86 protein-coding genes and 1 pseudogene (2 of these 87 running past the window's edge) are annotated in these 115,343 nt (G+C 68.5%); 40 read left to right on the plus strand and 47 right to left on the minus strand.

Annotated elements, in window-relative coordinates; genetic code table 11:
- Positions 1-530 carry the 5' portion of a hypothetical protein gene (locus tag AB0J95_RS45460; protein WP_364772196.1) on the minus strand. The gene continues 55 nt to the left of window position 1, outside the view, so only the first 530 of its 585 coding nucleotides appear in the window; the start codon lies at positions 528-530; the stop codon falls past the left edge of the window.
- A 67-nt stretch (positions 531-597) separates the two neighbouring features.
- Between AB0J95_RS45460 and AB0J95_RS45465 the strand changes: the two genes are divergently transcribed.
- The gene (locus AB0J95_RS45465; RefSeq protein WP_364772199.1) at positions 598-768 is read left to right on the plus strand and encodes a hypothetical protein; all 171 of its coding nucleotides are present in this window, start codon (positions 598-600) and stop codon (positions 766-768) included.
- On the opposite strand, the gene AB0J95_RS45470 is transcribed toward AB0J95_RS45465, so the two are convergent.
- The 6 genes from AB0J95_RS45470 to AB0J95_RS45495 all read right to left on the minus strand — a co-directional run bounded on the left by AB0J95_RS45470 (position 758) and on the right by AB0J95_RS45495 (position 6,846).
- Complete coding sequence (locus AB0J95_RS45470) at positions 758-1,603, minus strand: hypothetical protein (protein ID WP_364772201.1); 846 nt, start codon at positions 1,601-1,603, stop codon at positions 758-760. The two genes, AB0J95_RS45465 and AB0J95_RS45470, sit on opposite strands and share 11 nt — an antisense overlap.
- A gap of 406 nt (positions 1,604-2,009) precedes the next feature.
- On the minus strand, positions 2,010-2,822 hold the full coding sequence (locus tag AB0J95_RS45475; protein WP_364772204.1) for an alpha/beta hydrolase: 813 nt from the start codon (positions 2,820-2,822) through the stop codon (positions 2,010-2,012).
- A 54-nt stretch (positions 2,823-2,876) separates the two neighbouring features.
- Positions 2,877-3,224: a DUF4387 domain-containing protein gene (locus AB0J95_RS45480; protein ID WP_364772207.1), complete on the minus strand. Its 348-nt coding sequence runs from the start codon at positions 3,222-3,224 to the stop codon at positions 2,877-2,879.
- Positions 3,217-4,599, minus strand: coding sequence for an acyclic terpene utilization AtuA family protein (locus AB0J95_RS45485; RefSeq protein ID WP_364772210.1), 1,383 nt, complete (start codon positions 4,597-4,599; stop codon positions 3,217-3,219). Before AB0J95_RS45485 ends, AB0J95_RS45480 begins: the two co-directional genes overlap by 8 nt.
- A gap of 19 nt (positions 4,600-4,618) precedes the next feature.
- Positions 4,619-5,575 carry an NAD(P)-dependent oxidoreductase gene (locus AB0J95_RS45490; protein WP_364772212.1) on the minus strand — a complete coding sequence of 319 codons (957 nt, stop codon included), beginning with the start codon at positions 5,573-5,575 and terminating at the stop codon, positions 4,619-4,621.
- Entirely contained in the window at positions 5,572-6,846 is a 1,275-nt protein-coding gene (locus AB0J95_RS45495) for an MFS transporter (protein WP_364772214.1), read from the minus strand. The genes AB0J95_RS45490 and AB0J95_RS45495 overlap by 4 nt, the downstream gene beginning before the upstream one ends.
- Positions 6,847-6,958: 112 nt before the next feature.
- Between AB0J95_RS45495 and AB0J95_RS45500 the strand changes: the two genes are divergently transcribed.
- The gene (locus AB0J95_RS45500; protein WP_364772217.1) at positions 6,959-7,696 is read left to right on the plus strand and encodes a GntR family transcriptional regulator; all 738 of its coding nucleotides are present in this window, start codon (positions 6,959-6,961) and stop codon (positions 7,694-7,696) included.
- A gap of 203 nt (positions 7,697-7,899) precedes the next feature.
- Here the strand turns inward: AB0J95_RS45500 and AB0J95_RS45505 are convergent, their stop codons facing one another.
- The 6 genes from AB0J95_RS45505 to ccrA all read right to left on the minus strand — a co-directional run bounded on the left by AB0J95_RS45505 (position 7,900) and on the right by ccrA (position 18,890).
- Complete coding sequence (locus tag AB0J95_RS45505) at positions 7,900-9,228, minus strand: nitronate monooxygenase (protein WP_364772219.1); 1,329 nt, start codon at positions 9,226-9,228, stop codon at positions 7,900-7,902.
- 119 nt (positions 9,229-9,347) lie between these two features.
- Entirely contained in the window at positions 9,348-10,886 is a 1,539-nt protein-coding gene (locus AB0J95_RS45510; RefSeq protein WP_364772222.1) for a PfaD family polyunsaturated fatty acid/polyketide biosynthesis protein, read from the minus strand.
- Positions 10,883-11,059, minus strand: a complete 177-nt coding sequence (locus tag AB0J95_RS45515; RefSeq protein ID WP_364772224.1) for a hypothetical protein — start codon at positions 11,057-11,059, stop codon at positions 10,883-10,885. Before AB0J95_RS45515 ends, AB0J95_RS45510 begins: the two co-directional genes overlap by 4 nt.
- Positions 11,056-16,929: an SDR family NAD(P)-dependent oxidoreductase gene (locus AB0J95_RS45520; RefSeq protein WP_364772225.1), complete on the minus strand. Its 5,874-nt coding sequence runs from the start codon at positions 16,927-16,929 to the stop codon at positions 11,056-11,058. Before AB0J95_RS45520 ends, AB0J95_RS45515 begins: the two co-directional genes overlap by 4 nt.
- A complete protein-coding gene (locus AB0J95_RS45525; RefSeq protein WP_364772227.1) occupies positions 16,926-17,510 on the minus strand; it encodes an SGNH/GDSL hydrolase family protein in 585 nt (194 codons plus the stop codon). The genes AB0J95_RS45520 and AB0J95_RS45525 overlap by 4 nt, the downstream gene beginning before the upstream one ends.
- A gap of 18 nt (positions 17,511-17,528) precedes the next feature.
- Complete coding sequence (gene ccrA / locus AB0J95_RS45530) at positions 17,529-18,890, minus strand: crotonyl-CoA carboxylase/reductase (protein WP_364772229.1); 1,362 nt, start codon at positions 18,888-18,890, stop codon at positions 17,529-17,531.
- Between the two features lie 198 nt (positions 18,891-19,088).
- Here ccrA and AB0J95_RS45535 point away from each other — a divergent pair, with 198 nt between their 5' ends.
- On the plus strand, positions 19,089-20,135 hold the full coding sequence (locus tag AB0J95_RS45535; RefSeq protein ID WP_364772231.1) for a cysteine synthase family protein: 1,047 nt from the start codon (positions 19,089-19,091) through the stop codon (positions 20,133-20,135).
- Positions 20,120-21,364: an ATP-grasp domain-containing protein gene (locus AB0J95_RS45540; protein ID WP_364772233.1), complete on the plus strand. Its 1,245-nt coding sequence runs from the start codon at positions 20,120-20,122 to the stop codon at positions 21,362-21,364. Before AB0J95_RS45535 ends, AB0J95_RS45540 begins: the two co-directional genes overlap by 16 nt.
- A gap of 55 nt (positions 21,365-21,419) precedes the next feature.
- Here AB0J95_RS45540 and AB0J95_RS45545 read toward each other — a convergent pair whose 3' ends face one another.
- Genes AB0J95_RS45545 through AB0J95_RS45605 form a run of 13 tightly spaced genes read right to left on the minus strand, consistent with a single transcriptional unit; the run spans position 21,420 to position 43,400 of the window.
- Positions 21,420-30,161, minus strand: coding sequence for an amino acid adenylation domain-containing protein (locus AB0J95_RS45545; protein ID WP_364772236.1), 8,742 nt, complete (start codon positions 30,159-30,161; stop codon positions 21,420-21,422).
- Between the two features lie 41 nt (positions 30,162-30,202).
- The gene (locus tag AB0J95_RS45550) at positions 30,203-30,388 is read right to left on the minus strand and encodes an MbtH family protein (protein ID WP_364772239.1); all 186 of its coding nucleotides are present in this window, start codon (positions 30,386-30,388) and stop codon (positions 30,203-30,205) included.
- Positions 30,372-33,644: an amino acid adenylation domain-containing protein gene (locus AB0J95_RS45555; RefSeq protein WP_364772241.1), complete on the minus strand. Its 3,273-nt coding sequence runs from the start codon at positions 33,642-33,644 to the stop codon at positions 30,372-30,374. The genes AB0J95_RS45550 and AB0J95_RS45555 overlap by 17 nt, the downstream gene beginning before the upstream one ends.
- 29 nt (positions 33,645-33,673) lie before the next feature.
- Positions 33,674-34,411 carry an alpha/beta fold hydrolase gene (locus AB0J95_RS45560; protein WP_364772243.1) on the minus strand — a complete coding sequence of 246 codons (738 nt, stop codon included), beginning with the start codon at positions 34,409-34,411 and terminating at the stop codon, positions 33,674-33,676.
- 1 nt (position 34,412) lies between these two features.
- Positions 34,413-34,658 (minus strand): phosphopantetheine-binding protein, encoded by a 246-nt coding sequence (locus AB0J95_RS45565; protein WP_364772245.1) that lies wholly within the window; start codon positions 34,656-34,658, stop codon positions 34,413-34,415.
- Between the two features lie 18 nt (positions 34,659-34,676).
- Positions 34,677-35,639 (minus strand): kinase, encoded by a 963-nt coding sequence (locus tag AB0J95_RS45570; RefSeq protein WP_364772248.1) that lies wholly within the window; start codon positions 35,637-35,639, stop codon positions 34,677-34,679.
- The gene (locus AB0J95_RS45575) at positions 35,636-37,168 is read right to left on the minus strand and encodes a lyase family protein (RefSeq protein WP_364772250.1); all 1,533 of its coding nucleotides are present in this window, start codon (positions 37,166-37,168) and stop codon (positions 35,636-35,638) included. Before AB0J95_RS45575 ends, AB0J95_RS45570 begins: the two co-directional genes overlap by 4 nt.
- Positions 37,165-38,274, minus strand: a complete 1,110-nt coding sequence (locus AB0J95_RS45580) for an acyltransferase domain-containing protein (RefSeq protein ID WP_364772253.1) — start codon at positions 38,272-38,274, stop codon at positions 37,165-37,167. The genes AB0J95_RS45575 and AB0J95_RS45580 overlap by 4 nt, the downstream gene beginning before the upstream one ends.
- A 25-nt stretch (positions 38,275-38,299) precedes the next feature.
- On the minus strand, positions 38,300-40,633 hold the full coding sequence (locus AB0J95_RS45585) for a lantibiotic dehydratase (protein ID WP_364772256.1): 2,334 nt from the start codon (positions 40,631-40,633) through the stop codon (positions 38,300-38,302).
- A 10-nt stretch (positions 40,634-40,643) separates the two neighbouring features.
- Positions 40,644-40,898, minus strand: a complete 255-nt coding sequence (locus tag AB0J95_RS45590; protein ID WP_364772259.1) for an acyl carrier protein — start codon at positions 40,896-40,898, stop codon at positions 40,644-40,646.
- A gap of 20 nt (positions 40,899-40,918) precedes the next feature.
- On the minus strand, positions 40,919-41,353 hold the full coding sequence (panD, locus tag AB0J95_RS45595; protein WP_364772261.1) for an aspartate 1-decarboxylase: 435 nt from the start codon (positions 41,351-41,353) through the stop codon (positions 40,919-40,921).
- 36 nt (positions 41,354-41,389) lie between these two features.
- Entirely contained in the window at positions 41,390-42,295 is a 906-nt protein-coding gene (locus tag AB0J95_RS45600) for a cupin-like domain-containing protein (protein WP_364772264.1), read from the minus strand.
- Complete coding sequence (locus AB0J95_RS45605) at positions 42,264-43,400, minus strand: GntG family PLP-dependent aldolase (RefSeq protein ID WP_364772267.1); 1,137 nt, start codon at positions 43,398-43,400, stop codon at positions 42,264-42,266. Before AB0J95_RS45605 ends, AB0J95_RS45600 begins: the two co-directional genes overlap by 32 nt.
- Positions 43,401-43,670: 270 nt before the next feature.
- Here AB0J95_RS45605 and AB0J95_RS45610 point away from each other — a divergent pair, with 270 nt between their 5' ends.
- Positions 43,671-44,576: a phytanoyl-CoA dioxygenase family protein gene (locus AB0J95_RS45610; protein WP_364772270.1), complete on the plus strand. Its 906-nt coding sequence runs from the start codon at positions 43,671-43,673 to the stop codon at positions 44,574-44,576.
- Positions 44,577-44,582: 6 nt separating this feature from the next.
- Here the strand turns inward: AB0J95_RS45610 and AB0J95_RS45615 are convergent, their stop codons facing one another.
- Positions 44,583-45,134 (minus strand): winged helix-turn-helix domain-containing protein, encoded by a 552-nt coding sequence (locus tag AB0J95_RS45615; protein ID WP_364772272.1) that lies wholly within the window; start codon positions 45,132-45,134, stop codon positions 44,583-44,585.
- A gap of 74 nt (positions 45,135-45,208) precedes the next feature.
- Between AB0J95_RS45615 and AB0J95_RS45620 the strand changes: the two genes are divergently transcribed.
- A complete protein-coding gene (locus tag AB0J95_RS45620) occupies positions 45,209-46,477 on the plus strand; it encodes an MFS transporter (RefSeq protein WP_364772274.1) in 1,269 nt (422 codons plus the stop codon).
- Here the strand turns inward: AB0J95_RS45620 and AB0J95_RS45625 are convergent.
- Positions 46,416-48,395, minus strand: coding sequence for a BTAD domain-containing putative transcriptional regulator (locus AB0J95_RS45625; protein WP_364772277.1), 1,980 nt, complete (start codon positions 48,393-48,395; stop codon positions 46,416-46,418). The two genes, AB0J95_RS45620 and AB0J95_RS45625, sit on opposite strands and share 62 nt — an antisense overlap.
- Before the next feature lie 254 nt (positions 48,396-48,649).
- Between AB0J95_RS45625 and lxmK the strand changes: the two genes are divergently transcribed.
- The 3 genes from lxmK to AB0J95_RS45640 are packed head-to-tail and all read left to right on the plus strand — an operon-like array spanning position 48,650 to position 50,885.
- Positions 48,650-49,708, plus strand: coding sequence for a class V lanthionine synthetase subunit LxmK (lxmK, locus tag AB0J95_RS45630; protein WP_364772279.1), 1,059 nt, complete (start codon positions 48,650-48,652; stop codon positions 49,706-49,708).
- Entirely contained in the window at positions 49,705-50,664 is a 960-nt protein-coding gene (locus AB0J95_RS45635; protein WP_364772282.1) for a T3SS effector HopA1 family protein, read from the plus strand. The genes lxmK and AB0J95_RS45635 overlap by 4 nt, the downstream gene beginning before the upstream one ends.
- Positions 50,665-50,702: 38 nt before the next feature.
- Positions 50,703-50,885, plus strand: a complete 183-nt coding sequence (locus AB0J95_RS45640; protein WP_364772284.1) for a hypothetical protein — start codon at positions 50,703-50,705, stop codon at positions 50,883-50,885.
- A gap of 42 nt (positions 50,886-50,927) precedes the next feature.
- Here the strand turns inward: AB0J95_RS45640 and AB0J95_RS45645 are convergent, their stop codons facing one another.
- Complete coding sequence (locus AB0J95_RS45645) at positions 50,928-54,227, minus strand: BTAD domain-containing putative transcriptional regulator (protein WP_364772286.1); 3,300 nt, start codon at positions 54,225-54,227, stop codon at positions 50,928-50,930.
- 271 nt (positions 54,228-54,498) lie between these two features.
- Here AB0J95_RS45645 and AB0J95_RS45650 point away from each other — a divergent pair, with 271 nt between their 5' ends.
- The gene (locus AB0J95_RS45650; protein WP_364772288.1) at positions 54,499-55,251 is read left to right on the plus strand and encodes a GNAT family N-acetyltransferase; all 753 of its coding nucleotides are present in this window, start codon (positions 54,499-54,501) and stop codon (positions 55,249-55,251) included.
- 131 nt (positions 55,252-55,382) lie between these two features.
- On the opposite strand, the gene AB0J95_RS45655 is transcribed toward AB0J95_RS45650, so the two are convergent.
- Positions 55,383-55,847 carry a hypothetical protein gene (locus tag AB0J95_RS45655; protein WP_364772290.1) on the minus strand — a complete coding sequence of 155 codons (465 nt, stop codon included), beginning with the start codon at positions 55,845-55,847 and terminating at the stop codon, positions 55,383-55,385.
- Positions 55,848-56,042: 195 nt separating this feature from the next.
- Positions 56,043-56,726 carry a hypothetical protein gene (locus tag AB0J95_RS45660; RefSeq protein WP_364772416.1) on the minus strand — a complete coding sequence of 228 codons (684 nt, stop codon included), beginning with the start codon at positions 56,724-56,726 and terminating at the stop codon, positions 56,043-56,045.
- On the opposite strand from AB0J95_RS45660, the gene AB0J95_RS45665 reads away from it, so the two are divergent.
- Positions 56,628-57,134 (plus strand): TRIC cation channel family protein, encoded by a 507-nt coding sequence (locus tag AB0J95_RS45665; protein ID WP_364772415.1) that lies wholly within the window; start codon positions 56,628-56,630, stop codon positions 57,132-57,134. The genes AB0J95_RS45660 and AB0J95_RS45665 overlap by 99 nt on opposite strands.
- 131 nt (positions 57,135-57,265) lie before the next feature.
- On the opposite strand, the gene AB0J95_RS45670 is transcribed toward AB0J95_RS45665, so the two are convergent.
- From AB0J95_RS45670 to AB0J95_RS45695, 6 genes are all read right to left on the minus strand, one after another.
- Positions 57,266-58,405, minus strand: coding sequence for an endo-1,4-beta-xylanase (locus AB0J95_RS45670; protein WP_364772292.1), 1,140 nt, complete (start codon positions 58,403-58,405; stop codon positions 57,266-57,268).
- Positions 58,406-58,897: 492 nt separating this feature from the next.
- Entirely contained in the window at positions 58,898-59,299 is a 402-nt protein-coding gene (locus AB0J95_RS45675; protein ID WP_364772295.1) for a hypothetical protein, read from the minus strand.
- A gap of 87 nt (positions 59,300-59,386) precedes the next feature.
- The gene (locus AB0J95_RS45680; protein ID WP_364772298.1) at positions 59,387-60,571 is read right to left on the minus strand and encodes a macrolide family glycosyltransferase; all 1,185 of its coding nucleotides are present in this window, start codon (positions 60,569-60,571) and stop codon (positions 59,387-59,389) included.
- 9 nt (positions 60,572-60,580) lie between these two features.
- The gene (locus AB0J95_RS45685) at positions 60,581-61,795 is read right to left on the minus strand and encodes a DegT/DnrJ/EryC1/StrS family aminotransferase (protein WP_364772300.1); all 1,215 of its coding nucleotides are present in this window, start codon (positions 61,793-61,795) and stop codon (positions 60,581-60,583) included.
- The gene (locus AB0J95_RS45690) at positions 61,792-62,994 is read right to left on the minus strand and encodes a cytochrome P450 (protein ID WP_364772302.1); all 1,203 of its coding nucleotides are present in this window, start codon (positions 62,992-62,994) and stop codon (positions 61,792-61,794) included. Before AB0J95_RS45690 ends, AB0J95_RS45685 begins: the two co-directional genes overlap by 4 nt.
- A 128-nt stretch (positions 62,995-63,122) precedes the next feature.
- The gene (locus tag AB0J95_RS45695; protein WP_364772305.1) at positions 63,123-66,779 is read right to left on the minus strand and encodes a hypothetical protein; all 3,657 of its coding nucleotides are present in this window, start codon (positions 66,777-66,779) and stop codon (positions 63,123-63,125) included.
- A gap of 181 nt (positions 66,780-66,960) precedes the next feature.
- On the opposite strand from AB0J95_RS45695, the gene AB0J95_RS45700 reads away from it, so the two are divergent.
- From AB0J95_RS45700 to AB0J95_RS45730, 7 genes are all read left to right on the plus strand, one after another.
- A complete protein-coding gene (locus tag AB0J95_RS45700) occupies positions 66,961-68,562 on the plus strand; it encodes an FAD-binding protein (RefSeq protein ID WP_364772307.1) in 1,602 nt (533 codons plus the stop codon).
- Between the two features lie 96 nt (positions 68,563-68,658).
- Positions 68,659-75,558, plus strand: coding sequence for an amino acid adenylation domain-containing protein (locus AB0J95_RS45705; protein ID WP_364772310.1), 6,900 nt, complete (start codon positions 68,659-68,661; stop codon positions 75,556-75,558).
- A complete protein-coding gene (locus AB0J95_RS45710) occupies positions 75,555-76,685 on the plus strand; it encodes an FAD-dependent monooxygenase (protein ID WP_364772312.1) in 1,131 nt (376 codons plus the stop codon). The genes AB0J95_RS45705 and AB0J95_RS45710 overlap by 4 nt, the downstream gene beginning before the upstream one ends.
- A complete protein-coding gene (locus AB0J95_RS45715; RefSeq protein WP_364772314.1) occupies positions 76,669-77,970 on the plus strand; it encodes a condensation domain-containing protein in 1,302 nt (433 codons plus the stop codon). Before AB0J95_RS45710 ends, AB0J95_RS45715 begins: the two co-directional genes overlap by 17 nt.
- Before the next feature lie 11 nt (positions 77,971-77,981).
- Positions 77,982-78,836: an SDR family NAD(P)-dependent oxidoreductase gene (locus AB0J95_RS45720; protein ID WP_364772316.1), complete on the plus strand. Its 855-nt coding sequence runs from the start codon at positions 77,982-77,984 to the stop codon at positions 78,834-78,836.
- Positions 78,837-78,853: 17 nt separating this feature from the next.
- Positions 78,854-80,137: a cytochrome P450 gene (locus AB0J95_RS45725; protein WP_364772319.1), complete on the plus strand. Its 1,284-nt coding sequence runs from the start codon at positions 78,854-78,856 to the stop codon at positions 80,135-80,137.
- Positions 80,138-80,462: 325 nt separating this feature from the next.
- Complete coding sequence (locus tag AB0J95_RS45730) at positions 80,463-80,765, plus strand: hypothetical protein (RefSeq protein WP_364772322.1); 303 nt, start codon at positions 80,463-80,465, stop codon at positions 80,763-80,765.
- Between the two features lie 660 nt (positions 80,766-81,425).
- Here AB0J95_RS45730 and AB0J95_RS45735 read toward each other — a convergent pair.
- From AB0J95_RS45735 to AB0J95_RS45745, 3 genes are all read right to left on the minus strand, one after another.
- On the minus strand, positions 81,426-81,662 hold the full coding sequence (locus tag AB0J95_RS45735; protein WP_364772324.1) for an RGCVC family protein: 237 nt from the start codon (positions 81,660-81,662) through the stop codon (positions 81,426-81,428).
- A 1,592-nt stretch (positions 81,663-83,254) separates the two neighbouring features.
- Positions 83,255-83,419: a hypothetical protein gene (locus AB0J95_RS45740; RefSeq protein ID WP_364772327.1), complete on the minus strand. Its 165-nt coding sequence runs from the start codon at positions 83,417-83,419 to the stop codon at positions 83,255-83,257.
- Between the two features lie 86 nt (positions 83,420-83,505).
- The gene (locus AB0J95_RS45745; protein ID WP_364772329.1) at positions 83,506-84,090 is read right to left on the minus strand and encodes a GNAT family N-acetyltransferase; all 585 of its coding nucleotides are present in this window, start codon (positions 84,088-84,090) and stop codon (positions 83,506-83,508) included.
- Positions 84,091-84,893: 803 nt separating this feature from the next.
- Here AB0J95_RS45745 and AB0J95_RS45750 point away from each other — a divergent pair.
- Positions 84,894-85,934 (plus strand): acyl-CoA desaturase, encoded by a 1,041-nt coding sequence (locus AB0J95_RS45750; RefSeq protein WP_364772332.1) that lies wholly within the window; start codon positions 84,894-84,896, stop codon positions 85,932-85,934.
- 837 nt (positions 85,935-86,771) lie between these two features.
- The gene (locus AB0J95_RS45755; protein WP_364772334.1) at positions 86,772-87,257 is read left to right on the plus strand and encodes a hypothetical protein; all 486 of its coding nucleotides are present in this window, start codon (positions 86,772-86,774) and stop codon (positions 87,255-87,257) included.
- 49 nt (positions 87,258-87,306) lie between these two features.
- On the opposite strand, the gene AB0J95_RS45760 is transcribed toward AB0J95_RS45755, so the two are convergent.
- From AB0J95_RS45760 to AB0J95_RS45775, 4 genes are all read right to left on the minus strand, one after another.
- Complete coding sequence (locus tag AB0J95_RS45760; protein ID WP_364772336.1) at positions 87,307-87,600, minus strand: hypothetical protein; 294 nt, start codon at positions 87,598-87,600, stop codon at positions 87,307-87,309.
- Between the two features lie 97 nt (positions 87,601-87,697).
- Complete coding sequence (locus tag AB0J95_RS45765) at positions 87,698-87,829, minus strand: hypothetical protein (RefSeq protein WP_364772339.1); 132 nt, start codon at positions 87,827-87,829, stop codon at positions 87,698-87,700.
- A gap of 308 nt (positions 87,830-88,137) precedes the next feature.
- Complete coding sequence (locus AB0J95_RS45770) at positions 88,138-88,497, minus strand: HPF/RaiA family ribosome-associated protein (protein WP_364772341.1); 360 nt, start codon at positions 88,495-88,497, stop codon at positions 88,138-88,140.
- A 582-nt stretch (positions 88,498-89,079) separates the two neighbouring features.
- Positions 89,080-89,271 (minus strand): hypothetical protein, encoded by a 192-nt coding sequence (locus AB0J95_RS45775; protein ID WP_364772344.1) that lies wholly within the window; start codon positions 89,269-89,271, stop codon positions 89,080-89,082.
- Positions 89,272-89,610: 339 nt separating this feature from the next.
- Between AB0J95_RS45775 and AB0J95_RS45780 the strand changes: the two are divergent.
- Positions 89,611-89,796, plus strand: a pseudogene (locus AB0J95_RS45780) (acyl-CoA desaturase); the annotation flags it as partial.
- Here the strand turns inward: AB0J95_RS45780 and AB0J95_RS45785 are convergent.
- Positions 89,797-90,072, minus strand: coding sequence for a DUF5994 family protein (locus tag AB0J95_RS45785; RefSeq protein WP_364772346.1), 276 nt, complete (start codon positions 90,070-90,072; stop codon positions 89,797-89,799). It abuts the pseudogene before it with no gap.
- Between the two features lie 89 nt (positions 90,073-90,161).
- A complete protein-coding gene (locus AB0J95_RS45790; RefSeq protein ID WP_364772348.1) occupies positions 90,162-90,425 on the minus strand; it encodes a hypothetical protein in 264 nt (87 codons plus the stop codon).
- 200 nt (positions 90,426-90,625) lie between these two features.
- Here AB0J95_RS45790 and AB0J95_RS45795 point away from each other — a divergent pair, with 200 nt between their 5' ends.
- The 19 genes from AB0J95_RS45795 to AB0J95_RS45885 all read left to right on the plus strand — a co-directional run bounded on the left by AB0J95_RS45795 (position 90,626) and on the right by AB0J95_RS45885 (position 113,738).
- Positions 90,626-90,760, plus strand: coding sequence for a hypothetical protein (locus AB0J95_RS45795; RefSeq protein ID WP_364772350.1), 135 nt, complete (start codon positions 90,626-90,628; stop codon positions 90,758-90,760).
- A 335-nt stretch (positions 90,761-91,095) separates the two neighbouring features.
- Positions 91,096-91,365 carry an ANTAR domain-containing protein gene (locus AB0J95_RS45800; protein ID WP_364772352.1) on the plus strand — a complete coding sequence of 90 codons (270 nt, stop codon included), beginning with the start codon at positions 91,096-91,098 and terminating at the stop codon, positions 91,363-91,365.
- A gap of 102 nt (positions 91,366-91,467) precedes the next feature.
- Positions 91,468-91,986, plus strand: coding sequence for a GAF and ANTAR domain-containing protein (locus AB0J95_RS45805; protein ID WP_364772353.1), 519 nt, complete (start codon positions 91,468-91,470; stop codon positions 91,984-91,986).
- A gap of 193 nt (positions 91,987-92,179) precedes the next feature.
- On the plus strand, positions 92,180-93,031 hold the full coding sequence (locus AB0J95_RS45810; RefSeq protein ID WP_364772356.1) for a universal stress protein: 852 nt from the start codon (positions 92,180-92,182) through the stop codon (positions 93,029-93,031).
- A 1,069-nt stretch (positions 93,032-94,100) separates the two neighbouring features.
- Positions 94,101-96,008 carry a phage tail sheath subtilisin-like domain-containing protein gene (locus tag AB0J95_RS45815; protein ID WP_364772358.1) on the plus strand — a complete coding sequence of 636 codons (1,908 nt, stop codon included), beginning with the start codon at positions 94,101-94,103 and terminating at the stop codon, positions 96,006-96,008.
- A gap of 7 nt (positions 96,009-96,015) precedes the next feature.
- Positions 96,016-96,456 (plus strand): phage tail protein, encoded by a 441-nt coding sequence (locus AB0J95_RS45820; RefSeq protein WP_364772360.1) that lies wholly within the window; start codon positions 96,016-96,018, stop codon positions 96,454-96,456.
- 9 nt (positions 96,457-96,465) lie between these two features.
- The gene (locus AB0J95_RS45825) at positions 96,466-96,909 is read left to right on the plus strand and encodes a hypothetical protein (protein ID WP_364772363.1); all 444 of its coding nucleotides are present in this window, start codon (positions 96,466-96,468) and stop codon (positions 96,907-96,909) included.
- Between the two features lie 66 nt (positions 96,910-96,975).
- The gene (locus AB0J95_RS45830) at positions 96,976-97,815 is read left to right on the plus strand and encodes a DUF4157 domain-containing protein (protein WP_364772365.1); all 840 of its coding nucleotides are present in this window, start codon (positions 96,976-96,978) and stop codon (positions 97,813-97,815) included.
- Positions 97,816-97,817: 2 nt separating this feature from the next.
- Entirely contained in the window at positions 97,818-98,444 is a 627-nt protein-coding gene (locus tag AB0J95_RS45835) for a hypothetical protein (protein ID WP_364772368.1), read from the plus strand.
- On the plus strand, positions 98,441-100,027 hold the full coding sequence (locus tag AB0J95_RS45840; RefSeq protein ID WP_364772370.1) for a phage baseplate assembly protein V: 1,587 nt from the start codon (positions 98,441-98,443) through the stop codon (positions 100,025-100,027). Before AB0J95_RS45835 ends, AB0J95_RS45840 begins: the two co-directional genes overlap by 4 nt.
- Positions 100,024-100,398 (plus strand): hypothetical protein, encoded by a 375-nt coding sequence (locus AB0J95_RS45845; RefSeq protein WP_364772372.1) that lies wholly within the window; start codon positions 100,024-100,026, stop codon positions 100,396-100,398. Before AB0J95_RS45840 ends, AB0J95_RS45845 begins: the two co-directional genes overlap by 4 nt.
- A 6-nt stretch (positions 100,399-100,404) precedes the next feature.
- Positions 100,405-100,806, plus strand: coding sequence for a GPW/gp25 family protein (locus AB0J95_RS45850; RefSeq protein WP_364772374.1), 402 nt, complete (start codon positions 100,405-100,407; stop codon positions 100,804-100,806).
- On the plus strand, positions 100,803-102,866 hold the full coding sequence (locus tag AB0J95_RS45855) for a baseplate J/gp47 family protein (protein WP_364772376.1): 2,064 nt from the start codon (positions 100,803-100,805) through the stop codon (positions 102,864-102,866). The genes AB0J95_RS45850 and AB0J95_RS45855 overlap by 4 nt, the downstream gene beginning before the upstream one ends.
- Positions 102,867-102,870: 4 nt before the next feature.
- Positions 102,871-104,463 (plus strand): phage tail protein, encoded by a 1,593-nt coding sequence (locus AB0J95_RS45860; protein ID WP_364772379.1) that lies wholly within the window; start codon positions 102,871-102,873, stop codon positions 104,461-104,463.
- A 23-nt stretch (positions 104,464-104,486) separates the two neighbouring features.
- Positions 104,487-105,884 (plus strand): hypothetical protein, encoded by a 1,398-nt coding sequence (locus tag AB0J95_RS45865; protein WP_364772382.1) that lies wholly within the window; start codon positions 104,487-104,489, stop codon positions 105,882-105,884.
- Positions 105,877-107,853, plus strand: coding sequence for a hypothetical protein (locus tag AB0J95_RS45870; RefSeq protein ID WP_364772385.1), 1,977 nt, complete (start codon positions 105,877-105,879; stop codon positions 107,851-107,853). Before AB0J95_RS45865 ends, AB0J95_RS45870 begins: the two co-directional genes overlap by 8 nt.
- Positions 107,854-107,855: 2 nt before the next feature.
- Entirely contained in the window at positions 107,856-109,892 is a 2,037-nt protein-coding gene (locus AB0J95_RS45875) for an ATP-binding protein (protein ID WP_364772388.1), read from the plus strand.
- Positions 109,885-112,854, plus strand: coding sequence for a DUF4157 domain-containing protein (locus AB0J95_RS45880; RefSeq protein WP_364772391.1), 2,970 nt, complete (start codon positions 109,885-109,887; stop codon positions 112,852-112,854). The genes AB0J95_RS45875 and AB0J95_RS45880 overlap by 8 nt, the downstream gene beginning before the upstream one ends.
- Entirely contained in the window at positions 112,851-113,738 is an 888-nt protein-coding gene (locus tag AB0J95_RS45885; RefSeq protein WP_364772393.1) for a Pvc16 family protein, read from the plus strand. Before AB0J95_RS45880 ends, AB0J95_RS45885 begins: the two co-directional genes overlap by 4 nt.
- A 10-nt stretch (positions 113,739-113,748) precedes the next feature.
- Here the strand turns inward: AB0J95_RS45885 and AB0J95_RS45890 are convergent, their stop codons facing one another.
- Positions 113,749-115,343: the 3' portion of a hypothetical protein gene (locus tag AB0J95_RS45890; RefSeq protein WP_364772396.1), read on the minus strand. The gene runs 82 nt beyond the window's last position; the window shows 1,595 of its 1,677 coding nt (coding positions 83-1,677); its start codon lies off the right edge, out of view; its stop codon occupies positions 113,749-113,751.

A 115,343-nucleotide genomic window follows, 5' to 3' on the forward strand; every position in this document is an offset into this window, starting at 1 on the left:
GTGCGCCGCGTGTAGACGTCCAGGACCCCCTGATAGCCGTGGCGAACCACAGATCGGTAGACGTGGTCGGATATCACCAGCACCATCGATTCCGCGACTTCCCGCAGTATCCGTTTGACCAACGGAGCATCAAGGAGCCGGAACGTTATGTCCAAGGCCTCACCAAAGCAGCCATGACCGTCGTAGTTCACTTCGCCGGCGTGCATGGCCGTGCGAAGTCGTAAGCGCTGGTCAGGCGCTTGAAGGTTGTGCATCCGCAGCGCACCGGCCAACACAGGTATGACTTTGGCCAGCAGAAGGGCTTTAGGAGCCTGGGGAACAGGATGAACCAGAACCAGGACTCCATCGCCACGGTCGATCAAGTTGTCGTGATGCCACGGCGCTATCCCGGCGTCTTGCAGAGCCTTTTCCACCATCTCATACATGAGTTCACGGAGTTTGGCCTTAACCGTATCGGCGCGGCTGGTCGAGTCCGCTATATCGAGCGCGATGATCGACCTGTGGTGCGGCAGATCGCAGGGCTGCTTCATTGGTTCCCTCGCTCTCCGGACTGCGAGAGTGCGCTCATCGCACTAAGTTGACAGCACTCTACCGCACGTGCAGATGCACGTGCAGATGCACGCGCATCAAGGCGGTCCAACCGGCCGTATCTCGCTCCAGGATCCGGTGCATCTCGCTGATGAACTCCGCGCCAACACCCGTGTCTACGCCCGCGCCGAAGGCTCCTGGCAGCTGGTTTCCGTGCAGGGCAACACGATCAGGTGCTGATTGGGAAGTCGCTGGCCGCAGGGTGCAGAAGTGACCAGGCGACGTCGTCGATCCCGTACGCGTGCTTGCGGCCCGGCAGCGATTCCCAGGCGCTGTCCCGGTCCCTGCCCTTGATCGACGCGGCCAGTTCCTGATCGGCCAGGCCGGCGAAACCGTGCACGGCGACCTGGCGGGCCGGGGTGTCGGTGTCGACAGCCCGCAGGTACGCCAATCCGAGCGCGGTGCGCGGATCCGGACCGTGGTAACCCTGCCGACGTTTCCCGAGGTACCAGGTCAGCGCGGGGACCACGACCCACCCGGCAAGCGCAAGCCCCAGCGAGGTCTGGTAAGCGCTGGTCCCGAAGTCACCCGCGCCCATCATCACGTACGTCAGCAATGCCAACGGCGCCAGTACGGCGTACGCACGGCCGGCCGGTTCCCACTGGCGCCGCGTCGAGCGGACCACCAGCCTGCGGTCGGCCAGGTGCCCGTACGCACTACCGAAGTGCAGCATGTGCAGACCGGTCCGACGACGAACCTCGGCGATCCCCATCCCACCGGCCTGCTTGATCACGTCGAGCACTGACGCACTGGTGAGGTCCAGGTCCCCGGTTCCGGTCGCGGTCAGCGTCCCGCCGCGGGCGGTGACGATGCCGCGGTCGACCAGGTCCATGACGGTCGCGTCGACCAGCCGCCCCGGCCCACCGCCGAGCATGCCGAGCAGCCGGGGTTCCGGCTCCAGGTCGACCGTCGCCAGCCGCTCCGGCCGGATCCGGGCGTCCGCGATCAGCGCCGCGAGCGGCCAGGCGATTCCGAGCAGGGCGGCAACGCCGTAGAGGATCCACAGGATGAACATCGGCCCCCCAGGTATCACTCCGGTTCGGCGGGGCGGTCCGCACCTGTCGTCGCGAGCGGTCGCTGGCTCCAGGCGACGTAGTGCCACGCGTTGCACCTCAAGCCTATCCGCCGATCCGTGCCCACGGGCTCGAATCTCATCTCCTTGTGCGCACGTCGCGTTCCCGCCAAGATCGCCCCACCCGGGCAGATCCGCACCGTCGCCATCAGCCCGCACATGCCACTCTGCTTTCCAGCGTGAGCACCGCGGGGAGGTAGGAATCCCGTCGACGGCCGGCTCGCTCACGAGCGGGGAGAGCCTTTCCCGGCAGGTTCGCCTGCGACAAATACGCCGTCGCCCGGCGCAGGACCTCGTTTGGACCCTGAAATCCCTGGCGATCTGCCTTTCGCGGTGTGTCCGTGTTAGGTCAGGCGTTGCCGGTGAGTAGGCCGGTGAAGAAGTCGACAATCGGGGGTCGCGTCCCGGCGGCACTGTGGCCCACGCCGGGGACCACGACCTGCTGGGTCGCTGTGCCGTGCCGGGTCAGGCTCTCGGCCAGCCGGTCGAGTCGCTCCGGCCGGCTGTGACCGGGCTCGCCCATGGCGGCCAGGTCGGCCCGCCCGTCGTCGTCTCCGCCGATGACCAGCAGCACCGGCACGCGGGCGACCGCACCGGGATCCACGGCGATCCCGAACCGCTGCTGGGTGTCGCCGGTGCCGTCCGGCCAGGCGAGGGAGTCGTCGAGCAGAGTCACGCCGCCGGGTGCGCTGACCGCGACGGCGGCAACCCGGTCCGGGTGGAGGTAGAGGAAGCGGTGCGCGAACTGGCCACCACCGGAGTGCCCGCACAGCAGCACGGTGTCGACGCGGGCGTTCCACCTGAACCGGACCTGCTCCAGGATGTCGAGCACCACCAGGTCGAACCGGATGCCGTGGGCGTCGACGACCTTGTAGTCGTGCACGTCGTCCGGATCGTCGATGCCGACCGGGAACAGTGGTGTCACGACGATCACGTTGTGGCGTTCCGCGAAGGGAATGAATCCCTCCCGCAGTTCTCCGACGCTGCGGCCGGTGCCGTGCACGGCCACCATCACGGACAGTTCGGCTTCGGGGGTCCAAGTCGTGGGCACGTAGAGGCAGTAGCTGCATCGAGGTTCGGTCGGAGCGACGAAGAACGGTGTGCGTTTGCTGAGCAGCCGCCTGCCGGGGTGCGTGACAGGCAGGTCCGCGACGCGGATCATGATCTCTCCCTTGGGGTTGCGGGCAACGATGGGCGTGACCAGCTCGCCGCGGCCTCAGCGATCGCCACGGCCGGCACCCTGCGCAGGTCGCCCGATCGGCATGCGGGCAAGTGGGACGTGGTGCTGTCCGGCGTGGATGTCGCGGTCGCGCAGCGAGCCCTGGCTGACCGGGCGGGGGAAGGAGATCTTCACGACGTTGAGCGACGGGATCCGGAACATCCGGACCGTCGTCTGCTCGACCCGGTAGAGCTCCGCGATCACGCGCTCGTTCAGAAAGGACTCGTCCGCGGCGATCCGGTAGCCCTCGGCGTCGCGCATGAACAGTTCCATGGTGACCCAGAACGGACCGGCGTTCTTGGAGCGGACCTCGTGGGCAAGGTCCCCGAGGGTGGTCTCAGGCACGGGTCTTCTCCCCCATCTCGGTCCGGAACAGGCTGGTGGGACTGGCGCAGTCGACGACGTGGTTCAGCACGAACTCGTACGCCGGACCGCGCTCGACCTCGGCGGGCGAGGTCGCGAACGCGAGGCTCGGCAGATAGTTCATCCGTGGTGTCGGGAGGTGCAGCATCAGCGGGTTGGCGATCTTGGCGACCGCCGTGGCGGTCGCCTGGTCGGGCGCGTTGACGAGCAGCATGACGCCGACCTCGCGCGGCGGCCCGTTCTCGGGTTCGAGGTCGTCCAGCACCGCGTTGTGGCCGTAGAGACGGAGGTCGAAGGCATACTCGTCGTCCGCCAGCTCCAGCGTCTGACCCACCCGCTGGGTGATCATCGTGCGCATCAGCCGCGCCCAGGCGTCGATGTCGGCGAGGATGAGCGGGTCCCGGATCGCGGTGAAGGACATGGTCTCGTAGCCGGTGGTCCGGGCGCCTTCCAGCTTGATCGTGTACTGGGCGGCGACGTGGAACGCCGACCCCTCGACGCGGACGATCCGGTCGTCGATGGCGGTGTACCGCGCGTCGCGAACGTCAAGGGTGCCAGCGGGTTCCCGCATCTCGAACGGGTTGGCGGTCTCGTAGAGCATGTGCGCGGCCACCGAGATCGGCGTGCAGGACACCGTGGGATCGAGCGGCTCGATGGTGAAGCCGCCGGCGTCGATGGTGGCCAGGACCCCGCCCGCGCGCGGGTTGCTGGTGCACTGGCCACCGCACTCGACGATCTTGGCGGCGTGCCACGACGGACCGGCCGGCATCCCCATCATGAGCGGGTACGCGGCGGCCACCGCGGTGTCGGTGGCGCGGCCGGCGAGCACGACCTGGGCACCGGCGCGCAGCGCCTCGACGATCGGTTCGTGCCCCATCGCTCCGACGATGTGGGCACAGCTCTCGAGGGTCTCGGCCCGCAACTCCCCCAACGGTGGCAGCGGGTGGATCCGGCCCGCGTCGAGGTGTTCCTTCAGGCCGGCCGCGTCCTGCTCGCTGTAGATCCTCGCGACCTTCAGCTCCAGGCCCTCCTCGGCCATCACCCCGGCGGCGATCTCGGCGACCCAGTCGACACCGCTGTCGGTCCCGCTCGTGCCGCAGGAGCCCACGATCACGGGTATGCCCGCGCCGGCGGCGGCCGTCAGCAGGCTGCGCAGGTCACGAGCCACCGCCTTGGCCGTCGTCTTGGGTGTCGCGGACCCGAGGTAGTAGGGGCCGGAGTCAGTGGATCCGGCGTCGATGCTGATGACGTCGGCACCCAGTGCGATGCCGCGCTCGATCGTCGCGTGGTCCCACCCGGCGCCGAGCATGCCGCTCGGCGAGAGGATCCGGACCGACGTGACCGGTTGGCTGTGCATGTCCCTCTTTCTGTGCGTGTCAGTTCACCTTGAACCGTGCTCGGCCTTCCAGCGCCGCAACGAGTTCCTCGGCACCTCGACGGCCCGCGGCGGCTCGCGCCTCTGCCGTTTGCCCAGCCAGGTGGGAGTAGACGACGATGCCGTCCACGCCGCGGAGCGGGCTGCCGGGCGAAAGCGGCTCCTCGCGCACGACGTCCAGTGCGGCGCCGGCGATCTCTCCCGACCGCACGGCCGCGACGAGCGCGTCCTCGTCGACGATCGGGCCACGTGCGGTGTTGACCAGCAACGCCGTCGGCTTCATCAGCTTGAACGCCGACTCGTCCAGCACGCCCCTGGTCCGTTCGGTGAGGGCGGTGTGCACCGAGACGTAGTCGGAGGTGGCCAGCAGCTCGGGCAGTGCCACGAACCGGACCGCGGGATCGCTCCGCAGCTGTTCCGGCACACCGGTGGTGCAGACGACACGCATGCCGAACGCACATGCCAATGGCACCACCGCCCGTGCCGATGCCCCGTAACCGATCAGGCCGAGCGTCGCGCCACGCAGCTCGTGTCCGTCCTCGCGTGGCCAGCCGCCCCGTGCCACGCCTTGCGCGGACTGCACGAGACGCCGGGCTCCGGCGAGCAGCAGACCGACTGTGTACTCCGCCACGGCGTTGGCATTGATACCGGGCAGATTGCTCACGGTGATGCCGAGCCGCGCCGCGGCGGCGACATCGATCGAGTCGTAGCCCACGCCTGTTCGCACGATGACGCGCAGCTGTGATGCGCCGGCGAGGATGCCGGCCGTCAGCGGTTCGTTGGCGACCAACGCCGCCTCGACCCCGGCGAGGGCCGCCGCGAGCCGGCTCGGATCACGCCGGCCGGCCATGGGCAGGTGCAGGGTCCGCAGCCCGGAACGTCTCAGGAACAGGTCGACATCGTCGCCGGGACGCAGGTAGTCCGTGGTGATCAGGACGCGGGGCACGGAGGTCGTCACAGCGCGCGGCTCACGGAAGACCGTCGCTGCAAGGCATTGACGCGGGCGACCACCAGCACGGCGAGCAGCGCGATGACCGCGACGTCGAGCAGCAGCAGCGACCAGCCCGTCAGGTCGACCATGCCGCCGACCAGGGCCGGTCCGAGAAAGCCGCCACTCACCCACCCGACGGTGTAGAGCCCGGTGTAGGTTCCGACCACACGGTCGGACGGCGCGAGGTTCCACAGCACGACGACCGCGTTGACCAGGAACGAGGACGCACCGGCCGCCGCCACGCAGAGGGCGATGACGGCACCAGTGGGCGTCTGCACAACGGTGCCGAGCACCATTCCGGCCGCGAACACCGTCATCCCGACCGTCATCACCCGCAGCCGGCCGAAACGCTCGGCGAGCCTCGCCACCGGGTATGCGGCCACGATGAACGCCACTCCGCTGGGCAGCGTCAGGCCACCCGCCTCGCCGCGGGACATGCCCAGCGTCTCCATGCCGTACGGCGTCATGAGCGCCCGCGAGGCGGCCCACGCGCCCCCGAAAAGCAGGATCGACACGAGCAACAGCAACCTGCTGCGGTCCGCGTCTCTCGCGATGTCGAGCACTGAGTCCCGGACTCGCACGCCGGGCGCTTCCTGGTCGCGTTCCGCGTGATCCTCATCGAGGGCGGTCCGGTAGGCCGGTGACCGGTTGTCCCGCACCTTCGCGGCGAGCACCGCCAAGGACGTCATCATCAGGATCGCGGGAATCGCGAACGACAACTTCGGATGATCGTCGATCAGGAAGATGCTGATCAGCGCCGCGACCATCACGGTGAGGCTCGACGCGATCTTGACGACGGCGTTCGCCCGGCTTCGCCGCTCGGGCGGGACGAAGTCCGGCAGGAGGGACTCGGCGATCGGCTTGAACGAGTTCGCGACCAGCGCGTAGCCGAACATCACCAGGATCAGCAGCGGCAACGAGGCCGCCACGTGCGGGATGGCGAGGAACAGCAGCGCCGCCAACGGCATTCCGGCGACCAGATAAGGGATGCGCCTGCCCCATGAGGTGCGGGTGCGATCCGACCGGTTGCCCATCCACGGCTGGATGAAGATGCCGAGCACGTTGTCCATCCCCATCAGCAAGCCGACAACCGCGGCACTACCGATGTGCTCACGGAGCAACGGCGGAACCTGCGAGTCGTAGAGGTTCCACGTTGACTCCTGCGCGAAGACCGCCAGGGCCACGAAGAACGTGATCCGCCCCGTTCGCACGCGCTGCGCGCTTGACGTCGTCGTCATACGGCACCTTCCCTGTAGCCACCGCCGGTGCGGCGACCATCAAGGTACTTTTGCTATAGCAAGAAGGTCAAGAGTTTCATATTGCTTTTGCCATGGCCACTAGAGTGATGCCATGGCGAGTGAGACGTTGAAGGGCCTGGTGGCCGACACGCTGGCCGACCGCGCGTACCGGGCGATCCGCGACGCGATCACGACCGGCGAGCTCCGGCCGGGACAGAAGGTCACCGAACGCGGGCTCGCCGAGCGGCTGTCAGTGAGCCCGACGCCGGTGCGCGAGGCCATCCGGCGCCTCGAGCAGGACGGCCTGCTCGACCGGACCGGACCGCGGACCGTGCAGGTGGCGGCCTTCCAGGACACCGCGATACAGGACCTCGCCGAGGTCGAGGTGGCCCTTCGTGGGATGGTGGCCCGCTTCGCCGCGCGGCACGCGACCCCGGCCCAGCTGGACCATCTGGACGCAGTTCTCGACGAAGCCGACGACTTGCTGATCGTCATCAAACAACGCCAGCAGGCCGGGCAGCAGGTATCCCGGCACCTGGACCGGCTGCTCGATGCCATGCAACGCTTCAACGAAGTGGTCGAGTCGTGCGCCCACAACCCGGTCCTCGTTCGCCTGCTCGGCCAGACTCGGGTGTTCTCCGGACCGGAACGGCGGGCCAGGCTGATCGAACGGATCAGCAAGGACGACATGTTCGGCATGGAGCGCTACGGCAGCCATCGTGCGCTTGTCCGCGCACTGCGCGTGGGCGACTCGGCGACAGCGGAGTCGCTCGTCATCGAGGACGTCCGAGGCGGGCTGGGAGATCTCCTGGCCGCACCCACCACACCGGCTTCCGTCGCGCGGACCTGAGCGGTCACCTGATGGGAGGCGGGCCACCTCGGCCACCCGTTCCACCGGGGCGTCCGCGAACACCTTCCGCGCAGCGCCGAGGATGCGGGCGATGCTCTGCTGAGCGTCGGCTCGCACCCGTCGCGACCGGACCACCTCGGTCTGGCAGGCAAGCGCGCCAGTTGTGGATGTAACCGGGGGTGACCGCTCTCGGCTCGACGGCATTAGCCGTGGGCTCGTGGCCGGTTGTCCGGCCGGTGCCTTCCGGCCCAGGTCAGTGCATCCTCGGCTTGGGCGGCCAGGGTGGTGACGAGGTCGGCTGCGGAAGGCAGATCGGTGATGAGGTCGACGGCCTCGCCCGCCCAGACCGGCAGGGGCGGAATCACCCCTCGTGCCACGTCGTCCTGGTAGTCCTGACGGGCCTGGGAGTCGCCGGCCAGTTCGGCCTCCCGGCCGCGCCATCGATCGAGATAGGGGTGGCTGAGAGTACGGGCGGTGTACTTCTCCGTCGGCCAGCTCGCGCCGCGCACGATGTCCAGCACGCCGCTGCGCTCGGTATCCTGCCCGCGCCCGTCGACGATCGCCTTGCTGATCGAGGGGTCGACCAAGGCCTCGGCGGTGGCCTGGAAGCGGGTGCCGATGAGCGCTCCGGCAGCACCCAAGGCCAGCGCCGCGGCCACGCCGCGGCCATCGGCGATCCCGCCGGCCGCCAGCACCGGCACAGGCGCCGCGAGATCCACCACGAGTGGCACGAACGGCAACGTGGACCGCCCGCGCCGGGCACCGTGCCCACCACTCTCCGTCCCCTGCGCCACGATGACATCGGCGCCCACGTCCACGGCCCGCCTGGCCTCGTCCAGATCGGTGACCTGAATGATCAGAACCGCGTCCGACCGGCGGATCCGATCGACGAACGGGCTCGGGTCGCCGAAGGACAACATCACCGCCGCGGGATTGAACTCCAGCGCCTGCTCCACCGCTTCAGCATCGATCGCCCAGGTCAGAAACCCGACACCCCACGGTTCGCCGGTGCCCTCCGCGACGATCGCCAGCTCGCGCTCCAGCCACTCCCGCTCCCCGTACCCACCGCCCAGCAGCCCGAGGCCACCTGCTCGGGAGACGGCGGCGGCCAGTGCGCCCCCGGCCGAACCGCCCATCGGTGCCAGCACGATCGGGTGCCGCACACCCAACAACTCCGTCAACCCCGTCGACAACGCCATGACCCCATCATCGTTCCCGCGCCAACGGACAGGGCATGGGCCGAGACCGGCGGAGGACGACACGCTTGACACGTTCGGCACGCCGAACGTCGGCAGGAAACGCGGCTCGATTACGTGCCGGTCGTGGTCTGGCAGCCGCGTCAACGCAGCACCCAGCATTGCCAGCCGATCTTGAAAGTCCGCCGGTGTGACGCCGGTGTACTGCGGCAGGCCACGCAGGATCGTTTCGCACGCATCGTGCGCGGCATCGGACACGCCGCCCAGCGCGGGATGGTCACAGCCCGCGAGCGCCCCACGCAGCCACGGCAGAACCAACTCGAGCAGCAGCGTCACCGCGGAGCCGCAGCCACTGCGGGCGTCAAAGAGGCGGGCGAAGTACGTCCAGCTGGAGCCCCTACAGACGACCTTGCCTGCCTACAGGGGCGTGTCCGGTTTGTGGTCATTGTCGGTGGTCAGGCTGGTTCGGGGCGGTAGGTCGAGCAGGATTGGGGTAGCCGGACTCCGGCGAAGCGAAGCTGGGTGATCCGGGCAGCGAAAGCCGCGCCGCGCATGAGCTGGGAGGCGACGCCGGCGACACGGCGGTTGGGCAGGTCGGCGAGTGGGGTGCCGGCGACCCAGGTGTTGAACGCGCCCATCGCGGGGCCGCACCAGATCTGGTAGTCGGCCAGCCGGGTGGGATCACCGGTCGTGCTCCAGCTCGAGGCGAGGCCGAGGTACCAGCGGAAGATCAGCGCCATCTGCCGTTTCGGGTCGTTCCGGGCCCGGGTGATCTGGGCGGGGTCACGGGCCTCGAAGAAGCGGACGGTGTCCTGCCAGATCTCGGTCAACGGGCGTTGGAACACACGGGCCTCCAGGCTCGCGCGTTCCTCGCGCGGGAGGTCGTCGATCCCGGCGCAGGCACGGTAGAGCTCGTACAGCCGCTTCGCCTTGGCCGCGAACATCGTCCCCCGCTTGAGGACCTGGACGTCGACGCCGAGCTCGAACATGTCGGCGGCGGGGGCCATGCCGAAGTCGGCCGCACCCGCGCCGGCCAGCAGCTGTTTCGCGGCCTCGGACTGTCCTGCCTCCACACAGGCCTGGTTCACCGATCCGGTGACCACATAGGACGCACCCATCGCGAACGCCGCGGCCGCCGCGGTGGGCGTGCCGATCCCGCCCGCCGCGCCGATCCTGACATCCAGGCCCGTCTCGGCGTGCACCCGGTCTCGCAGGGCGAGGATCTCAGGCAGCAGCACCGGCAAAGGCCGCCGGTCGGTGTGCCCGCCCGAGTCCGCCTCTGCCGTGATGTCGTCGGCCATCGCGACCCGTCCGGCCAGCTCCGCCTGCTCCGCGGAGATCAGCCCCTGGTCCAGCAGCGCACGCACCAAGTGCGGCGGGGCGGGACGCAGGAACAGCTCGGCTACCTCCGGCCGGGACACCTTCGCGATCACGCGGTTGGCGATCCGGACCCCGCCGGACGGGCTCGCGGACAGTCCCGCCAGCCGGTACCGGACCACCTGAGCGGTGAGGTCCAGGAACGCGGAGGCTTCCACGCAACGGACGCCGTGCCGCAGGCAAGCATCCACAGTGGCCCGTTCCAGCGCCTGCTCGTGCGGACTGTGAATGAGATTGCAGGCGAACGGCAGGTCGGGCGCCTGCCGCCGGATCGCGGTCAGGGCTTCGTCGACCCGGCTCGGCACCAGTCCGGCCGCGCCGAAGGAAGCCAGGAAACCTGCCCGGGCCATGGCCACGACCAACGGCACGGATGCGATCCCGTTCGCCATGGCACCTGCCATGTACGGGTATCGCACACCATGGTCACGCAGGAAGCCAGGAGCACCCAGCCGTTCGGGCGTGATCGACGGGACGGCCGCCAGGACCTGCGCGGCCGGGGAGATCGACCGGTCGTCGCTCACCACCGTCACGCCGCGTTCGTCGCACGTCACGTAGCAGGGCCGTTCCAACGTCGCGACGGTCTGGTAGAGGGACTTCGTCTCCAGCGATGTGGTCATATCGTGCCACCAGGCGCGAACCGGCGCTGCAGGCGGGACTGGGTGTCCAGCGCGCTGGCGTGGGCGGTCACGATCATCTCCCGCATCTGCGCCAGGAGCGTGGACACCGCCGGTACCGCCGCCGCACGGCCCAGTTGCCGTGGATCGAACGGCTCACCGATGAACTCGATCATGATACCTCCCCGTGGCCGCTCGCGGCGCCGGCGAACTTGGCCGCGAGTCCTGGTGCTGCGACGACGGATACGCCAGTAAGTCTCATCAGGACAGATCCGGACGGAGCGCATGCCGTGACCGTGACGGATACACCCGCTGGACCCGGCCGCGGATTGTCCACAATCACCACGAACACCTCGTTGTCCGGTAATGGCGCGAAGTACTCGGCTCGTTCGATGCTCAGTGGCAGACAGGCCTCACCCAGTCGCCGCGCGGCCAGCACACATGCGCCTTGCATGAGCAGATCGGCGAGCACCGGGCTGTGCGCCCGGCCCGCGAACGCTCCCTGCCACACCGGCCAGTCAGGCAACCGGCATTCGAGGACCATCCTGCCTTCCTCGCTTTCCAGGATGCGACTGATCCCTTGCAACGCCCTTCCGTGGAACAACTCTCCAGTGGTGTACAGAGTGGAGCCGTCCAGTCCTGTTCCGGTTTCCCAGGGCATCGGCTCCGGAGCGGTCCGCGGCTGGGCCGCGAGGGTGAAGGTGCCCGAGTAGTGGGGACCCTTCGAACACACCCGCACTCGCCCGCCGTCGACTTCGACCACATAGTCCGGGTCCTGGTCCGGGTCGAACACGATTCCCTTGTGCACCTCGAATCCATGGCATTCGACGACCTGCCTGCCCGGATTGGCCCGCTCGATGACGTTCACCATCCACCCCAGGCCGAAGGTGGCCGGCAGCAACGGGTACGCCTCAAGACGGTGTGCTTGCAGCACTTCGGTGTCCGCCAAGCCCGTCAACGTGCGACTTGCCTCGAAACCTTGGGTAGTCAGCGGTTGCGTGGGGGTGAGCGGACCTCCGGCGAGGACCCGCAGGTCGTCGGTGCGGCCGGCCGTGAACTGGTCGGCGAAGACCTTGGCGCCCGCATCCAGCGAGACGAGGTCGACGCCGCGTTGCTGGAAAACCTCCCGCAGCTCGGGCGTGACCATTCCGCCTTCCCATGCGCCCCAGTCGATCGCGGTGATGTGGCGGGACGGCCAACGGTGCTTCAGGCTCGCCGCGACCCGGCACAACGCTTCGTTCGCCGCCGCGTAGTCGGCTTGGCCCACGTTGCCGAACAGCCCGGCCACGGAGGTGAACAGCACGACGTGACGAATGGGCGCTTCGCCGAGGGCGTCGAGCAGAGCACGCAGACCCAGGATCTTGGTGCGCAGGACAGTCATGGCGCTGCCGGGCCGCCTCGCCGTGAGCAGAGCGTCGGATATCACTCCGGCGCCGTGCACGATCCCGGTTACCTTCTGCCGGTACGGTTTCAGCGCGGCGCGGACCGCTTCCCGGTCGGATACGTCCACACTGATGTACTCCGCACGGTCACCCAATGCCTCCAGCGTCGCCCGCATCTCCCGCACCGCCAGCACACGGTCACGGGTTTCGCGGAGCTCCCGCGGTGTCAGCTGTTCGGCGGCGAGGGCTGCCACCAACTGGTCGTCCGGCACGCCGGCCGCCCATTCGGGTTCCTCCGGCTCGGTGCGTCCCAAGAGGATGAACCTCGCCTCTGTGCGCGTCGCGAGCTCCCCGACGCAGGCCGCGGTCACGCCCCTGGCGCCGCCACTGACCACCAGCAGGTCATCCGCACCGACCGTCAACTCCGGCGAACCCGGCGGCAGTTTTGCCGGAGTTGCCCCATCGTAGGGCCCGGGAACGGGCGTACGGCGTCCCGGCTCGCTCACCGCCACTTCGATCGTGTCGACCGCGGCATCGTGGATCTCGTTGAGCACGACGCTGGCAACGCCAAGCGTCGGATCGATGTTCAGCGCACGGCAGAACAGTTCCGGGTGTTCACGGGCGAGTGTCTTCACCACTCCCCCGACACCGCCGACCACGGCTTCGCCCGGCTCGCTCGCATCGTCCAGCCTCGTGACAGTCACGAACGCCGCGCGATGCCCTGCCCCAGCGACTGCCGCCAGTGGCGCCACCGCCTGGCTCGCCAGATCAACCGTGTCCGAGAGAACCTGTACCGACTCGTCCCAGCCCAGTCCCTCGACCACCGAGACACAAAGGTCGAGCTGGTCACGCGGACTGCCCACGACTGTCCACTCCAGACGCTCCAGCTCGTCTCGCAGAGCCGATGCGATCTCGCCGTCCCCCACCACCCACGCCACCCTGCCGGCCCTGAACGGGTTGGACAGCCGATCGACCGCAGGCAACTCGGCCCACCGGACCGGATGACGACTCGGTTGCCGCCGAACCGGCTCGGTATGAGGTGGCTGAGCCGCAACAGGCCGCGGCGCGGACTCCGCCTCAACGCCAGTCGTCAAGGCGGCGATGTCCCCAATCGTCCGCAGCTCAGCCAACCGCTCCGGCCCAACCACAGGCACACCCGGGAACCGCTCCTGAAGCACACCCACGATCTGAACCCGCTTGATCGAATCCACACCCAAATCCGCCTCAAGATCCATCGACACATCCAACATCGACAACGGATACCCCGTCTTGTCAGCCACCACCTCAAGAACAACCTCCACCGACACCCCGCCGCCCTCAACCACACCGGACTCCAGGCCGCCACTCCGGGCCACCGGCACCGGAACATCACCCATCAGCGCAGCGATATCCCCAATCGTCCGCAACTCAGCCAACCGCTCCGGCCCAACCACAGGCACACCCGGGAACCGCTCCTGAAGCACACCCACGATCTGAACCCGCTTGATCGAATCCACACCCAAATCCGCCTCAAGATCCATCGACACATCCAACATCGACAACGGATACCCCGTCTTGTCAGCCACCACCTCAAGAAGAGTCGCCGGAGCATCCGGGGCGGGCGGCGGGGCAACTGGAACGGGGGCCTCCACAACAGGAGGTGGGGTGGGCGGCTGGTGTTCGAGGCCGGCGATGTGGGACAGGATCTCGTTGGCCCTGATGTGGGTGCGGCCGATCTCGAGACTCTGCTGCTTGAGCTGTTCGGCGGCCTGGAGGAGGGCCGCGGAGTCGGGACCGGGGGCGCGCAGGGCGGAGGCGAGGCCCTCGGCGATGGACAGCTGCCCGTCGAGATACCGGGAATGCAGAGCCAGGTGCTGACTGACGACATCGCTGGACGCGGGATCGCGGGAGATCCGGCGGTCATCAGTGAGAGCAGCCTGGTAGGCGGCGTGGCGACTCGAAGGAACGTACTCGGCGGCGTTGAGCAGGACAGCCGAAGGAGAGGACGGCGATTCGACCGGTTCGGGTGCGCAGTGGCGGTCGATGTCGGTGATCGGTGCGCCGAGCACCGCAAGGCGGACGGCGGCCTGTTTCAAAGCGACGTCACCATCGCCGAGCGGGCCCGCGTCGGTGGGGATCGCGACCGCATCCGGGAGGTTGCGTTTGACCAGCTGCGTCAGCGCCTGTCTGGGACCGAACTCGACGAAGACCGTGCATCCGTCGGCGCGCATGGCTTGCAGTCCGGAAACGAAATCGACAGGCTTCGCGATCTGCGTGACCAGCGTCTCGGCGTTCACCTCCGGGTCGGATCCGTAGGAAGCGCCAGGCGAATTCGCGTACACGGGGATCCGCGGAGCGCCGAAGCCCGCTACAGCCGAGCGGAAAGCCTCGACCGCGTGCGCCACGTACCGGGTGTGAAACGCGCCGGAAACGGACAACGGCTTGGCGGTGACCCCGTGATCCTTGCAATGCGCCAGGAAATCCCCGACCGCGGATGTGCCGCCGCCGACGACGATCTGCTCGGGACCGTTGTGGTTGCAGATCGTCACGTCCGGAAAGGACTCGAGCATCCGGGAGACTTCGGCGTGAGAAGCCTGGATCGCGGCCATCGTGCCAGGATCCGAGCCCAGCGGAGCCACCGCGGCGGCGCCGCGCGCATGGGCGAGGCGGAAGAAGTCGGCGTCACCGAGAGAGCCTGCGGCCCACAAAGCGGTGAGCTCGCCGAAACTGTGCCCCAGCACGCCCGAGCAGACCAACCCGAGCGAGCTCAGATAGCGGAACTGGCCCGCGGAAAGCGCCCCGATGGCCGGCTGCGCATTCTCCGTGCGGTGCAAGACCGATTCCTGCCGCCGGCGTTCCTCGGCGTCGAAGGTCGGCGGCGGGAAGACCACATCGGCCAGCAGACCGTCGTTGGCATCGTCGAAAGCACCAGCCACCACTGGGTTGTTCAGAACCGTCTCCAGACCCATGTCCAGGTACTGACCACCCTGACCGGCGAACAGGGCACCGACGCGCAACCCCTCCTGGGCGCGGCGCCGGAAGAAGATCCCAGCCGGATGCGACCATTCGGCACTGTCCGGGTTCTCGGCGAGCTGCGTGATCGCCAGATCCCGCAGCCGCTCGGCAGACGACTCGTCCGCGGCCACAAACCCGATCCTGGCGGCGTCAGCGGGAATCGGGCCCTCAACCGGAGGGCTGGAGCGGACAGCGTCCAGGAGCGCCGAAGTATCGGGAGCATGCCACAGACAGGCACGAGCGGTCCGATGCAGAACACGGGCGCTGTCACCGTGTTCCTCCAGTACCACGTGGAAGTTGACCCCGCCGAACCCCATTGCCGAAGCAGCGGCCCGCCGCGCCGGACGGCGGGGATCACGGATCCAGGGCCGGGTCCTGGTGTTCGGGTAGACCGGCGCATCGGGATCGGCCAGAACCTCATGCGGCCGCCGCACGTTGATCGTCGGCGGCAAGGTCTTCTGGTACAGGCTCAACGCCATCTTGATCAGCGAGGCAGCGCCCGCGGCGCCCTTGAGATGACCGATCTGTGACTTCACGCTACCGACCGCGGCGGAACGCGGCTGCGCCGACGCATCACGAAGAACGGACGTGAGCGCAGAGAGTTCGGTCGCATCGCCCAGCGGAGTACCGGTGGCGTGAGCTTCGAACAGGCCGACCGAAGCGGGCGAGCAATCCGCGTCCTGATAAGCACGTTGCAAGGCAACACGTTGCCCATCGGCGAGCGGAGCATAGATGCTCCTGGCCCGGCCGTCGCTCGACGAGCCGATTCCCCGGATCACGGCGTACACACGATCGCCATCGCGTTGCGCGTCGGCAAGCCGTTTCAGCGCGAGCATGCCGATGCCCTCACCGATCAGGGTGCCATCGGCGGACGAGTCAAAGGGCTTGATCTCGTCGGACTTGGACAACGCCTGCGTCTTGCTGAAGCACATGTACATGAAGATCGAGTTCTCGGTGTCACATCCACCGGTGATCATCAGGTCGGCGCGCCCGTCGAGCAGTTCGGCGATCGCGAGCCGCACAGCGGACATCGAGGAGGCACACGCGGCGTCCACTGTGGACGTCATACCGCCGAGCCCGAGACGGTTGGCGATCCGCCCGGCCGCAACGTTCGCGAGCAACCCCGGGAAGGTGTTCTCCTGCCACGGTGTGAAGGCCTCGACATACTTGTCGGCGATGAGCTGCGCGTCCGCCGCACTCAGGCCGCAACTGCGCACCACTTCCTTCAGCACGGGCGTGGACAGGCGGGCCGCCAGCGAATGGGTCAGCTGAACCGGCCCGGTCACCCCGAGCACGACACCTGTCCGGGAAGCGTCATACCACTGCGAGCCGATCGCGCCGGCGTCACGAAGCAGATCCCTCGCCACCACAAGGCTCAGCGTCTGCAGCGTGCTCGTGACCTCCAGCTGGTTGGGCGGCAGACCGAACTCCAGCGGGTCGAACGCGACATCGGGCACGAAGGCCCCGCGCCGCGCGTACGTCCGGTCCGGCGCCTGTGGATCCGGGTCGTGGTAGTCGGCCACGTTCCAGCGGCTGGCCGGCACCTCGCCGGTGCAGTCGCGCGCGTCCACGACGTTCTGCCAGAACTCCCGGTAGTTGCCCGCCTGCGGGAACAGCCCCGCAACACCCACGATCGCGATCGGGTTGTCCGCCAGCCGCCTGCTGATCACCGTAGTCCTCCTGACGTCGCTACCAGATCGGCCATCGCATCGGCGAACACCCGGTGGCCGTCCGGACTCGGGTGCAGGCCGTCAGCCGACCACATGACCGGCCGGTCCCAGCTCGGCGACCGCGCGATGTCCAGGCACAGCACACCCGTGGCCGCGGCCAGCTCACGCACGCATTCGTTGGCCTCGAAGAATCTCGCCGTCATCAGTTCACGAAAGGCCCGCGGCATGGCTTCCAGGCGCGGGATCCGCGGGTAGGTCGACGTGAACACCACTGTGTCCGGTCCGGTTAGCGCCGAAAAGAGAGTGGCGAGGTTCGCCCGGAACTGCTCGGGCACATAGGCACCGAGCAGGTCGTTGGCACCGACCATCACGCCGATCAGGGGCGTCCGGGCCGCCAGGGCGATGCCGAGCTGGGTGTCGATCACGTCCCCGGTCGTCGCCCCGTACCTGCCGAGGTTCACAATGGACTCTTCGGGCAGGCCGAAGAGGTCCGCGAACAGCCGGACCCAGCCGTCCGCCGCGGCCATCCCGTAGCCTTCGACAAAGCTGTCGCCCAATGCGGTGAGACGCGTTCTCGTCACGCCGGATCCCTTCAGGACTCAGACGGATACCGGTTTCCTGGTGACGCTTTCCACTGTCCGGGAACGGAACGGCGTGAGGCGGTCCTCGCCGAGCCGGGCCCGCGTCATCGGATCGGTCACGCCGAGCCCTTCCCGCGGAGCCAGGCACAGGACGCCCACCTTGCCCATGTGCTGATTGGTCTGCACCAGCCGAGCCGCGTCGGCCACGTCGGCCAGTGGGTACACAGTGGACAGAACCGGGACCAGGTGCCCCAGCTCGTAGAGCCGCATCATCTCGGCCGCCTCGCCGAGGTTCATCCCGTGACTGCCGATGACGCGCTTGAGGTTCATCCAGAAGTACCGGTTGTCGAAGGTGTGGTCGTACCCGGTGCTCGACCCGCAGGTGATCACGGTCCCGCCGCGGCGGGCGACGATCACGGAGGTCCCGAAGGTCGCCCGGCCGACGTAGTCGAACACGACGTGCGGGTCCTCGCCGACCATCGCCCGGATGACCTTGCCGAGCCGCTTGCCCGACCGGACCGAGTTCTCCGCGCTGACCTCGCCGTCGAGGCCGATCTCCTTGCGGTTGATCACGTGGTCGCAGCCGATCCGGCGCAACAGCTCGCCCTTCTCGTCCGAGCTGACCACGCCGACCGGGATACCGCCGCCGTTCTTCACCAGCTGCACGGCGTACGAGCCGAGCCCGCCGGTCGCGCCCCAGACCAGCACGACATCGCCCTGCTTGATCCGGGCGCCGCGGTCGCTGACGAGCATCCGGTAGGCGGTGCCGCCGCACAACGGGATGGCCGCGGTCTCTTCCCAGGTGAGATGGGCCGGCTTGGCCACCAGCTGGGTGGCGCGCACGACCGTGTAGTGGGCAAGGCCGCCGAAGTTCGTCTCGTACCCCCAGGCCCGCATGCCGGTCCCGAGCATGCCATCGGCGTGCGTCACCGGATCCTGGTCGTCCACATATGCCGTGCTGACCGCCACGTGGTCACCCACCTGCCAGCGCCGCACACCGGCACCGACCCGGACGATCACGCCGGCGGCGTCCGATCCCACGACCTGGTACGGCTGGTCGTGCCGGGCGAGATAACCGCCGCCGCGGGCCAGCCGCTTCATCATGTCGAAGGTGGACACCGGTTCGAAGATCGACTGCCAGACCGTGTTGTAGTTGATCGAGCTGGCCATCACCGCGACCAGAACCTCGTCAGGGGCCAGCTCCGGCATCGGCACGCTGCCGACGCGCAGCGTGCGCCGGACGTCCTTCTGCAGCGCCCCCTTGAAGATCCTGGCGTCCTCCTCGCGCAGATGCGCGGCGACGTAGTCGGCGGGCACGGGCGTGCGACTCAGCTCGTCCGGTGGCGCGCCGCGCAGAACGGCTTCGGTCAAGGCATCCATGGACCCCACTCCTTGCGATACTCGCCGGGCAAGTGCCAGTGCTGGCACGGATCGACGCTAACCGGGCCGGCTATCACGTCCCTATTGACGCGCGCAGGCGTTGTGGTGAACGGGATACCGGCCCGAAAGCCCGTCGATGGGTGCTGCCAGCACGGTGGTGTCCGACGACTCGGCACCGGCCCGCGCGGAAGGATTCGGATGCGGTACGACACCATGATCGACGCGATCGGACACACACCCCTGGTCCGGCTGGATCTGCCCGGGCACGACGAGATCCACGGCTACGCCAAACTCGAGCTGCAGAACATGTTCGCGATGAAGGACCGCGTGGCCAGGCAGGTCATCCTGACCGCGCGCAGGACCGGCGAACTGCGGCCGGGCGCCCCGATCATCGAGAGTTCGTCCGGCACGATGGCCCTTGGCGTGGCCCTCGTCGGCACGGCACTCGGACATCCCGTGTACATCGTCACCGATCCCCGGATCGACCCCATGACGCTGGCGAAGCTCAAGTCACTGGGCTGCGTGGTGGAGGTCGTGCCGCGGATGACGGCGCACGGCTGGCAAAGCGCCCGGCTCGAGCGCCTCGAGCAGCTGCGACGCGACCTGGACGGCGCGTTCTGGCCGCGCCAGTACAGCAATCCGCAGAACCCGGCCGCCTACCGGAGCCTGGCCACGGAACTGCTCGCCGACCTGGACCACGTGGATGTCCTGGTCGGCTCGGTCGGCAGCGGCGGTTCGCTGTGCGGCACCGCGAGGGCGTTGCGTGAACGGCTTCCCCAGCTGTGGGTGATCGGTGTGGACTGCGTCGGCAGCGTCCTTTTCGGACAGCCGGACGAGCCTCGCAGGCTGCAGAGCGGTCTCGGCAACAGCATGATCCCGCCGAATCTGGACCACTCGGTGATCGACGAGGTGCACTGGCTCAACGACCACGAGGCGTTCGCGGCGGCGCGGGATCTGGCACGGGAACAGCAGATCTTCGGCGGGAACACGGCCGGCTCGGTGTACCGCGTGATGCGCCACGTCGCCCGCGGGCTTGGACCAGGTGCCCGCATGGTCGGGATTCTCGCCGACCGCGGCGACCGGTACGCCGACACCGTGTACAGCGACGAGCACTGGACCCGGCACGGCCTGCTCGATTTGCCCAAGATGGACAGTCCGGCCGAGGTCGAATACGGCGAACCGGTGTCCAGCTGGGCGTACAGCTACCTGGCCGGAGCGCGGGACGTGGCATGCCAGGGCGTCTGATCTTCGTCGAGTCGAACACGACCGGGTCGGGCATGCTCGCCCTGACCACGGCGCGGCGGCTCGGACTCGATCCCGTGCTGCTGTCCGGCCGGCCCCAGCGGTACGCGGGGCTGGCCGAGACCGGCGTCGAGGTGATCGAGTGCGACACGAACTCGCCGGAAGCCATCGCCTCCCGGTTGCCCGGCAGGATCGCCGGGGTCACCACGACCAGCGAGTACTTCCTGGAAGTCGTCGCGCAGGTGGCTCATTGTCTCGGTTTGCCCGGCAATCCGCCCGAGGCGGTGCGGCGGTGCCGGGACAAGTCGGCAACGCGCGAGGCACTGGCGCGGGAAGGGGTCGGACAGCCCAGGTTCGTGGCCGTACGCCATCACCGGCTCCTCACACCGACGCTGCGCAAGGTTGGCCTTCCGTGTGTGGTCAAGCCAGTGAACGAGTCCGGTTCGCAGGACGTGGTGCTGTGCCACTCCGAGCCCCAGGTGCGGGCGCATCTGCGGCGGATCCTGAGCGCCCGGGTCAATGCCCGGGACCAGCCCGTGCCAGGGGTCGCCCTGGTGGAGGAGTACCTGGACGCCGCTGAGTACAGCGTGGAGATGTTCAGCTCCGCGGGCACGGCTACCTGCGTGGGCATCACCGCCAAGTCCGTCAGCGGAGATCCTTATTTCGTCGAGTCCGGACACCACTACCCCGCCGCGCTGTCCCCTTCGCCCACCCAGCAGCTGATCTGTTTGGCCCGCGATGCGCTCGACGCGGTCGGGCTCCGCGAAGGGCCTTCTCACATCGAGGTGAAGCTGTCGCCGAGCCGGGCCGCGGTCGTTGAGATCAACGCCCGGCTGGCCGGCGGGATGATCCCGGAGCTGGTGCGGCTGGTGGACGGGATCGACCTGATCGAGCAGCAGATCCGGGCGGTCGCCGGCCGGCCCGTCGACCTGACCCCGGTGCGCCGCGAGGACCGCTGCGCCGGGATCCGGTTCTTGATGGTGGACCGGACCGGCCGTGTGGCTTCGGTGTCCGGTGTGGAGCAGGCCATGGCGCTGCCCGGGGTCCACCGGGTGCACGTATCGGCAGCTCCAGGTTCTGGTGTCGCACGGGCTCAGGACGCCTACGGCCGGATCGGTCACGTGATCGCGGGCGGCCCGGACTCCGCCGAGGTCGAGTCCAGGCTCGACCGTGCTCTGGACCTGATCCGGATCGCGGTCACCGACACGTCAGCCGAGTCCCAGCCGGGGTGAATCGGGAAACCGGCAAAAGGGGCCAGCCGCAACGGCTGGCCCCTTTTGCCGCGATTCACGAGGTCTCGCGGTCCATCCAGACGCGGAGGCCAACGTCGAGCTGGACCAGCAGGTCGACGACGAAGTCCATGCCTGAGTCGCCGTTGGTGAGGACGACCAGGCCGGTGCCGGTTTCCAGGTCGGTCGCCGCGTGGGCGCGGAATCCCGCTGTCTCGCCGGAATGGCCGAACCAGGGCGCGCGGACGACCGTGCCAAGGCCGTATGTGCCGGAGACGGGGATGAGCAGCTCATGTGCCGCCCAGGAGCTGAGGATGGCGCCCTTGTCCGAGTGGGCACGTTGGATCTCAGCGGAGACCTGGGCGATGTCGCGGGCGCTGGTCCAGAGTCCGCCGGTGGCGGAGGGATAGACGCGCCAGCCACCGTCGACCGGGGTCCCGTCCACGTTGTGCCCGACGGCACGCGGGTGGCAGGACGAGCTCCCGTAGTGGCTGTCCCGCATCGCCAAAGGTGAGAACACGAGGTCCCGCATCAGCTGCGGGAAAGGCTGTCCGGTGACGTCCACGAGCACTTGCTCGATCACGACGTAGTTGTTCCCCGAGTACCGGAACCGGCCGGCGAACGGCGACTCGCACCGGACCGGTGCGGTGCGGGCCGGAGCCCGGCCGGTCAGCACGTCGAGCACACCGGGGATGGGCCCGGACGGATGGACCGCGCCGAGCCCGCCGAAATCGTCCTCGGTCAGCCCGGCGGTGTGCGAAAGGAGCGAACGCAGGGTCACGCCGCCCGCAAGCCGCCACGAACGCAGATACTCGTTGACATCCGCGGAAAGATCGAGCACACCGTCCTCGACGAGGCGGAGCACCGCCAGGGCGGTCACGTGCTTGCTGACCGATCCCGCCTGGAAAACCGTGTCCGGTCCCACCGCAACACCAGGGCAGGCAAAGCCCTCACCCCAGGCACCGACGACCTCGCCATCGGCGGCCAACGCGATGCTGGCGCCGGGAACGTGATGCCGTTGCAAGCAAAGCCTGGTCGTCGGCACACCCGGGGACAGCCGGGAGAGCAAGTCTCGCGCCGAGGCCGCCACGTGCCGCCCAACGCAATGGTCGAGCAGCGCGGCCAGCCTCGAGATGAACTCGTCCGCGAGCGAACCCACCGTCTCTTCACGGTGCAGATCAGTGGAATAGGTCCACATCACCCTGAACACGCCGTCGACCACCACGGCGTTGACCTCGATCTGGTACGGCCGGATGCCGGTCGCGGCCCGGCTCGCGCCCGGGACGGAGTCGAGCCGCACGAACAGGCCGGCCGGCTGAGCCATCCGCGTCTGCCCGTGGTAGTTGAAGCTGACCGCGGCAGGCGGCGAGTCGACCTGGGCGATGCCGTGGCCGATACCGTGCCGCGGCGTGGAACGCAGGTGTTGCTTGACCGTCTTGATGCCACCGCCGGGGTCGGCCGGCACCTGGATGCGCACCGGGTGGATGGTGGTGAACCACCCTACGGTCCGCGTCAGGTCGACGTCGTCGAAGAGCGGTTCCCGGCCGTGCCCTTCGAGATCGATGTGGACATTCGGGTTCCCGGAGCACCCGGCCAAGGTCTGCGCCAAGGCGGTGACCAGCAAGTCGTTGACACGTGTCCGGTAGGCCGTGTGCGCCGACCTGAGCAAGGCCTCCGTGTGCGCGGCGTCCAGATCCCGCCGCACGGTGGCGCTGGAGCTCTGGCAGTTGCGGCCGCCCGGATGGTCCACCGGGAGGACCCCGGACACCGGTACCGGCATCCGCCAATATGCCGCTTCCGCTGCGAAGTCCTCGCTCGAGGCATAGCCGGCCAAAGACTCCGCCCAGTAACGGAAAGACGTGGTCTTGGCCGGCAGCTCGAGCGGTTCGCCATCGTGCAGCTGCCGATAGGCGGCGGCGAGGTCCTCCAACAGGATGCCCCAGGACACCGTATCGACAGCCACGTGGTGCACGGTGATGATCAGCTCGTCCGGCCGATCGCCGTAACGCAGCACCATGGCGCGCAGCAGCGGCCCGGACCGCAGGTCCAGACTGTTGTGCAGCCGGTCGGCGGCCTGCTCCACTTCTTGGTCGATCCGGCCGGGCGGCAGCCCGTGGAGGTTGACGACCCACAGGACGTCCGTGCTGCCGGGAGCCGCGAGGTACTGGTGACCCGACTGTGGATCAAGACGCAGTCGCAAGGCGTCGTGATGACGGATCAACGCCGTGAGCGCCTGCCGCAACGGTTCCTCGGCGATCGTCGAGGACCAGCGCAACCGCACTGACTGGTTGTAGTGGTCATGCGGCCACTCCAGGTTGGTGAACCACCGTTGGATGGGCGTCAACGGCACATCACCGGTGACAACGTCCTGCTCGGCATGGACGGCCGCGGGCAGCGCCGAACCCTCCACAGTGGACGCAAGCTGGGCGATGGTCGGATCGGCGAACATCTGGCGGGGCGTGAGCGCCAGGCCGGCCCGCCGGGCGGAGACCATGACCTGAATCGACAGGATCGAGTCGCCGCCGAGATCGAAGAAGTTGTCGTGGACGCCGATGTCGGTCACGCCGAGCACCTCGCTCCACACCTCGGCGAGGACCTTCTCGGCCGATGTCCGGGGCGCCACGAACTGCGCCCGCAGGTCCGGCCGGGCCCCTTCCGGAGCAGGCAGGGCCTTGCGGTCGACCTTCCCGTTCGGGTTGAGCGGCAACGCGGACAGCATGACGAACGCCGCCGGGACCATGTAGTCCGGCAGCCGGGCCTGCAGGTGTGACCGCAGCTCGGACGTCGTCGGCGCCGTCTCACCACTCGGCACCACATAGGCCACCAAGCGCTTGGGCCCGGCCGCTTCGTCGCGGGCCACGAGCACCGCCTGGTTCACCTGGGAATGCGTCTCCAGTGCGGCCTCGACCTCGCCCAGCTCCACCCGGAAACCCCGGATCTTGACCTGGTGGTCCAGCCGGCCGAGGAACTCCAGCGTGCCGTCCACCGCCCAGCGGATCAGGTCGCCGGTCCGGTACAGCCGTGCACCTGGGGGACCGAACGGGTCCGGGACGAACCGCCGGGCGGTCAGGCCCGGACGCCCGTGGTATCCGCGCCCGACACTGTCGCCCGCCAGACAGGCCTCACCGGCCACGCCGATCGGCACCGGATCACCCGACCTGTCCAGAACGTACACACGCGTGTTGGCGATCGGTGAGCCGACCGAGACGTGGTCCGCGGACGACCGGCACGACCAAGCCGTCGAGTCGACCGAGACCTCTGTGGCGCCGTACAGGTTCAGCAGTTCCGTGTCCGGGCACCGGTTCTGCCATTCCCGCACCACGTCCAACGTCAACGCCTCCGCACTGGCGAAGAGCCAGCGCAACGGCAGCGGCCGGTCCGCGGTCAAGGGCAGCAGCGCACGCAGCATCGAGGGCACCACATGGGCCGCCGTCACGTTCTCCCGCGTCATCATGTCGGCGATGTACTGCGGATCCTTGTACCCGTCCGGCCGCGCGAGGATCACGGCCGCTCCCCCACTCCACGGCCAGAACATCTCGTACACCGAGATGTCGAAGCTCAGGTTGGCCAGCTGCAGGACCTTGTCGCCCTGCGCGAGCGGGAAGTTCGCAGCCATCCACCAGACGTAGTTGACGATTCCCTGATGGCGGATCAACGTTCCCTTCGGACGCCCGGTGGACCCGGACGTGTAGATCACATAGGACAGATTGCCCGGCCGGGCCACCCTGGACAGCCGGCCCGGCTCGAACCGGTCGATGCGGGCGGCGTCCGCCGGATCGTCCAGGCACACCACAGTGTGACCGGAAAGCCTGTCCGCCAAGGCGTTCTGGGTCAGCACGACCGGGGTCGCGGTGTCGGCCAGCATGAACTCGAGCCGGTCGGCCGGATAGTCCGGATCGAGCGGCACGTACGCCGCACCGGCCTTGAGCACGGCCAGCACCGCGACCGCCGAGTTGACGCTGCGCTGCAGGCAGATCCCCACCAGGGACTCCGGCACCACACCGAATTCCCGCAGGTACCGGGCCAGCCGGTTCGCACGTTCGTCCAGTTCCCGGTACGACACCGCCTCGGCATCGAACATGACGGCCACCGCGTCAGGAGTGCGATCGGCTTGCCGCTCGAACAGTTCGTGCAGGCACAGGTCTGACGGATACGGCGCCCGCGTGTCGTTGAACGCGTGCACCACCGAGTCCCACTCCGTCTGCGGCAACGGCGCCAGGTCGGCGAGCCGCACGTCGGACGGCATGGTCAGCTGTTCCAGCAGCAGCTGGTAGTGAGCGACGAGGCGCTCGGCCACATCCGCCGGGACGCGTGCGGGCTGGTAGTCCAGCCGCAGAAGCAGTTCATCGTGCAGGCCGACGTTGAGCACCAGCGGATAGCCGGTCTGCTCCATGGTGTGGACCGCTTTCAGGCCGAGCCCGCTCTCGTCCGGCCCGCGCCGACCGGCGTGGTTCTCGAACATCAGAATGGTGTCGAACAGTCGCTTGCCGGCCGGGACCTGGCTCTGCCGTTGGACGTCGACCAACGAGCAGTGTTCGAAGTCGCGGTGTACCAGCAGTCGATCGTGCACGGCGCGCAGCCAGTCGGAGACCTTGTCGCCCGGACGCGCTTTCAGCCGCAGCGGCAGCGTGTTGATCAACAGCCCGACGGTCCGCTCGACGCCCGGCAGACCACCCGACCGGCCGGACGTGGTCGAGCCGAAGACGACATCCTCCCCGCCGCCGTAGCGACTCAGCAGCAGGCCCCACGCCGCGTGCGCCACCGAACCGACAGTGATCCGGTGCTCGCGGGCAATCTCTCGTAGCCGCGCACTGACATGCGAAGGCACCTCGGCATGCAGCAGCGCGACTTCCTGGTTGGTGGCCCCCTTGCTGTCGCCGCGTTCCGGCCGCAGGATCGTCAGCGGTGTCGGCGCGGCGACATCGGACAGTTCACCTCGCCAGTACGCAGTGGCTTCGGCCGGATCGTGGCTGCGGAGCCAGTCGACATACCGCCGGAACGCCACCGGCTCAGGCAACCGCGGCAGCGTCCCGGTGGCACGTAACGCCTGATAGGCGGTACGGACCTCATCGAGGACCAAGCGCAGGCTCCACCCGTCGAGCAGAACGTGGTGGCCGTGCCAGATCATCCGGCAGGTACCATCGGCCAGCCGGATCACGTCGAGACGCCGTGGCGGCCGCTGTTCGAGGTCGACGCCACGCGCCCGCTCGGCGGCAAGGTGATCGGACAACCGCTGCGGGACGCCCGTCATCGGAACGTCACGCCAGTCCAAGTGCCGCAACGCGATGGTGGCCTCGCGGTGCACGACCTGGATCGGCTCGGGATCCCAGGCGAACGTGGTCCGCAGGACCGGGTGCCGGCGCACCACGAAGTCCCACGCCTGCTGAAGGACCGACATGTCCGGTGACCCGTCGAGCGAGTAGACGAACTGGACGACGTAGTCGGTGCTCTCCGGTTCGAACAGGGTGTGGAACACCATGCCGGTTTGCAGCGGTGACAACGGATAAACCTGCTCGACTGCCTCCGGGTCGAACCCGGCCAGGTCGGCGGGCGGCGTCTCGTCGCCCTCGGGTGAGGCCTGCACCGCGACAGCGGCCAGCCCGGCAAGTGTCTGCTGGGTGAGGACCTGCCTGGGAGTGATCGTCAAACCGGCCGCACGGGCACCGGCGACGACGTAGATCGCCAGCACGGAATCGCCGCCGATGTCGAAGAAGTTGTCATGCCGGCCGACCTGATCGCGGCCGAGCACGCTCGACCACACCTGGGCCAGCGCACGTTCCGCGTCCGTGGCCGCAGCGTCCGACGGATCCGTGCCGGTGGCCGGGCGGTCGATCACGGGCAGTGCCTTGCGGTCGATCTTCCCGGTCGGGGTGAGCGGCATCCGGTCCAGCACGGCGAACTGGGCCGGGACCATGTAGCCGGGCAAACTCTCCGCGAGGTGCCGGCGCAACTCCTGCTCCAACCCCGGTGTGCCGTTGGCAGCAAGGACATAGCCGGACAGCTGAGGACCGCCGCCGGGACCTGGCCGGGCGACCACCGCGGCCTGGGCGACCGCCTGGTGCGCCAGCAGCCGGGCCTCGATCTCGCCCGGTTCCACCCGGTGGCCACGGATCTTCACCTGGTTGTCGATCCGCCCCTGCAGGTCCAGTTCCCCGCTGGGCAGGTACCGCGCCCGGTCGCCGGTCCGGTAGAGCCGTGATCCCGGCGGACCGAACGGATCCGGGACGAACCGCCGGGCGGTGAGCCCGGGACGCCCGTGGTACGCACGCGCCACTCCAACACCGCCAACGCAGATTTCGCCCAGCGCCCCCAAGGGCACGGGGTCCAGCGAGCCGTCGAGCAGGTACACCTGGGCGTTGGCCGCGGGACGTCCGATCAGCACAGGAGATCCGCTCGCCGGCACATCGGCGTAGGTCGCATAGACCGTGACCTCGGTCGGGCCGTACGCGTTGACCAGGCGCGCGGCCCGTTGCCGGATCTGCCGGGCCAACGACTCCGGCAACGCCTCCCCCACGGTGATCGCGAGTTCCAGGGGCGAATCGAAACCAGCGCCCAGCAGCAATCGCCAACCGGACGGGGTCGCCTGGACGTGCGTGACGCCGTGGTCGCGAATCACCTGGGCCTGTTCGGCTCCGTCGAGCCGCGCCGACTCCGGCGCGACCACCACCTTGCCACCGGTCATCAGTGGCACGAACAGCTCCAATGTGGACGGATCGAAGCTCAGCGACGTCAGCAGCAGCCAGGTGTCCCGCGGCCCGGCGCCGAGCAGGTCCCGCACGCCGGAAAGGAGGTTGGTCAGCCCTTCATGGCTGATCTCGACCCCTTTGGGCTGCCCGGTCGAGCCGGACGTGTACATGATGTACGCGAGATCGCTGGACGACGGTCCCGGCGGCGCCGGCTGCCGGGGGTCGCCGAGCAGGCCGTCGAACGGCACCAGCCGCGCGGTGCCTTCGGCCCGCAAAGCGGGCAGGTCCTCCGCCACGATCACCATTCGCGCCCCTGCGTCGCCCACCATGAACGCCAGCCGCGCGGCCGGATACCCGGGATCGAGCGCCACGTAGGTCGCACCGGCCTTGAGCACCCCGAGCACCGCGGCGACCATCTCCGCACTCCGCGGCAGCGCGACGCCGACGGCCTGCCCAGGCCACACTCCCATCGTGCGCAACCCGGCGGCCAGCTGATCGGTCAGTTCCCCGAGTTCGCCATAGGTCAACGACTGCTCGCCACAGCTCACCGCGATCGCCGAAGGTGTCGCCTCGGCCTGCGCCCGGAACAGATCGACGAATGTCCGGCCCAGCGGATACCGGTCGGCGCCGGGATAGTCCGCGGTGTTGACCGGCCAGTCGCGGGTGAGCGTTTCCCGCTCCCGCGCGCTGGTCATCATCGCGCTGGTGACGACAGCGTCCGGTCGCGCGACGACGTTCCCGGCCAAAGTGACCACATAGGACAGAAGCCGGTTCGCCGTGGTCGCGTCGAACAGGTCCGTGGCGTAGTTGAGCTTCAGATCGATGGTCTCGGGCCCGTTGATCGCGTTGAGCGTCAGGTCCACTTTGGCCGTCAGTTCGACGATGCCCACGGGTCGCGCACGCAGGCCGGGCAGCTCCGAGGCACGCTCAGCGGCCTCGAGGCACTGGAACAACACCTGGTAGACGGGGTTGCGGACGGCCGACCGATCGGCGCGGACCGCGGACACCACTTGTTCGAAGGTGACGTCCTGGTGGTCGAACGCCGCCAGGACCGACTTGTTGGCACGGCCGAGCAGCTCGCTGAAAGCCAGGTCTCCGGGCAGGTCCATCGGCAGCGCGACCGAGTTCGCGAACAGCCCGAGCAAGTGCTCGGTATCGGCGACGTTCCGTCCGGAAAGGAGGGTGCCGACCGCGAACCTTCGCTGGCCACAGTAATGGCGCAGGACGAGCGAGAAGACAGTCAGCAACACCGTGTAAACGGTGACGCCGTTGGAGGTCGCGAGAGCACGGATGCTCGCGCTCAGCTCCGGCGTGAGTGTGTGGCGGGCGACATCGCCCAGGTGAGACGGTGTGGTCGGCCGAGGCCGGTCGGTCGGCAACTCCAGCACGTGCGGGGTCGACTCCAGCGCGGTCCGCCAGTAGTCCAGCTGACGTTGGTCCAGCCCACCGGACAGGCGCTCGCGTTGCCAGTGCGAGTAGTCGGCGTACTGGATCGGCAACGGTTGCAGGTCCGGCCGCCGCCCGGCGGCCACGGCGGCGTAGATCTGGTCGAGCTCGCGCAGCAGCAGCGTGCAGGACCAGTCGTCGGTGGCGATGTGGTGCACGTTCAGCACCAGCATGCGCGAGTCGAGGTCGAGGTCGATCAGGTGCGCCCGGAACACCGGACCGGCCGCCAGATCGAAGGGGGCCGAGATCTCCTCGTAGGCGAGCCGCATCGCCTCGTCCCACCGTCCGGCCGCGGGCAGATCGCGAAGGTCGGTGCGGCGCAGGACAACCGGCCCTGGCGGGTTGACGTGCTGCGTGGGCGAAGCGGGGTCGGGGTACGTGGTGCGGAGGATCTCGTGCCGTTCGGTCAGGGCATCCAGGGCGGCGCGCAGGGCACCGACGTCGACCGGGCCGGTGATCCGCAGCACCCGGGGAACGTTGTAGAGCGCGCCCGTCTCCAGGAACTGCTGGGTGATCCACATGCCGTGCTGGACCGGGGACAGCGGCGCGGGACCGGGCGGGCGCCTCGGTATGCCACGCCCGGCGCCGGTCCCCAGGCCTTGCAACCGCCGGCGCAGCAAGGCCTGCTTCGCCGGCGAGAGGGTGGTAGCCCTGCTGGTGTCGGTCATGAAATCGCTCCCCTTGGCGAACGGTCGGTGCTTGCGGCCGGTTACCGCAGGCTCTTGGGCCGCATGTCCACCCACACCTGGTCGATGTGCGCGACACACTCCTCCTCGGTGCCGCTGGTGCCCTCGGTGCGCCAGCCCGCGGGCACCGGCCGCCCGGCCGGCCAGATCGAGTACTGCTCCTCGTCGTTCACGACGACCTGGTAGACGCGCTCACTGGATCCGGGCATCGGGCACCTCCTGGGCTACGGGGAACTCGTCGGGTTCGGCGGACGCCAGGCGCTCGACCTCGGCGTCGCTCATCGCCTCGATCTCGGCGATGATCAGCTGCTCGACCCGGGCGGCGGCGGTCCGGACGGTCGGGTACTCGAACACGAGCCGGACCGGGACATCCACGGTGAACGCGTCGCGCATCCTGTTCACCGCGCGGGTGACCAGCAGGGAATGCCCGCCCACAGCGAAGAAGTCGTCGTTGGCGCCCAGTCTCGCGGTCCCCAGGACGGCCGCCCAGATGTCGGCCACGGCTTGCTCGGCGTCCGTCTCCGGGACCACGAACGGCTCGTCGCTCAACTCGCCGGGGTCCGGTTCGGGCAGCGACCGGCGGTCGACCTTGCCGCTGGGATTGCGGGGCAGGCAGGGCAGCACGACGATCGCGCTGGGAACCGCGGCCGGCGCCAGCCGGTTGGTGAGGAAGTCGCGCAGCCGCGTCCGGTCGGACTCATCCGTGTTTGATTCCTTGGTGCCCCGCGTGATCGTCGCGTACACGACGAGCCGGCGATCACCCGGCACCGGCTCCCAGGTCGCGGCGACGGCGTCCACGACGTCCGGGCACGCCCGTGCGGCCGCTTCGACCTCGCCGAGCTCGATCCGCACGCCCCGGACCTTGACCTGGTGATCGCTGCGCCCCCGGTACTGCAACGAGCCGTCGGTGCGCAGCCGGCCGGTGTCGCCGGTGCGGTAGATGCGCTCGCCGGGCCGCCAGGGATGTGGCACGAACACGCGCGCTGTCCGGCCCGGCTCACCGACGTAACCGCGGCCGAGCCCGGCACCACCGATGCAGAGCTCTCCCACCGCGCCGTACGGAACCGGCTGAAAGGCCTGGTCCAGCACGTAGATCGAGTTGTTCTCCATCGGACGGCCCAGCACCACGGCGTCCTCACCGTCCCCATCGGACGGAACGCAGGCGTGGTGCGCCGAGTCGATCGAGACCTCGGTGGTACCCCAGTGGTTGTTGAGCCGGCAGCCGAGCGGACCCAGTCGCTCGTGGAACGCCCGGACGATCTCCGGCCGCAGCCGGTCGCCGTCGGACACCACGTGCCGCAGCCGGGACAGGCCCTCGAGGTGGCGCGGTCCGACCTGCTCCAGGAACATCGCCAGTGTGCCCGGGACGAACTGCAGCCACGGCACCTGGTGCTCGATCGCCGCCGCCAGCAGAGCCTGCGGGTCATGATGCAGGCCGGGCGGCAGGATCGCGATCCGGGCGCCCACCATCAACGGCCAGAACACTTCCCGCGCAACGTCGTCGAAACTCAACGGCGTCTTCAGCACAACGGCGTCCTCGGGCGTCAGCTGGTAGCGGTCGTGCATGTTCACCATCTGGCTGACCCAGCCGCGGTGTGTGCACGCGACGCCCTTGGGTTCGCCGGTGGAGCCGGAAGTGAAGTACACGGCGCACAGGTGATCCGGGTGCACTGTCCCCAGCTCGGCGATACCGGCCTCAGTCAAGGTATCGATGTCCACAACCGCACAACCCGCGTCGACGGCGGCCGTTGGAAGGTCAGGCTCCGCCGCGCCGGAGACGACACAGATCGGCGCCCCGGCCGTGGCGAGGAGTTTGCCCACGCGAGCCGACGGGGCCTCCGGATCGATGGGCACGTACGCGCCCCCGGCCTTGAGGATCCCCAGCAGCGCCGCGACCAGCTCGATCGACCTGTCCATGAGCAGACCCACTGGAACATCCGGCACCACTCCGCGCGCGGCGAGACCGTGGGCGATGGCAGTGGAGTACACATCGAGCTCGGCGTAGGTCATCACCTGTGAGCCCTCTCGCACCGCGATGGCGTCCGGGGTTTTCCCGGCCTGCTCGGTGAAAAGTGAATGCAGTGTGGGCCCGGGCAGGTCGACCTGCCGGGCCGCCGCCAGCGTTCGCAGCTCGAGGACCTCCGCCGAACTCAGGACCGGCACGTCGTCGACACGCAACCCCGGATCCTCGGCGACCGCGACGAGGACCGCACGAAGATGGGCCATGAGCCGCAGGACAGTCGGCTTCTCGTAGAGCGCGGTGTCCCATTCGACGAAGAACCCGATGGTGTCGCCGCGCTCGTGGAACTCGATCGACAGGTCGTACTTGGCCCCGGCGCCCGGGGTGCGGATCTCCGCCACCCGCAGGCCGGACAGCCCGGGCGGGTCCACCTTCGTCATGAAGTCCACCAGGATCTGGAACAGCGGCGTCCTGGCCGCGTCCCGTTCCACTCCCAGCTCGGTGACGAGCGTGTCGAGGGCGACGTGCCGCGCCTCATAGGCGTCGAGGGCCTGGTTGCGAACCCGGCCGACCAGTTCGGTGAAGGCGGGGTTGCCGGTCACATCGCCCGGCACGACCAGCATGTTCAAAAACGGGCCGATCACGCTTTCCCGGCCGCGCCGGGTCGACGAAGACGTGCCCGTGGTGACGTCGGTCCGCCCGGTGTAGCGGTAGAGCAAGGTCTGGCACGCGGCCAGCAGCACCATGAACAACGTGGCCGCGCGGGACCGCCCGAGGTCGGTCAGCTTGCGGACCGTACCGGCGGGCAGGTCGAAGGCGTGGCAGAGGGCTCCTTCACCGGTGCGCACCGGAGGCCGTGGCAGGTCTGGGGCCAGTTCGAACGGACTCACATCGGCGAGGGCGGCACACCGCTCGGCGAGGGTCGACGCCCACTGACCGGCGTCCTCACGGGCATCCTCCGCCAGGGCGAGATCACGGAACTGTGTGACCGGCGGCGGAACGCGAGGAGCGCGGCCCGCGGTGAAGGCGTTGTAGAAATCGGCCAACTCGGTGTACAGCACGGGAAGCGACCCACGGTCCACGGCCGCGTGATGCACCACCATGGACAGCACGTGGTCGTCGGGGGCGACGCGCAGCAACCGTGCGCGGATCGGTAGCGAGGTGCTGACGTCCAGCGGGGTGCCGGCCTCCGTGCGAACAGCCTCGTCGAGACCGGTGGGATCGACCTCGGTCACGTCAAGCCGCAACCGCTCCGCGGGGTGCAGGACACCGACTATCTCGCCATCGTCGACGCGCAGCGAGGTACGCAGCACCTCATGCCTGCGCACGACCTCGGTCAGCGCGCGGCGCAGCGCCTCGACGTCCAGCCGCCCGTGCAGGCGCAGGAACACGCTGCCCAGGTAGACCGCCCCGGCCCCGGTGACCTGGTCGGCCAGCCACAACCGTTGCTGGACTCGCGGCACCGGCAACGCGGCCGGCGCGGTGGTGTCCCAAGTTGTCGTCACGATCGTCCCTCCGTGGAAGTCCGCACCGGTCAGGCCGGCCAGTGCCGGTTCAGCACGCCCGCCATCAGCACCGGATCCCGCAGCCAGGAGAAGTGGTCACCGGCCACGCGGTGGCTGCCCAGCCACGATCCGGTCAGCTCACGCCAGGTCCTCAGCTGCCGCTCGGTCACAGCGGTGTCGTGCTGACCGCCCACAGCGGCGATCCCCGTCGGCAGCCGGCCGGCGTGATCGTCCACATAGGACCTGCCGATCGCCAGATCGGCCCGCAGCGCGGGCAGGGTGAGCCGCATCAGCTCCTCGTCGGCAAGCAGGTGAGACGGCGTACCGCCCCGGTGGCTGAGGAAAGCGACCAGTTCCTCGTCGCTCAGCCCTTCCTCGGGCATGCCGGCCACGGCGACGGCTGGCACCGAGCTGCCGGCCACCAGCAGCCCGGCCGCCGGCCTGCCCTTGCCCGCCAGGAGATGGGCGACGTCGTAGGCCACCAGCGCACCGAAACTATGTCCGAAGAGGACTGTCCGGCCGGCGTCGTCGAGCAGGTCCGGCAGGCAGGCGGCCGCCATGTCGCGGATGGATCCGGCCGGGGCTTCACGCAGGCGCGGGCCGCGGCCCGGGTACTGCACGCCGTACACCGACCAGTCAGCCGGGGCCCCTTCGGTCAGCGGCCACGCGGCCGAGGCGCTCGATCCGGCGGGCGGGAAGAAGACCAGCCTGCGACCGGCCGGGGCGTTCGCCTGCCGGAGCTGATGCAGCCAGCGAGCGGACGGCACGTCAGCGCCCCTTCTCGAGCAGGGCACGGACGTAGTCGCCGAACCGCGGGTACTCGAACAGCATCCGCAGCGGCGGCCGCACACCGGACAGCTCCTCGATGCGCGACGTGATCGTGAGCGCCGCTGCGGAACTCCCGGCCAGCAGGAAGAAATCACTGTCGTCGTCGATCGCCCCGCCGAGTGCCTCCGCCCAGATCGCCCGGACAGCGTCCTCAGTGGACAGGACATCGTCATGCAGATCGGTCATCGCTTCCCCGCTCATTGGTCAGGCCGTGGTCGAGTACCGCAGGTCGTGCCGGTGCGGCAGGCTGCTGTGGGCGCCCGGCTCCGGCAGGCTGTGGTCGATCCACACCGTGCCGGTCAAGCGCTCGCACGCCTGTACTGTCCGGTCGAGCCGGTCCTGGTGGCCGGGATGGTCGTCGGCCAGCAGCACACCGAGCGCCGTGCCGCTGTGGGCGGCGATCACGCCGAGCCCGTCCACCGCACGGCAGATCTCGATCATCTCCGTCAGCGTGCGCTTCGGGCACAGCCGCTGGTTCATCAGCGCGCTCCGGGTGGCGATCTCGCCGGCCGCGGCGATGTCCCCGGTCAGGACCGCCTGCGCCAGGCTCCTCAGCAGAACCGCGTAGGTCCGTCGCTGAGCGGCGGTGAAAACCTTGGGCTGCTTGTTGAACCCGACCGTCTCCACCTCACCGCCCTCGTCGACGCCGACGACCGTCACCGGCGGCAGGTGCCCCAGATGCGATCGGACCCGCACCTCTCGGTGGTGGAACGCGACCACGCCGTCGTGCATCACCCCGTCGGACGGCTCGATGCCCCGCAACAGTTCTTCGATCTCCGGGGGATCCAGGACGATCCCGATGGCCTCGCCGACCGCACGGGCGGTTGCGACCAGGTCGGCCGAGGAGCTGGCCAGCCCCTTGCCTTCCGGGAGATCGCTGTCCAGCAACAGGAAACCCCCGCCACATACGCCGTACCGGCCGAGCATCGCCTCCACCAGCCGTCGTGACTTCGTCTTGTGGGCCGGTCGCACGTGCACGTCGGACACGCTCGGCTCCAGCAGGAAGCGGGCTGTGCTCCAACGGGCGATCGGCATGGTCACCAGGAAATCCGTGCCGTCGGGCAGTGCGCCTTGCAGCAGTTCGCCGAACGTCCCGAACGCCGTGGCGCTCCCGAACGTCTCACCGATCTCCCGGGGTCCGGCCATCAGCCGTCGCGTTTTCGTCATGGCCACTCGCCTGGTCGCGTGCCCGGCATCACGCCGTGCACAGAAGTCAATACGCGGTCAATGCGCGCCGGCATCGCGTCGAGCGCGGCACGCCGGGCAGAGATCTCGTTCGTCAGCTGTGTGTGCTCGCTTTCCTGGGCGGCCAGCAGGCGCGAGACCTCACCGGGATGGGCGGATCCGCGCGAACGGCGGCGTCTCAGCTCCGCCTGCGGGTCGAAAGCGTCCCGCAGGAGCTGGCCGGCGCCGGTGATGGCGTGGCCGTGCGCCGCGGCGATCGCACCGAGCAGGGATCCGTCCACCGAGCCCGCGCCCAGGCCCGCGTCAAGGGCGGCGACCACGTAACGACCCGCGATGACCTGCGCGTCGCGCCACGGCACCTGCTGGTCGAGCGTTAACCGGTTGGCGAGGGAGAAGCCGCCCAGATACTCCTCATCGCAACGAAGGCGGCCGTGCTCGGTGCGGAACACGGTCTCGTCGAGGACTTCCGTGAACAGGCGCAGCAACGACCTCAGCGTTCCCAACGCGGTGCCCAGCTGCGCGGAGCTCTCCTTCGACACCTCGACCGTGTTGCTGTACGGCGTGTTGCGCTGAGCAGTCGCGACATCCGCGTACCAGGAGGTCAGATGCGCGGTCCGGCCGCGAATCCGTTCGAGGACGGGGTAGTTCTTCTTCTGCGGCATCGCCGAGGAGATCCCCGCGAGCTCGTCAGGCAGCTCGACGAGCCCGTGCTCGCTGCCCGCCCACGTCATCAGATCGGTCAGCAACCGGCTCAGTCCGACGGCGAACGTCGAGCACTCCGCCGCGATTTCCAGCAGCCATCCCCTCGACGCGACGCCCACCAGCGCATGCGGCTGAGGACCGGCGAACGCCAGCAGACCGGCCATCCGGTCGCGATCCCACCCGAGCTCCTGCCCGGCCAGCGCGCCACTGCCAAGCGGGCAGAGGTTCACGACGTCGTAGGTCGCCACCATGCGCCGGATCGTGTGCAGCAGGTGCGCCGAGATCGCGCTGACGAAGAAACCCGGTGTGATGACCTGCGCGGCCTGCAGATGGGTGAATCCCGGCATGATGTCGCCGGTGTACCGGGCAGCCAGCCGTTGCGCAGCCGAGGCGCACGACAGCATGTCCGCCATGACATGCAGCGCCTGGTCACGCCCGAACATCAGCTGGACGGTGGCCTGCAGGTCGTTGCGGCTGCGGTCGACGTGCCAGGCCGGCACGTCCAGCCGCCCGGTGACATGCCGTTCGATCGCGAGGGCGATGTCCGAGAGGTTCGCGACGGGATCGGCCGACAGGCCGTCGCGGATCACGTCGCCGAGTGCGCCGGCGATGGACCGGACCTGCACGCCATCCAGGACGCCCAAGCGCCGGTACTCGGCCAGCAGAACCTTCTCCACCTGGACGTAGTGCGCGAGCAGGTGGTCGGCTTCGTACCGGAACTGCGGCTCCAGCACGAGTTCCCGCAGCGCGGCGCTGGGCGGGCGGCTGATCCGGCCGGTGAGGGCTTCGGTGGGGTTGTTGTCGATCACGGCTGCCTCGCAGGCGGCCGGACAGGGTCGCATCCCTCGGCGAAGACGGCCGCGAGGCTCGTCATCATCGACGTCAGCTCCGGAACGTCGCGGCGCAGACAGGGCAGGGCGATGCCTTCTCCGCCTGCCGCGATGAGGTTCTCCTCAATGGATCCGACGAGCGCCGACCGCGGTCCGATCTCGACGAACAATGTCCGTCCCGGTGGGCCGGCCAGGACCGACCGGCACGCGGACGCGAAGCGGACCGGACGGCGGGCGTGCGCGGTCCAATATCCCCCGATGAACTCCGAGCCGTCGACGAACCTGTCCAGAACAGTCGAGTAGAGCGGGATACGGCCGGGCCGTGCCTCCAAACCGGACAGTCCGGCGCGCAGGTCGCACAGGATCGGATCGACCTGCGGCGAGTGCCCGGCGACCCCGGCCTTGAGCTTGCGGCAGAACACCCGCCGCCGGAGGAGCGGTGCGGTGATCTCTGCGAGCGCGTCCGGATCACCGGCCAGGGTGGTGGACCGGCCGGTGTTCATGGCGCAGACCCACACCCGGTCGGCGAACGGCCCGATCGCCTGGCGCGCATCGTCCTCGCTCAGCGCCACCGCCCACATGTCGCCGGTGCCCCGCAGGGTTTCCAGCAGAGCGCTGCGGCGGCACACCAGTTCGGCGGCGGCACGCACGGTGAGGCTGCCCGCCGTCACCGCCGCCGCGATCTCGCCCATGCTGTGGCCGATCATGACGTCCGGCTCGATCCCCCAGTCCCGCCACAACCGCGCAAGGGACACCTGCAACGCCCACACGGCCGGCTGGGCCACGCTGACCTCGGTCATCGGCCCGCCGTCGAGCAGGAGATCGATCAGCGACCAGCCTGTCTCGGCCTCGATGGCCCGCGAACACTCCGCCATGGACTGCGCGAACGGGGGAACAGCGGTGAGCAGCTCCCTGCCCATTCCCGCCTGATGTCCCCCGTGACCGGAGAACGCGAAGACCAGGCGGGGGCGGTCGGCGGGCCGCACACCGGTGTGTGTCCGCGTCAGGAACTCCCGCAGCCCGTCCGCCACCTGCTCGCGATCCCCGCTGACGATCGCGGTGGGCCAGGACTTCGATGTGATCATGGTGTCCACCTCCTTCATGGGCCGGTCACGCCTCGGCGAGGTCGAAGACGGCCAGCCGGAGTTCCGAGGTGTACCTCTCGGCCGGGCCGCCGGTGAGCCAGAGGTCCGCTGTGGCCGGAAGCATCTCGGTGATCTGGACCGGCACCTGGTCCGGTGCCGATCGCGCCGCCCGGACGGCTTTGGCGAACAGGTTCACGTAGACGGGGCTGTCGAAGTCCACATAGAACGGTTTCTTCTGCTTCGCCGCCTTGACGAACACCTCCCGCGGCATGCGGTTCGCCCGAGCCCACTGGCGCGCCTGCGCGAACCGGGTGGCCTCGTTCTTGGCCGTGGCGAAGGAAAGCTGGTCCGGGCCGAACATCCAGGACTCCCGCGTGATCACGACCTTGCCGATGGTCACCCGCGGCGTGTGCGGCAGCACGCCGAAGATGCCGAACCTGTCACCGACGAGGTTCATCAACATCTCGGCGAACACGTCCAGCACGTCGAACCGGTACTCACCCGGCGCGGTCACCCACAGCCGGCCTGCCGACCGCTCGACCTCCAGGTCCGCGGCGCGCAGCACGCGGGACCTGGCCGGATCGACCGTGTGGTCGAACAAGGTCACCAGGAAGTCCCGGTCGAGCGTCAGTGCCGGATGCGTCCGCGCGGACAGGCGCCCGGCGTTCTCCTTGGGCAGTACCGGATGGAGTCTCGGCCCAGGGGTCTCGGCAGCCAGGCAGGCCCACAGCTCCTGCGGACACGGGTGCTGCTCGACCTGGAACGCGCTGCGGAGCGTGTTGACCGCGACATGGAACTCGCCCAGCACGAGGGTGAACTCGCCGCGCTCGAACGCTTCCCGGCTACTGGCCGAGATCATGATGTCGGGACTGCAGTACCGGGCACCGCTCCACCCCGGCCCCGGGGCGTCGAACAGCTCGGCCACCTTGTCGGCGAGTTGCTCCTGGTCGTAACGAACTCGGGCGCCGTCCACCGGGCAGTCCAAAATAGACTCCCAGCGGCGGTGCAGTTCGGCGCACACGTCCTCGGCCATCCTGGCCTCGGGTCCGTGGACCAATGGCATGGCGTTCATCCAGATCCACGCCAGCGTGGGCATGTGGCCATGACCGGCCACGTACTCGTCCACCAGTTCGCCGAGTGCCGACCGCAGCTTCTGGCCGACCTGATGGGTGAACCACCGGATGCTGCCGAGCAACAGCTCGATCGGCCGCAAAGCCTCGAGGAAGTCGCGCCCCAGAAGCGGGCGGACGTCACGCAGCGCGTCGTGGTAGACCAATGTGCGCCCGCCATATGTCTTGCCCTGATTGCGGGTCGGTGCGGCACCGGTCAGCTCCCGGAAGGTCGCGTCGAGATCCGTGAGCGCACCGAGCAGGGCCGCCGGATCGTCCGCCGCCAGCCGCACCTCGTCCCGCGCCGCCTCCAGCCGGTCGAGCTTCGCCCGGCCTTCAGCGGCCACAGTGGGATCTCCCAGCTCCGACAGCACCCGGCGAAGATCGCGTTCCGGGCGCAACGAGACGGGAACGTCGATCCGCCACGCCAGGACACGTCGCCGGCACAGTCGTTCGATGACCGCATAAGCGTCCTCGACGGACAGTCCGGCTACTGTGTCCACAACGGACTTCACGACCTGCCAGGCAGGTGTCCGCCCGTCACACGAGCCAAGGACGGCGAGCTCCTCCGGTTTCAGCGGCACCGGCCGCACACCCGGGACCCGCAGATGCTCGTCCTCGATCCGGACGAACGGCAGGATCCTGGGGCACAGCCACTTCCTGAGCCCGCCGGTCGCCTCGACCCTCGCGGCCAGCTCGTCCACCGCCCACGTCTCGAAGAACACCTCGGAGCTCGCGATCAGGCCAGGGCCTGCCCGGACCTCACTCGTGGCGGTGCCGGCATCCAGGTGGCCCCAGCCGACCGGCCCGAAGAACCCGATGGCGTCATTCTTGACGCAGTACCGCTGCCAGTAGTTGGCCAGCAGATCTTCGTGCTGGCGGTACTGGCTGTTGCGCTTGTCGATCCCCGGCCTGCGGCGCAGGAACGGGTTGAGGCCGGTGTCGATGACACGGTGGTTCTGCCAGGTGAGCGCGAGCCGGAAGCCGGGTTCGCGCACAATGGCCTGCAACTCGCCGCTCAGCCGGGCCATCTCCGCGTCGAACGCCTGCTGGTAGGCCGCGTACCCCGGCGAGCCGGGAGACTCCTCGGCCACGGTGTCCGCCTGCCGCGCCAGCTCGGGCGCGGTCAGGCGGGACACACCGGAGGCGGGGAACCCCGACGCACGCAACAGCAACGGCTTCCAGACCGCCCACTTGCCGGACGGCAGAACGACGTGCGTCGCGTCGACGCGACCGCCGGAGAGATCCATCGCGCACCGCCTACCGGGCGAGTGCCGAGGCGACCTCTTCGGACAGCTCGTCCGCCGAGGGGCACATGTACATCGTGGACATGGCGATCCGGGCACCGGTCAGGTCCCGCAGCGTGTGCAGCACGATGACGCCCTTCTCGGAGTCGCCGCCGTGGTCGAAGAAGTCGTCCTGCCCGCAGATGTCGCTGTTGCCCAGCACCTGCTGGTACAGCTTCAGCACGATGTCGCGGATCTGGACCGGTGAGTAAGTGATCTGCTCGGTCATGGTTCGGGCACTCCTCATCTTCAGGTGGACTGGAGAACAGCGGGCTCACGTTCGTCGCCGGCAAGCAGTTGCTCGGTGGTGGTGGCCGGTGACTCGTGCGCCACCAGCAGGTCGCCGTGGTTGTGCTCGTCGCACACCACCACGCGGGGCGAGTGCTCCTTCACCTCTTGCTCGTCGTACACCGCGTAGGAGATCACGATCACCTTGTCGCCGGGCTGGGCGCGCCGGGCGGCGGCGCCGTTGAGGCACAGCACGCCGGATCCGCGTTCTCCCTCGATGATGTAGGTCTCGAACCGCTCACCGTTGTCGATGTCGACAACCTGGACTTTCTCGTTGACGGAGAGGTCCGCCAGGTCCATCAGGTCCTTGTCCATCGTGAGCGAGCCGACGTAGTGCAGGTTGGCCTCGGTCACGATCGCCCGGTGGACTTTCGACTTCATCAGCGTCCGCAGCAAGCGTGCCTCCTCTTGGTTCCGGAATGGACAGACACGTCAGGAGATGTAGACGAAGTAGGACTTCAGCGCCGGCATCAGGGTGCTCAACGGCACGCCCGCGCGGACGCCCAGTGCGAAAAGCAGGTTGTAGCGCAGGTTCCGCAACGGCATCCGGTCGCGGAAGACGTTGATGCCCCGCAGCGCGCTGTGCCGGTCGTGCCAGTCGATGTTGAACGACACCGACGGCGCCAGCGACGTGACCTTGTGCAGCGTCCCCGGCGGCATGTAGAGCAGGTCGCCGGCCTCGACCACACAGGTGCTCGTCCGCACGCCCCGGAATCGCGGGAACCGCTCCAGGTCCGGGTCATCCGGGTCTACTTTGGACCAACGCCAGTTGTACATGTAGCACCGGTCCCGGTCGGCGGCGTCCACCATCACGAACCGCTTGCTTCCGTCGAACTGGAAGAACAGGTTGTGGGTCAGCAGCGTGTCGAAGTGCAACGGCGTGACCGCGTGCGACGGGCCGACGAAGAACTGCGGGAACACCCACCACTGGTCGCGGAAGAACTTGGGGAACACCTCGGCGGGGAACGGCTCGAGGTCCGCGCGCAGGGCGGGCAGCAGGGACAGCAACGGCACATCGTGCAGGTACGGCGGCGGTTTGCCGACCTCGTCGTCGGGCAGCCCGGCGATCCGGTCCTCCCATTCGGTCACCGTCCTGCAGTAGTCGGCCATCCGCACGGTGGTGGTGACGCCGTCGGCCACCCTGCCGGTCTTCAGCCGCACCGGCAGATCCGGTGCGATCGAAGCGAAGTGCGACAGCGACCAGCGGTCGGTGGCGGGCAGCCCGGCGAGCGCGCCCTTCATCAACACTGGCTTCTTGTTCACGTACTCCGCGTGGAACTGCGCGGCCGTCAGTGGTGGCCGTACGTCAACGAGCGAGGACGGAACTGTGGTCGTCATGGTTCCTCCTGACCGACACTGGGCGAACGGGCTGGTCTTCGAGCAGGGAACGGATCACGTCAAGCGCGTAGTCGATGTCGTCGGACCCGACGCCGTGGTGGGTGACCGCGCGGATGCGGTCGTGGCCGAGTTCGGCGAGCGACACTCCCCGCGCGCGGGCGGCGGCCAGAAACGCGTGAGTGTCCCACTGCGGGGCGACGACCCGGAAGAAGACCATGTTGATCGCCGTGCTGGCCGGGTCGACGGCGATCCCGGGGATGTCGGCGAGCCCGGCCGCGAACCGCCGGGCGGTGTCGTGGTCCTCGGCGAGCCGGGCCCGGTTGTCCAGCGCCACGATCCCGGCGCCCGCCAGGACACCGGACTGGCGCAGCCCGCCACCGAGCATCTTGCGCACCCGCCGGACCCGCCCGACGAACTCCGTGGTCCCGGCCACCATCGAGCCGACCGGCGCACCGAGTCCTTTGGACAGGCAGAACTGGACCGAGTCGGCGTGGGCCGCGATCTGCGACGCGGGCACGCCGATGCTCAGCGCGGCGTTGAAGATCCGCGCACCGTCGAGGTGGATCGGCAGCTGCTTTTCCCGCGCCCACGCCGAAACGTCGGCCAGGTACGACATCGGCAGCACCCGGCCGCCGGTGTGGTTCTGCGGATTCTCCAGGCACAGCAAGGCGGGTGCGGCGAACTGGGGATCGGCCGGATCGGGCGGGAAGGCCGCCTCGATCGCACCGAGGTCCAGCGACCCGTCCGGCTGGTTGGCGACGGGGTGGTACATCACCCCTCCGCACACCGAGGCACCGCCGGCCTCGTAGATGTAGATGTCGGAATCCTCGCCGACGATGACCTTCGAACCGCGCGGGCAGTGGGTCAGGATGCTCGCGAGGTTGCTCATGGTTCCACTGGGCATCAGGCAGGCCGCCTGCTTTCCCAGCACGCGGGCCGCCAGCGACTCGAGATCGCGGACCGTCGGGTCCTCCGCGTAGACGTCGTCACCCAGTTCCGCGGTCACCATCGCCTGCAGCATGGCCGGGGTGGGCAGGGTGAATGTGTCGCTGCGGAGTTCGACACGACGTCCTTGACGTCCTGGACTTCCTTGACTTCCGTGCACACCGTCTCCCGTGCTAGCTGTCCGGTCGCTCCGGCGACCGCCTTCGGGGAAACTCTGCGACCCGGCTCCATCGGGGGCCTTTTGGCGCGCTATCCCCGGCATGACACGGCCGGGTGCGGACACTGATATCGACGGGAAAGCACCGCGATAGCGGCGATTCGTAACCTGGGCGAAGCCGTCAGGTCGCGGAGCCGCGCGCGCCGATCCCAGCGCGTCGCCCGCGGCCGTCCGTCCCATCAACGACCGGCAGGTGACTGGATGCTCAGCCAAATGACCGTCGCACACTTCAAGGCCTTCGGCTTCACCGTACTGCGAGGGCTGTTGTCGGAATCCGAGGTCGGCCGGCTCACCGAGGAGGTGAGCCACACGCTGACCAACGGCTACGGCGATGGCTACTCGGAGGGCGTGGACATGACCGTCACGCCCGGGTTCGACATGCCGATGATGTCCGACGACACACCACTGGCGTCCAGCCTGGTCGCCGACGATCCGCGGTTCTGGCAGGCGTCGCACTACCTCACCGGCGTCGCGACCCTGCCCACCAACGGGGAGGCCACGTGCTTCCTGTCCAACTCCAAGTGGCACCCGGACATGCCGCCCGCCGTCCCCGGTGTCAAGTTCATGACCTACCTGGAGGGTTGCTCGGCGGAGACCGGCCAGCTGCAGGTGCTGCCCGGATCTCATCTGCCCGGGGCCGCTCCGGCCATCTGGGACTACCTGACGCAGGATCCGCGCAGGCAGGGGATCGTCGACGATCCGGACGAGTGGCCGGTTCCGGCGTACGGCATCGACACCGAGCCGGGTGACGTGATCGCCTTCCACACCAACCTGCTGCACTCATCCGTGGGTGGATACCGCCGCCTGGCGTGGGACGTGCTCTATCTCGAGGACCCGATCCTGGCCGGCCAGGACCAGGTCGAGACGGTCCGCGACGCGATCCTGCACATCGGTGACTACCGGGGAACCGAGTTCGACCACGAGAAGTGGCCGGTGTGGCGGGACTGGGTGGCCTCGGCCAAGGGCACGGGCATGCGCAGGACGGCGATCAACCGCCTGCGCCGGATCGGTGTCCTGGGCGTCAAGGGCGCGGACATCGGCGAGCCCGACTGGCAGCCCCGGCTGCCCAAGCCCTCGACCGTGCTGAGTTCCGGCGCACCGGCGACGCGCCGGTCGTAACGCCGCTCAGGCGCCGCAGCCGGGGGGATCGCTCTGGCCGGCGAGCTGGTGCAGCACGACCAGGCCGCCGTACGCGGGCTGGTCGAGGCGCTGCTCGTCGGTGGCGAGATACGAGTCGAGCACCTCCAGGATCCGGCGATCGAGCTCCACGGCGTCTTGCGGGGACAGATGCAGGGCGAACCGCGCGAACGTCCGGACCGAATCCGGGCCCGCGTCCCGCAGTTCGTCCCGGAAGGCCTCGATGGGAGCGAAGGCGGCGTCCGGCTCGGTGCCCGGCGGGTCGTCGATCCACCAGGAGCGGGGTTTGGCCCGGTAGGGCTTCTCGAGCGCGCCGCTCTGCCCGGTGCGGACCGGCGCCTGCTCCAGAAGACCGGCGGCGACCAGGTGCCGGACGTGGTAGAGCACGGTGCCGGGGTCCTTCTCGAGGCGGTCCGCCAGCTGCTTGTTGGTCAGTTCCTGCTGCCAGCACAACCGCAGGATCCGCAGGCGCAGCGGATGGGCCCGGGCCTTGGCTTCCCGGACCGTCGCCTCACGTCGGCGCATCGGCGCAGATGACATGACGTGAATAATAGTCCATCGATGGAGAGGACCAATCGGTGGAGTTTTCTCAATCGATATGGGACCCTGACTCCGTGGACTCCCACGAACCTGTACCGGCCAGCACCCGCCCCGCCCGACCGTCGTTGGGCGGCAACTACTGGCGGTTGTGGACCTCGGCGGCGTTGTCGAACCTGGCCGACGGGATCCTCAAGATCGCCCTGACCCTGGTGGCGGTCGGGTTCACCCGGTCGCCGGGCCTGATCGCCGGTCTGGCGTTCGCCTTCACCATGCCCTGGCTACTGTTCTCCCTGCCCGCCGGCGCGATCGCGGACCGCTTCGACCGCCGCAAGCTGATGCTCGGAGCCAATGTCCTGCGTGCGACGCTGCTCGGAGCCACCGCGCTGACTGTGTTGCTGGACGTCGGATCGATCTGGGTTCTCTACATCGTCGCACTTTTCGCCGGTACCGCCGAAACGATCTACGACACCGCGGCGCAGTCGCTCGTCCCTCAGGTGGCGCCGCGCGACCAGCTGCCCCGGGCGAACGGCCGGATGTACGCCGCCGAACTGACCAGCAACGAGTTCGTCGGCCCACCCCTCGCCGGTTTCCTGGTGGCGGCCGGCGCGGCCATCGCCCTCGCCACCCCGGCCGCGCTCTGGGTCGTCGCGATCGTGGCACTGCTGCTGGTGCGTGGCTCGTTCCGGATCGAACGCGACCCCGGCCAGACCGCCAGCATGCGTCACGATATCGCCGAAGGCATCCGTTTCCTGTGGCACAACTCGTTCTTGCGGATGTTCGCCGCCGTCGCCGGCGTCTTCAACTTCGCCAGCAGCGCGATGCAGGCCGTTCTCGTGCTGTACGTGGTCGGTTCCACCTCCGCCATGGGGCTGAGCGAACAGGCCTACGGCTGGCTGCTGAGCACGATCGCGGTGGGCAGCCTGCTCGGCTCGTTCCTCGCCGATCGGATCGAACGGGTCGTCGGCCGGACTCGCACCCTCGTGCTGGGTTTCATCGCGGGCTCGCTGTTCGTGGGTGCGCCCGCCCTCACCGCGAACCCCTACTTGGTCGGTGCCGCGTTCTTCGTCGGTGGCGCCGGTCTGGTCATCGCCAACGTCGTCATGCTGTCCCTGCGCCAGCGGATCACGCCTGAGCGCCTGCTCGGCCGGGTCAACAGCGGCATCCTGTTCGTCGCCGGGGGCATCAAGCCGCTCGGCGCCGTCGCCGCCGGAGTGCTGGCGCAGCTGTTCGGCGTCCGTGCGGTGTTCGTCATCATGGGGTTGCTGTCGCTGGCAACCCTTTTCACCACAAGGAAAATGACGGACGAAGCGATGGACGCCGCCGAGCGGCGCCCAGATCACTGAGACCACTGATCCGCATCCGTGACCGCACGGCCGCCCGCAACCGCGGGAGATCTCCGGAGGTCTGTTCGCCCGCGTAGATCCGGGCCAGTTCGTGCACCCGGTAGCGGACCGGCTCACCGGTCACCACTTCGATCAGGTAAGTCTCCACCAGATTCTCCAGCAGTTCCAACGCTTCGTACTCGTCGGCTTGGCCGGTGTCCAGCACGGCCGCGGCCATCCAGCCGGGAAACGCGTCCGTGCCGAGGTCGGACAGCAGACTCAGCAGCCGCCGCTCGCGTACCGGCAGGCCGTGGTAGGTGGACGCCATGGTCTCCCGCACGCTCAGGTCGCCGTGGGTCAGCTCGTCCAGCCGTCTGTCCTCACCGGACAACTGCCGTACCATCCGGCTGAGTGTCCAATGTGGACGGGCACGGAGCCTCGCCCCGATCACCCGCAGGCCCAACGGCAGCCCGCCGACCAGCCTGGTCAGTTCGGTCACCGCCCGCCGGTCGCCGTCGACCCGCTCCGGCCCGGCGATCCGGCCGAGCAGGTCACCCGCCTGACCGGTGTCGAACGCGGGCACGTGCAGCAGCCGGGCACCGGCCAGGCCGGTCAGCTTCGCCCGGCTGGTGATCAGCACGCCACAGCTCGCGCTGCCCGGCAGCAACGGCCGTACCTGGGATTCGCTGCCGGCATCGTCGAGCAGGACGAGCATGTGGCGATCTGCGAGCAGGCTGCGGTACAGCTCGGCACGTTCCTCGATGTCCTCGGGTATGCCGGTGTGGGGCACGCCGAGCGCCCGCAGGAAGCGGCTCAGGACGTCGCACGCCTGCTGCGGGCGCCCGGCACCGGTCAGCCTCGCGTAGAGCTGGCCGTCGGCGAATCGCTTACCGGCCAACAGATGCGCCACGTGGACGGCCAGCGCGCTCTTGCCGGCCCCACCGATTCCCGTCGCCACCACGACGGGCATGGCCGGCTCACCGGACAGCAGGCCGGTGAGCCGGGCGACCAGATCATCCCGCCCGGCGAAGTCGGCGATGTCAGCAGGAAGCTGCCGCACAGGTGTGCGTACGGCCGGTTGCGTCCGCTGCGCCGGTTGCGCCGGCCTGACTGCCTGCCCGGCCGGCGCGTCCACATGCAGTCGCGGGTCGTCGGCCAGGATCTGGGCCTCCAGCCGGCGCAGCTGCTCGCCCGGCTCGAGGCCGAGCTGGTCGATGAGCTCCTTGCGGACGTTGCGGAACGTCTCCAGCGCCTCGGCCTGACGGCCGGACCGGTGCAACGCCAGCATCAGCTGTGCCCGGCTGCGTTCCCGCAGCGGATGGGCCGCGACCCGCTCGACGAGCTCGCTGATCAGCTCGCGGTGCCGGTTCATCCCCAGCTCCCAGTCCACACAGTTCTCCTGAGCGGCGAGCCGCTCCTCGTCCAGGCGGGCGGCTGTGGTGGCGACCACCGGCCCGGCCACGTCCCCCAACGCGGGTCCACGCCAGAGTTCCAGCGCCTGCCGTTGCAGCGCGGCCGCGTCAGCGATCTGGCCCCGCCCGGCCAGTTGCGTGGCCTGCGCGGTCAGCCGCGCGAACCGGCGTGCGTCGAGCCGGTCGTCCGCGATCCTGATCCGGTAGCCCATCGGCTCGGTCTCGATCAGCTCCGCGGCCCCGAACTCTCTCAGCACACCGCGGATCGCCGACACGCAGATGTGCACCTGGCTGCGGGCGGTCGCCGGTGGCGCGTCGTCCCAGACGGCGTCGATCAGCGTTTCGCTGCTGACCACCCGGTTGGCGTCCAGCAGCAGGACCGCGAGAATGGTCCGCTGGCGCAACGCCCGCAGTTGTAACCGGTTCTCCGCGCCGACTATGCTCAGCGGCCCGAGAACCTCGAATCGCACGATCTGTCCGGAACACGTGGTCGCACCGGAATGGACCGCGTCCGCGGTGAAGCCCATCGCTCCCCCTAGTTTCTTCGCGTCATCTCAGGTGCCTCAAGCAAAAGGCGTTCGTTCGCTGCCCAGCGCGCCGATCAAGGTGATTCCGAGCGTGCCGCAGTTCGCAGTCCGGCGACAGACACCCGGCAGACGGGCCGCGTCTGCGTTGTGATCGATGTCCGGTGGCACATTCCAGAGGTAGCGGGGCACGGTGAGAAAACCGCTGAATGGGGTATGCCACTACTGGCCGGACAATGGACGTCGAGGGTCGAAACATGCCAAATCAGCAGGTAATGCGCGATTCCGGGATCAGGCCGGACCTGGACCGGATGCCACAGCTCAATGCGATGCTGACGAGTCTGGGGCTGGGTACTCTCGCGCCGGACTCCGTGACGACCTTCGCCGGCCGCAACCACAACTGGGCCGGGACGACCGACGCGGGCATCCGCGTGTTCGTCAAGCAGATAGGCGGCGACGCGAACGACGCGTCGATCCGCCTGCGCCGCGCCATCACCGTCAAGACGTCCCATCTGGCGGTGCCCAGGTGTCTCGGCTGGGACGACAAGACGCGGCTGATGGTGTTCGAACTGCTCACCCCTGCCAGCAACGGTGCGCGGCTGGCCGCCGACGGCGAGTTCGGCAACGGCCTGGCCCGTCAGGCCGGAAGGCTGATCGCGGCGTTGCACGGTGCCCGCCTTCCCGTTGAACGAGCAGACGCCTATCCGCCGGTCGAACCGCTGGAATCCCTGTCGTGGCAGGCCTTCGCGCACGCCACAGGTGCCGAACTCGAGCTGTGGCGCATCCTGCAGTCCGACGGCAGCATGATCCCCGCGGTGCGCCGTCTGCACGCCGAGCAGCAGGCGGCCACGCCGACGCCGGTGCACTGCGATCTGCGCCTCGACCAGTTCCTTGCCTGCGAAGGCCGGCTGTACCTGACCGACTTCGAGGAACTCCGGCTGGCCGACCCGGCCAGGGACATCGGCGCGTTCGCCGGGGAATGGCTGCACCACTCGGTGATCCAGATCGGCGGAGCGACGGCCGAACTGTCGCATGAGGACATCGTGGATCTGGCCACAGCCGAGTTCGAGCGGGTCCGCCCGCTCATCTCCGCGTTCTGGCGGGCATACGTGACCGGCCTCGACCGTCCGGACGGCACGCTTGTCCGGCGTGCCACCGTGTTCGCCGGGTGGCACCAGTTCACGCGGGCATTCGCCAAGGCGCACAAGCGTTCCCGGTTGTCGGCGCTCGACCGCGCGACGGTCGGTATCGGCCGGCTGGCGATGCTGGACCCGGACGGGTTCGCGGACGCCATCGGACTGGGGGCAACGTCATGACGACCCTGATCACAACCGTTCCCGCCGCGCTGGCCGAGGCCTTGCGCTCGGCCGACATCGACCCGGTCCGGTTGACCGCCCGGTTCGGTGACCGCCGGGTCAGCGCCGGATCGCCCGCCGAACTGCGCGGTAAGCTGGCCTCAGCGCTCTACGACATGCTGCACGTGGGCCGTGACAAGCCTGGGGGCCAGCGGCCGAGGGACCATCAGGACGAGGATTTCGAGAGCCGGCTGCGTTCGGTCGTTCCGCACGCACACACGCTGGCTCCGGCGTCGATCGTGGACCACTCGCCGGCGACAGGCATCGCCACCGTCGAGCTCGCCGGCGTTCGAGTGCGACTGCCGGTATCCGGCACCCCGCGTGCCGGACAGCACGTTCTGCTCAAAGTGGACTGTGTGCGGCCGCGCCTGTCCCCCGGTTTCCTGCTCGTCGAAGGATCGGCGGGCAACGGGCTGGGCGACGGCCCGATCCTGCGTGTCTACATGCACCTGGCCGATGCCCGCCACGCCGTCCGGTTGTGGTCCGCCGTCCTCGGCCGGCTGGAACTGCTTGCCGTGCCGTACCGAGCGAAGATCACCTCCACTCGGGCAGGGCTTCCGCGACGCGACGGCCTGGTGATCTACCTCGGCCCGCGGGCCTGGCACGCCGCTCGCGAAGTCGCCGCCGCTGTCGCCGACCTGCCCGGCCTCGGGCGGTCGATCTCGTTGTACGCCAGCCCTCTCGGCCCCGGCGTGGCCACGGCATGGGAGCCCGACGACTCCCGGGCCGGATTCCGAGGGCGGAGTTTCGGCGAACACCGGTCGCTGGCGATCGCCACGGGTCTGCTGGCGCACGCCCAGGACCCGTCGATCTGCCTGGAGGCCCGCCTCACCGCGGCGCTGACCGCGGCGAACATCGTCGCGGGCAGGCCCTCCCACAACACCACATCCCCCTCATTGCCGGACATCACGTCGTGATCCGGCCGACAACCAGCAGAAAGTCGCAGGTTCAAGCCATGAGTATCCGAAACCTGATCGCCGCCTACGCCACCTACACCGACGCCAGCGAACTGTCGGCCAACCTCGGTGCGTCCGGCGACATCGATGTGACCACCACCAGCACGACACCCACGATCCTCGTGTCCGGAATGGACGTACTCATCCGCCCGGAACCCGTCCGGATCGTCACGGTGCTCTGACCGCCTTGCCGTGATCGCTTGTACCGCAGGCTGATCGGCTGCTCAGCAACGAGTGTCGAGCGTGCCGATCAGCCTGCGTAACTCGACGATGTCGGGTACCGGTTCGGCGTCCGGCAGCAAGGCCAGGGCCGCGCGCCAGCACTCGAGCGCGGCGGGCGTGTCACCATCGGCCTGCCGGGCCAGGCCCAGCGCATGCAGGGCTCGTGCGTGATCGAGCAGACCACCGGTGCTGCGGTGGATACCGGCGGCGCGCTGAGCGTGACCGGCGGCCTGCCCGGCTTCGCCGGAGTCCAGCCGGATCCACGCCAGCAGGGTCTCGGTCTGTCCCTCCAAGGTCTGGAATCCGCCAGAGCGAGCCAGTCGCAGTGCCTCCTCGGCATAACCGGTCGCCTCGTCGAGATCGCCGACCGACCGGCGGTGTTCGGCGTGACCGAGTGACGCCACGATCTGGGCCCGGACGTGACCGATCTGCTTGGCCAAGGCCAGTGCGTGCTGGCAGATCGCCACCGCCTTGATCGGGTCGCCCAGCCGGTGGTGGATCGAGGCCAGGATGGCCAGTGCGTCCGCCTCCTCGTCGTGGGCACCGGACTCGCGCGCGATCGCCACCCCTTGCTCGGCGTGCTCCACCGCGGCCCGGTAGTTCCCGAGCTCCCGATGCGTCTGGGCCAGCAGGCCCAGGACATCCGCCTGGTAGTGCAACACGGAGTTGCCGGTGTAGAGCCGCCATGCCTGGGTGAATTCCCCGATCGCGTCGGTACACCGGCCCCGGCGCAGCATCAGCTCACCCAGGATGCTGTGGCTCTCCCCCGCGACAACCCGCCCGCCGCCATCGGAATCGCAGAGCAGCAGCGACTGCCGCGCGGCTTCCTCGGCCTCCTGCAGGTTTCCCCGTTGCATCTCGACGAATGCCAGGTTGAGCAAACCCAGGCAGCTCACCTCGCGGTTACCGTGTTCCCGCGCGAGCCGCAGCCCTCGGGTGATGCGTCGGACGGCCTCGTCGAGCTCGCCCATGGCCTGGTAGACGTTTCCCATGGCGATCAGGGCACGTGCCTGGCCGATCAGGTATGCGTCGACTTCGTGTACCCGTAGTTCTTGGGTGTAGTGCCATAACGCGCGCTGGTACTCGGCATGCCGGTTGTACACCCCGCCCAAGGTGTTGTGCATCGCGGCCGCCGCACGGTTGTCGTTGTCCTTCGTGGCAACGCGCAGCACTGCGGTGCACGCGGACACCCCTTCGGCCCGGTACCGTCCTTGGGTGACCAGGTAGGACCGCAACGACTCCGCCATCGGCCAGGCGACGTCGCGGGGACCGGTTTGGATCGACTGCACGATCGCGGCGGTCACGTTGAGGAAGTTCTCGTTCATCCACGCCAGCGCCGCGGTGGAGTCCGCGAACCCGGCCGGCGGTTCGCCCGGCTCGTCGTGCGGCCTGAGCAGCTTGATCCACACCGGGTACAGCAGTTCCGCGGCCGCGTCCACATGGACCAGGTAGAAACGGTACAACCGCGTCCGTGCCGCGGTGACCGAGTGCTCGTCCTCCTCCAGGTGGCACTGTTCGGTGGCGTACAACCGGATCAGGTCGTGCAACTGGAACCGGCCGCCGTCCATGCGGACGACCAGGTTCGCCGCGGTCAACTGGTCGATCAGCAGCGCGGCCTGGTCGACGGGCAGGCCCGTCAGCGCCGCGCCCGCCTCGGCGTTGAAGTCCGGACCGGGGATCAGGCCGAGTAGCCGGAACAGCCGGGCGGCGGCGGGTGGCACGGTCGCGTACGACATGCTGAACGCCGCACGTACGGCGGCTTCGTCGTCACCGTCAATGGCAAGCCGTGCCAACAAGTTGCCCTGTTTGAGCTCCGCGGCGAACTCCTCGACCGAACTGGCGCCGCGCGAGACCAGATTGGCCGCGGCGATCCGCAGGGCCAACGGCAGATGTCCGCACAGATCGGCGATCGCGGCCGCCGCGTCGAGTTCCGCCTCGATCCGTGCCGTTCCGGCGATGTTGGCCAGCAGCTGGTACGACTGCTCCGGAGCGAGCATGTCCAGGTTGAACGGCCGAGCACCCTGCAGGGCCGTGAGCCCACGCAGTTCGTTGCGGCTGGTGACCAGGACCGCGCAGCCCGGGGCGTTGGGCAGCAGCGGCCGCACCTGACTGGGCGTGGCAACGTTGTCGAGCAGAACGAGAACCCGCCGGTCGGCCAACAGCGTCCGGTACAACGTGATCAGCTCATCCAGGTCCGACGGCACCTGCTGGTCCGGAACGCCCAGCGACGCGAGGAAGCGGGACATCACCTGGGACGGCGGCACGACCGGAACCATCGAGTACCCGCGCAGATCGGCGTAGAGCTGACCGTCCGGAAACCGCTCGGCCAGCCGCTGGCCGACGTGCACCGCCAACGCTGTCTTGCCCACACCCGGCGCCCCCGAGATCACCACGAGCGGCACCGCCGCGCTCGAACCGGCCACCAACCGCTCGGAGATCTCGCCGGTCACCACGTCCCGGCCGACGAAATCACCCGGACCAGGCGGCAGTTCCCTCGGTACCCGGCGCGGACCGACCACCGTGGTGGTGATCTCGATGGCCGACGCGACGGCGGGCGCCGCGACGGCCGGATCGTTGGTCAGAATCGCCTGGTACAGGCTGCGCAGCTGCGGGCTCGGGTCGATACCCAGCTCCTCGGCCAGCGAGTCCTTCACCGTCTGGAACACGGCGAACGCGTCCGCCTGCCGGCCGGCCCGGTACAGCGCCAGCATCAACTGCTCGCTGAACCGTTCGCGCAGCCGGTTCTCCTCGGCGACCACCTGGAGTTCCCGGATCAGCGCGGCATGCCTGCCCAGGCGCAGTTCCAGGTCGAAGCGCTGTTCGAGGACTTCGAGCCGTTCCTCCTCCAGGTGCGGCACCTCGGTGGTCTGCAGGCTGTCCGACGGCACATCCGCCAGCGGGCGGCCGCGCCACTGCGCCAACGCCTCGTGCAGCAGATCGGCCTGCTCGAACAGGTCCTCGGTGATCGCCGCCCGCTCGACCAGCCGCCGGAACCGGGACAGGTCGAGTTCGTCCGGCCCGACGATGACCTGGTAGCCGGTGGGCGCGGTCACCACCCGTTGCGGATCACCCAACGTGTTGCGCAGGCGTTGGATGTATGTCTGCAAAGTCGGTCGCGGGTTGCGCGGCGGGGCCGCTCCCCACAGGCGTTCAATCAGGACATCGGCACTGACGAGTTCGTTGGCCTGGAGCAACAACGACGCCAACAGCGCACGGTGCTTGCCCGCCACTATGGGCACCGGCCTGCCGTCGACGGACACCTCAAGCCTGCCCAGGATTCCGAAGTCCGTCCTCGAGTTCATCAGTACCCCCACCCGTGCCGCGGACGGATACCGCTTGCCGCGCGACCACCCGCTGACTGGCACGCTACCGCCTTTCCACCGGATCTGTGCCACGCGTCGCAGACGGGACCCGACAGCGTCGCGTCCGGCCGGTGTGCCAGGGTGGAACCGCGACCCCCGGCTCACTGTCCTAAGTAGACAGACGAATGGATCTCGATGGGCGGAACGTCGCGAAACGACCGGTCAATCCGGACAGGTGTGCCGCCGCCATGGACGCGTCGAGGAGGGTGCGGTGACCGCAGCGAGCCGCCGAGTGATCACGGATCCGGACGGCACGGTCCTGAGCTACGTGCCCAGGACACGGGACGGACGGCCGTGGGCCGACCGTGCGCGGGCCACCGGACCGGGCCCGGCGAGGATCGTGTTCGACCGGCTGGCCGGCTGGGCGGTGTCCTGTCAGGAGGACCTGGCCGGACCGCTGATCGCCCACGGTGCCGTGGTCGCCCGGCGCGGCAACCGGATGGCGTGTGATCTGCGAGAGGTCCCCCCGCCACCCCACTGGCGCGGGCAGCGGCCGCCCGCGGCGTTCCGGATCGTTCCGTGCGACCGGCCGGCCCGGGATCTGCTCGAAGCGTGGCGGGCGGCATACCCGGCGGATCACCCCGACCACTTCCCCGCCGACGACCAGACAGCCGTACGTGAACGCCTCGGCCCATTGATCGCCGGGCGGCTGTACGGACCGCTGCTGCCCTTCAGCGCTTTGGTCGCCAATCCCCGCAACCGGATCGTCGCCGCCGCACTGGTCAACGACTTCGCCGGCGAGGCCCCGCGGCCCGGCCCGTGGATCACCGAACTGTTCCGGCAACCCGCCCCCCTCCACGCCGGCCTGGGCACCCTGCTGCTCCGCAGAATCCTGGCGGACGCCGCACACGCCGGCCACACAGCCATAAGCCTCGCGGTGACCGAAGGCAACCCCGCACAACACCTCTACGCCGGACACGGTTTCCGGCTGATCGAGAAGATCGTGACCTTGTTCATCCCGTGATGGCGCACAGTCCGCCGATCATCATGAACCGCGGCTGCGAATACGAAGGCCTCCGCGTCCGCTCACATGCGAGTTCCCAGGCATCCCCGTCGGCTCATCGACCCGTGAACAGGTCACCGGCTGGCAGAAGGTCACCAAGCAGTACACCGACCGTCCCGCCGCCAGGACCGCTGTGAACATCGCCCGGTTCGTGATCGCCGTCCTTGTGCAGCACGAAAAGGCCGCGCCGTGGACCACGCCTCCGTCCCGGACGGAACGCGGGTGCGCCCGAGGTTCTCCCCGGCCGAGGGGATCATCGCAGTCACGTCCTTGTTGCGGTTGAACAGCACCATCGCCGCATTCGTGTCCCGCCAGACGACGCAGCGATCCAGCAACTGCGGCAGATCATGCTCAGTGAACATCTTCGGCCCAGTCCACCACTTGCACTCTGCGAGGAACACCGGTCCACCATCCCAGGGCAGGTAGATGTCGGTCTTCCCACGCTTGCCGAAGGTCTCCTCGAAATACTCCGCCACAATCACACCACGCCCAGCGATCACCGACTCGGCCGCCTCCCGCTGCCACGCGATGGAACTCGCCGCATCCTGATGCTCCACAGTAGACAGCCGACCGTAGAACGCGGACCGCAGACTCCCACCAACACTTGGCCGCGACCGGTGCGCGGCCCACGGACGGACTTTCCGTACCCACCCGGCAACAAGATCGTCACTCGCCATCGCCGGTCGACCTCCTCCACGCAGGTGGTTGCGCGACGCGGAGAACTCCGGCCTATGACACGACATCAGGCGTATTCACTCGAGAAGAGCAGCAGCGCCTCTATGTCCACAATGGCACACCGCGTGGACACCAGCCGGTCCCGAGCCTGGCAAAGCATGCACCACCGGGCCGCTCACCCCGGAGAGATCAACAAATCGGCGAAGCCAGCCGTCACGTCCTTGCTTTGTCCGAGTGGTCAGAAGCCGACCACCGGCCGGATGAACTCCGGCAGGACGGCGGGGTTTTCCAACAGCTGGACGCCCCGTATCCAGCTCTGCTTCCACCGCGCCACACAGGTCTTCGGCCCACCTGCGCATCTCCGTCGTCGCACACCAAGCGGCATACAGGATCTCCAGCGGGGTAATCCTCACGATTTCGCGCGCATGATCGCGCAGGTCTCCGCGAGGAACGACGCCATCGATGTCCAACACCGATCCACCCGGCTCACCGGCTGAGTGCTCGATCATCAAGGCCAGAGGACTCGCCGCGCCTTCGGGCACCTGGGCACGGGCGATGTCGCCGAGCTCTTGGGCGCTCAGCCCGTCACCGCCGTGTCTGATCACGGTGACGGCCATGACGGGTTCGGCGCGATCGCCACCTCCAAGGCGCTGTCTCTCGGCGTGGGCGCAGCCGGGGCGCTGGTCGTGGGCGTCATCGGAGCCGTGGGCGGCGGCATGCTGCGTGACGTCATCCTGAACCTGCCGCTCTCCCTCCTTCACGTCGGCACGCTCTACGCCGTCGCCGCCGGAGCAGGGGCCGGAGTACTCATCGTGCTCGTCGCATTCGGTACGTCGACACTGACGGCGGGTCTCGTCTGCGCCGTCAGTGACCGCCGTCGTGCGTCTGGCCGCAGTCCGCTTCGGCTGGACCTTTCCGGCCCGGCTTCAAGCGCTGGTTCTCCCAGAGATGATGGCCGGCTCCTTAGACCGACGTACAGTGACGGCCCACGTCACGCAGCCAACGTCGCATCGGCGTCCTGTACCTCGCGCGTGTGCGCCTCGTCTCCGGGTTCGCGAGCACCATTCCTCAGCCGCTGTCCTGCAGTGGCCATGGGAGGCGCACCCCGACCAAGCCTGGTGGACCGAAGGCTATTGATCCAGCCACCGATCGCGGTCTTGACCCGCTGAACTACTGGCTTAACCCACTCGCCACTCCGGCGGAGCGAGGCTGTCGTTCCACCGGCGCCGTGCGTCCGAATCGGGTCGATAGGAAACCACGACCCGCAGCGGGGTCCGGTTGGCCCTCGACTCGTAACGACCTACCTACTGTCGTCTTGGCGGTGCGGCGCCCCGCGACCGGCCAGCACAAGGTCCTGCTGCATCGTGAAGAAGGCCGGCTTCGGCTGCAGGTTGACGTCATAGGTTCCCGCGTAGCCCTCGCCGGTGAAGAAGCCGGGGACCCACGAGTCGGCATCGCCGAACCCCCAAACCGTGAACGACAGACAGCTGCGCACCGCCAGGCACGCCTTGAGCATCTGGTCGTAGTAGAACGCGTGCGCGGACGGCGCCAGCGAGTTCGTCGGCACCTGGCTGACCGGGTCGTCCACGAACGTCCGTACGTCGGCCTCGGTGATGGCCACCTTCAGCCCCAGGTTGGCGTACCGCTGCAGGTCCTGGCGCATCTTGACGGGGAATCCGTACTGCAGGTCGAGGTGGCCCTGGTCGCCGATGCCGTCGACCGGGACGCCCTGCGCGCGCATCTGCTTCACCCAGGCGTAGACGCCGTCGCTCTCGGCGTTCGAGCCGTCCTCACCGGCGATGTTGTAGTCGTTGTAGAACAGCAGTGCTTGCGGGTCGGCCGCGCGTGCCCACCGGAAGGCGTCGGCGAGGACGCCGGTGCCCAGGTGCGAGACCCAGAAGTTGTTCGGGTTGATCGTCGAGGGGTTGCTGTCGGTGAAGAACTCGTTGGCGACGTCCCATTGCCAGATCTGGCCCCGGAAGTGCGTGACCTCGTCGGTGATGTGCTTGCGCAGCAAGGCGCGGAGCTGCTCGTTGCTGATACTGCCGTCGGCCACGCCCTGGGTCAGCCACGTCGGGAGCTGGTTGTGCCACATCAACGTGTGACCGCGAACGAGCTGCCGGTGCTGCCGCGCGAACTGGACCAGCCGGTCACCGCCCGACCAGTCGTAGGACCCCCGCGTCGGCTCGACCAGCTGCCACTTCATCTCGTTGCCGGGTGTGACAGTGGAGAACTGGTCGCCCGCGATCTGCCGGTACGGCGCGTTGTCCAGGTCGAACGGGATGATCGCCGAGCCCACCCGCAGACCCACCTGCGCGCCCAGCGCCCGCAGCGAGTCGGCGGGCACGGAGCCACCACCACCCACCGTCGCGGACGCGGTGGAAACGGCGGCGAGCATGGCCACGCCCACAGTGACCACTGCAACCAAGCGCGGTCTCATACGACTGACTCCTTCGCAGGGGAGGAATTCGAAACTTTCGCTCTACACAAGGAATCGCCATCCCCGGCGGCCTCCAGCCGGCAGGAGGGAGAGGCGGCGTTCGCTCAACACGGGGCACCGTCCTTGCAGCGGTCGTGGTGACGTGAAGCACACCGCTAGCCAAGCGCCCACCAGGCTGCCCCAAGCGTGAGCCGATGTCAATCGTTATCGATAACGTTATCGAACATCCCCTCCACCATCGGCTGGGGTTGCGAGTCGTTCGCGAACTCGGACAGGTCACCGTGCTCGACCCGGCGCTCAAAGCCCAGCTCTCCGGCATGCATCAACTTCGTGGCGAACCGTCGAAGACCTCAACCGACACCGACACCGCTATCAATGCCTGGCCGTCGAAGGCGCACTCCCCCAGCGCACCGCAACGCCACCACACCTCACGACCATCTAGCGCAAGCTGTACGACCAGCGATGACACAAGGCGCGAGCAGTGCCGTCCGGTTAACCTTTCCGTTGGCGGTCAGGGAAAAATACCGCCATAGCGATGATGTGGTCCGGCACCAGGTAGCCGGAGAGTTTCCTGGCGAGATGTTCCCGGAGCTGCTCGGGAACAGCTTGCGCTGGGGTGACGAAGGCGACGAGCCGACGGCCGTCGTGTCGTTCGCCAACGCCAGTGACGGCGGTGCCGGTGACCGTGTCGTGGTCCAGTAGTGCAGCTTCGATCTCGCCGAGTTCGAACCGGAATCCGTGGATTGTGACTTGGAAGTCTTCCCGGCCCAGGAATTCGAGGTTGCTGTCGGGGATGTAGCGGCCCAGGTCTCCAGTGCGGTAGAGGCGTTCGCCCGTGCGGGGATGGCGGATGAACGAGGCGTTGGTCTTGTCTTCGTCGCGCCAGTAGCCCATGGCTGCGCCTGGCCCGCCGATGTGGAGTTTGCCGGGGCGAGACCCTCTCCCGGACGTGCCGGGAAAGGGTCGCTGACCAGCGGACTATCAGTGACCGAGGCGGGCCTCGATCTCGTCGGCTGCGCGGCGGGTGCCGCCCGCGGCCTGGATGTACTCGCGGAACCGCTGCACGCGGGCGGTCGCGGCGTCGTCGGCCGCGAGGTCCACAACGGCCTGCCGCAGTCCGTCCGCGGTGATCTGATCGAGCTGCACGATCTGCCCGAGGCCGAGCTCGACGACTCGTCGCGCGTCCATGTCCTGCTCGGCGACCTCGGGTGCGAGCAGCATCGGGGTGCCCTGCCGAAGTGCGGACATCACGCCGCCGAGACCGCCGTTGGACAGGAACACCTTGGCGTGCTCCAGGACCGCGAGCTGCGGCACCCAGGGGTGCACCTCGAAGTTCGGCGGCAACTCACCGATGTCACCGTTGTGCGCCGGGTCGCCGAGGGTGACCACCACATGCCAGTCCAGCCCCGCGAACGCCTCGCTGAACAACCGGAGGAAATCCACGCGCTGGTTGTGCACGGTGCCCAGCGAGATGAACAGCACCGGCCGGTCGCCGACCGGCGGTCGCCACGAACCGCTGAACACCTCACCGTCCACACAGGGACCGACGAACACGTAGTTCTCGGCGAAGGACCCGGCTTCCGGCTGAAACTCACGCGGCACGAACACCAGCGCCAGATCCTCCGCCCGGTTCAGCCCGCCCTCGTCGATCCCGTGCCGGGTGAACAGCTCCACCAGCCCCGACTCGATCACCTCGGCCTCTTCCGCGCGCGACCCGACCAGCAGTTCCCGCCTGCGCAGCGCGGGCCAGTCGAACGTGTCGTTGAACGCGAGGTTCGGATGGGTGAGCACGATCGGGACAGTCCACTTGCGACCGAGGACCGCGGCGGCGCCGTACATCATCGGGTCGAACACGATCAGGTCCGGCGGCGTGTCCGGCAACCGCTCCACATCGGACACCCGGCGGAGGCCTTCCTCGTAGAACCGCATACAGGCCAGCACGATCTCGGCCGTGTCCGCCTTGGGGCTCACCGCGGCCGGGATCGCTGCCAGCTCCGGCCCGTAGAGCAGCAGCTCGATCCCGGACCGCTTGACGTCACCGGCGAACTGCTCGGTCACCGCGTAGCTGACCCGATGACCTCGGCGCGCCAACTCCTCCGCGATCGTCAGGGTGGGATACACATGCCCGTACGCGGGCGCGCTGAGAAACAGGATGTGGGAACTCATGGGGTCCTTTCAGGAAAGGGCGGCGTGCACCTTTCGCACAGCCGCGGCGATGTCGTCGACATCCGCGTCCGTGTAGTTCTCGTTCCAGAACAGGATGAGCAGGGTGTCCTCCAACAGCCGTTCGGCCACCGGGCACAGGCCGGGCGGGTAGGTCCAGTCGCGGCGTGCGGGCGGGCTGGACAGCGGGAACCGGGAGTTGCCGTAGATCCGGCCGGACGCGAGCACCGGGGTGCGGTAGGCCGGTTGCTCGAACAGCCTGCCCTCAGCCGGGATCCCTTCCGCCCGAAGGGCTTGCGCCCATCGCAGGTTGCCGCCGCCAGGCAGCACCAGCGGGAACGACCAGAAGCTGTGCCCGCGTTCGTCGGGCAGTACGATCCCCGGCAGGTGACGCAATGCCGAGGTCAGCCGGCGCGCACTGGCCCGGCGCCGGCCGACCACATCGGGCAGCCGGTCGAGCTGCACCCGCGCGACCGCGCCCTGCAGCTCGGTCATCCGGTAGTTCATCCCGAACGTCACGTGCACGCGGGACGACGTGTCACGGGGCCGGCCCTTGTCCCCGAACAACCTGAGCCGTCGCGCCAGCTCCGGATCGGCGGTGATCGCCAGGCCGCCGTCCCCGCAGGTGATGTGCTTGTACTGCTGGAGGCTGAAGCACCCGATGTCGCCGTGCGTCCCGGCCAGGCCGCCCGCGGGTGCGGTGAGCAACGCCTGCGCGCAGTCCTCGATCAGCAGGATCCCGTGCTCCCGGGCGATCTCGCTCAGTTCACGCACCGGTGCCGGTGCGCCGAGCAGGTGCACCGCCACGATCGCGCGGGTCCGTTCGGAGATGCACCGTCGCACGGCTTGCGGCGCGAGGTTGCCAGTGACCGGATCCACGTCGGCGAACACCGGCACCGCGTTCTGCGCCAGGATGGCGATCACCGTGCCGAAGTCGGTCACCGGGGTGGTGATGATCTCGTCGCCGGGATCGGGGTTGAGCGCGCCGATCGCCATGTGCAGCGCGGCCGTCCCGGAGCTGCACGCGACCACGTGCGGGATGTCGTAGAGCCGCGCCATTGCTGACTCCAGGCCGGCGACCTGTGCGCCGCCCACCGCGTTGAGCCGACCGTCGGTCAGCACGGCTTGTACGGCAGCAAGTTCCTCGGCGCCGAACGTCCGGCCCGCCGCACTGGTGGCGACTGGGAACGGCCGGGTACGGACCGGGGGGCGGAACGTCGCCGTCACGCCCAGGCCACCGGTAGTTCGTGCACGCCGTAGACGACCATCTTGGTGCGCAGCGGCACCTCGGCGGCCGGGACGGCCAGGCGCAGGGACGGGAACCGGCGGAACAGGGCCGTGAACGCGACGCGCAGCTCGATCCGGGCGAGCTGCAGACCGGTGCACAGGTGGACACCGCCGCCGAACGCCAGGTGCCCGCTCGCCTGCCTGGTGAAGTCGAGCTCGTCGGGACGGTCGTAGCGGACCGGGTCGCGATTGGCTGCCCCCAACGACATCGTGACCGACTCGCCCGCACGGACCAGCCGGCCGGCGACCTCGATGTCCTCGAGTGCGGTCCGCACCGGGCCGATGTGGCTGACCGTCAAGTAGCGCAGCAACTCCTCCACAGCGCTGTCGATGAGCGTCGGGTCGGCCTGCAGCGCGGCGAGCTGACCGGGATGCTCCAACAGGGCGAACGTGCCGAGTGCCAACGTGTTCGAGGTTGTCTCGTGCCCGGCCATCAGCAGGATCATCGCCATGGTCACCAGCTCGCCGTCGGTGAGCTCGCCGCTGCTGACGAGCCGGCCGAGCAGATCATCGGCCGGATGGGCGCGTTTCTCGGCGATCGCCTCGTTGAGGAACGCCAGCATCGACGTCCACGCGGCGATCGTGTCCTCTTCCGAGGCGGACAGGTCGAACAGCACCTCGGAGTCGTGCTGGAACCGCTCGTGCTCGGTGTAGGGCAGCCCGAGCATCTCGCACATCACCAGCGACGGGAGCGGCAAGGCGAAGGCGCGCACCAGGTCGGCCGGCGATCCGTGCTCCGCCATGGCGTCCAGGTGCTCCTCGGCGATCTGCTCGATCCTCGGCACCATCGGCGACAGGCGGCGCGGGGTGAACTCAGGGCTGAGCAGTTTGCGGTACTTGTTGTGCTCCGGCGGGTCCAGCCGGGTGAACATCCCCGGCAGCACCTCGGGGATCTCCACCCGGTCCATCGCCAGTGTCGGGCGGACCAGGTCCGCGCGATGGCTGAACCTGCTGTCGGTGAGCACCGTCCGGACCGCCGCGTGACCGGTGGCGATCCAGCCGCGGTGCCCGTCCGGAAAGAGGAACGGGGCGATCGGGCTGCGGTCGCGGAGCAGGCCCAGTTCCTCGGGCGGGCTGAAAGGGCATTTCCGGTCGGTCGGAATGGCCGACATACCGTCCTCGATGTGCTCGGCTCGCATGTTCGTCGCTCCCCGGGGATGTGGCGAAAACCTGGGATGGAGCCTGGCACGCAAGCACATTCACCGGCGGGGACCGGCGTTCGGTGGTTGTCGTTCGGCAGTGCGGGCCGATCCCGAACAACTCCGGTTCAGGAGCCGCAAGCAGCGGGCTGGGGGCCGCTGCTGGGAAAGTCCTTCGCCAGCGACCGGCACAGTTCGCGGATCGCGGTACCGGTATCGATCGTCCACAAAGTGATCGTCTGGTCGCGGGCCGCACTGGCCAGCGTCCGGCCGTCGGGACTCCAGACCACGTCCGTCACGGTCGCGGTGTGGCCGAACAGCGTCGCCCACTTGGTGCCCGTGGCGGTGTCCCACAAAGCCACGGTGTCGTTGTCCCCCAACGTCGCGACCAGCCGGCCATCCGGGCTGAACGCCAGGAACTCGAACTGCGCGGTCGGATCGGTGAGCCGGCCCGTCCGCTCGCCGGTCGCGGGGTCCCAGATCGTCACCTCGCCGCTGCCCTCCCGGTAGGCCGCGGCGGCGAGCCGCTTGCCGTCCGCGCTGAACTCGACCGTGGCGGCCTGCCCGTCGTCGATCGACAGCTCGCGGTGGCCCTCGCCGGCGGTGTCCCACAGCAGCACCTTGCCGCTGGCGGTGCCGATCGCGAGGAGTTTGCCGTCCGGGCTGTAGTTGATGTCCAGCGCTGTCTGGCCGGACAGATCGCGGTCGCGCTGCTGGTGGGTCGCCAGGTCGGCGAACCGGATCGTGTGCCCGTCGATGATCATCGCCAGGGTGCGCGAGTCCGGGCTGAACACCTCCCGCTGGACGGTGTGGCCCTCGGTGCGCGGGATGATCGTCGCCGTGACGGCGAGCGTCGCCGGGTCGCGGACCACCACCTCCTGCAGGTAACTGGTGACGATCGACCGGCCGTCGGGGCTGAACACCGGGCCCCTGGTGTCGATCGGCGACGTGCCCGCACCCGGTGCGGTGGCGAGCGGGGTCCGGGTGTCGCGATCCCACAGGATCAGCGCGCCGTCTGGGCTGCTGCTGGCCATCGTCCCGCCGTGCGGGTTGAACGCGACGACGCTCACCGTGTCGACGTGTCCCAGGAACGGCAACCTGGTGCGGTCCCACAACAAAGTGCTGCCGCTCGCGCTGGTGCCGACGAGGTACCGGCCGTCCGAGCTGAACGCCACGTCGACGACCTTGTTGTTCTTGTTGCGGTTGAGTTGCGGGAGCCGAGCGCGGTTGCGGACGTCCCACATGAACAGGTATCCGCCGACGTCCACCGACACGAGCCGGTCGCCGGTCGGGTCGAAGACGACCCGCAGCACGCCATCCGTGTGGTCGAGGTCGGCGAGATGCGCACCGGTCGTGGCGTCCCACAGACGCACGGCCTTCCCGGCCCCGGCGGTCGCGATCGTGCGACCGTCCGGGCTGACCGCGAGCGACCGCAGCGGGGTGTCGATCGAGCCCACCACCGCCGAGGTTCGCGGGTCCCACAACGCCAGCCGGTTCGCGTCGTCGATGTAGGCGAGCAGCCCGGACGCGGTGAACGCGATGTCGCCGCGCTCGGACCGGTGGGTGAGCGTGGTCAGCGGCTGCATGGCGAGCGCGGACCACAGCTGGGTTCCCGTGTCGCCGTCGGCGGCGATCACTGTGCCGTCGGGGCTGAAGCGGACCTTCCCCACAGGTCCGGCCATCGTGCCGCGCGCGACGACGGAGCGGCCGGCGACGTCCCAGATCAGGACCTGGCCGTCCGCACCGCCCGCGGCCATGCGGGTGCCGTCCTGGTTGAACGCGACGGTGAGCACCTGGCCGAACTGCCCGGAGAAGTCGCCCACACGGGCGCGTTCCCCGACGTCCCACAAGTCGATGTGCCCCGGCCGGCCGGGAGTGGCGAGCCGGCTGCTGTGCGGGCTGAACGCCGGTTCCGCCACCAGGTCGAACGGGGCGGGCAGCATGGCGTCGTGGTCGCGCCTCGAAGCCAGGCTGAGCACCGCGCTGCGCGCCTCCGCGGTCGGGTAGCTGTCGTACGCCTGCAGGCTCATCCGCATCGCGGCGGCGACATCGCGACTCGCCACTGTGCTCGCCTCGGCGGCCAGTTGCCGGGACGTGGCGATCTCCCCGCTGCGCACGGCGTCCTGGCCTTGGCGCACCGCGACGACGGTGACCACGATGGCCGCTACCAGCAGCATCGCCAGCGCCGCGGTCAGCACGCGCAGCTGCCGGCTGCGCCGGTTGCGCAGCGCCTGTTCCCTCTGTTCGGTGTGCGTGCTGGCGTCCAGGAAAGATTGTTCTTTGCTGGTCAGGTTGTCGGGATGCCGTTCGGCCCACTCGGACGCGACGGCCAGGCGCACGCCGCGGTACAGCGCGCCGGGGTCTCGCTGCACCGACTCCCACGCTGCGGTGGCCTCGGCGATCTGCCTGTGCACGCGGATGCTGTCGCGGTCCTCCTCCAGCCAGTCCCGCAGACGCGGCCAGCAGCGGATCAGCGCCTCGTGGGCGATCTCCACGGTGTCGCGGTCCAGCGTCACCAGCCGCGCGCGGGCCAGGGTGTCCCGCACGACGTCGTCGTCGGTGAGCTCGTCGCGGTCCACCCGGCGTTTGGTGTCCTCGGCGCCCTCGCCGATCGTGATCAGCCGCAGCAGCAGCCGCCTGGCCTGCCGGCGTTGGTGCGGCGTCAGCTCGGTGTACGCACGCTCGGCCGTCTGCGCAACGGCGCCGTGGATGCCACCCGCCGACTCGTAACCCGCGACGGTGAGCGCGTTGCCCCTGCGCCGCTTCCACGCTTCGAGCAGCGCGTGTGACACCAGCGGCAGCATGCCAGGCTGGCCGTTGGCGTCGGCGATGATCTTCGCCAGCAGCGCGCCCTCGACCATGCCGCCGACCCTGACCGCCGGCTTGGTGATCGCCTGCGACAACTCGTCGGCGGTCATCGGACCGACGACCACATGGGCGTCCGTCAGCGCCTTGGCCAGCCGCGCGTTGGCCGCACAGCGATGATAGAAGTCGGCGCGCACGCTGAGCACGATCCGGCAGCGGCTGCCGGTGGACTCGGCGGCCGACAACAGCGCCTCGATGAACGCCTCACGCTGCCCGGCGTCCGAGCAGAGCGTGAAGATCTCCTCGAACTGGTCCACCACGAACAGCAGATCGACCTCGGGCGAGTGGCCGGCCATCACCTCGGCGACCACCTCGTGGATCGCCGCCGGGTCACCGGCGATCTGACGTGCCAGTTTGCCCTGGTCGCGCCCGGTCAGCGCGGCGAACTGGGAAGCGCACTCCCGCAACGGGTTCGACCCCGGGCTGAGCACCACGGCCGGGGTTCCGGCGGCCTGCGCCCTCGGCAGCACCCCGGCACGCAGCAACGACGACTTGCCAGCCCCGGACACGCCGAACACCACCAACAACCGGTGCTTGCCCAGCCGGTCAAGCACGTCGAGCACAAGCCGCTCGCGGCCGAAGAACCGCTCGCTGTCCTCCGCCTGGAACGCCGCCAGCCCGACGTACGGCGTCTCGGTGTCGTCGGTCCGCGGTGTGATCGCGGCGGCGAGCTCGCGCCAGCGCGTCTCCCAGTCGGTCGTGTCGCCACCACAGGCGCGGACATAGCCCAGGGTCACCGAAAGGCTCGGCAGTTTGCGCCCGCCAGCCGCGTCGGACAGCGTTCCGGGCGAGTAGAAGGCGCGGCGGGCCAGCTCCCGGTAGGGCGGTGAGCCGGCTTCCTCCCGCAGCGCGCGGAGATCCGCCGCGAACCGCAGCAGCTCGTCATCCCCGTCATCCAGCCGCCGTTCAGGACGAGGCACACCCACCTCCCCGAAGAGGGCCCACGTCGCTTGTTCCCCATTGTCGTTCGGCATCGAAACGGCGACACCGAACAACCGAACCGCACTATACATCGGTCTCACAGCCCCGAATGTGAGGGCTTCGGCCGGCCGGAATCGCGGTTTGCGCCAATCACCCAGCACTGAAAGTCAGGTGTCTACTGTGGACAAATCAACACGTCGTGGATTTCTGGGGACCGCCGCCACTCTGGGCGGTGCCGTGGCGGGATTAGCCGTCGGACCGATGGCCGGACCGGCGAGCGCCGAGGACGCCACCGAGGCACTCGGCATGATCTCCGTGGGACCAGGCGATACGCGGTATCAGGACCTGATCAGCAGGGGTTACAACGCCAGGTTCACGGCCAAACCGGAGTCCGTCCACCTGGTGCACACCACCGGCCAGGTCGTCAGTGCCGTGACCGAAGCGGTGCGGTCCGGCAAACGAGTCGTCGTGCGCAGCGGTGGCCACTGCTTCGAGAACTTCGTCGACGACCCCTCGGCGCAGATTCTGATCGACATCTCCGAAATGAACGAGATCTGTTTCGACCCCCGGCATCAGGCGTTCGCCGTGGAAGCCGGTGCCACCCTCGCCTCGATGTATCGGACGTTGTACTTGGGCTGGGGCGTAACCGTTCCCGGTGGCGAATGCCCCAAAATCGGTGTCGGCGGGCATATCGCCGGCGGCGGGTTCGGGCCGATGTCGCGCCGGGACGGACTGATCTCCGATCACCTCTACGCGGTCGAGGTCGTCGTGGTGGACCAGTCCGGCCGAGCCAAAGCCGTGGTGGCCACCCGCAATCCAGCGGACCCGAACCACGACCTGTGGTGGGCGCACACCGGTGGCGGCGGCGGCAATTTCGGAATCGTCACCCGCTACTGGCTGCGCTCCCCCAATGCCGTCGGCGACCCGTCAGCGCTGCTGCCCAAGGCGCCGGGAACGCTGCTGAGGGCCAATGTCGCCTGGCCGTGGCAGGAGCTGACCGAGCAGGCGTTCACGAGGCTCGTGCGCAACCACGGCACGTGGCACGCACGCAACAGCGCCGACGGTTCGCCCTACGCGAGCCTGTGGAGCCAGCTGACCCTGTCCCACCGCTCGCTCGGGGCAGTCGCCCTGATCGCCCAACTGGACGGCGCGTTGCCGGACGCCGGCCAGATGATGACCCGGTACATCGCAGCGCTGACCGACGGCGTCGGGGTGACACCCCAGATACAGCAGTTCACCCAGCCGTGGATGAAGGCCACCCTGGGCAACGGATTCGACACCCAGGGGCTGGACCGGACCAAATCGAAGGACGCGTTCCTGCGCGCGGCCTGGTCGGACGCGCAGATCGCGACCGTGTACCAGTATCTGGGCGACCCTCGGATGACCGGACTCGGCGGGGTCTTCGTCTACTCATACGGTGGCCGGATCAACACGGTGCCGCCCGCGCAGACCGCGATGCCCCACCGCGACTCGATCCTGAAGGCGTGGCTCACCGCCTTCTGGGCGAGTCCCGAGGAGGACGAGAAGCTTTCCGCCTGGACCCGCGATTTCTACCGTGATCTGTACGCCGACGCGGGCGGCGTGCCCGCGCCGAACGCCAAGTACGACGGCGCCGGGATCAACTTCCCGGACACCGACCTCGCCACTCAGCTGAACACCTCAGGTGTGCCATGGCAGACGTTGTACTACAAGGACAACTACCGCCGGCTGCAGCGGATCAAGGCCCGCTGGGATCCCCGCGACGTCTTCCACCACGCCCTTTCCATCCGTGCGGCGAGGTGATCAGCGACCATGACCGCACTGGGCAGTTGTTCCCCATTGTCGTTCGGCGTCGGCAGGACGACACCGAACAACCGAACGGCACTACACATCGATGTCATGGCCCCAACCATGATGGCTTTGACCGCCTCCCAACGGGATATCTGGGCGGCGGGGGCACACCGGCCGGACTCCCCGCAACACACGTCGGTCGCGGTCGACCGGCTGACCGGCGACGTGGACGTGGACCTGCTCGCCGCCTGCCTGGCGCGGGCGTTGCGCCACAACGACGCGCTGCGGCTGAGGTTCGACGAGCGCGACGGCGTGCCGTACCAGTGGCTGCACCCGGATCCGGTTGCGGCACCGGTCGTCGAACTGGCCGGACGTGCCGAGTGCGACACGTGGATCGAGGACCTGTTCAACCGCCCGTTCCCGTTGCGGCGCTCCCCCATGGTGCATGCCGCCCTGCTCAAGGAGGGATCGGCCGCGGTCCGCCTGTGCGTCGCGGCGCACCACATCGTCGCCGACGGGTGGGCGCTGCACGAGATCGTCGTCCAGGTCGTCGCGGACTACGACCACGTCAAACGCACCGGCAAGCCGCCCGAGCCGGGGCCACCATCCTTTCTGTCCTTTGTGGAGCGTGAAGCCGCCTACCTGGCGTCCCCGGCGTTCGAGAACGACCGCGACTTCCACCGGGAGGCGCTGGCCGGTGTGTCGCCCGCGCTTTTCCCACGCAGGACCGGCATCCGGCAGGTCGGACGGCACCGGTTCGTGCTGCCCGAGGACCTCGTCGGGCGGATGCGCGAGGCTGGGCACTCGCCATTCATGGTGGTCACCGCCGCGTTCGCGACCTATCTGGCGCGCGTGCACGGCAGTGACGAAGTCGTGCTGGGCATCCCGGCCCTCAACCGGCGGACGCTCACCGAGAAACGGACCGTCGGGCAGTTCGCCAGCACGATGCCGTTGCGGGTGCCGGTATCGGGAGAGCAGTCCCTGCGGGATCTGGCCACCACGGTCCGGACCAGGACCTACGCGCTCAAACGCCGGGAACGCCTGTCCCTCGGCGACATCCTGCGCGCTCTGCCCGCGGACGACGCCGGGCCCCGGCGGTTGTTCGACGTGACCGTGTCGTACATGCACTACCCGCGCCGGTCTCCTGTTCCCGGTCTCAGCCGCGACATGGTGGGCCTCGGCCACGCGCACGACGGCGACGCGTTGGCCGTCGTGCTGACCGAGTTCGACGACACCGGCCACGTTCTGGTGGACCTGGAGTACGCGGCCGACGTGTTCGACGAGGACTTCCCGATCGAGGCGACGGCCCGGCACGTGCTCGCGCTGCTGGACAACGGTCTCACCGACCCGCAACCGCCGGTGTCCGCGATCCCGATGCTCTCCCCCGGCGAGCACGCACGACTGGTTGCCGCACCGTCGCCGGCCGTGCGGTCCGGGACGGTGCACGGCCTGTTCGAGGAGCAGGTTCAACGCACGCCCGACCGGGTCGCCCTCGTCTCATCAGACGGGTCGTCGACGACCTACGCGGAACTGGACGCGCGGGCCGAGGTGGTGGCGCGGGAGTTGCGTGGCGAAGGTGTCGGCCGTGACGACCGGGTCGCAGTGCAATTGGACCGCGGGCCCGCGCTGATCGTGACGCTGCTGGGCGTGCTGAAGGCGGGCGGCGCGTACGTTCCGCTCGACCCGGCACACCCGGCCGAACGATCACGGTTCGTGCGGACCGACAGCGGGGCCAAGGTACTCATCACCGGCAGCGAGCGGACCCGGTTCACCGGGGACCCGGCCGACGCCATCGCGGACGAGGACTCACTCGCCTACGTCATCTACACCTCCGGCTCCACCGGACAGCCCAAGGGCGTGATGGTCGAGCACCGTTCGGTAGTCAACCGGCTGGCCTGGATGCAGGACCGCTATCCGCTCGACGACACCGATGTGCTGATGCAGAAGACCCCTGTGACGTTCGACGTGTCGGTGTGGGAGCTGTTCTGGTGGGCGCTCGGCGGTGCCCGGCTGGCGTTGCTGCCCCCCGGGGCCGAGAAGGACCCCCGCCGGGTCCTGGAGTTCATCGCGCAGCACGGGGTGACCGTCGTGCACTTCGTCCCGTCGATGCTGGGACCGTTCCTGGACGAGTGGGAGCGCAGGCCCGAGCTCGGCCGGTCGCTGCGCCGCGTGTTCTGCAGCGGCGAGGCGTTGCCCCCGGACCTGGTGGCACGTTTCGGCCGGATCGCGGGCGGCACGCGACTGGTCAACCTCTACGGGCCGACCGAGGCGACCGTCGACGTGTCCTTTTTCGACTGTCCGGCGGACCCGGTGGACCGGATACCGATCGGCAGGGCCATCGACGGCATCCGGCTGGCCGTGCTCGACCAGTACGGGAAGCCGCAACCCGTTGGGGCGCCGGGAGAGTTGTGCATCAGCGGCGTCGGCGTCGCCCGCGGCTACCTCAACCGGCCGGAGCTGCAGGCCGGGAAGTTCGCCGCCGACCCGTTCACACCGGGCGAGCGGATGTACCGCACCGGCGACATCGCGCGCTGGCTGGCCAGTGGCGACCTGGAGTACCTGGGGCGCGCGGACGACCAGGTGAAGATCCGGGGAAACCGGGTGGAGCCGGGTGAGATCCGGGCCTGCCTGCTGACGTTCCCCGGTGTGCGGGAGGCGGTCGTCGTGCACACGCGGGGGCGGCTGGTCGCCTACGTCGTCGCGGCCGATGCCGACGTTGACGCACTTCGCTTGCATCTCGCGGACCGGTTGCCGGAGTACATGGTTCCGGCGTTGTTCGTGCCCGTTGAGCGAATTCCCTTAACACCGAACGGAAAACTGGACGTCCGGGCACTTCCGGCGGCGAAGGCCGCGCAGGAGAACACCGCGCCCCGGACCGAGGTCGAGGCTGCGCTCGCAGCGGTGTGGTCCGAGGTGCTGGACGTGTCACCGGTCGGCGTGCACGACAACTGGTTCACGCTCGGCGGCGACTCGATCCTGGTCCTGCGGCTACGCGCGCTGGCCGCGCAGCGGGGAATCCACTTCGAGCTGACCGATGTCGCCGCGCATCCGAGCGTCGCCGCGCTGGCGAGCAGGGTGTACGCCGAGCAGCCGGACACACCGGGTCCGGCACCGTTCGACCTCGTGCCCGCCGTGGACCGCGCCAGGCTGGCGGACGCCGTGGACGCCTACCCGGCGTCCGCGCTGCAGCTCGGCCTGCTGTACCACAGCCGGACGCACGAGAACACGGCCATGTACCACGACGTCTTCCGCTACACCCTGGCGATCGGCTGGCAGGAGGTGGAGTTCCGGCGGGCGTTCGACCTGCTCGCCGAGCGCCACCCGGTGCTGCGCTCGTCGTTCGACCTCGCCCGGTCCTCCCAGCCGTTGCAGGTCGTGCACCGCAATGTCCACAATGGACTTGAGGTCGTCGACCTGCGCGCGCTGGACGGCGCCCAGGCCGAGGTCGAAGTGCGCAAGCACATCGAGGACCGGCGATCGCACGACTACGAACTCGACCGGCCACCGCTGTATCTGTTGCGCGTCCACGTCCTGGCGGACCGGGTCGACCTGGTGTTCAGCTTCCACCACGCGATCCTTGACGGCTGGAGCGTCGCGACCCTGCTTCGTGAGCTGCTCCAGGACTACCTGCACGCGTTGGGCGCGGACATCGAGCCGGTGGTGGCCGGTCCAGCGTCCTCCGCGGCCCAGCATGTGCTCGACGAACGCAGCGCCCTCAATTCACCTGAGGCCGCACAGCACTGGCGCGAGGTGCTCACCGGCTCGTCCCCGGCCCAGCTCACGGCCTTCCGGCCACACGAGCCGCCGGGCGACGGCGAACTTCTCGTCCGGCTCGTCGAACTGCCGCACGCGGAGAAGGTGCGTGATTTCGCCCATCGCAACGGTATTCCGGTGAAGTCGGTGCTGTTGGCGGCCCACTGCCTGGCGCTTCGGATGTTCTGCGACGGCCCGGTGATCACCGGGCTGGTGACCCATGGACGGCCGGACGACCGGGTCGCCGGGCTGTTCCTCAACACCGTGCCGGTACGCGTGGACAGCACACCGCGGACCTGGGCTGACGCGGTGCGCGAGATCCAGCGGCAGGAACGTGACGGCTACCCGCACCGCCGGTATCCGCTCAGCGCGATCCAGCGCGACCACGGCGGGCCGGTGCTGGAGACCGCGTTCAACTTCATGCACCCGCACGTTCTCGCACCCGTGCTGACGGTCCCCGGCGTGGCGCTCCTGGGGTTCCAGGCTTGGGAGGAGACGAACTTCGCGCTGCTGCTCAACGCGATCGTCGACCCGGTCAGCTCGCGTACCTGGTTGCGGATCGACTGCGCCGCCAGCGTTTTCACCAACGACCAGGCGGACCTCTTCGCGCGGTGCTACACCGGAATCCTGGCCAGGATCGTTGCGGCGCCGGACGATGAGGTCGACTTCGCCTTCCTCGCGGCCGACGAGCCCGGGCACGTTGTGCACGTGTTCGCGCGCCAGGCCGCCAGTACACCCGACGCCGTCGCAGTCACCTTTGGCCCGGACAAGTGGACCTACCGGGAACTCGACCTGGCGGCCGGCCGGGTGGCACGGCGGCTCGTGGCGATCGGTGCGGGACGCGGCACCCGGGTCGGCGTCGCCGTGGACCGGTCGTTCGAGATGATCGCCCTGGTGCTGGGCATCGCCAGGGCGGGCGCGGCGTGCGTACCGCTGGACCCTGCCTACCCCCGCCCCCGGCTCGCCGCGATGCTGGAGCGGGCCCGGCCGGCCGTCGTCGTGACGCACGCCCGGTACGCGGATCTGGCCGAGGACACGGTGGACCTCACCACCCTGCTGCACCCCGGCGACGCGCCGGAATCCGGTGAGGTCACGCTCGACGACACCGCCTACATCCTGTTCACGTCCGGGTCGACGGGTACTCCGAACGGCGTGGTGATGCCGCACCGGGCGCTGGCCAACCTCGTCGCACACCAGAACCGGACGGCGAGCGGCGCGGCCGGTGGCACGACGCTCCAATATGCGCCGCTGAGCTTCGACGTGTCGTTCCAGGAGATCTTCTCGACCCTGTGCGGCGGCGGCACGCTGACCTTGGTGTCCGATCCGGACAGGAGGGATCCGGCAACGGTCCTGCGCCTGCTGGACGGGATCGATCGGGTGTTCCTGCCCTACGTGGCACTGCAGCAGCTGGCCGAGGCCGCGGGCGCGCTCGGGCTGCTGCCGCGCGGGCTGCGCGTGATCATCTCCTCCGGCGAGCAACTCCGGGTCACCGACGAGATCCGGCGGCTCTGTGCCGCGTTACCTGGCATCGTCTTGGAGAACCAGTACGGGCCCACCGAGACGCACGTGGCCACCAGCTACACCATGACCGGGGACCCGGCGGATTTCCCCGCGCTGCCACCGATCGGCACGCCCATCGACGGGTTGCGCGCCACCGTGCTCGACTCCCGGATGCGGCCCGTCCCAGCCGGCACCCGCGGTGAGATCCACCTCGGCGGTGCCGGTCTGGCCACCGGCTACGACGGCGAGCCCGAGCTGACCGCGCGGCGCTTCGTCCGTGATCCCGCCAGCGGCGAAGCCTGGTACCGGACCGGCGACATCGGCATGGAGCTGCCCAGCGGCGACCTCGTCTACCTGGGCCGGTCGGACTCACAGGTGAAGATACGCGGTTTCCGGGTGGAGACCGCCGAGGTCGAGCTGGCGATCAACGCGCCTGGGATCCGCGAGGTCGCCGTGGTTGCGCGCGACGGCGGCCGGGAGACGCATCTGGTGGCGTTCCTGGTGGGTGACGGCACTACCGACCTCACCGAGTTGCGCTCGGCTATGCGCGCGCGGTTGCCCGAGTACTTGGTGCCGACGGAGTTCCAGTGGCTGCCGAGTCTGCCGTTGACGCCCAGCGGCAAGCGCGATGACGCCGCGTTGCGCCGGATCGCGCCGGCCTGCCGGGTGACAACGGGTTCGTCACCACGCGACGAGAACGAACGTGCGCTCGTCGAGATCCTCGCCGAACTGCTCGGCCTGCCCGCGGTCGGCGTGCACGACGACTTCTTCGACATCGGTGGCACCTCGGTCACCGCGATGCGGCTCGCGGTCCTCCTGGAGAAGCGCTACAACGTCCACCTTCCTCTCTCCGTGCTGGTCGCAGCACCGACCGCGGCCGCACTGGCCACCCGTCTGCGGCAGGCGGCGAGCGCGACCTTCGACCCGCTGGTCCCAATGCGCACACACGGCACCCGGCCGCCGCTGTTCCTGGTGCACCCCATCGGTGGCAACGTCCTGTGCTACCTGCCGCTGGTCCGCAACCTGCCCGCCGACTGGCCCTGCTACGCCCTGCAGGCCGCCGGCTGCGAACCGGGAACCGAGCCACTGCGCACGGTTCCCGAGCTGGCCCGCAGTTACCTCGACGCGATGCGGCGGGTTCAGCCGTGCGGGCCGTACACGATCGCGGGCTGGTCGTTCGGCGGGATCGTGGCCTTCGAGATGGCCCGCCAGCTCCACGCGGCCGGCGAGGACATCGACCGGCTGGTGCTGCTCGACACCATCGCCCTCGCCCCGGGGCCACGCACCGAGGTGCCCGCGGACGTCCTGCTGGAGTGGTTCGGCTGGGAGCTGCTGCGGATGCGGGACACCACAACACATATCGAGCCCTTACCGGCCGGGGATCAGCTCGAAGTCATTGCCGCGAAGGCAGTGGAAGCGGGCGTGCTGCCACCAGGCAGTTCGACCGCCGTGGTCCGCAGGCTGTTCCGGGTGTTCCAGGCGAACTGGACGGCGGCCTTGGCTTATCAGCCAGGGGTCATCGCCGGGGACATGACCCTGGTCCGCGCCACGCAACCGTTGCCACGGCTGCTCGAACCGGCGCACGACGCCGCGGGCAGCCTGTACCGCGATCCCGCGAACGGATGGGGTGAGCTGACCGCCGGGCATCTCGATGTCGTCGACGTGGCCGGTGACCACATCGAGATGATGGCGGAACCGCACGTGCGCACGGTCGCAGCCGCACTGTCGGAGCTCCTGCACCGGAGCGCGCGATGAAGGCGCTGGTGGTGGGGGCGGGCATCGGCGGCCTGACGGCCGCGGTGGCGCTGCGCCGGGCGGGCATCGAGGTCGAGCTTTACGAGCGTGCGCCGCAGCTGCGAGCGGCGGGTACCGGCCTGTCCATCATGAGCAACGCGGTGGCCGCCCTGCGGTCGTGCGACGTCGATCTCGACGGCGGCCAGTCGATCGAGACCTTCGAATTGCTCACGTCGACCGGGCGTCCCATCAGGACGGTGCCGCTCAAGGAGATCACCGACCGGCTCGGCGTGCCCAGCGTGTGCATCCACCGCGCGGAACTCCAGCAGGAGTTGCTGCTGGCCGCAGGCGACTGCCCGATCATGCTGGGCGCCAACGCATTCCGCTACGGGTACGACAAGCGTGGCGTCCGGCTGTGGCTGGCCGACGGCCGGGTGGCCCGCGGCGACGTGCTGATCGGGGCCGACGGTTTGCACTCGGCGGTCCGCCGGCAGCTCGCCGGCCCGCAAGCGCCCCGCGAGGCGGGATACGGCTGTTGGCTGGCCGTCATCCCGTTCCGCCATGACCGGGTGACCCCGGGGTACGTCGGCCACTACTGGGGCCGAGGCAAGCGGTTCGGCCTCATCGACCTCGGAGGCGGCCGCGTGTACTGGTGGGGCACCCGAAACGGCGGCCTGGACGACCCCCTCCGTTCCTACAGGGGGTGGGCGGAGGAAGTCCAGGCCGCCGTCGCGGCGACACCGCCGGAGGCGATCACCACGGTGTCCGCAATGGACAGGCCGCCGCTGCCCAGCTGGGGGGACGGGCCGGTGACGCTCCTCGGCGACGCGGCCCACCCGATGCTGACCAGCCTCGGACAGGGCGCGGGCATGGCGATCGAGGACGCCGTCGTGCTCGCGCGAACCCTGGCGGGGGCTGCGGATCCTTGTCAGGCCCTGCGTTCCTACGAGGCGCAACGCAGAGCACGAACGCGGCGGATGGTCCGCGTCTCCCGGTTGCTGAGCAAGGTCGAGCAGGCCTCGCTGCCGTGGACGGCGGCGCTGCGCGACGCGGTCTTCCGCTGGATGCCGAGGCCCATGCTGGTCCGGCAGAACGAGTCTGCACTGGTTTTCCCGTCGCCTGGAGCGCATCATGCCGACACTCACTGACATCAACCGGCCACTGAGCCCGGTCGAACGGTGGTACTGGATCGCCGACCACTTCTCGCCGCTCAACGTGATCGCCCGCGTGCGGGTGCACGGCAAGGTGACCATCTCCGCTCTGCGGCAGTCACTTGACGCGTTGCAGTCCAAACATCCGTTGCTGCGCACCATGATCGTGGCGGATCATGTGGGCCGCAACCCACGTTTCGTGACCGGCGAGGTGCACCCCATCGCGCTGCGAACGGAATGTGGTGACCAGTGGGAGCTTGAGGTCAACGAGCACCAGCTGTCCGACCGCATGGATCTGCGCCGGGGTCCGCTGTGCCGGGCCGCTGTACTCACCGTCGCTCCGGATGTGCACGACCTGCTCCTCACCGTGTCGCACATCATCGCGGACGCGACCACCGTGATGTCGCTGGCGAAGGAGTGGCTCGAGCTGGCGGCCGGGCAGGTGGTCGGCGACCGGCCCGCGCTCCCCGCACCCGAGGACATGTTCCCTGCCCGGCACCGAGCGCTGAGGGGCGCGCTCGGTGCCGCGGCCCGGCTCCTGCCGGACCAGCGGAAGCTGCGCCGGGAAAGCCTGCGGCGGCTGGTGCCGACCGAGACGGTCGCCGACGAGCTGCGGCGCACCCAGCTGGTACACCGGTCACTGGCGCCCGGCCAGCTGGGCGCGCTGCTGCCAGCCTGCAAGCGCAACGGGTCCACTGTGCACGGCGCGCTCGCCGCGGCGATGATCACCGCCGTCGCCCGCGACGCGGCGGTGTCGGCACCGTGCGAGTACTCGATCGGGTCGCCGATCGACTTCAGGGCCGAACTCACTGGGCCGGTGTCCAATCAGGACGCAGGCGCGTACATCGCGACCGTGTCATCCTTTGTGGACTACACGCCGACCGGCGGATTCTGGCCGTTGGCCAGGGCCGTCAGCCGGGACGTGGCGATGCGCAGGCGGCGGGGCGACCATTTCTCGACGATCAACCTGCTGCGCTGGATGTGCCCGCCCAGCCCCGGCGAGAGCGAGTCGTTCCGGCGGCTCGTCGAGGCACGGGGGCCGGGGAACCTGTGCCTGTCCAACATCGGTGTGTACGACTTCCCCAGCCGGATCGGGCCGTGGCGGGTGTCGGACGCGCAGTTCACAACCGGGCTGTCGATCAGCGGATACCTCGCCGCGGCCGTCAACACGAGCCACGGCCACCTGTTCTGGAATTTCTCGTACGTCGAGCGCGCCATGTCCCTGCAACGGGCGAAACGCATCGCCGACGACAGCGTCACCACCGTTCTGTCAGCGACGTGAGGAGTCGAATCGTGAAACGGATCTCGCCGGACGGCCGGGCCGTCGTGGTGACCGGCGCGTCGACCGGACTCGGCAGGGAGTGCGCACTGCACCTGGATCGGTTGGGGTTCCAGGTGTTCGCCGGTGTGCGCCGGGACGACGACGGGCGCGCGCTGGAGGCAGCGGCGGCCGGTGGCCTGCGCGCATTGCCGCTCGACGTCACCGATGAGGACTCGGTACGGGACGCGGTGAAGACCGTCAACGGCGACCGCTTGTGGGGCTTGGTCAACAACGCGGGGATCTGCGTACCCGCACCGCTGGAATGCCTGTCGCCTGACCGGCTGCGCGAGCAGCTCGAGGTCAACGTCGTGGGGGCGGTCGCCGTCACGCGCGCCTTCCTCCCGCTGGTACGCCACGCACGCGGGCGGGTCGTGAACATCAGCTCCGGCCTCGGCCGCGTCGCATCGCCTTATCTCGGCGCCTATGCCGCGTCGCAGTTCGCGAAGGAGGCCATCAGCGACGCGCTGCGCCGGGAGTTGCGGCCGTTCGGCGTCTGTGTGTCCGTTGTGGAGCCGGGCGCGATCCTGACCCCGATCTGGACCAAGGTGGCCGAGCAGGGCGCCGATGTGCTGGATGCGATGGAGCCCGCGGTCGGGAACCTCTACCGCCGGTCGTTCCTGGACTTCCTGACCGCCAACGACAAGCGTGCGCGGTCGAGCCGCACCACGACACGGGACTGCGCCGCCGTCGTGGCACACGCTCTGCTCGCTACCCGCCCCAAGATCCGTTACCAGGTCGGGCTCGATGCGCGGCTGGGCAGCCTGCTCGCCCGGCTGCTCCCCGACACGGTCATCGACCGGGCCTTCGCCAAAGCCGTTGTCCGTTGACCACGAAGGGACTTGCCATGTCGGTCAAGCAGACGCTTCGCCTGCGTGCCATGCTGCTCGGATTCGGTGCTGTGACCCGGGCCCAGGCATGGCGGGGCGATCCACTCGCCCGGATCATCTCGGCGCCGCCGGGCACCGACCCGTACCCGGTCTACGAGGACGCGCGGGCGCTCGGCGATCTCAGCCGCAGCAAGCTGGGCCTCTACGTCACCGCGTCGCACCGGGTGGGCGACGCGATCCTGCGTGACCCGAGGTTCGGGGTGAACACGCGGGCGGCGTTGATGGACATGAAGGTGCTGCTGCGCGACTCGCGAGGCCGGCGCCCGATCCACCCTGTGGACGATTCGTTCATCGCGATCGACCCGCCCCTGCACACCCGGCTGCGGCGCACCGTCGCTCCCTGGTTCACACCACGCGCGCTGCGAGACCTGACACCGGTCGTGGAGAAGGTCGTGACCGAGTTCCTCGACGAACTCGACGGGCGCGCCGATTGGGAGCTGATCCACGACTTCGCCGCGCGCATCCCGATCCGAATCATCTGCGAGATGTTCGGTATCGCCTCGGTCGACTACGACCGGTTCACCCGGTGGGGCGCCGTGCTCGGGCCGACGCTCGACGGCGTGCGATCGGTTCGGGAGCTGCGCAACGTGCGGGAGACATTGGTCGACGTCGAGGCGTTCTTCGTCGACCTGGTCGAGCGCCGCCGCCGCGCCCCGGGCGATGACCTGGTGAGCAACGTGATCCGGGCCCACGACGGCGCGCCGGACCTGGCACGCGAGGACCTGCTGGCGACCATCGAACTGCTGATGCTGGCCGGCTACGAGACGACGCTGAACCTGATCGGCAACGCCGGCATGGTGTTGCTCACCAACCAGCAAGCCCGCGAACGGATCATCGCCGAGCCGGACATCGCCCCGAACCTCGTGGAAGAGGTCCTGCGCTGGGATTCGTCCGTGCAGTACACGGTGCGCGCGGCCACCGAGCCGGTCACAGTCGAAGGTGTCGACATCCCGGAGGGCACGATGGTCGTGGTCTTGCTGGCCGGGGCGAACCGCGACCCGCAGGTGTTCCCGGACCCGGCCCGGCTCGACCTGGACCGCCCGAACAGTCGCGACCACTTGTCGTTCTCCTCCGGGATCCACTACTGCGTCGGCGCGGGGCTGGCCCGGCTGGAGGCCGCGACGGCGATGCGCCTGCTGTTCCAACGGTTCCCGCACCTGCGGATCTCGGGTCCCGTGGTGCGCCTCCCTTCGCGCAACATCCGCGGCGCGATCAGAGTCCCCGTGACCCCCGGCAACTGAGAGTCCTGCCGAAGTCGGCGTCGAAGGACGCGGAGATCCTCACCTTGCGGCATGAAGTCGCTGTGCTGCGAGGGAACAACCCGAAGCCTCGCCTGTCCTGGCCGGATCGCGCGGTCCTGGCCGGGCTGGCCCGGATGCTTCCCAAGGCCCTACGCCCACCGGATAGTCACACCGGGAACATTGTTGCGCTGGCACTGCAGGCTCATCGCTGCGCGGTGGCGGCAGCCGACACCACCGGGTCGTCCGCCGTTCGTCATCGAGATCAAGACGCAGGGTCCACCTACTCGGCATTACCCAGCATCCGACCGCGGACTGGGTGGCTCAGGTGGCCCGCGGTCTTGCCAGCGATCTGGAGGAGGCCGGGCACCGGTTCAGACACCTGGTTCGCGACCGTGACGCGAAGTTCGGTACCGCCTTCGACGCGGTCTTCGCCTCCATCGGCACCCAGGTCGTGCTCGACGCCTACGTCGCCCACTACAACGCTGGGCGCAGCCACCAAGACGGCGGAATGCTTCTACGTGCTCCCGACGACAAACCGAACACGATCCCGTTCCCGGCCCAGATAGCCAGCATCCGACGCCGACGGTGTCTCGGCGGACTGCTCAACGAGTACCAACCCGCCGCATGAAAGTCCAAGCCAGAACCGGTAACCCGAGTTTTCGACCAGGACACGCAACAGCACACGTCGGACGGATGAAGGTGCGGATACGCGTCGCTGCCAATCCACGACGTCGATCGCTTTGCGAGTGGGCAGAGCTACAGACGCCGCAACTAGGTTCCACTGTGGACGTTCATTGGGGTCGATGTGGAGAAACGGTCAGCGCCCGTCCGGCTGACCGACCGCGACGGGCGCACCCGGCTCACGGAACAGATTCACGCGTGAGACCCGTGGCTTTTCGGACCGGCCGCCCTGGGCAGCGGGCTGGTCGGTGTACGGGTGGCTGAACAGGTCGCGCGTCGGGTTTTCCAGACGTGTTCGCGATGCGGTCGTGATGATGCGTGTCCTTTCCGGACGAAGATGGGACCGGGGGCGGACCACAGTGCGGCCGTGCCCGGTGCGGCGAACGGCTCGAATTCACTCGAGCCTCCGCCCTCCGATCCTACAACATTGGCAGTGCCGAGTTTGTTCCCACGAGATTTCCGACGGCATTGGAAGAATCCTGCGGCAAGACCACGGTGCACCACTGGAGGGCTGGCGTGTCCTGCGGCGGCGGTGCCGGATGTCCGCGACCGGGCGTGACAACAGCCGGGTGGCTGCCCGGCTCAGTGCGCGCCACTTTCGTCATCGTCAGCTGTCCTCGGTGGGACAGACGCAGCTCCGGCTGGTGCCGGTGTCCTTGGTCGCGGTGCAGAACCGGACCGAGATCCGGTCGTGGCTGCTCCACGGGTGCGGGCAGCTCTCGCATGACCCGGCCGCACGGTCCTCGTCAGGCACCGCAACTTCGGCGACCTGGCGGGTTACCGGGTAGGTCCTGGTGTCCAGCCGCCGTTGGATCTCCCCGTTCGACGTCGACGGCGGGATCACCGGACGCCGCGCCCGACAGGGTATTTCCGGATATCCGAGCCCGGCATCATGCCGTACTCCCCTCCGGCCGGGATCCGGCCGTACTGACCTGCGCCGGGCACGGCGCCGACAACACAGTCGACACTCGAAGTGCACCCGGTGACCCCGACAGTACGCCCCATCGTGACAGGCGTGTTGTCTAGCCGGGCCAATTTCGTCCACGGTGAACTCCACAGGGCGCCCGCGACGGACAGCCGGAGATCCCGCCATTCGGGTACCGTGTCATTGGTGGCCGGCAGACAGGTCCGACCGCACATCCTGGTGGCCGTCGCTCACGGGAACACTCACCCCGGCCGACATCGTCGCCAGTGGTCAGGTCGCTCGCACGTGGGTGGCCTGTGTCCTCTTGGGATCCTGGCCGTGGGGTGAAACACATTCAAGTCCATTGTGTCCGGACACAGTAGAACATGCGCGTGCGGGTGCCGTAGCAGCCTCCGCTCGGATTCGTGTGTGCGTCGCACAATGACCCCTACCTTCCAAGTCTGGATACCGCCCTGGTTGAGCCCGCACGTACCGGGATCGCCGGTCACGCACAGGCTCAACCGACAGACAGGAGGCGTGGCCACGCCGAAGCGCTCGACACACCCCACACGAGCACCATCGGCTGTGCGACAACCGACGATGCTCAATGGCCATGGCAGCCGGTGGGCATGTGACTCGCTTCGAGGCGACAACGAGCGGCGACTCCTGTCAGGGCCGGGGATCCGGCCACTCCACTATCGAGGTCGCCGGATCCGGCACCGGCGCCGAAACGTCTCGATTGGGTCAACAGTACTCCCTATTCACGCTGATCGCCGGGTAGAGAAGAAACTCCTACCGGCAAAGGCGCGCGCGTATCGAATCCACGGCAAGCGGACGAGAACGTGACGTCGCGAAGCTCGTTTCGCCTCTCACCGCTGTCCTGTCCCGGCTGGCCTGGTTCAGCAACCACCAGACTCGCGGTCTCGGTCACACCGGCGATCATCGCGGGGCACTCCGCCATCGACCCATCGACCGCGGCCACTAGCCGCCCATCGATCGCCCCCGCAGGAGACGACGACGGCTTCAACCTCAGCCGCAACAGCACATGTCTGCCGGACGAGAACGCGCGCCGCTGCCCGCCCCGCCGATCAGCACACGGCCACGTCGCCCCTACTGTCCACAATAGACTCAGCATTCCCGGGGCCAGTCCGGCCGAACACATTCCTCCGCGGTGACCGACATCCGCGCCAAGTGCGGCCCGCCAAACGCGGTGGCCATCGCGACGTCGGGGGCGTCCCTGCCGCGACCGATCGGCACCCGTCCTTTGCGAGGTGTGTTGTTGCGGGTAGCGCGCGAGAATGTTCAACACACGGCAGAAGGAGATCGCCAGGTGGGTGCAGTCCCGGCAGCGCCGAACCCCGACGCGTTGACATCCGCCGCGGTGGACGTCGCGGTGGAACTGCCGTACCGGAAGGTCAGGTGTTCATGCACGTGCCAGCAGATCCGCTGCACGCGCCGGTAACCGGGACCAAGCCTCGTCGCCGAGCACATCAGGCAGGCAGTACCTGCTCGGCAGGGTGTGGACGAGGACATCATCCGGCAGCCTGTCCGGGCGGCACCTCTGCCGCGTCCTCGGCGACGTCATCAACCGCATCCGGTACCTCGGCGAGTGCCTCGTATCCCAGGTCGCGATAGTGGCGTACCGGTACATCCGGCTGCATCAACCACCGCTCGACGGTTGACCCGCGCTCCGTCACCGTTGGGCTGCACCTGGAACACGGTGGGCGTCTCGACCTCGGCCCGACAGTCGAAGGCGCACCCGATCCGCAGCTATCGGGTGTGCTCAGCCATCCCGGCGAGATGGAGCATGATCGGCTTCGCGGGCGGTCCGGTCGAGATCCGCGAGGCGCAGGCGGTAAACCTGCAACCGCAGACCGAAGTACTTGTCCGTCTCACCGACCCACTGCATGCCGTTGCGGCGAACCGTTGCCGCCGCGCGGCTGTTGCCCGGACGCACGACGGCGAAGATCTCGTCGACGTCCTGACCCAACGCCCACCCAGCCAGGGCGTAAGTCGCCTCGCTGGCGTAACCGTTACCCCACATGCCCGGATGCAACTGCCAGCCGATCTCCATGTCCTCGTTGCCAGGCGGCAACGGCAACAGAATCGCACCGCCGATCACCTGTCCATCGGCGCTGAGTTCGATCGCCCACCTGCCCGCGGGCGGCGGCATCCTGGCGTCCTCCGCCACCCACTGCTGCAACAGCAGACGCATCGCCGCCACATCCGGCACCCGGTCCATCACGGGGCTGAGCCAGCGAGCCACCGCCGGGTGCCCATAGACCTCCAGCGCGGCAGGCGCGTCGTCCTCGCGCCACGGCCGCAACGTCAGGTGCTCGGTGGTGAGAACGGTTGGTGTGTCGAGCAACTGGACTCCAATTCCCGGCCAAGAACCCGACCGGACGCACGTTCGCGAAGGTATGCCGTGGCAGCCCTGTGGCCCGGCTTCTTCTCTGACGGAAGGTCCAGCCAGATTGCACAGACGCGGAATACGGGTCGAAGGTCGCGTACTCGGTGGGAACCTCGTCCCAGCCATCAAACCGGCCGACATGAGCGTCGTCGAAAACGATGTGAGCTTGACTGCTCACACACGACGAGCCTCCGACACCTCGACAGTACACCCCATCAGCCACGATCGGTCATTTCACCACGAAAGACCCAGCCGGCGGCGGCGACAGCTCCCCAGCCGCGCTGCGGTCCCGGCTGGGCGATGTCTCCATGTCCACCGGGCCGAAGTGCGATGCGACACCGGGCACGTCGTGGGAACGAATCGCGCGCCGGCCGAGTTGTAGCGAGTGGGCTTCGGCTCCGGCGGCAACGGTGGCGCGGAGATCTTCATGCGCGAGCCGCGAATCGGCGGAGGTCGGTCTCGTCACCCCACCTGTACACCGAAGACACCCATCGTGAAGGCGACCGGTCCCGTGAGCAAGGCAACGGGGCACATAGGTTTGGTCCTGCCTGGTCCGGAAATCCCATGACAGAGGACACCATCGTGTCCATACAGCTTGCTGCTCGCCCCAGCCCCCGGCGACAGAACCGATTCGCCGTTGCGGAGGTGGGTTCGAGTATGACAATGCGCGACGTCCACTCCGGCTTGCGACGAAACCTGAAGTTTCCGGCCATGTACCGGAAGTCCCAGGACAAGTGCCGCTTGTCCGGAAAGCAGTCACCATGACCACAGTGGACACGTCACTCCCGCACGTCGCTGATCCGCGGCGCGGCAGTGATTTCGCCCGGCTGTCCCGGGAGATCAAACAAGCCGGCCTGCTGGACCGGCGGCGGGGATACTACTTCGCGCGCATGGCCATCAACGTCCTGCTGCTCGCGGCAGGCGGGCTGGCCTTCGCACTGCTGGGCGACTCGTGGTGGCAGATGCTGACCGCGGCGTTCTTCGCGGTGGTCTTCACCCAGTTCGCGTTCATCGGGCACGACGCCGGGCACAAGCAGATCTTTCGCTCCGGCAGGCGCAACGACCTCGTCGGCTATCTGCACGGCGGTGTCACCGGGATCAGCTACCAGTGGTGGGTCGGCAAACACAACCTGCACCACGCCAACCCCAACCACGAGGACCGGGATCCCGACATCGAGATCCCGGCGCTGGCCTTCAGCCGCGAACAGTCCCGCACCAAACAGGGTATCCACCGGTGGATCACGAAGTACCAGGCATTCCTCTTCTTCCCCCTGCTGCTGCTGGAAGCGGCCTTGCTGCGCATCACGAGCATCCAAGCGGTGCTGCACCGTGAGGTCAAACGCCCCTGGCTGGAAGCCGCATTGCTGACGATCCCGCTCGCGGGCTACCTGGCGGCGGTGTTCCTGGTGCTGTCGCCGTGGCAGGCGATTCTGTTCATCGTCGTGCACCAGGGTCTGATGGGCGTCTACCTCGGATGCTCGTTCGCCCCCAACCACAAGGGCATGCCCATCTTCACCAAGGAACAGCACCTCGACCACCTGCGCAAGCAGGTGCTGACCTCCCGCAACATCTCCGGCGGCCGATGGGTCGACGGTCTGCTGGGCGGACTGAACTACCAGATCGAACACCACCTGTTCCCCCACATGCCACGCCCCAACCTGCGCCGCGCCCAGCCCATCGTGGAGAACTTCTGCGCCCGCAACGGTATCCCCTACAGTCAGGCCACGTTGGCCAACTCTTACGCCCAAGTCCTGCGCCACCTGCACAACGCCGGTGCTCCTCTGCGCGATCGAACCGCCTGACGGACGCTGCGTGCCCGGGCAAGGCCGACCCGCGGCCGGATACCCGGCGGTTGGATCACCTGATCGAGCAAGCCCACACGCAGATCAGCGACCTGAACCGACTTCGAGCATTGGCTGCGAAGGAAGTGTTCAGCGGCGGAGCGTCCGAACCTGTCCGCTCCGAGCCGGACATCGAGGAGAGACGCACCAGCCTCATGCGCGGCCGGTGGCTGAAGTCGGTCGAGTACGACAGGCGCGGCCGCCCGAGGACGCCTGCGACTCGCGGCCGCTTTCCTGGAACCGCCGGCAGCGCGCCTGCCATGTACCGCGATCCCCGCCACACGCCTCCACGTACGCGAGCGTCACCTTCAACGTCGGCAGCTTCCTGCCGGCAGCCCCTCCGACAGCGTCGCCGCCGTGTAATGCGCGCGGCGCGCAAGCTCGCGATATCCCGGCCCTCCCGCGTTCTCCCGCAGGCAAAAGCCAGTCCACCCGACCGACCCGCTCCCTGTCAGGCGAGGCACCAGATTTCCGCCACCCGGCCGACTGGCTGTAGTGCGGACAGCGGCAACCGCCCAGTACCTGTTCCGGATATCAACACGAGTGACACCACCGCGACTGGTGTGTGCTGCCTTCCTCCTCGGCTCCCAAGGTATCGCAGCCGCAGCCGGCAGCGTGGACCGTACCCTTCGCCATGGCACCTCGGACCACTGGGGTGCGGCGGGTTTGCGGGTCGCTTCGGCGCGTTGGCTGTTGGTCCCTCGGGGGTTTCTCCTTGCTACTGGCCGGGGCCGGGTGCTGGGCGGTTTGGGATACTGCGGGCTGAGCAAGTGGTCAGCATCAAGGCAGGAGCAGGACGTGGGCGTCATCTTGGATGCCACTCCCGAGATGGGTGAGTGGAGCGTGGAGGTACGACGGGAGTCTGCCTACCTGCATGGGGTCAGCCCTCTCGGGCACGAACGTGACGGCGAGCCGGAACCTCGGCATGTGCCTCGCGTCCTGCGGCATCGCACCGTGCCGATCGACGGCACCGGTATCGCACCGGATGACGGGGTGGAACGCGGTATTGCGTTCGCCATCCCGGTCGAGGACGTGCGCAAGGTCGTGGCCGCGCTCGATCAGATCGTGGATCACGACGCCTATCGCCAGTTCGTCACCACCTCCCCGGATTGGGTGAAGTCCGGTGTGTGGTCGGCCCCGGTCGTGGACGGTGACCTCGTCCAGCTGTACGGGCCAGTGGTCCTCTATGGCGGGTCACGGGACGAGCCGTGGCGGTTGGGCGCGGTCAAACTGGCCTACAGTGACATCGCCGATCTTCGCCAGCAACTGAGCACTCTTGCCTGACCTGAGCTGTCAGCTCGTCTCGTCGTGTGCTGTGGGTGCGGCCGGGTCATCAGTGAGCCACACGCCGAGCACGGTGGATCCGCCGGGCGGCGCCAGTGCGGCGAAGGTCATGCCCAGCGGTCTTCCTCGGTGTGGGCCACTGGGCCACCTCGGTCTCGGAGGCCTCGGCGCGAGGCAGGTAGAGCCGGTGGTCGCAGACCTCGGTGTCGCTGATGAAGTTGGTCCAGTCGAAACACAGCGCGCGGACGTCGCCGCGCGGGACGCCGGAAATCTCGACGCGGTAGTTCTGCAGTCCTGCGCGGTTTCCGGAAAGGTCAGCCCACAACACTCGTGAGTTTGCCACGCATCCGCGTCCTCAATGGACTTGTCGCCGAATGCCGGTACACTGCCTGACGTGCAGCGATGACTTTCGAGCGGTACAGAGTCCTCCTCCGGAGACCTCAGCTTGATAGCTCCATCACGTCGGCTTCCAGGTCGTCGAGGTTTCCGCTCAGCAGGAACTGGCGCTTCTGCAGGACGCCCGCACCTTTTGTGACCACTTCTTCATGGCCTACAACCACGAACACCGCCATTCCGGAATCGGGATGCGACACATTTGCCTCCGTGCACCTCGGCACTGCCGAGCATATCCGAGCCCAGCGGCAGGCCATGCTCAACCAGGCCTACGCCGAGCACCCGCAACGCTTCACGCGCCGCCCCGACCACGTCAACCAGCCGACGTGCCTGGATCAACCGGCCGGTCGACCAGCCGCAGGCGGGCACTTGTCCTCGTCGGCCGACTGCCGCGCCGGGGGGATAGCCCGCCGCGCGACATCATCCAGGTGAGAACCCGTGGTCAAGATCAGAACACCACGAAATCCCCGGTCAGAACCGGCGCGCTTCACCGCGGACCGTCCTGCGTCATGTGCCGGATGGATTCCCCTCCCTTGCGGTGGTCCGCCCGTCCGGACTTGCTCTCGAGCACACTTTCGAGCTTGCGGATGGCGCCGTGGCACGCCTCGTCCACCGAGCCCGCATGGTGGGTGACCGCGACCGCCGGCCTACCCTCCGGGCGCGCCTCGATCACGCACCGCCGATCCACGCTGGCTGCACCGGTTGCGACTTCGTCGCTCAAGTGGACTTCCAGGCGGGTGATGTGGTCGCTGAAGCGCGACAGCGTCGACTGGAGTTCGGCCTCGAGCCGCTGGATCAGTTCGTCGCTGCCGTGGACGTTCTTGTCTGTGTTGATCTGAATGTGCACGCGGTGTTCCCTTCGAAGGCCGGTCTGATTCGCCGCCGACGCTCAGCGGTTCGGTGGTGTGCCTACGTTGGCCACGACGACGGGATCGGCTTCGGTCGGCGATGACGCGCGGGCGACGTCACTCAACCGGGCGTTGTTCCCGCGAGCCTACTTGTCCGGGCCGGGACGGCGCCGGACGACACGCTCTTGCAGGCGCGCCAGGTTCCTGGGCCGGCGTCGGATCTGCCGCGCCGACGCAGGCCTGGCGAATGCGGAGAGTGACCACTAGTTTGGCTGAGACACGACCGAATGCGGAGGAGAAGGTGCTCCACGAGTTCGAGCGGCGTGCCGCAGCAGCGTCGATCCGCACGGCCGATTCCCCTGTGGTTGACACCGACGAACTCACCAGGCTGCCGACCCGACTCCCTGGTGTGCACACCGAACTGTTCCGCGGAGCAGCCGCGTCGCATTGATGCCGCTGCGCGACGGAGTCTGGCTCGGCGAGATGCTCCGCAGACCGGATCGGTCGACGAAGTCGCGCAGTAGGCCGGTTGCCGGCAGCCGGTTCGTCCGACAGCGGTTGCTCGGTCGATCGGCTCGGCGTCAGACCGTCATGACCTTGCTCTTGTCGTAGAACTTTACTTCCCCGGTGTCCGGGAAGTGAACGCCGACACAGTAAACGTGAGCGTTACCGGAGCCGAAGCTTTTGCCTTCGTCGATAACGAAGCCGACATCTTCACGGTCGAGGACCTTCACTTGCCGCGGCCCCTGTCGTTCTTCACGTGCGAACTGCATGTCGTCTCCTGTTCAAAAGGGGGCCTTGTATGGCGATAGCACACTACGTGATCCCAACGCCCCGCGGAATACGGAAGAGGACCGACGTCGGTGGCCGGGTACGGCCACCCAGCCCGCCCGGCCGGGACAGCAACCGGGTGGTGCTGGCGCGCCGGGGAGAGTGTGCTGCCCGCTCCGGGCTGCGGTGGCCGGGTCCGCGGGCCGGGCTCCGGCGAGGTCATCGGAGCCGGCGACGCCGGAACTTTCCCGGCCCGACCGCGCCGTTGTTCACCGCGTGGCTGGCAGGCGGCCGGAGTCGATAACGACAACACATGAAATGACCAGCACGGATGAGGTTTCGGCAAGCTCAGGCACAACTCGCACCACGCCGACTCCACCTGTGCACGCCACGGAGTCGGCCGCGGCCAGATCGACGTTTCCGCCCGCCTGATCTGGCTGCTGGAGAAACTGGGCGGGGCCACCAAAGTCCGCTGGCCCCGGCCGGAGCGCCTGGCGCGCAAACTCAAGACCAGGACCACGCACTGATCAGCTGATGGCGTGCGATGACAGAGTCGTCACCGGCGCTGCTTTCGGCTGTTCGTCGAGGGAAACTCCATTGCTGGCAAGGATTTCCTCGACGGTGGCAACCGTGTCCGGACGGGACACGGACCTGAGCACCGCGCGAGCGACACCACCGGGTGTGGCGGGTGGCACGACCAGCAGCCGGATCTGTTTCTGGTCCGACCCGGTGAGCACCACGGTGTTCGCCTCCCCGGGCCTCGTCCGGAGCAGTCCAGTGACTGTCTTCGATGGACTGTCCACAACCGACTACGGCTTGATCGTCAGACGTAGCCTCGATCTTGCGCACATGGGCATGAGCACCTTCAGCCGAGGCCCCCGCCAGGAGCGTCCTAATAGGACAATGCCCTGACCGAGGAGGACACCATGATCGCTGTTCGTGCACCTGTACCGTCCAGCTGCCACCCGCGGGCTCCCGTGGAGCTGTCCAGCAGCCCACTGGTCACTCCGTTGACTGTCACGGCACATTCGGTCCGGCCCGGGGTGGCCGTGGTCGCGGTGCGTGGCGAGGTGGACTTGTTCACCAGCCCGCGGCTGACTGTCGCGCTCTTGGCTGTCCTGCGGCGCAGTTGCCCGCGGTTGGTCGTCGACCTCACTGAGGGTGACCTTCTTCGGCGCGGCCGGCCTCACCGCTCTGTTCACTGCCAAGGATGCGGCTACCGCTGTTGGAGCAAGTGTGTGCGTGGTCGCTTGCACCCGGCGGTCCTGCGGCCGCTGGAGGTCACTGAGCTGGACAGCGTGTTCGACATCTACCCGTACCTTTTCCACGCCCTCAGCGGTCTGAGTGGATAGCACCGTGCACGACCGCAGGGTCGCCGAGATCTTGTCGGCGGTCGAGCGCCGTGGCGGGGAACGGGTCACGCTGCCCGCCAGGTTGTGTCTGGAGGGTCTGTCGGTGTTGCCTGTCAGTGGCATCGGCGTGTGGCGCTGATGACCGTTGACGGCCCCAGCGGAGTGGTGCTGGCGAGCACCGATGAGCGAGCATGGCAGTTGGAGGAACTGCAATTCACGCTCGGTGAGGGGCCTTGCGTCGAAGCGTCCGGCAGTGGTCGCCCGGTCCTCGAACCAGACCTCGGACGGCGGGGCCGGCTCGCTGGCCGCGATTCGGCGAAGCCGTGCTGGACGCGGGTGTCCGCGCGATTTCGCGTTCCCGTTGCGGGTCGGCGCCATCCATGTCGGTGTGCTGGATCTCTACCGTGACACCCCGGGCCGCTCACCGCCCTTCAGCTCGACGAGGCGCTGGCTTTCGCCGACGCTGCGACGGCTGTGGTCCTGCACCTGCAGGACTACGACGAGCATGACCGCGCGCACGCGCCGCTTGCCGAGCCGATCGACAACCGCGCCGAGGTCCATCAGGCGACCGGGATGATCACGATCCAGCTCGGCATCACGCTGGCCGAGGCGCTGCTGCGGTTGCGGGCGCACGCGTACGCGACCGGCCGGACGGTCTCCGCCGTCGCCGCTGATGTGGTCAACCGCAAGTTGTGCTTCGATGACAGCGCATTCGGCGGTATGACACGGCAGGAACGGCCATGACGAGCAGGGAACAACTCATGCCAGCACATTCGTGGATCTGGCCGACACCTTGGTCGCGGATTTCGACGTCATCGACTTTTTGCACACCTGGCCACCCGTAGCGTGCAGCTGCTCGACGCGGACGCGGCCGGGATCATGCTGGCCGACGCACACGGTGACCCGCATGTGATGGCATCCTCCGCCGAGGAGGCCCGCCTGCTGGAACTCTACGAACTGCAGAACAACGAAGGCCCGTGCCTGGACTGCTTCCGGTCGGGACGCCCGATGGCTCAGGACGACCTGTCCGCAATGCGGACCGCGTGGCCCGCCTTCACCATGCAACTGCAGCAAGTCGGGTTCCGCTCCGTACAGGCACTGCCGATGCGGTTGCGCAGCGAGACGATCGGCTCGCTGAACCTGTTCCGGATCAGGCCTGGCCGGCTGAGCGACGCGGACCTGGGGATCGGCCAGGCGATGGCGGACGTGGCCACGGTCGGCCTGATGCAGGAGCGTGCCATCGCGACGCGTGAACTCCTGGCCACCCAGTTGCAGACCGCTCTGACCAGCCGTGTCCAGCTGGAACAGGCCAAGGGCGTGCTGGCCCAGCGCACCGGCCTGCCGATGGACCAAGCTTCCAGGTGATGCGTGCCTACGCCCGCAGCCGCAACCTCCGGCTGAGCGATGTCGCCGCGCAGATCATCAGCGGCTCGATCGGCGACGACCAGCTGCGCCAAGGCCCACACCAACCCTGAAGCCGTTCGCTCGATGGGCGCGCCGACAGTCGCGAATGCGGTCGCGGTGCCTCCCAAAGCGGAAGTCCATGGAAGGTTCTCCGATGAGCACTACCAATCCGCCGATCGTTGCCGGCGTGAACGGATCCGCGTCCGCTCAGCAGGCAGTTCTCTGGAGCGCACGCGAAGCCGCGCGCCGTAAGGCACCGTTCAGGCTGGTACACGCCACAGTGGCGATCGGGGGATACACCCCGGTGGCGTTGCCGCAGACGATGTACGACGCCGTGGCCAGTGAAGGTCGCGAGTCGCTCCGGCAGGCCGCGGAGTCAGTGCAGGACCTGGCTTCCGGGGTCGGCGTGTCGACGGATCTGCGCACTGGTTCGCCGGCTCAGATACTGGTCGCCGAGTCCCGGGCGGCGCGCGTGCTGGTGCTGGGTTCCCGCGGACTTGGTGGCTTCACGGGACTGCTTGTCGGGTCGGCGGCGGTCGCGTTGGCAGCCCATGGTCACTGCCCGGTCGTGGTGGTCCGCGCGGAGCACTCGACCAAGAAGCGTGGCCGGCCGGTGGTCGTGGGAATCGACGGTTCACCGGCGAGTGAGGCGGCGATCGGGTTCGCCTTCGAACAGGCATCGTGGCTGGGTGTTCTCCTTGTCGCCCTGCACACGTGGAGCGACACCATACCGGCGTCGGCAGTGCCCGAAGCCGTTGAGGAAGAGGAGCAGCGCGTGCTCGCCGGGTGGCAGGAGAAGTACCCGGAAGTGTCGGTGCAGCGCGTGTTCACTCCCGGCCGCCCCGCGCACAGCCTCCTCGTCCAGACGCGTGAGGCCCAGCTCGTCGTGGTCGGGTCACGTGGCCGCGGTGGCGTGAAGGGCATGCTGCTCGGATCCACCACCCAGGCACTGCTGCACCACTCGGCCTGCCCGGTGGCGGTCATACGATCGGAATCCGGGCACTGAAGACAGTCAGCTGGCGGTAATCCTTGCTGGGCAATGGTTTTAGGGTCGATTCGTCCTGCGGCTCGGGTATGGGCGCAACTGCCGGCCCGGCCGTGTCTGACGCGCCTTCTCTTCTCTGTGGCGACTGGCCATCGATCGGCCGTCGTGCGGATCGAGACCGAGAGCGTCGAGCAGCAGCAGACAATCGGCGGCATCGCTGGCCGTTGACGCCACCAGGCGAACGGCGCGATACCGTTCTTCTGGGCTCAAGCTGAAACTGTCCTGTGCCGCCCTGCGGAGAGTGTCATTGTGGATCACGACCGGGACTCCAATGCTGTCGGCCCAGCGCTGGGAGTCGCCGCGATGAGTCCGTCGACACTGCGGGCACCGAATGGGCGCAGCGGCGAACGGGTCCGACTCGGCATCACAGCCCCTTAGGCGCACTGACCACGAGTGTGGTTGCCGCCAGGGACCGGGGCGGGAAACGTTGTAACTCTTGCGAAGAAGTCTGCGTGGTGCACGCGTTGGCTTCGTTCCCGCTTCAAGGCTAACCGGTGCGTCAACCGGGTCAAAGCCCGGGCGCTTCTCGTCCGATGTGGACGGCGGCGAGAGTGATTCGGATGGCCGCCTTATACCTCACGTCGCGCCGTTCGCGGAGAAGATGCCACCTTCGTGTAGCAGGCCCGGCACGGTCTTCTGGTTGATCCCGGCGCTCTCTGCGCGACCTCGCGGCATTGGAACTGCGCGCACCACACCCCAGCCGGCGAGTGGCACCGGGGTAGGACCCGGCGGCTGTGATCGACGGCAGGATGGCCGGTGCCGGTTGTCGGCTCACGAGCCAGAAATCCTTGCGGCGCAGGGGTTCCCGGCCGTCATTGATCGCAGCCGAAGTCTGCTGTTACGATCCGCACCGTAATTGAAACGTTGCAATCCCTATCGTCCGTTATGGCCCGGCAGGCGTGGAAGGTCGCAGATCGGTATACGTGCGAGTGGAGTCCACATGTGTTGCGTGACGTGGCCGTGACGCTGGGATGACGGGGCTTTGCCAACGTCGACGGGTGCCCGACTCGTCGACGAAGGGAACGGGCCGATGCCGGACTATCGGGCCCCAGGGGTCTACATCGAGGAGCTGCAGGCGACCGGACCGATCTCCGGGGTGGGCACCAGTACCGCGGCGTTCATCGGGCCCGCACTCCGTGGCGCCATCGGACAACCGATCAAGGTCACCAGCTGGACGCAGTTCACCGGCACGTTCGGCGCCTATATCAGCGGCCCGCGCCGCTACCTCGCGCACGCGGTACGGGGTTTCTTCGACAACGGCGGGACGGTCGCCTACATCACCAGGGTTGGCACCGCCCGACCGGCCAGCCTCAGGCTCACCGACCGAGCGGCTCCCGCCGGGACGGCACTGGTGGTCACCGCACGGGAGGAAGGACCTAGCGGCCACAATGTCGCCGTCGCGGTGCGCGAGGCGACGGTCGTCACCGGCGCCAAGATCCTCGTGGCGAGTGCGGCCAACGCCTCCGGCGAGGGCAACACGGTGACGATGCAGAAGCCGGAAGACGCGGCGCTGTTCCTGGTCGACGACATCGTCGATGTCGGTGGCCAGCGAGTTCAGGTGGCGCGAGTGCGTGGCAAGGAGCTGACGCTCACCACGAGTTTGCCTGCCAAGATCCCCGCGGCCACCGTACGGCTGGCCGACACGGTCGCCGACCAGCGGCGGCTGCGCGTCGCCGGATCGGGTATCGAACGCGGCAGCGTGTTGCTGCTCAAGCAGGGCGCCGTGTCCGAGTTCGTCTCGGTCGAGACGGTCAGCGGCGACGTGCTGACCCTCGCAAGTGGACTGACTAAGACGTATACGTTGAAGCCGGAAGACCCGGCGGTCGAGGTCAGCTCCGTGGAGTTCTCGTTGGACGTCACCGGCCCGGGCTCCGTCGAGCGGTTCGACAACCTGTCGATTGATCCTCGGCACAGCAGGTACTTCGAGCGCCTGGTGGACTCCGCACTGGTCGAGGTCTCGCTGCCGGAGGAGCCGAACCTGGCGGCCCCACCCGGCAATCTGCCGAAGAAGGCCGACGCCGCGAAATTGGCCGGCGGGGTGGCCGACGACCTGACCCAACTCGGCGCGAGCGACTACGACGCGGCGCTGGCCCGGCTGGCAAAGGTCGACGACGTGAGCCTGGTGTGCGCGCCGGACGCCGCGGCGGCCCCGGCGATCCAGCAACTTGTGTTGGCGCACTGCGAAAAGTTGCAAGATCGGTTCGCCATCTTCGACTGCGCGGAGAACGCCGACCCGCTCGATGCCGGTCCGACCGGCGTGCTGGCGCACCGCGCCGCGCTCGGTTCAGACCGGGGCTACGCCGCGCTGTACTACCCGTGGATCCAGATCGCCGATCCCGCCGGCGAGGGCACACTGATGGTTCCGCCCTCCGGCCACGTCGCGGGTGTCTTCGCGCGCAGCGACGCCGTACGCGGGGTGCACAAGGCACCGGCCAACGAGCCCATCACCGGGGCGCTCGGCCTGCGTCGCCTGCTCGATGACGTCGAGCAGGGTGAGCTGAACATCGAAGGTGTCAACGTGCTGCGGGTGTTCGGCGGCGGTGGGCGGCCCGTAGTGTGGGGTGCGCGAACGACGGCACCCGCGCACGAGACCGCGTGGCGATACGTCAGCGTCCGGCGGCTGTTCCTGTTCATCGAGGAGTCGATTCAGGAAGGGCTACGCTGGGCGGTTTTCGAGCCGAACGACCTCTCGCTGCGCAAGCGTCTCGAACGAACGGTCACCGAATTCCTCTCCCGAGTGTGGGGATCGGGAGCGCTTTTCGGAGCGTCTACGGCGGAGGCGTTCTACGTGAAGATCGACAACGAGAACAACCCGCCGGCCATTCGTGAGCTCGGGCAGATCGTTGTCGAGATCGGGGTCGCCCCCGTTCGGCCCGCCGAATTCATCGTGGTCCGGATCGGCATGACCCAGGGCGGATCGCAGGTCCGGGAAGGATAGGCGCGCGATGGCACAGACAGGCGCTCGGGTCGACCCTTACGCCAGTTTCAATTTCCTGGTCGAACTGGACGGGATCTCGCAGGCGAGCTTCCGGGAGTGCACCGGACTCGACGCCACCACCGAGGTCATCGAGACCAGGGAGGGCGGCGACAACGTGACGGTGCGCAAGCTTCCGGGAAAGACCACCTACACCAACATCACGCTGAAATGGGGGCTCACCGACTCCACCGAACTGTGGGCATGGCGGGCACAGGTGATCGAGGGCCGGCCGCAGCGCAAGAACGGCTCGATCGTGGTGTACGACCTGGCCAACCGGCGTGAGGTGGCGCGGTGGAATTTTATCAACGCCTGGCCGACGAAATGGGAGGGCCCCTCGTTCAACGCCAGCGGAAACGACATCGCGGTCGAGACCCTCGTGCTCGCGCACGAGGGAATCGCGCGAGCGTAGGTGATGACCATGTTCACCACTGAGCACGATTTCGAGCTTCCGTTGGGCTACCTGGATTCGAGCGGGACACTGCACAACCACGGTGTCATGCGGCTGGCGACGGCCGCGGACGAGATCCTGCCGATGAAAGACCCCCGGGTACAGGCGCTGCCGACCTATCTGATCGTCATCCTGCTTTCCCGGGTCATCGTTCGGCTCGGTTCCATTGCCGAGGTCAATCCTGCGATTATCGAGGGCCTCTTCTCGCAGGATCTCACATATTTGCAGGACATGTACAACCGGATCAACGGGCTCGCTCGGTCGAGCACGACCATGATGTGCCCTCATTGCCAGGAACTCTTCGATACGGAGATGTCCCCGCCGGGGGAATCGTCGGCTACCCCTTGGAGCGGGTCTACCAAGAGGTCGCCCTCCTCGGACAGCGTGTCCATTGGACCCACACCGAGCTCATGAACCTCGACCACACGGAACGCCGAAAGTGGCTGGCGACCGTCCTTGCCCAGACAGACGGGGGATGAGGTGCACACCGACACAGCAGGCGAGCGGCTGGCGGCACGGGTCAGGCAGTTGCGAGCGCGCCGGACGGCCACGATCGGCTGGCTAGCCGCATTCGACACCATGCTGAACCGGGCGAGCAGTCTCCCGACCCCAGCCACCAGCCCGCTCCGGCGGGCCGAGGCGGCGGTGCCACCTGCCTGGTCGGTGGAGCCCGACGCGGTGTCCTGGCCGCCGGCAGCCGAGCCCGCCCTTGCGATGCCCACCGAGGTCCGGCAACGCCTTCGGCCGGTGATCGGCGCCGGCATCGAACGCACAGCGATCCACATCGACGACCGCGCCGACGAGTTCGCCACGGCGCACGGCGCCGACGCGGTCACGGTCGGGCAGGAGATCCACTTCCGCACGGGGCGATTCCGCCCAACAGAGCCGGAAGGCCTCGCGCTGCTCGCGCACGAGGCGTGGCACGCGACGGCCGACCAGCGCGGCGGCACCACCCATCGGGCGACCGAAGGTGGTGCCGCCGAGGAGGAAAGCCACGCCATCGCCCTGGAAAGGGCGGTGCTGGGCGCCGCCCTGCCCACGTCGGCCACGAGCCCGGCACGCAACGGGTACCACGGCGCGACGGCCCACCGCACCCAGCCGGTCCGGCAGCCCGCCCGCCCCCCAGCCGCCCAGCCGCCGGCCACACCCGCTCCTGCCGACTCGCCCGCCGGCCGGCCGATGACGGCCGGCCGGAACCGGGATCTCGTTGTCCGGCAAGAAGATCAGCAGCGGGAAGGCCTAGACCCGGGGGTGTTGCGCGAGCAGCTCTACCGTGACGTGCTCCGCCAAGTGAAGATCGACATGGAGCGGGGTGGATAGCTATGCCGGTCCAGCTGTCCAAGGCGACGATCGTCAACACGCACTCCGGTGAGCGTGTGCCGGTGATGTACAACCCCGACGAATACCGGATCGAGCAGCGCAACGAGATCGCCGAGATCGGTGTGCCGGGCCTGGCTGTCTCCCCCGTTCAGTACGTCCGAGGTATGGCCCGGGCGCTGACCATGGAGCTGTTCTTCGATACCTACGAGCGCGCCGCCGACGTCCGAGGCCACACCCAACGCGTGGTGTCGTTGCTGAACCCGGCGCCGGGGACGTTCGCCCCGCCCGTGCTGCTGTTCGTGATGGGCCGGTTCGCCATGCAGTGCGTGCTTGCCGAGGCCGATCAGCACTTCACGATGTTCCTGCCGGACGGAACCCCGGTTCGAGCCCGCATGTCGGTCCGGTTCACCGAGTACGTGCGGGTCGAGCTTGAGGTGAGCTCCGGATTGTTCATCGGACCACCCACCGTGCACAACATCGCTGAGCGGGACACTCTGCCCAACCTGGCCGCCACCTACCTCGGCGACCCCGCGCGCTGGCGGGAGATCGCCGAGGCGAACGACCTCGACGACCCGCTGCGGCTGGCACCCGGCAAGCGCCTGGCGATACCGGGCAGGAGCACGACATGACCGCCAGCATCGCCCAGCTGGATACCTACGCGCCGCGCGCCGAGGTGCGGATCAGCGGCGTGACGCTGGCCGCCGACGTTTCCCGGCGGGTGTGCAGCGTGCGCTACGACAACAACCTCGAGCTCGCCGACATGTTCACCGTCGTGCTGGACAACGCCGACAATGCATTCACCGACTCGCCGCTGTTCGAACTGGGCAAGAACGTCGAAATACACCTTGGCTACGGCGACGAGTTGGAGCCGATGATGCTCGGCGAGATCGCATCGATCGAGCCGTCATTTCCGGAGTCGGGCGCGCCGACCCTGACGATCTCGGGGTACGACAAGTCGCAGCGGATGCGGCACGACATGCCGGATCGACCGTCGTTCCGGTTCACCAACGACGCCGCGGTGGCCGCACAGATCGCGCTCGAGAACGGGCTGATCCCGATTGTCGACCCGTCACCGTTCTTCCACACCATCCTGCCGCAGACCTCCACGGACATGGCGCTGCTGAAGGAACGGGCGGCGGCCAACTTCTTCGATGTCTACGTCTGGTGGGACAAGCTGTTCTTCCGGTTCCCGCGCCCGCAAACGGAGGCGGTGGTGCTCGAGTGGGGCACCAACCTGTCCAGCTTCCAGCCGAGGGTGTCCAACGCTGGGCTCGCCGGTATCCAGGTCGTCCGCGGCTACAACGAGGATCTCGCGCAGAGCATTGTCGGGGTGATGACCACGGCCGCGCTGGACCTCGACTCGATCGTGGAGCGGCTCGGCGAGGCCGCGCTCGGCGCGCTGACCGCGCTGGGCCGGCGGGTCGTGCGCGGGCGGCCGATCAAGTCGCCAGTCGACGCGTTCGCTCTGGCCAAAGCGATCCTGCAGGAACTGCTGGACGGCATGTATGAGGCGCATGGTTCGTGCATCGGGATTCCCGCGCTGCGGGCCAATACGTTCGTGTCGGTGCGCGGAGTCGGCAAACGATTCAGCGGGCTTTACCGGCTCAAGCAAGTCACCCATGTGCTGGACGGGCGCGGCTACCGAACCCAGTTCGAGGTGACCCAGCGAGCAGGCTCCAGCCTGCTGCAGTTGCTGCGCAAGGCGACGGTCGAGACGCCGCCGCCGAACCGGCCCGAGCCGTTCCCCGGTGTCGCGGTCGGCGAGGTGATGTTCACCGATCCCTTGCAGTACAAGGTAGGCGTCCACTTCCCGTGGTTCTCCGACCTCACCGACCTGATTACCGCCTCGTGCACAACGATGATGGCCGGAGCCGGCTCGGGTGCGTTCTTCCTGCCGCAGCCCGGGGACAAGGTGCTGGTCGCCTTCGAACACGGCAGCCTCGCGCATCCGTTCGTGATCGGCAGCCTGTGGAGTGTCACGGAGCCGAAGCCGGTCATCGGCGTGCCAGGCCTGAACACGGTCCGCAAGATCAAGACGCCGGGCGGGCACACGATCACCCTCGACGACACCCCGGCCGCGGAGAAGATCGTCATCGAGCACATCGCCGGCAGCTCGATCACCTTCACGCCCTTCGGGGACATCGAGATCACGGCCAAGAACGTGCGCGTCAAGGTTGCGGGCGTCATGGATGTCAGCGGGTTGGTGCCATGAACCCGGTCCTCACCGCTGCCAGCACTGTGACCTGCGCCCACCCGCCGGGCACAGTCCGGGTGACCGGGTCGCCGCGGCTGACCGTCGCGGGAGCCGGCGTGCTGACCATCAATGGTGTTCAGGGTGCGCCGCTGACCACGGTGGGTCCGCTGACGACGTGCGGATCACTACCGCAGGCCAATCCGCTGACCAAGAAGTGCGCCAGCGTTCTCACCGTGACCGGCGGGTTCGCGCCCAGGCTCACCGTCGGGGGCATGCCGGTCCTGGCGCAGGCGGGCTTCGCGGGCATGACCGACGGCGTCGTCGCCAACGTCGGGCCGCAACCCGGGCTCACGGCCATCGCCAACCAGGCGATGCTGACGGTCGGGTAGGTGATCATGGCAGCCGACAGCACCGTCGACTTCGGGCGCGGGATCGCCCACCCGCTGACGATCAGCCGGGGTGGCGGCGTCCTGGAGGCGGCGGACCTGGACAAGATCGAGCAGTCGATCCGGATCATCCTCGGCACCCAGCACGGCGAGCGGGCGATGCGGCCGACGTTCGGCGCGAACCTGGCCAGCCTCGCCTTCGCGCCGAACAACGCCGCGACCGCGAACCTGGCCCGCCACTACGTCGAGTCGAGCCTGTGGCGCTGGGAACCGCGCGTCGAGGTGCTCTCCGTGGTGGTCGGCAACGATGTCGACGGTGGGGCGCTGATGATCACCATCGACTACCGGATCAAAGGCACCCACCAGCGTCAGACGCTGGTGTTCCCGTTCGCGTTGGAGCCGCCGTCATGAGCCCGGCCGAGTCGGACCGCGGCCGGCTGATCGCGCCCGATCTGGACGACCGACGCTGGCAGGATCTCGTTGCCGAGACCACCGCGCTGATCGACCGGTACGCGCCACAGTGGACAGACCGGAGCCCGAGCGATCTCGGCATCACGCTGGTGGAGCTGTTCGCGTGGCTGGTCGAAGGGTTGATCTACAAGCTCAACCGGGTCCCGGAGAAGAACTACGTCGCGTTCCTCAACCTGCTCGGCATCCTCCGCGAGCCGGCGACACCCGCGCGGACTCTACTGACGTTCACGCCTCTGCCAGGGCAGAGCGCCACCGTGCCCGCCGGATCTTTGGCGCAGACCGAGGGATCCGAGTCGGTGGCGCCGGTCGTGTTCCAGACCGAGGCACCGTTGCTGCTCGTGCCCGCCACCGTCGAGATCGCCATGCTGCGCGGCGGTCAGTCCTGTGTGGACATATCGAGGACCTTCCTGCCGCCGGAGTCCTCCGGGGCCAGCGTCACGCTGGCGCCCAATGAGACCGCCAGCATCCTGCTCGGCTTCGACGTGGGGTTCGCCGGCGTCGAGCTCGAGGTGTACGCCGAGCTCGGCGGCCGGACCGAGGGCGCGACGGTGAGCGCGAGTTGGGTGTACTCCTCCGGCTCGCTCGACCCGACCGGGTGGCCCGCGCTCACGGTGGTCGACGACTCATCGAGCGGACTCACCCGCGCGGGCAAGGTGCGCCTGCGTCCCAGCGACAAACCGTGGTCCACACAGGACACGACGACCTGGTCGATCAGACCGCCGGCGCCGACCAAAACCCGCCGGTGGATCGGACTCCGGCTGACCAATACCACGCCACGCGCGGCGGACGGCGGCACTGACCGGATCAGCGTCGAGGTCAAGCACGTACTCCTCAACACCGTCGCGGCGAGCACGGCGCTGCTCGCCGGTCGGGTCGCGCCGGAAGACCTCGGTCTCGCGGGAGGCACCCGGCAGACCTTCGCGCTGCGCGGCCGTCCGGTGTATGCCATCCCGGTGAGCGGATCGCCGTACGCGCACGTGCGGGTCACCGTCGACGGTACCGAGTGGACGATGGCCGCGTCCTCCGCGACCGGGCCCGGCCGGTTCTACCGGCTCGACCCGGTCACCGGGGAGATCACCTTCGGGGTGAGCCCCGACTGGGAGTTGCCGGCGGCGGGCCTGCGGGTCACCGCGTCGTATCGGTACGTCGCGGCCAGCTCGGCCGGAAACGTGATTCGCGGCGCGGTAACCACCCTTGCCGAGGGCATTGCCAACGTGATCGCGGTGTCCAACCCGGTACCGGGAACCGGTGGCGTCGACGAGGAGCCCATCGAGCAGACGAAGGCGCGCGCGCCAACGCTGCTGCGGACCCGGGATCGCGCGGTGACGGCGGAGGACTACGAGTTCCTCACCCGGCAGGCCGCGAGCGAGATCGTCATCGTCCGGTGCCTGCCCCCGCGGGTGCACGACGATCACACGCCATGGACCTATGCCACGTTGCAACGGGCCCCCGGCAACGTGAACGTCATCATCGTCCCGGATCTGGGCCGGGATGAACCGCGCCCCGAACCCTCGATCGCGCACATCCATCAGGTTCTGTCTGCTTTGGACAGCCGGCGCGATGTGACCGCGTTGCTCAAGGTCACCGGCCCACGCTACCTGCCGATCAACGTCAGGGTGGAAGCCATCCTGTTCCAGCGGGCCGTCGACCAGGGTCTGATCCCCAGTGCCCACGCCGAGTACGCGGCAATCAGCGCCCGAGTCGAACGATTCCTGCATCCGGTGCACGGCGGGCCCGGCGGGCACGGATGGCAGGTAGGCCAGAGCATCTACCTTGCCGACATCTACCGGGCCATCAAGCCAGACGACCGGGTCGGCTACATCGCCGACCTGGGCCTCACCCCGGGTACTCCGCTCTATCACGACGTGACCACCGGGCCGTTCACCCAGGCCGAGCGCCCGTTCGCGCTGCCGACGGGTAAGGCCTCCCACGTCCGCGTCGCCGACTACGAGCTGATCTGTTTCGGCGAGGCGGACGTGCCGCCGCTGGACCTGGAGTGATGAGATGAGCTCTCGGGACGGATACCTCGCCTACCTGCCGCCGGTCCTGTGGCCCGGCGAGCAGCCGTTGCTCGGCAAGCTGCTGAAGGGATTCCAGAAAGTCCTCAGCGGGCTCGACGATTCGGTTGCCATCGAGCACAGTGTTGATGGGAAAGTCCATACCCATCGGGGCGTCGGGCCGACGATCGACTCGCTCGCCGACCTACTCAGTCCTGAATGGACGGAGAAGCGATTCCTTGAGTGGCTGGCCGGTTGGCTCGGCCTCGAGCTCCAGTCTGGATGGGACGAGCGTCAGCAGCGGACCGCGATCGCCGAGATGGTGCGAATCTACGCGCATCGCGGCGCCAAGGACGGCTTGGCCCGGTACCTCGATCTCTACGCGGGCGCCGCGGCCCGGCAGCGCATCGTGATCGACAACGGCGCCAAGATCCTCTTCGCCGATCTGCGGCCCGACCGAGAACCGGCCGTGCACGCGCTGCTGTCGCAGGGTGCGCACCCGCGGCCGGACGGGACCCTCGCCTATTCGGGACTGGTCAGCCCGCAGTGCGTCGCGCGTACTCCGGACGGTCACCTGCTGGTCGGCGACGCCGGCGGGCCCGGCGACAAACCGCCCGGTCCAGGCGTCTGGCGGATCACCCGGAGCGGTGACTACGCCGACCACACCGAGGGTCCGGCTCGGACACCCGCACCGCTCGGACCGGCCAACTGGCCGCCCGCCACGCCGATCTGTCTGGCCGCTGCGGCCAGTGCCGGAGCCTGGCAATTGTTCGTGCTGGATGTCGAGCTGCGGTTGTTCCGAATGTTGTCCACCGATGTGCATGCCGCGCAACGACTCACGGTGTCGCCCGCGCTCTCGATCGACCCCGCCGCGATGATCGCGGATGGCGGCCACCTGCTCGTTCTCGATCGCGACGGAGCCATTGTCGATCTCGACCTGTCCACCAATCCGGTGGTCGCCACGACGCGATTCGTGTCCGGCTTGGTGCAGCCGCGCTCGCTGATGGTCACGCGGGCCGGCACCCTGATCGTCGGCGACGCCAGCAACCAGAATTCGGCCACTCCCGGCGATCTGGTCACGGTCGATCGGAGCAACCCGGCGAACTGGGTGGGCACCTCGTTGCTCACCGGGCTTGCTACCGGGGCCAACCCGCTGGTCGCTCCGTACGCCATCGCCGAGGACGCCGACGGTGGCGTGTTGGTGTTGGACGTCGGGCTCCGGCCGGATCGCCACGGAACCGAGCCGTATCTGCGCACCACGATCGAACCCGCCGCCGTCTACCGCGTCCACCTCGGTTCCGGGCCGAGTGTCACCAGCGTGACCGGCGGCGGCCAGCTGGTCTTTCCCCGAGGAATGGTGCTGCACAACGGCATCGCCTACCTCTGCGACGGCGGCGATCCCAACGATCCGAAGGTGGTGGACGGCGAGCGGAACTTCCGGACGGCGGCCCACGAGTTCGGTGTGATCGTTCATTTCGACAAGGACAACACCTCCGCCGAGCACCAGCGATCCGTCGTACGCGGAATCGGCGAGATCGTCGACCGGGAACGTCCCGCGTCGACACTGCCGACATACCTGGACGCGATCGGCGCCGGGTAGGCCCACTGTCCAAAGGAGACACAATGGCGGAGAGGCTGACCCGCACCAGTTACGTCGAGCCCAACGGGCGGCCCCGGCAGGACAAGACGGGCAACACCGAAAGCCGCGTCGACCTGGAGCGCTATGTCCAGCCGCTCCTCCGGACCCACGCCGCCGGACTGCATCGCTGGGGCATCGCGGCCGGACTGGCTGTGCACGCGACCGTCGGAGCACCAGGTGTGCGGGTGTCCCCTGGCGTCGCGCTCGACTTCGAAGGACGGCACGTCACCCTCGCCCCAGGCGGAAAGGCCAAGCTGGACGATCAGACCACGACTCCCGTAGACAGCACCGGAGTGACGCTGCCGACCGCGGGCCTGTCCGGCGTCTTTCTTCTCACCATCGCCTGGGCCGAGACCTTCGATCGAGCCGCGCTCACCGCCAGCGGGATCTTCCAGACCGACGACACTCCCCTGCTACTGCTGCGGCAGGGCATCGACGTCGACGGCGACCAGGAAGTCGTGCTCGCTGCGGTCATCATCGACGCCGGAAACGTGAGCCACCTCGACCCGGACTTGCGTCGAAGCGCCCGCGACCTGATCGCGCTCGACCGGGCGACGTTGACCACCAACGGCACCGACATGACAGTCTCGCACGAGACGGTCGCCGAACTCCACGTAACACCTCAAGGCTTCGTCAAACTGTCCGCTCGACTGGATGTCGACGCGTTGTCCGTCCTGGAGCTGAACGGTGCGGGGGAATTCGGCGAGTGCGTGCTCCATGGCCAACTGTTCACCGAGAGCATTTCGATCGGCGGTGAGGGCTCTGCCGGCGGAAACTGCCTGTTCGTCCACGATCGGATCGGGATTGGCATCCACCCGTTTGAGATGGACACGAGTCTCGCCGTTCACAAGGACTTCTTCACAGACTCGGCAGCGACGTTTGTCGGCGATGTGACCGTGACCGGCACGCTGACCAAGGGCCATGTGCAGTTCAGGATCGACCACCCGCTCGACCCGGCTAACCGGTACCTGTGCCACTCGGGAGTCGAGAGCGACGAGATGAAGAATGTCTACGACGGAGAGGTTGTGCTGGACGCGCACGGCGAGGCAGTTGTCACTGTCACGGATTGGTTCGAGGCGCTCAACGAGCGGATTCGCTACCAGCTCACCCCAATCGGCACCGCCGCACCGAACCTGCACGTGTCCAGGGAGCTGTCCGATAACAGTTTCGCCATCGCGGGCGGCGAACCGAGCACCAAGGTCTGCTGGCTGATCACCGGGGTCCGCCACGACGCCTACGCCGTCGCCCATCCCGTCGTCGTCGACGCCGAGAAGCCCGACAAGGAGCGCGGGACCTTCCTCCACCCGGAAGCGCATGGGCAGCCCGCCGAGCGCGGTTTCGGACACCACACGAGACAAGAGCCGGTGAACGGCGATGGCTGAGAAACTCACCCGCACCAGTTATATCGAGCCGAACGGGCGGCCACGCCAGGACAAGACAGGCAACACCGAAAGCCGCGTCGACCTGGAACGCTATCTCCAGCCGGTGCTCCGGGCCCACGCCGCCGAGCTGCACGACTGGGGCGTGGCCGCCGGTCTCACCGTGACGGCGACCGTTGGTGCGCCTGGAATCCGCGTCTCCCCCGGTGTCGCGCTGGACACTCTAGGGCGGCACATCTGCCTTGCCGAGGGCGGAAAAGCCAAGCTCGACGAACAGACCACGATACCGGCGGACGCCTCCGGAGTATCGCTGCCGACCGCGGGCCTGACCGGCGTCCAACTCGTCACCATCGCGTGGGCCGAAACCTTCGACCGGGCCACGTACACTGCGACCGGTGTGTTCCAGCTCGATGAGACTCCCCTGGTGCGGCTGCGCCCCGCCGCTGGTTTCGTCTACGACGGCAAAGAAGTCGTGCTCGCCACGGTCGACCTGAGCGCCGGAAACGTCACCGCGCTGACCGTCGCGCCCCGTCGAGTGGTCGGGATCACGGTGCAGGCGCTGGGTTTCAGAGATTCTCTAGTGGACAGTGCGGGGTCCAGCCGGACGGTCGGAGACGCGGAGAAATTCCACCTCGGTGTGGACGACGAAGGCGGAACCCGAGGGCTCCGGCTCTACAGCCGCGTCGCCGAGGACGACAGGCTGATCTTCACGGTGCTCGCCGGCCGGTTCGGCATCGGGACGGCGACCCCGGCGGCGACGCTCGATCTTCCTGAGGAAATCGCCATTGGTGGCCTGCTTGTGGTCACCATGGATCAGAACTTCCTGTACCTCAACAAGAACAACGCCTTCCCTCTCGGCGTGCGTACCCCAAAGCTGTCCGCTGGAAGCCTGAACGTGGGCCACGTCGCCGGCGACGCGAACGCGACGTTCACGGTCGTCGACCCGACACCGGACAGTACCTGGAACACCGCGGCGTTCCACAAGCCCGCGCTCGGACCGAACTGGAGCCATATCCACTGGGGATCCACCGGCGACTGGTACATCCGTTCCGCATCCGGCGGCGGAAAAGTCGTTCTGCAGGACACGGGAGGTCTGGTCGGCATCGGCACCAGCGAACCGCACCACCACCTGGACGTGGCCGGCAACCTCGGAATTGATGGCCGGCTTGCCATCTCCAGCGGGGACGCCTACCTGCGGTTGAACCAGGACGGGCAGTTCCCGAGTGGGGTACACACGCCGCACCCGATGTCCTCGGCCAGCATGAACGTCGGCGGCGCCCTCAATTGGGGTGACCCCGGCGTGGGCAACCTGGCCGTCACCGGCCATGTTGGCGTCGGAACGGAAACCTTCACGGACGTGCGGTTGTCGGTCGTCAGTAACCCGGCAGCGCATGCGATCGTCGCGGTCGGCATCAGCGGTGGGAACGGGCTGTGGGCACTCGGCAGCCCATACGCGGCGGCGTTCGTGGGAAATGTGGACGTGCGGGGTGTGATCACCAAGAGCGACGTTCAGTTCAAGATCGACCACCCGCTCGACCCGGAGAACCGGTATCTCAGCCACTCCGCCGTGGAGAGCGACGAGATGAAGACCATCTACGACGGCGAGGTCACGTTGGACGTCACCGGCGAGGCGACCGTTGTACTCGCCGACTGGTTCGGGGCGCTCAACGAGCGGTTCCGCTACCAGCTCACCCCTATCGGCGCGGCCGCGCCGGACCTGCATGTGTCGAAACCGTTGTCCGGCAACACGTTCACCATAGCGGGAGGCGGGCCGGACCTCACCGTGTGCTGGCAGGTGACCGGCGTGCGGCACGACGCTTACGCGGCCGCACATCCGCTCGTGGTGGAGTCGGACAAGGCCGAGGAGGATCGGGGCAACTTCCGGCATCCGGAGGCGCACGGCGAGCCTGCTCACCGTGCCATCGGATACGCCGCGATGTCCGCGGCTCGAGCACACGGATCTGGTGGTTGAGGATGTCGGCGGACCCGCAAGCCCCGGTCAAGCCAGCCACGGTGTTGGACTGCCTGCATGTACTCGACGCTCGGCTGGCCGCCGCCGTTGACGCGGCCGGGACGTCGTTCGGCGAGCACGATCTCTTCCGCGGCCTGCACATCGGGCCCGCCGACGTGGCGGGGTTGTTCCATCGCGAGCCCGGCTCGTCCCCGCTCGGCTACCAAGAACTGCCGGCACCGGACACCGGCCCGTTCACCTGGCTCGCCCATACCTACGGGTTGTCCGATTTCGAGCTGAACGTGGTGCTGATCGCTCTGGCACCCGAGGTCGACTCGCGCTACGAGCGCGTCTACGGCTACCTGCAGGACGACGTCACCCGGCGCTGGCCAACCGTCGAACTCACGCTGAACCTGTTGTGCGAGGGCCCTTTCGACAAGATAGTTCGGCGGGCGCGGTTCGCCCCGGCCGCGCCACTGTCGGCGCACCGGATCATCGCGCTGAAACCCGACCCCGCCCAGCACGAGCCACCGCTGATCGCGCACTACGTCACGCTCGACGCGCAGATCGTCGACGTCCTGCTCGGAGTGTCCACACTGGACCGCAGGCTCGCATCCTGGTGCCGGCTCACCAGTCCCACGGACGGCGTTGCCGAACTCGGCTGGGGTGCAGAGCCTGCCGCCCGCATCGCGAGCCTGTTCGCCGACGGTCACCGGAGACTGTACCTGCAGGGGCCGCCCGGTTCTGGCAGGCTCCGCGCCGCAGAGGCTGTGGCCGCCGACCTCGGTATGCCCCTGCTCACCGCCGATCTCGCCGTGGTACCGCAGGCCGGGTTCGTCGACGTCGTGCGCTGCCTGATGCGAGAGGCCGCCCTGTTCAAGGCTATCGTTTACCTTGGCAACATCGACCGGCTCGGCGCCGATCAGCGGCGGTTCGTCCGCACCGAACTGTCCCAATTGGACTCTCCAGCACTGCTCGCCGGTGATCGGCCGTGGACTTCCGATCCCGGCCTGCCGCTGGGCGTGCTTGTGGTTCGGTTCGACATACCCGACGCCGAGGATCGGCTGGCGTGCTGGCATGAAGCTCTCGCCGCAGCATCCGTCGATGGCGCCGATCTCCGGCTCGTCGCCGAGCGTTTCCGGCTCACACCCGGCCATATCGCCGATGCCGCAGCCAGCGCGCGCGATCACTCGCTCCCCGAGCTCTGCGCGGCGGCTCGGGAACAGACCGGGCACGAGCTGGCCGGCCTGGCCGAACCGGTACGACCGCGGGCAACGTGGCATGACCTCGTGTTGCCCGAGGACGGGATCGCCGCGCTGCGCGAGATCTGCGGCCGGGTGGTCGGCCGGGAGCGGGTCCTGCACCGCTGGGGATTCGCCGAGAAGTTGTCTCGGGGCATGGGAATCACGGCGCTGTTCACCGGGCCGCCGGGCACCGGCAAAACGATGGCCGCCGAGGTGGTTGCCGCCGAACTCGGCCTCGACCTGTATCGGATCGATCTTGCGGGGGTGGTCAGCAAGTACATCGGCGAGACCGAGAAGAACATCGAGCGGATCTTCGGCGCGGCGCGGCGGTCGAACGCGATCCTGCTGTTCGACGAGGCGGACGCGTTGCTGGGTAAGCGAAGCGAGGTACACGACGCGCACGACCGGTACGCCAACATCGAGGTGGCCTACCTGCTCCAGCAGATGGAGTCCTACGACGGTCTCGCCCTGCTGTCGACAAACCTGCGCGACAATCTGGACGACGCGTTCGCGCGCAGGCTGGCATTCACCGTGCATTTCCCGTTCCCCGACGAGGCCAATCGCGCACTCATCTGGCGCGGCATCTGGCCGACGCGCACCCCGCTCGCCGAGGACGTCGACCTCGACCTGCTGGCCACCAGATTCAAGCTCAGCGGCGGCAACATCAAGAACATCGCGCTCGCGGCGGCATTCCTCGCCGAGGATGGCCCGGTGTGCATGGCGCATCTGCTGCACGCGGTGGCCAGGGAGTACCACAAGCTCGGCAAGACCCTCACCGAGGCCGAGCTCGCCCCGTTCGGGAGCCGCGATGGCTGAGCCCGCCCCACACACGCACGAGCCGGTCGTCTCCACAGTAGACGGTCAGCCACACCAGGACCGAACACCGCCCGCTCGGGGCCGGTTCGACGACGCCCTCGCGATACAGAAGGCGGTCGGCAACCTAGCATTCGACAATGCGCTCGGCGCGGCTCAGCCGCTCGACGAACCCGTGCGCCGGGTCATGGAGCACCGGTTCGGCACCGACTTCGGCGATGTCCGGGTGCACACCGGCGCCTCGGCCACCCGATCGGCCGACACCCTGCAAGCCAACGCCTACACCGTCGGCAACCACATCGTGCTCGGCGACGATTCCGTGTCGCATGTGGACACTCTGGCCCACGAGCTGGCCCATGTGGTCCAGCAGCGCGGCGGCGCCGGCGGGCCCGCGCAGAGCGGCACGCTCGAGGCCGATGCCAACCAGGCGGCCGGCGCCGTCACCGCCGGCCGGCCCGCGGCGGTCGCCGGCCGCGCGGCACCCGGCGTGGCCCGTGTCGACAAATCCGCTCAGCAGGCGGCGCCGGTCCCTGCGGTCGCGGTCATGTACGAGTACGTGGACGAGAACGGCAAGCACCAACAGGTCTCCGCCGACCAGCTCGCCGAGCTCCGCAAGCAGGCGGGCGATCGGTTGCGCGGAAAGCTCCGCCGCGCCAAGGATTCTGCGGAGAACAACCGCTCGACCCACGAGTGGTTCATCAAGAAGGTGCACGGCAAGACCGAGTCTCTCGGTGACGTCTGGAACAACCCCCAGGCGCTCATCGGCATCGCGGTCGACATCCGAGCCGGTGTGGTGCCTCCTCCGATAGCGATGTGGGACCACGCTATAGGGCTGGCCACGGCCGGCGAGCAAGCTCTGGCGGACGGCAATCTCCGCGAGTCGGCTCGCCTGCTCGAAATGGCCGCCAGCGCCTACCAGGACAGCGTCCGCCAGTGGAACGCTTATATGGACGCGATCGAGGAAGGCGCCAAGAATCTCGTCGGTGAGCTCGAAATCGTTCGGGACGTGTCGTTCGCCATCGCCATCACCGCCGCGGTGATCGTCGCCGCGCCGGTGGTTGCCACCGGCGTGGCCGGGCTCGGCGCCACCGGCGCACTGGCAACCGGGGCGACCATGCTCGGCACCGGGCTTGTCGGAGCCGGCGCAGGCGCGGGGCTGCGGGCCGGGGCCGACGCGGCCAGCCAGAAGATCGTCGAAGGCGAGGTCAAGACCGGCACGGTCTGGAAGGAAGCCAAGCGCGGCGCGAAGGAGGGCCTGGTCACCGGTCTCACCGCGGGCACCGCCGCTGGCCTGGGCAGTGCCGCTGGTGTGAGCGCGGAGGGGCTGACCTTCGGCCAGCAGCTCGCCCGCCGAGCCGTCGTCGAGGGCGGGGCCAGTGCGGTCGGGCAGGCCACCGAGGCCGTCGCGGCGGGCCGGTCCGCTGGCGAGGTGCTGGAAGCCGGTGCGATCGGTTTCGGGATGGGTGCGGTGACCGCTCCGCTGGGTGCCGCTGGCGCGCGGCTTTCCTCGGCGGGCCGGACGAGGATCGCCAAAGGGCTGGAGATCGGCGGCGCCGCTGTCGTCGCGGGTGGCGCGACGGTGGCGACTGGTGGCACCTGGCGGGAAGCGGCCAAGAACGCCTCGATCGCCGCGGCATCAACCGCCGGCCTGTCCGGTGCGCAAGCACCCCGCAAGGCAGCCAAGTCGACCGCGCCCCCCGCGAAGAAGGCACCGGCCACCGCCAAGGCCGCGACTGCCGAACCGAAGCCGGCCATCGCCACGAAGGCACCGGCCCAGGCTCTCGAACAGGCCCCGCATTCCAGCGCGCCCGAGACCGTGGCTATGCCGCCGGAGTCCGCGGTACCGGTGGCAGGTGCGCACACCACTGTGCCCGAAATCCCGGTCACACCCACCACCGCTTTGACTGAGCACACACCGGCGGTGATGATCCCGCCTACCCCACCCGTCAAGCCCGTGGGCGTCCCTAAGCAGCAGAACGTCGTAGACCGGAGACGCCGCAGGGCTAAGACGGCGCGGGATCGCGTCGACGAGGCCATCGCGGCGCAGATCAAAGCACAGGCTGAGGTCGCCGCCGTTCGAGAAAAGCTCGCACAAGCGCAGGCCGGCCACGAGCAGGCTACGACGGATGCCGCGCAGGCCGCCGAGGTATACGCGCAGGCCAAGCCCGGCGCGAAGCGAGCGCCGAGAAGCGCTGACACCGCGGCCAGGAGAGATCTCCGCGATGCCGAGTCGGCGGTGGCTGACGCGCGGACAGTCGTAGAGCGTGCCGAGGGTCGGCTGACCAAGGCCGCTAAGCGGGTTGAGCGTGAATCCCACCAGGCCAAGAAGCGACAGGATGAGCTCGTGACCTCCGAGAAGCACCTCGAGCGGGTCACGCGATCTGCCGAGAATCCTGGAGAAGCACCGCGGCAGCGACGCGACCAGCCGTTCGATCCCAAGAACCGGCGGCCCAACCTCGGCGAGTTCGAGAACCTGCCCGATCATGGTGTCGAACGTCACGATGGGCTCCGCCACGATCCCCATGCTCGGGTCGGCGTTTCCGCCAAGAAGGTACGCGGCGATCTACAAGCTCAACACGACGCCCTGATCGCCGAGTTGAAGGCGGACAAGGACAAGGCCCAGAAGCTCGGTCACGTGTACGAGCGGATCATCGCGGAGGACATCACGCGCGACGGCGGCGACCTGCGGCAGCGCTCCGAGGCCGGCGACAAGTTGCGGATAAGCGACCACGGTGTGCACGAGTTCACCCTCGAGGGCAAGCTGTCCGACGGCAAGCTCGACCAGATCTGGCGCGATCTGCTGACCCCGACCATGGGCTCCACCCAGCCCCGCGACTACGCGACAGTGACCGTGCCTCAGCTGTCGAAAGAGTCCGGCCAGCGCCTCGCCCGCTTGGCCGCGGCGTACGAGGAGCTCACCGGACGCCGGCCCACAATCACTGTGCGGGAGACGGTAAAAGAATGATCCAGCATCTGGACAACCTGTTGCGGCACCTGCTGATGTCGAGCGTCACCGAGCTGGCCGATGAGACCCAGGTGCGCTTCGACCCGCCGGATGACGACTGGCGCCGGTATGTCTCCACGCTCGGCGAGCTCGCCCTCAACGTGTACCTACTCGATCTGCGGCAGAACCGGAGCCTGCGCAGCAACGAGCCCGCCCACGAGCTGATCGGCGGTGAGCTGCACAGGACGGTGGCGCCGAGCCGCGTTGACCTGCACTACCTGATCACGGCGTGGAGCCCGGCGAAGCCGTCGCCTGCGGTCGAACCGACCGACGACGAGCACCGCCTGCTCTACGCCGCGGCGGCCGCGCTGATCGGCGCCGAGCCACTCGTCCCCGCGAAGGTCTACCAACCCGAGCCGCTGCCGAACGGCTTCCCGACCCTGATCGCCGAGGCGGCGCTGCCGACCACGGTGCTGCCCGCTGACGGATTCCCGAAATACGCCGAGTTCTGGGGAACCATGGCCGGCACGCACCCGTGGCGGCCCGCGCTGTATCTCACGGTGACGGTCCCGGTCGCGGTCACCGGCACGGAGCCCGTCGGTCCGCTGGTCACCGCCCGAATCACGACGATCGGCGAGGACGCTCCCCTGGTGCAGATCGGCGGCGTCGTGGTCGACCACACCGGTCAACCCGTCGCCCGCGCGTGGGTGCGCATCGAGACCCTCGGCGGCACTACCCTGCACGTCGCCAGGACCGACGCGAACGGCGGGTATACGTTCACCCGGCTCCCTGAAGCCACCTACCGCCTGCGCGCCCGGGCCGTCGGTTTCGCGGAGGCGACCGAGGAAATCGACGTCCCCGGAACCGGCCGGTACGACATTTCCCTGTCGCTTCCTAACCGATGACGACGAGATATCAGCCGCCGACCTGCTCGAGCCCCGGCTGCCCAACCGTCGCCCGGAGCTCCGTTCGCGCGCCCTGCAGCTGACCGTCAGCATCGATGAACCGCGTGCTGACACCAACTGTCGCCGCCACCGACCAGCTGCCGGACTCGACCGAAACAGTCCAGTTCGTCGGGACGAGGTGGTCGAACGCGGTGACGTGGGTGGGAACGCCATCGTGGTCGAAGGGATGCGCGCCGACGTTCTCCTCGTCCGCAGGAGCGAGCGTGACACCGAACCGCACGAGGTCACCGGCGTAGGTTGCCCGGACGGTCACGGGACTGTCCGGTTGAACATCCTGCGGGTGAATGACCGTGACCGTCAGGTCGCCGAACGACGCGATCGAGAACTCCGGCTGGCAGGTGGAGCACCCGTCGTAACCCGCCATGATCGCGGCCTCCCGCGAAGGGAACTTGCGCAGATTTCTGGCGGCGATCACATCCCCGAACCCGCACCCCTTGACGACGTGGAATTCCCGGCTGTGGACATGGCCCCTGATGTACGGCGGCTTGAGCTCCTCCGGCGTTGAGGTTGTCACTTCGTAGGAGATCCCCAGTCCGTTGACGAAGATGCCGAGCAGCGACATGACCTTCGCGGGCGCCGAGTCCTCCGCAGGCACAGTCGTGGAGAAGAAGTCGAGTCCCTGGAACGATCCCAGCGAAATGCCGGCGACCGCCACCGGGACCATTTCCTCCATCATCCGGGTCAGCGCACCCGCCAGGAGGAAATCCGCGAACTCGCCGAAGGTGTCGTCGAGGTCCTGTCGCGTGGAGATCACGTGGATGCCAATGCTGCCGTCGGCCTGGACGAGAAGCTGGACGAAGGCCGTGAAGGTGAAGTCGATGTTCGGGACGCCGAGGAATTCGATGGCGGAGGTCTTGGTACCGGCTCCGGCGATGCGGATGTGCCCGTTCTGCAGCGAGACGGCGAGACTGCGAACCGTCACATTGGGATTCAACTGCGCCGGCAGGGTGCCCAACCCCGCCTTGACGAGGCCCTTCTGGATTCCGGGGTTCACCAGGTCGTCAGGCACGAGCAGGATCGCGTCGGACAGCGCGGAGAGCCGCGAGGGAATCGAGGCGGGAGTCGGCGGCTCGCCGAAGGCCGTGACGAACATCGCCAGCAGGCCGGTGGGATGGTCCGGAACATCGAAATAGGTCCGGTAGAACCTTGTGCCGGCGTCGGAAGCCAGCGGACCGAGCGCGAACGGCGACTCCTGTCGCAGCATCGCGCGTACCGCGGTGAGCACGACCGCGTCGTACTCGTTGTTGGTGCTGAACGTCAGAACGATGTCGGAGGCCGGCGAGTCGCCGAAGTTCACCGACGGGCACGTACGGGTGACGGTCCCGACGAGTAGCTTCCGGTCCGTGATCCGACCTCGGGCGGTGATGAAGATCCGCGCCTCGTCGATCCGGTCGGAGAGCCGGGCGAACAGCCGAAGCACGACCTCGACCCGGGCGGCCGCCGGGTCCGGATCCTTGACTAACGTGAGATCCGGGCGGTCGAACCACATCGACAGCTCGCGGCCCGGGGATACTGTCGTCCGCACGAGCCCGACGCGGCGCAAGA

This window comes from Actinocrispum sp. NPDC049592, from assembly GCF_040675465.1.
Classification (GTDB): domain Bacteria; phylum Actinomycetota; class Actinomycetes; order Mycobacteriales; family Pseudonocardiaceae; genus Kibdelosporangium.

What these genes read in the sequence shown, in the direction of transcription:
- AB0J95_RS45615 (WP_364772272.1), bottom strand. Translation starts at nt 45,134, where the DNA reads ATGTCATCTGCGCCGATGCGCCGACGTGAGGCGACGGTCCGGGAAGCC.
- AB0J95_RS45845 (WP_364772372.1), top strand. Translation starts at nt 100,024, where the DNA reads ATGAACCCGGTCCTCACCGCTGCCAGCACTGTGACCTGCGCCCACCCG.
- AB0J95_RS45570 (WP_364772248.1), bottom strand. Translation starts at nt 35,639, where the DNA reads ATGACGAAAACGCGACGGCTGATGGCCGGACCCCGGGAGATCGGTGAG.
- AB0J95_RS45885 (WP_364772393.1), top strand. Translation starts at nt 112,851, where the DNA reads ATGATCCAGCATCTGGACAACCTGTTGCGGCACCTGCTGATGTCGAGC.
- AB0J95_RS45725 (WP_364772319.1), top strand. Translation starts at nt 78,854, where the DNA reads ATGTCGGTCAAGCAGACGCTTCGCCTGCGTGCCATGCTGCTCGGATTC.
- AB0J95_RS45815 (WP_364772358.1), top strand. Translation starts at nt 94,101, where the DNA reads ATGCCGGACTATCGGGCCCCAGGGGTCTACATCGAGGAGCTGCAGGCG.
- AB0J95_RS45680 (WP_364772298.1), bottom strand. Translation starts at nt 60,571, where the DNA reads ATGAGTTCCCACATCCTGTTTCTCAGCGCGCCCGCGTACGGGCATGTG.
- AB0J95_RS45565 (WP_364772245.1), bottom strand. Translation starts at nt 34,658, where the DNA reads ATGACCGATCTGCATGACGATGTCCTGTCCACTGAGGACGCTGTCCGG.
- AB0J95_RS45550 (WP_364772239.1), bottom strand. Translation starts at nt 30,388, where the DNA reads ATGCCCGGATCCAGTGAGCGCGTCTACCAGGTCGTCGTGAACGACGAG.
- AB0J95_RS45540 (WP_364772233.1), top strand. Translation starts at nt 20,120, where the DNA reads ATGCCAGGGCGTCTGATCTTCGTCGAGTCGAACACGACCGGGTCGGGC.
- AB0J95_RS45750 (WP_364772332.1), top strand. Translation starts at nt 84,894, where the DNA reads ATGACCACAGTGGACACGTCACTCCCGCACGTCGCTGATCCGCGGCGC.
- AB0J95_RS45690 (WP_364772302.1), bottom strand. Translation starts at nt 62,994, where the DNA reads ATGCGAGCCGAGCACATCGAGGACGGTATGTCGGCCATTCCGACCGAC.
- AB0J95_RS45625 (WP_364772277.1), bottom strand. Translation starts at nt 48,395, where the DNA reads ATGGGCTTCACCGCGGACGCGGTCCATTCCGGTGCGACCACGTGTTCC.
- AB0J95_RS45765 (WP_364772339.1), bottom strand. Translation starts at nt 87,829, where the DNA reads ATGGCGGTGTTCGTGGTTGTAGGCCATGAAGAAGTGGTCACAAAAGGT.
- AB0J95_RS45825 (WP_364772363.1), top strand. Translation starts at nt 96,466, where the DNA reads ATGTTCACCACTGAGCACGATTTCGAGCTTCCGTTGGGCTACCTGGAT.
- AB0J95_RS45875 (WP_364772388.1), top strand. Translation starts at nt 107,856, where the DNA reads ATGTCGGCGGACCCGCAAGCCCCGGTCAAGCCAGCCACGGTGTTGGAC.
- AB0J95_RS45865 (WP_364772382.1), top strand. Translation starts at nt 104,487, where the DNA reads ATGGCGGAGAGGCTGACCCGCACCAGTTACGTCGAGCCCAACGGGCGG.
- AB0J95_RS45580 (WP_364772253.1), bottom strand. Translation starts at nt 38,274, where the DNA reads ATGATCACATCGAAGTCCTGGCCCACCGCGATCGTCAGCGGGGATCGC.
- AB0J95_RS45475 (WP_364772204.1), bottom strand. Translation starts at nt 2,822, where the DNA reads ATGATCCGCGTCGCGGACCTGCCTGTCACGCACCCCGGCAGGCGGCTG.
- AB0J95_RS45820 (WP_364772360.1), top strand. Translation starts at nt 96,016, where the DNA reads ATGGCACAGACAGGCGCTCGGGTCGACCCTTACGCCAGTTTCAATTTC.
- ccrA (WP_364772229.1), bottom strand. Translation starts at nt 18,890, where the DNA reads ATGGATGCCTTGACCGAAGCCGTTCTGCGCGGCGCGCCACCGGACGAG.
- AB0J95_RS45860 (WP_364772379.1), top strand. Translation starts at nt 102,871, where the DNA reads ATGAGCTCTCGGGACGGATACCTCGCCTACCTGCCGCCGGTCCTGTGG.
- AB0J95_RS45515 (WP_364772224.1), bottom strand. Translation starts at nt 11,059, where the DNA reads ATGATCGAGTTCATCGGTGAGCCGTTCGATCCACGGCAACTGGGCCGT.
- AB0J95_RS45645 (WP_364772286.1), bottom strand. Translation starts at nt 54,227, where the DNA reads ATGAACTCGAGGACGGACTTCGGAATCCTGGGCAGGCTTGAGGTGTCC.
- AB0J95_RS45835 (WP_364772368.1), top strand. Translation starts at nt 97,818, where the DNA reads ATGCCGGTCCAGCTGTCCAAGGCGACGATCGTCAACACGCACTCCGGT.
- AB0J95_RS45810 (WP_364772356.1), top strand. Translation starts at nt 92,180, where the DNA reads ATGAGCACTACCAATCCGCCGATCGTTGCCGGCGTGAACGGATCCGCG.
- AB0J95_RS45590 (WP_364772259.1), bottom strand. Translation starts at nt 40,898, where the DNA reads ATGACCGAGCAGATCACTTACTCACCGGTCCAGATCCGCGACATCGTG.
- AB0J95_RS45870 (WP_364772385.1), top strand. Translation starts at nt 105,877, where the DNA reads ATGGCTGAGAAACTCACCCGCACCAGTTATATCGAGCCGAACGGGCGG.
- AB0J95_RS45675 (WP_364772295.1), bottom strand. Translation starts at nt 59,299, where the DNA reads ATGGGCTACTGGCGCGACGAAGACAAGACCAACGCCTCGTTCATCCGC.
- lxmK (WP_364772279.1), top strand. Translation starts at nt 48,650, where the DNA reads ATGCCAAATCAGCAGGTAATGCGCGATTCCGGGATCAGGCCGGACCTG.
- AB0J95_RS45775 (WP_364772344.1), bottom strand. Translation starts at nt 89,271, where the DNA reads ATGCAGTTCGCACGTGAAGAACGACAGGGGCCGCGGCAAGTGAAGGTC.
- AB0J95_RS45715 (WP_364772314.1), top strand. Translation starts at nt 76,669, where the DNA reads ATGCCGACACTCACTGACATCAACCGGCCACTGAGCCCGGTCGAACGG.
- AB0J95_RS45485 (WP_364772210.1), bottom strand. Translation starts at nt 4,599, where the DNA reads ATGCACAGCCAACCGGTCACGTCGGTCCGGATCCTCTCGCCGAGCGGC.
- AB0J95_RS45510 (WP_364772222.1), bottom strand. Translation starts at nt 10,886, where the DNA reads ATGACCACATCGCTGGAGACGAAGTCCCTCTACCAGACCGTCGCGACG.
- AB0J95_RS45850 (WP_364772374.1), top strand. Translation starts at nt 100,405, where the DNA reads ATGGCAGCCGACAGCACCGTCGACTTCGGGCGCGGGATCGCCCACCCG.
- AB0J95_RS45840 (WP_364772370.1), top strand. Translation starts at nt 98,441, where the DNA reads ATGACCGCCAGCATCGCCCAGCTGGATACCTACGCGCCGCGCGCCGAG.
- AB0J95_RS45535 (WP_364772231.1), top strand. Translation starts at nt 19,089, where the DNA reads ATGCGGTACGACACCATGATCGACGCGATCGGACACACACCCCTGGTC.
- AB0J95_RS45585 (WP_364772256.1), bottom strand. Translation starts at nt 40,633, where the DNA reads ATGGATCTCTCCGGCGGTCGCGTCGACGCGACGCACGTCGTTCTGCCG.
- AB0J95_RS45670 (WP_364772292.1), bottom strand. Translation starts at nt 58,405, where the DNA reads ATGAGACCGCGCTTGGTTGCAGTGGTCACTGTGGGCGTGGCCATGCTC.
- AB0J95_RS45500 (WP_364772217.1), top strand. Translation starts at nt 6,959, where the DNA reads ATGGCGAGTGAGACGTTGAAGGGCCTGGTGGCCGACACGCTGGCCGAC.
- AB0J95_RS45855 (WP_364772376.1), top strand. Translation starts at nt 100,803, where the DNA reads ATGAGCCCGGCCGAGTCGGACCGCGGCCGGCTGATCGCGCCCGATCTG.
- AB0J95_RS45600 (WP_364772264.1), bottom strand. Translation starts at nt 42,295, where the DNA reads ATGACGACCACAGTTCCGTCCTCGCTCGTTGACGTACGGCCACCACTG.
- AB0J95_RS45705 (WP_364772310.1), top strand. Translation starts at nt 68,659, where the DNA reads ATGGCCCCAACCATGATGGCTTTGACCGCCTCCCAACGGGATATCTGG.
- AB0J95_RS45635 (WP_364772282.1), top strand. Translation starts at nt 49,705, where the DNA reads ATGACGACCCTGATCACAACCGTTCCCGCCGCGCTGGCCGAGGCCTTG.
- AB0J95_RS45640 (WP_364772284.1), top strand. Translation starts at nt 50,703, where the DNA reads ATGAGTATCCGAAACCTGATCGCCGCCTACGCCACCTACACCGACGCC.
- AB0J95_RS45880 (WP_364772391.1), top strand. Translation starts at nt 109,885, where the DNA reads ATGGCTGAGCCCGCCCCACACACGCACGAGCCGGTCGTCTCCACAGTA.
- AB0J95_RS45610 (WP_364772270.1), top strand. Translation starts at nt 43,671, where the DNA reads ATGACCGTCGCACACTTCAAGGCCTTCGGCTTCACCGTACTGCGAGGG.
- AB0J95_RS45710 (WP_364772312.1), top strand. Translation starts at nt 75,555, where the DNA reads ATGAAGGCGCTGGTGGTGGGGGCGGGCATCGGCGGCCTGACGGCCGCG.
- AB0J95_RS45470 (WP_364772201.1), bottom strand. Translation starts at nt 1,603, where the DNA reads ATGTTCATCCTGTGGATCCTCTACGGCGTTGCCGCCCTGCTCGGAATC.
- AB0J95_RS45545 (WP_364772236.1), bottom strand. Translation starts at nt 30,161, where the DNA reads ATGACCGACACCAGCAGGGCTACCACCCTCTCGCCGGCGAAGCAGGCC.
- AB0J95_RS45495 (WP_364772214.1), bottom strand. Translation starts at nt 6,846, where the DNA reads ATGACGACGACGTCAAGCGCGCAGCGCGTGCGAACGGGGCGGATCACG.